We start from the raw sequence: 110,529 nt of genomic DNA, 5'->3' as shown, positions 1-110,529 counted from the left end.
GTGTCGCTCAGCGCCTGCTGGCCATGGCCGCCGGCATCTGGCACAACTGGGAGGCGGGCGTGACCAGCAAACGCTCACTGACCGCGTTCGATCACTGACACCAACTTCACGGAATCAACCATCTAGAACTTGATGGTGGCGGGGAAGGGTCGCTCGATCTCCAGGACGCCGTTCTCGCTCTGCGCGATCTCGACGTACTCGGTGCCCTGAAGTTCGAGCAGTGTCGCCTCCACGACCTTCGGCTCGGGATCGACCGTCATGTAGTACTTCACACCGGCCTGGGCGTACAGCTCGCGCTTCAGACCGAGGTCGTTCAGTCGCGTGGTCTTCGAGAGCACCTCACCGACGAGGACCACGTCCGAGACCGGGAACATGACGCCGGCTTCTCGTGGGTTCACGACCGTGAAGTCCGGGATCAGGAGACGCCCGCTGGAGAGCAGGACGTTCAGCTCGACCGTCGCCTGGAGGTACTCCGGGCAGGCGCGTAGCAACGCGGCGTAGGCGCTGCCCACCACCAGCTGATGACGGTAAGACCCCAGCGGACTCACGAGAAGCATCCCGTCAACGAGTTCAACGCGTTGACTGTTGTCCTCCGGCAAGGACAGGACGTCGTCGAGCGACCACGGGCCCACGTGCCTCGGCAGCAGGTAAGCAGCTGGTGCCGCTTCAGCTGGAGCCGCCACTGGGCATCACCTCCGAAAACCGCTCGACGAGTACCAGTGTGGCACGCCGGGCGGATGACTGGCTTGTGCATAGCGCCACGATCGCAGGTCAGACCGACAGCCAAGGGGGGTTTTGACCGTGACCGACCTGAGGTTCACTCGATCAGGTGTTCGAATCCGTGTCATGCTGTTGGAGGTACTCCAAGGACTCTGAAAGGAGGCACGTCTCCCTACAACTGCATACCCGCCATCCCGACAACCACTCGATGACGGGCACTCGGTTCAACACCGTTCAAAGCTCTACCGCGCCACCCGACAACCTGAGGTGAAGCCGTCGCTGCAGAGTCGGCTTCACCGGCACACAAAGCAAAACCGCCCGGCCGAAGGCCGAGCGGTCTCACAGAGAGGAGCCACGAGGAAGGGAGCTCAGACGGCAGCAGGAGCCGAACGCACACCCTTGGCAAGATCAGCGGCCAGCGCACGCACCGCACCATCACCCTCGGCCGCCGCCGACACGAACGCCGAACCGACGATCACGCCGTCCGCGAACCCCGCGATCTCGGCGGCCTGTGCACCGGACCGCACGCCCAGGCCGACACCGACCGGGATCGAGGTGTGCTCACGGACCCGCGCGACGAGCTCGGGAGCGGTGGACGCCACCACGTCACGGGCACCGGTGACGCCCATGACCGCGGTGGCGTACAGGAAGCCGGAGGAGGCGCGCGCGGTCATCGCGATGCGCTCCTCGGTCGACGACGGCGCGACGAGGAACGTCCGGTCCAGGCCGTGCGCCTGGGAAGCCGCCATCCAGTCGTCGGCCTCGTCCGGCACGAGGTCCGGCGTGATCATGCCCAGGCCACCCGCGGCCGCGAGGTCGCGCGCGAACGCGTCCACGCCGTAGCGCAGCACGGGGTTCCAGTACGTCATCACGACCGCACGCCCGCCGGCGTCGGCGACGGAGGCCACCACGTCGAACAGGTCCCGCACGCGGAAGCCCGCGGACAACGCCTGCTCGGCCGCAGCCTGGATCGTCGGGCCGTCCATCACGGGATCGGAGAACGGCAGACCGACCTCGACGAGGTCGCAGCCCGACTCGATCATCGAACGGAGGTAGTCCTTGGAGCCGGAGACCGACGGGTAACCCGCGGGCAGGTAGCCGATCAGAGCGGCCCGCGACTCGGCGCGCGCCGTGGCGAAAACGTCTGCCAGTGACATCAGGCCTGTCCCCCGTCCGCGAGGCCGAAGTACTCCACGGCCGTGTCCATGTCCTTGTCGCCACGACCGGAGAGGTTCACGACCAGCAGGCCGTCCGGGCCGAGCGACGGGCCGAGCTTCAGCGCGCCCGCGAGCGCGTGCGAGGACTCGATCGCCGGGATGATGCCCTCGGTGCGGGACAGCAGCGCGAACGCCTCCATGGCTTCCGCGTCGGTCACCGCGAAGTACTCGGCGCGGCCGATGTCCTTGAGGTGCGAGTGCTCGGGGCCGACGCCGGGGTAGTCGAGACCGGCGGAGATCGAGTGCGCCTCGGTGATCTGGCCGTCCTCGTCCTGCATGACGTACGACATCGCGCCGTGCAGCGAACCGGGCGTGCCGACGGTCAGCGTCGCGCCGTGGCGGCCGCTGTCCAGCCCGGAACCACCGGGCTCGACACCGACCAGCCGCACGTCGGCGTCGTCGATGAAGCCGTGGAAGATGCCGATCGCGTTCGACCCGCCACCGACGCACGCGACGACCGCGTCGGGCAGCCGGCCCGCCTTCTCCAGGATCTGCTCGCGCGCCTCGATGCCGATGACCCGGTGGAAGTCGCGGACCAGCAGCGGGAACGGGTGCGGCCCGGCGGCCGTGCCGAGCAGGTAGTGCGTGTCGTCGACGTTGGTGACCCAGTCGCGCAACGCCTCGTTGATCGCGTCCTTCAGCGTCCGCGAGCCGGACTTCACCGGGATGACCTCGGCGCCGAGCAGCCGCATGCGGGCGACGTTCAGCGCCTGCCGCTCGGTGTCGACCTCACCCATGTAGACGACGCAGTCGAGGCCGAGCAGCGCGCAGGCCGTCGCCGTCGCGACGCCGTGCTGACCGGCGCCAGTTTCGGCGATCACGCGCTTCTTGCCCATGCGCTTGGTCAGCAGCGCCTGGCCGAGCACGTTGTTGATCTTGTGTGAGCCGGTGTGGTTCAGGTCCTCGCGCTTGAGGAACACACGCGTCCCGGCGTGCTCCGCGAACTTCGGCGCCTCCGTCAGCAGCGACGGGCGGCCAGCGAAGTCCTTCAGCAGGCGCTTGAACTCGTTCACGAACTCGGGGTCGATGCGCGCCTTGTCGTACTCGGCGGCCAGCTCGTCCACCGCCGCGATCAGGGCCTCCGGGACGAACCGGCCACCCCACGGGCCGAAGTGGCCACGTGCGTCGGGATCGTGCGGCGTGGGCGTGAACTGGCCCATCGGGTAGCTCCTCTAGCGCAGTTGTCGACCGTGTCTCATCGACTGGGTCGCGGGCACGCGGGGTGCGAGCCTGCGGTCACGAGCTTGTTCACGGCGGCCTTGGGGTCGCCGCTGGTCACGAGGCTTTCACCGACGAGCACCGCGTCAGCGCCCGCCCCCGCGTACGACATCAGGTCGCCGGGCCCGGTCACGCCCGACTCCGCGATCTTGATCGTCTCGAAGGGTAGTCCGGGAGCGATCCTGCCGAAAACGTCTTTATCGACCTCCAGCGTGTGGAGGTTGCGCGCGTTCACCCCGATGACCGTCGCACCGGCTTCGAGAGCGCGGTCGGCCTCCTCGGCGGTGTGCACCTCGACGAGCGCCGTCATGCCGAGCGACTCGACCCGGTCGAGCAGCGACACCAGGGCGTTCTGCTCCAGCGCCGCCACGATCAGCAGCACCAGGTCTGCGCCGTGCATCCGCGCCTCGTGCACCTGGTACGGCGAGACGATGAAGTCCTTGCGCAGCAGGGGGATCCGCACCGCCCGCCGGACGGCGTCGAGATCGGCGAGCGAACCGCCGAACCGGCGCTGCTCGGTCAGCACGCTGATGACCGCCGCGCCACCCGCCTCGTAGGCGGACGCGAGCTCGGCCGGCTCCGGGATCTCCGCCAGCGCACCCTTGGAGGGGCTGCGGCGCTTGACCTCGGCGATGACACCCACGTTCGGCCCGCGCAGCACAGACATCACGTCGAGCGGCGGGGCTGCCTTGGCCGCGCGCTCCTTGACGACGTCGAAGGACAACTTGGCCTCGCGAGCGGCGAGATCCTCACGCACACCTTCGAGGATCGACTCGAGAACCGTCACAGTCTTGCTCCCCTTCCCGCTATGGGGATGCTAACCCCGGCGGAGTAACGCCCCAGCCACCGGGGGTTCAGTGTCCACGCAGCTAGCCGTGGTTGTGCGCGTGTCACATGCGCGAACGCGGATGGATGATCTTCACTCGTCCGAGGAAGGCCCGCCGGGCGCCTTATCGTCGGTCGGATCATCTCCACGCTCCAGTGCGCGCCACATGTCCGTCTCGGGATCCTGTGCGCGGGTCTTCTGCCCGCCCACACCGATCTTCGGCATGCGGGCCCCGAGCACTACCTGAAGCACGCCGGAACCCACCACGAGCACGCCGCCGGCGATCGCGAGCCAGTGCCCGTTGAACGCCGCGGCGACACCCACGACGACCAGCAGCGCACCGAGGATCCGGCGCCCGGGACCGCTGAGTGCCACGGCCGCCGCGACGGAGGCGAGGCTCAGCAGCGCCAGAGGCACGGAACCCGCACCCCAGAAGGCACCGGCCGCGCCCACCAGCAGGAGCGCGGCGATCCACAATGGACGGCTACCGGTCAACGGCGGGCGCCATCGTCTGGGCGGTGGCGATCGCGGCCAGCACCGCGCCCGCCTTGTTCAGGCACTCGTTGTCCTCGGCCAGCGGGTCCGAGTCCGCCACGATGCCGCCACCGGCCTGCACGTAGGCCACCCCACCGCGCACGAGAGCGGTCCGGATGGCGATGGCGGTGTCGGCGTCCCCGGCGAAGTCGAAGTAGCCCACGACGCCGCCGTAGAGGCCGCGACGGGTCGGCTCCAGCTCCTCGATGAGCTCCATCGCGCGCGGCTTGGGCGCACCGGACAGCGTGCCGGCCGGGAAGCAGGCGGCGACCGCGTCGTAGGCCGTCTTGCCCTCGGCCAGCTCGCCGGTCACGGTCGACACGATGTGCATGACGTGGCTGTACCGCTCGACCTTGAAGAAGTCGACGACGTGCACGGAACCCGGCTTGCAGACGCGGCCCAGGTCGTTGCGGCCGAGGTCGACGAGCATCAGGTGCTCGGCGCGCTCCTTGTGGTCGGCGAGGAGGTCCTTCTCGAGCAGGGCGTCCTCCTCCGGGTCCTCGCTGCGCCAGCGGGTGCCCGCGATGGGGTGCGTGGTCGCCCTGCCGTCGCGCACCGTGACCAGCGACTCGGGGCTGGAGCCCACGATGTCGAAGCCTTCGAGGCGCAGCAGGTACATGTACGGGCTGGGGTTGGTCGCGCGCAGCACCCGGTAGATGTCGAGCGCGTCGGCGTCCGTCTCGATCTCGAACCGCTGCGACACGACGACCTGGAACGCCTCGCCTGCCCGGATGGCCTCCTTGGCCTTCTCCACCGCCGCGAAGTGCTCCGCCTGCGAACGACGGCGGCGGAACTGCGGCTTCGGCCGCGAGAACACCGCGGCGGTCGGCGGCGCGGGCGTGTGCAGCGCGACCGTCATCTCGTCGAGGCGGCGCACCGCGTCGTCGTACGCGGCGTCGACGCGCTCGGGTGAGTCGTCCCAGTTGATCGCGTTGGCGATGAGCGTGACGCTGCCCTCGTGGTGGTCGAGCGCGGCCAGGTCGGTCGCGAGCAGCATGACCAGCTCGGGGATCTTCAGGTCGTCCTCGGCGATGACCGGCAGCCGCTCCAGCCGCCGCACCGCGTCGTAGCCGATGTAGCCGACCATGCCACCGGTCAGCGGAGGCAGGCCGGGCAACGGGTCCGTGCGCAGCACCTCGACGGTCTCGCGCAGGGCCTGCAACGGGTCGCCACCATCCGGCAGGCCGACGGGCCGCGTACCCGTCCAGTAGGCCTCACCACCGGTCGCCGTGAGCGCCGCCGAGGACCGCACGCCGATGAACGACCATCGCGACCAAGAGCGCCCGTTCTCCGCCGACTCGAAGAGGAACGTGCCTGGCCGGTCCGCCGCCAGCTTGCGGTACAGACCGACAGGAGTCTCCGCGTCCGCCAGCAGCCTGCGCACCACCGGGATGACCCGGCGGTTCACCGCCAGTTCGCGGAACTCCTCACGCGTTGGGCTCACGGCCCCCAGACCAGCGGCGGCCACAGCCCCGATGACGCTCACCATGCCCGCAATTGTTGCATAAATTCAACATCTGTTGAACTATGGCCCGTGTGGAGCAAGTCAACCAGAAACGGCGTGGCCGCCGCGCCGCGGGCGAGGACACCAGGGCCGCGCTGCTCGCGGCGGCGCGCGAGACGTTCGTCGAGAAGGGCTACGACGGCGCGACGGTCCGCGCGATCGCGGCCAAGGCGGGCGTCGACGCCGCCATGGTCAACCACTGGTTCGGCGGCAAGGAGGGCCTGTTCGCCCAGTCCGTGCTGCAGCTCCCGTTCGATCCGGGCGAGATCCTCAAACGTCTCCTGGACGGCCCCGTCGAAGAGGCCGGCGAGCGCATCATCCGCACCTTCGTCACCGTCTGGGACGCGACCGGCGGCGGCACCTTCGCGGCGCTCATCCGCAGCGTCACCAGTCAGCAGGAGGTCGCGAACGCGCTGAGGTCGTTCTTCATCAACGCGATCTTCAAGAACCTGCTGACGGAGATCGGCGCCGAGCAACGCGACCTGCGCGCGACCCTCTGCGCCACTCAGATGGTCGGGCTCGGCATCGTCCGGTACGTAGTCCACTTCGAACCGCTGGCGTCGGTCGACATCGACACCGTGGTCAGGGCCATCGCCCCGAACCTGCAGCGCTACCTCACGGGAGATCTGGACTAGCGAGCAGCACCGTCGCGTCGAAGCACGTGCGGTCGCCCGTGTGGCACGCGGCGCCCACCTGGTCGACGACCAGCAGCAGCGTGTCGCCGTCGCAGTCGAGCCGCACCTCGTGCACGTACTGCGTGTGACCGGACGTCTCACCCTTCACCCACAGCTGCTGACGGCTGCGCGAGTAGTAGGTGGCGCGGCGGGTGGTCAACGTGCGGTGCAGCGCCTCGTCGTCCATCCACGCCACCATGAGCACCTCGCCGGTGCCGCGCTGCTGGGCGACCGCGCAGACCAGGCCGTCGGGCGTGCGCTTGAGCCTGGCCGACAGGGCGGGATCGAGCGGGCTGCTCAACGGGGACCTCCCAGGTGTTCGCGAGCCGGTCCGGTGTTGAGCAGGACCACTCCGTAGATGTGCACGACGGACAGCACGCCGGACGCGACGCGGGCCCACGCCGGCCCGTCGGCCAGCACGATCACCAGATGCAGCAGCGCGACGAGGATGAGCACGACCATCGCCGGGTAGTGCATGAACCGCAGGCGCAGCAGCAACGCCGCCGCCACCGGGAGTTCGACGAGCGCGATGAACGACGGGAGCTTGAGCACGTCCGCGTCACCGGTTGAGCGCCAGAGGATGAGGCCCACCACGAAGAACACCAGTGCCCCGCCGAACGCGACCGTCGAGGCCACCCGCACCTCGACCGGTGTCATCGCACCACGACGCCGGCCGCGCGCAGGCCGTCCTTGACCTCACCGATGCGGAGCTGCCCGAAGTGGAACACGCTCGCCGCGAGCACGGCGTCCGCACCGGCGGCGACGGCGGGCGGGAAGTGGTCGATCGCGCCGGCGCCACCACTGGCGATCAGCGGCACGTCGACCTCGCGCCGCACCAGCTCGATGAGTTCGAGGTCGAACCCGGCCTTGGTGCCGTCGGCGTCCATCGAGTTGAGCAGGATCTCGCCGACGCCCAGTTCCTGACCGCGAGCGGCCCACTCCACCGCGTCGATGCCGGTGCCGTTGCGCCCGCCGTGGGTGGTGACCTCGAACCCGGTGCCGCCGGGCACGCGCCGCGCGTCGACCGACAGCACGATGCACTGCGCGCCGTAGCGCTCCGAGCACTCGCGCAGCAGTTCGGGACGGGCGATCGCGGCGGTGTTGAGGCTGACCTTGTCCGCTCCCGCGCGCAGCAGCTTGTTCACGTCCTCCGGGCTGCGCACGCCGCCGCCGACGGTGAGCGGGATGAACACCTGCTCCGCCGTGCGGCGGACGACGTCGTACGTCGTCTCGCGGTCACCGCTCGATGCCGTCACGTCGAGGAACGTCAGCTCGTCGGCGCCCTCGGCGTCGTACGCCCTGGCCAGTTCGACGGGGTCGCCCGCGTCGACGAGGTTGGTGAAGTTGACGCCCTTCACCACCCGGCCCCGGTCGACGTCGAGACAGGGGATCACGCGGACAGCCACTGACATGCGCGAAAGCCTACAAGGGGCGGTGGAGGACTACGCTGCGGCGCCATGATCACCGAACTGGGCCGCGGCGAGTACCTGCTGCTGACGACGTTCCGCAAGGACGGCACTCCAGTGCCCACGCCGGTCTGGGTCGCCCCTGGTGACGCCGACGACGTGATCTACGCGTGGAGCGCCAAGGAGACCGGCAAGGTCAAGCGGATCCGGCGCAGCGGTGACGTCGAGATCGGCGCGTGCGACTTCCGCGGCAACCCGAAGGGCGAGTCGGTCAAGGCGCGCGCGAGGCTGCTCGACGACGACGCCAGCGACGACGTCCGTGCGCGCATCGTCAGGAAGTACGGCTTCATGGGCTGGCTGACCATGACCGGCAGCAAGCTGCGCCGGGGCAGGACGGGCACGATCGGCATCGAGATCACCCCGGCGTCAACCTGAGGTTGACCGGGCACTCGGCGTCAACCTAGAGTTGACGCGTGATCCAGTTGACCGACCTCATCGTCAGGGTCGCTCAAGAAGCCGACGACGCCCTCCTGCGCCTCGCGAAGGCCGTGGAGATGAGCGGCCAGCTGAACGAGCTCGGCGACCACCTCATCGGCCATTTCGTCGACGAGGCACGTCGCGGCGGCGCGAGCTGGGCGGAGATCGGCGAGAGCCTCGGCGTCACGAAGCAGGCCGCGCAGAAGCGGTTCGTGCCCAAGGAGTCGCCGGAGCTGTCCAAGCCGTCGATGGAGCGCTACACCCAGCGGTCGCGCCGGGTCATCGCGCTGGCGCGGCACCACGCGCGGTTCAGCGAGCGCATCGGCACCGAGCACCTGCTGCTCGGCCTGCTCGACGAGTCGGGCGGGCTCGCGGCCAAGACCATCGCGAAGCTGGAGTCCGGCGACGGCAGCACCCGCATCGCCGTGCTGCACCGGCTCGACAACGAGGCCAAGCAGCGCCCGGAGAAGCAGCCGTACTCGACGCACTGCAAGAAGTCGCTGGAACTGGCCGTCCGCGAAGCACTGCGGATGGGCCACATGTTCATCGGCACCGAGCACATCCTGCTCGGCGTGCTGCTCGAGGAGGGCGGGACCGCGGCCGACGTGCTGCACTCCACCGGAGTCACGCACGCGGCCGCGGCCGCTCACATCGAAAGTGTCGTCAGCGGATCGCGGCAAGCGCTTCCGGGAGCGTGAAAGCACCGGCGTACAAGGCCTTGCCGATGATCGAGCCCTCCACGCCGTCGCGCGAGAGCTTCGCCAGCGCGACCAGGTCGTCCACAGTGGACACACCGCCGGACGCGATCACCGGGGCGTCGGTGCGGGCGCAGACCTCGCTCAGCAGCTCCAGGTTCGGCCCCGTCAGCGTGCCGTCCTTCGACACGTCCGTCACGACGTAACGGGCGCAGCCGTCGCGGTCGAGCCGGTCGAGGACCTCCCAGAGGTCACCGCCGTCGGAGGTCCAGCCACGACCCTTGACCCGGTGGCCCTGCTCGGTGATGCGGACGTCGAGGCCCACCGCGATCTTCTCGCCGTACGCCGCGATGGCCTTCGCGCACCACTCCGGGTCTTCCAGGGCTGCCGTGCCCAGGTTGACGCGGGCGCAGCCGGTGGCCAGCGCGGCCTCGAGCGACGCGTCGTCGCGGATGCCGCCGGACAGCTCCACCTTCACGTCGAGCTCGCCGACGACGCGGGCGATCAGGTCGCGGTTCGAGCCGCGGCCGAACGCGGCGTCCAGGTCGACGAGATGGATCCACTCCGCTCCGTCGCGCTGCCACTGCAACGCCGCGTCCAGCGGCTCGCCGTAGTTCGTCTCGGTACCGGCTTCGCCCTGCACGAGCCTGACGGCCTTGCCATCAGCCACGTCAACAGCGGGGAGGAGTGTGAACGTCACCCGCTCAGCCTAGCGTCCCCCAGCACGAGCGCGGCCACGCGCTCCTGGGCCTCCGCGGTCCTCGCGAACGTCGCCGGAACAGGCGTGACGAGGAAGCCGACGAAGGCGGGGTACTGCTGCGCGAGCGCGAGGTGCAGGTACTGGGTGCTTTCGAGATCGGCATCGGTGCGGTCCGCGCACGGCGCCTGCGGCGATCCCTCCGGCAGGAGGAACAGCTCCTTGCCGGGAACTCGTTCCGCCAGCTTCGCCATCCTCGCCTCGAGCGCCTCGTAGCCGGCGCAGTACTCGTGGAAGCCGACCCCGTCGGCCTCCGCCGGCGCCTGGAAGGTGTCGTCGACAGCGGGGCCCGCGACGACGAACACGACCTTCTTGCCGGGGAAGCGCTTCTTGATCTGGCGCGCGGTGTCGCCGTCCTTCACCACGAAGCCGTCGACGCCGCCGAGCTGCTCCGCCTGGCTGTCCCCCACCTCGATCAGGTTGAGGTTGCTGTGACCGCGCACCGCGGCCGGGTGAGCGCCGAGGTAGCCGTAGTAGCGCAGGGAGGAGCCGGGCGACCTGCGCAGGTCGTCGGAGTTCAGCGCCTCGATCTTCAGGTCGTCGACGAGACCCGCGGTCGTGGGGCTGCCGGCGCCGAGGTAGACCCACAGCCTGCCGGTCGGGACCTCGGTGCCGAGCGCGATCCTCCGGTGCTCGCCGTTGATCGTGAGGTCGAGGGCGGAACCGGAGAGCTTCAGCGTCACGCCGAACGATCCGCGCGGCTTGACCGACGAGGAGACCACCGGCTTGCCGGGTTGCGAGATCTCCACGCTTCCGTTGGCGCGCAGCACGAAGCCGAGGTCGATGTCCTGATTGGACGGGTGCCCGGTGCTGTTCGCCGAACGGGCGAGCACGATGGACGACCAGCCGTCCGCCGCCGGGGTGAGTTTCGCCGAGATCGCCGGACCGGTGGAGGGCGCGTCGAGGCGCACCGCGGTCGTGGCGCCGCGCATCGACAGCGTTCCCGGCCGCCGCGGATCGTTGACGTGCACTGATCCGCCGGCGACCCGGCTGTAGGTGACGGCGCCGGTGCCCTGGCGCTGTTTGAGGTTGTCGTTCAGGCCGTGGGTGAGCGGCGAGTGAACGGCCCCGTCGAAGTTGTCGCGGAACGGTGCCGGTGCGGCGAGTGCGCCCCCAGGCACAGCAACGGAGGCAGCCATCAGCGCGGCTACCGTCAGCAGTCGTGTGATCACGACAGGGTAGTCAACCAGTTCTTCAGCAGCTGCGCTCCGGCATCGCCGGACTTCTCCGGGTGGAACTGGGTCGCCCACAGCGGCCCGTTCTCGACGGCGGCGACGAACTCGTCACCGGCGTGGTCGGCCCACGTCACCAGCGGCGGCTTGATGTGGTCGGCGGCCTCCAGCTCCCACTTGCGCACGCCGTAGGAGTGCACGAAGTAGAACCGGGTGTCCTTGTCGAGGCCGGCGAAGAGCTGCGAGCCCTCCGGCGCGCGCACCGTGTTCCAGCCCATGTGCGGCACGATCGGCGCTTCGAGCCGCTCGACGGTGCCGGGCCACTCGCCGCAGCCCTCGGTCAGCACGCCGTGTTCGATGCCGCGCTCGAACAGGATCTGCATGCCCACGCAGATGCCGAGCACAGGACGGCCACCGGCGAGGCGCTCGCCGATGATCCGGGCGCCGCGCACGGAGTTCAGGCCCTCCATGCACGCGGCGTACGCGCCGACGCCGGGAACGACCAGGCCGTCGGCCTCGCGCGCGGCCTTCGGGTCCGCCGTCACCTCGACATGGGCGCCGACCCGCTGAAGCGCGCGCTCGGCCGAGCGCAGGTTGCCGGAGCCATAGTCAAGTACGACGACGCGTGCCACGACGACCAGGTTAGTCGGTCGGAGCCGCACCCTGCGTCACCGGTATGACCGGCAACACCGTGTTGATCGCCTTCTTCCGCACGAGCTGCCGCCTCAGCACGACCAGGGCCGTGGCCAGCAAAGCGACGAGCACGGCGCTGATGAGGTAGTAGACGACCGCCGGAATGCTGAACAGGAGCGTGGCCAACGCCGTGAGCACCATCAACGGCAGGAACGCCGCCAACGGCCACATCTGGGTGCGCGGTGGCTCCAGCGACTGCAGCACGCCGTCCGCGCGTCCCTCCTCGGTGAGCTCGGCGACCTGCGCGACCTCGGGCAGTCCCGCAGCGCGGAAGAAGTCGGGGATCGCCTGGTGTGCGTTGTGGAAGTCGCGGATGCGTTCGAGCGGGCCCTTGCGGCTGGCCGGCGGCCACAGCGCGGTGAGCTTGTCGATCGCGTCGTACTGCCACTTCTCCTTCTCGCGCAGGTTGACGAGGCCCGCGGTCGAACGGTCGAAGAGCCTCCCGGCCGGACCCGACTGCTTGGCCTCCGCGGAGAGCGCCAGGACGGCCTCGCGCGAGCCCCACATCGTGGCGCGGCCGAGCGTCGTGGTGAAGAGGTAGAGCAGGGCCGCGGAGTCGTTCCACACGGCCAGCGCGGCGCCGCCCGCGATCTTGCGCACCCTGTTCGTCATGTACGCGGCCTCGCTGAGCTTGGTGCCCGGCGGAGGCAGCAGCACCGTGCCGGACTGCACAGGGACGAGCGCCGCGGGGCCCACGTTGCCGCTGTGCATGGCCTTTTGCAGCTCCGCGGCGTTCAACGGGGTCCAGATCAGCATTCTCACGCGCAACATCATTCCTCGTCGGCCGCGCGGGCCCAGGCCGACATGCCAAGGATGTCGCGTTCGGGGAACGGATCGCGGCGGCGCGAGCGGTGCACGGAGAAGGCGCCGTGTGCGACGGCGAACGGCAGCGCGAGCCCGCCGAGCACGAGCATCACCAACGTGAACGCGTCCGGGAAGACCCCTTCCTCCACGAAGAAGACGAAGACCACGAGCATGGCAAGCGCTGTCCCGACCTGGAGCGCGGCGACCTTCAGCGGGCCACCCGCGGTGAACGGCTTGCCCGGCGCTTCGGCCATGCCGTGCCGTTCGCCGAGGAGCGTTTCCCACCACTTCTTCTCGTGGTGCGGTACCGCGTCGTCGACCTCACCACCGTCGATCTTGACCATCGCGACGGCGTCCGCCGGATAGCCCGCGGCCTCCAGTGCGACCCGCAACGCGCCGAGGCCGTCGATCACGCCGTGTTCGCGCACGGCCTCGACCGCGTCGGTGAGCCAGCTCAAGCCGTCCGGCAGGCCTTTGGGCGGCGCCGGCTCGAAGGAGTCGTCAGGGCCGAAACGCCAGCCGCGGACCGTGCCGTCGAAGTAGACGATCCACGCGGTGCTCTCCGTCCACACCAGACCCACCCGCACACCGTTCACGATGCGCAGGTTGTCCAGCAACGTGCTGGAGGTGTGCGGATCCGGGCCGAGCACGAACGTGCCGTGCGGAACGGGCACGAGCAACCGCGGCCGGGCGAGTCGTCTGCTCAGCGCCGTCCGTGTCGACTCCGGGTCTGATGTGGTCCAGATGACCACACGCGGGGTGTGCACGATCGGGCATCTTGCCTGATCGTGCGCCCCCTCCCCCTGAACTCCCCCTAAACGGCGCGAGAAGGCGCGCCGGTCCAGTCATCCCCCATGACTGCGAACATGTTTCTTCACCCCCTGAAGAAACTCCGCACAGCGCTCCCCAGACCCACCACGTCGAGGTCGTGCGCGGCGTCGTGATCCTCGGCCGTGCCGTAGTTGCGGAGCTCTGCGTGTCGTTTGACGCCTATACAACGCACACGGTGCGGGATTAGTTGCAACGCTTCGGAAATTAGATGAGATGAAGTTCCCTCGAGGTACGGCTCCACCACCATGACGTCGGCGTGGTCGGTCTCCTCCACCGCCTTGCGCAGTCCGTCCGAGTCGAACGGTCGAATCGTGGCCGCATAAAGCACCGTGACGTCGGCGTTTTCCGAGTCGACCGCCTTGAGCACACGGTCGAGCATCGGCCCGACGGCGAGCACCACACCGCGTTTTCCGTGACGCAGCGCGGTGAATCCCTCACCCACCGGATACGCCTGGCTGTTCTCGTGCAGCGAAAGCCTGACGTAGACCCGGTTGTCGTCCTTGAGCGCCTGCCGCAGCAGTGGCGTGACCTCGTCCGGATGTCCGGGCACGTGCACGGTCCAGCCGGGCAGCGTGTCGAACAACGCCACGTCGCCAGGAGACTGGTGCGTGCGCCCCCACACCGGGTCGTCGTAGGACGCGCCGATGCTGACGAACACCGCGCCCACGTCCTGGTGCCCGATGTCGAGCTTGATCTGCTCGTACGGCCGCTCCACGAGGAACGGCGCGTAGCTGTGCACGACCGGCCGCAACCCGGCCAGCGCGAGCCCGCCCGCCACGCCGACCATGGTCTGCTCGCGGATCCCGACGTCCACGACGCGTTCGTTCTCCTGCGGGAACTCGTTGCTGGAGATCACGGCCGTCACCACCGCGATCCGCGGGTCGTTCTCGATCTCCTCGTTGACCGTCTTGATGAAGGCTTGGCGCATCGTCGTCATCAGTGGCTCTTCTCGATCTTGGCGACGACCGCGTACGGGCGGTCGTGCGGCGCGGTCAGTGCGGTGAAGATGGCCTCGTGGTCACGGCCGTCGATCTCGGCGGTCTGCCAGCCCTCGACGGCGAACCTGCTCGCGATACCACCGGGCCAGCCGTACATGGCGGACTGGTTGTCGATCACGATCGCGGTGAGGTTCGCAACCCCGAGCCGTGCCGCCACCGCGATCGCCTCGTGGTTGCTGCCCTCGTCCAGCTCACCGTCGCCGACCAGCACGAACGTGCGCCCCCTGCTCTTGCCGACCCGCTGCCCGATCGCCGTCCCGACCGCGATCGGCAGCCCGTGCCCGAGCGAGCCGCTGCTGATCTCCACACCGTTGACGAGAATCCGGTCGGGGTGCTGGCCGAGCGGGCTGTCCCACGACGTCCACTCGTCCAAAGTGGACTCGTCGATGAAACCCTTCTCCGCCAGCACCGCGTAGTAGGCCATCGGCCCGTGCCCCTTCGAGAGCAGGAACCGGTCGCGGTCAGGGTCGTCGACGGTGGCTGGCGTGACGTTGAGGACGCGGTCGTAGAGGACCCAGAGCACGTCGATCGTGGAGGCTGCCGCCCACTCGTGCTTCTCGTCCCCGGTCATCCTCGCGAAGAGCTCTGGTATCCGTTGCATGCCACCAACTGTTCAACCTCCACCATGCTGGAGGTCAAGCGGCTACCATGATCCCGTGAGCAAGTTGCCGGAAATGCTGACCATCGGCCAGGTGGCCGAACGCAGCGGTGTCCCCCACACAGCCCTGCGCTTCTACGAGGACAGGGGCCTGATCACCTCCGTCCGCACCGCGGGAAACCAGCGCCGCTACCACCGCTCGGTGCTGCGCCGCCTCGCGTTCATCCGCACCGCGCAACGCGTGGGCCTGACCCTCGAGGACGTCCGCGACGCCCTCGCCCAGCTCCCCGACAACCGCACCCCCACGAAGTCCGACTGGGAACGTCTCTCCCGCTCGTGGAAGTCGGAGCTCGACGCCCGCATCGACGCCCTGTACCGGCTGCGCGACCGGCTGACCGGATGCATCGGGTGCGGCTGCCTGTCGCTGCGCAGCTGTGCGTTGCAGAACATCGACGACGAGCAGGCTTCGAACGGGCCGGGGGCGCCGCGGCTCAAGCCTGTGATGGAGGGCGGCACGCTCTGACCTGCCGACGAATCCCCACCTGGCCTGCCGCCTGGCCTTCGCCAAACCTGCCGGCTAACCCCGTCAAACCCGGTCAAACCCGCCGCCCAGCCCCGCCAGAACCCAGCCACGCCGCCCAGTCCCCGCCCAGACCCACCGAACCCGCCACCTGGGGCCCGCCCACCGACGTCTGATCCAGCTGCCGGGCCCCAGATTCCGGCCAAGCCGCGCCGAGCCTCCGCCCAGCGCTCGCCGAACCGGGCCAGGCCCCGCCCGCCCGGTCCTCGTCCAATCCGCCGCCCAACCCGGCTAAACCGCGGCCGAACCCCGCCGCTCAGCCCCGCCAACCCGGCCGGACCCGCTGCCCAGCCCCTTGGCCAAATCCCCCGCCAAACCCGCCGCTCAGCCCCTCGCCAAATCCCCGCCAAACCCGCCGCTCAGCCCCCCGCCAAACCCCGCCGAACCTGCCGCTCGCCCCCTCCAACCCCAGCCAAACCCGGCCGAACCCGCGCTCAGCCCCTCGCAACCCCGCCAAATCCGCCGCCAGCCCGCCGAACCCTGCCGAATCCCGCCTGAACCGCCGCTGCGGCTCCACCCGAACCCCGCCGTCCAGCCTCGCTCAACCCGGCCGCCGGGCCCAAACGCCCTGCCATACCGCGCCACTCAGCCTCGCCCGACGCCCGCCGAACCCGACGCCGAGGCCTTGCCAAGCTCCAATCCACCGCCCTAGCCCGCCGCCAGGAACTCCCGCACCGCGTTCAGGTACCCGTCGGGCTCGTCGACGTGCGCCATGTGCCCCGCCTCCTCCAGCACGACGGCGCGCGCCCGCGGGATCAGCTCCAGCGTGGGCTCGACCAGGTCGACCGGGAACGTCATGTCCTGGCGCCCGTGCAGCAGGAGCACCGGGATGTCGAGCTCGGCGATCCGTTGCGCCGCATCGGGAAGCCGCGGCGACACCAGCGTCCCGGCCAGGAACGGCGCCAGCCACTGGGCGCCGAACCGTACTTCCTCCAGCCGGCGCAGGTAGCCGGGCATCGCCTCGGCGCGCCAGATGTTGGCGGGCGCCGACGCGAACGCCTCTGCTCGCGTACGCTCCTTGGGTGTCAGGTCCTGGCGCTGCCACGGGTCTTCCTGGCGGGCCAGGACCTCGTCGCGTTCCGTCCACCCGGCGAAGGCGTCCGGCGGCAACGGCAACACGCTGCTGCCCGACACGATCAGGCTGCGCACGCGTGACGGATGGGTGATCGCGAAGCGTTGCGCCACCATGCCGCCGTAGGAGTGGCCGAGCACGTCCGCGCGCTCGACGTCGAACGCGTCCAGCACTCGCAGCAGGTCTTGCATCAGGCCGTCCGGGTGGTACTCCTCTTCCGGTACGCGGCCCGACCTTCCGCAGCCGCGCAGGTCTGGCAGCAGCAGGCGGCAGTCCAGCCGTTCCAGGGGGTCGCGCAGGAAGCTGTGGTCCCAGTCGGGGCCGCCGTGGATCGCCAGCAGCGTCCGGTCCGCGGTTCCCTCCTGCCAGGCCACGAAGATCTCCGGCTCTCCTGGCACCAGCCGGTCACGCCACATCCTTTACCTGCCGTTCGTGGTTCAACATCGTCCACCCTTCCTCGATCCCACGTCCGCCCCCGCGTTCCTCATTTCTTGCGGGGCGAAGATGACCATGTTTTCCGGACACCTGACAGACGGCGTCAGGCATGAAATCTGGACAAGCTTCACCCGTTGGAGTGAGGCCTGCCTGCGGCGGCCAGCGCCATCGGCGACCTGCCGACGCGCCCCCTGGTGCTGGCCACACAGGACACCATCGAACCGCAAAATGAGGTGGACGCGCTGTGCTTTGCTGAAGGCCATGGAAGAAGACAGAATGATCCGCTTGTCCAAGCGGATGTCCAAGGCGCTGCGGCACAAGCCCGAGCGCGTCGGGCTCACCCTCGACCCGGCCGGTTGGGTGCCGGTGACCGATCTCCTGGACGCCCTCGGTGTTTCCGAGGAGGAGTTGCGCGAGGTTGTCGACCGCAACGACAAGAAACGCTTCACGATCGACGGCGACCGGATCCGGGCCAACCAGGGGCACAGCGTCGAGGTGGACCTCGGGCTGCCGACGGCTACGCCGCCGGACACGTTGTTCCACGGCACGGTCGCGCAGTTCCTCGACGACATCCTGCGCGACGGGCTGCGGCCGATGTCGCGCCACGACGTGCACCTTTCGCCCGACCGCGAGACTGCGCGCAGGGTCGGCGCGCGCCGTGGCCGGCCGTTGATCCTCACGGTGGACGCCAAGGCGATGAGCGCTGACGGCCACGAGTTCCGGCTCAGCGCCAACGGGGTCTGGCTGACCCGGCACGTTCCCGCGCAGTACCTTTCGGTGCCGTGAAAGAGATCGTCGAGACCGGCTACGACGCGATCGCGCGGACCTATCTCGCCTGGTCAGCGCAGATCGCCGACGATCCGCGCCTGCATTACCTCGACGAGTTCGACAGGCGGCTGGAGTCCGGCGCGAAGGTCCTCGAACTCGGCTGCGGCGCCGGTGTGCCGGTCACGCGGAAGCTCGCCGAACGGCACGACGTGCTCGGCGTCGACCTGTCCCGGCAGCAGCTCGACCTCGCCCGCGCCAACGTGCCCGGCGCGCGGTTCGAGAAGGCCGACATGACTGCGCTCGACTTTCCGGACGGCATCTTCGACGGTATCGCCGCGTTCTACTCGATCCTGCACGTGCCGCGCGCCGAACAGCCTGCGCTCATCGCGAGGATCACGCGCTGGCTGAAGCCCGGCGGGCTGTTCCTGGCCTCGCTCGGCACCGGCACGCCGGACGTCACCGAGACCTGGCTCGGCGTCGAGATGTTCTTCGGCAGCAACACTCCTGCCGAGAACCGTGAGCTCCTCGCCGAGCACATGGAGATCGTCATCGACGACCTGGTGACCATGCACGAACCGGACCCTGCCACGTTCCACTGGGTGCTCGCCCGCAGGTGAGGCGCGGCGCTAGACGAGCCAGAGGACCGCGCCGCCGACCGCTAGCACGAGCAGCACCAGCAGGATGATCGCCATGAACCTGGCGGTCTTCCACGTCGAGTAGACGCCACCGGCCAGAAAGCCCGCGAGGGCCAGCAGGCCGATGACGACGACTTCCTTCGGCATCAGAGCACGCCCTTGGTCGACGGGATGCCGCCGACGCGCGGGTCCGGTTCCACGGCCGCGCGCAGGGCACGCGCGATCGCCTTGTACTCGGCCTCGGCGATGTGGTGCGGGTCGCGGCCGTACTCGACGCGCACGTGCAGCGCGATCTGGGCGTGGAAGGCCAGCGACTCGAACACGTGCCGGTTCAGCACGAACGGGTAGTTGCCGCCGATCACGAACGAGTTGAACTGCTCCGGCTCGCCGCGGTGCACGGTGTACGGGCGGCCGGAGACGTCCACCGCGGCGTGCGCGAGGGTCTCGTCCATCGGGATCCAGCAGTCGCCGAAGCGGCGGATGCCCTTCTTGTCGCCCAGCGCTTCCCGCAGCGCCTGACCCAGCACGATCGCGATGTCCTCGACCGAGTGGTGGGCGTCGATCTCGACATCACCGGTGGCGCGGACGATCAGGTCGAAGCAGCCGTGCACGCCGAACGCGGTGAGCATGTGGTCGTAGAACGGCACGCCGGTGCTGATCTCGACCTTGCCGGTGCCGTCCAGGTCGATCTCGACGTAGACCGACGACTCCTTGGTGGTGCGCTCCACCTTGCCAACGCGACTCACCGGCTGACCTCCTTGCTGGCCGCGAGGAAAGCGTCGTTCTCCTCGGGCGTTCCGATGGTCACCCGCAGGTGACCCGCGATTCCGACGTCCCTGATGAGCACGCCGTGGTCCAAATAGGACTTCCAGACCTCGCGCGCGTTCTCGAACCAGCCGAACAGCACGAAGTTCGCGTCCGAGGGCACGACCTGGAAGCCCATGCCCGTCAACGCCGCCACCACGCGGTCGCGTTCGGCGGCCAGCTTCGCCACCGAGCCCAGCGTCTCGGCGGCGTGCCGCAGCGACGCCCGCGCGGCCGCCTGCGTCAACTGCGACAGGTGGTACGGCAACCGCACCAGCTGCAGAGCATCGACCACGGCCGGCGCGGCGGCGAGATAGCCCAGCCGCCCGCCCGCGAACGCGAAGGCCTTCGACATCGTGCGCGAGACGATCAGCCGCGAGCCGTACTCGTCCAGCAGCCCGATCGCGCTCTCCTGCGACGAGAACTCCGCGTACGCCTCGTCCACGACGATCATGCCCGAGGTGGACGCGATCAGCAGGCGCAGGTCCTCCAGCGGGATCGACTGCCCGGTCGGGTTGTTCGGCGACGTCACGAACACGACGTCCGGCCGCGTCTCGGCGATCACCGCCGCGGCCTTCTCCACGTCCAGCGAGAAGTCGGGACGGCGCGGCGTCGGCGACCACTCCGTGCGCGTGCCGGCGGCGATGATCGGGTGCATCGAGTACGACGGCTCGAAGCCCAGCGCCGTCCGCCCCGGCCCGCCGAACGCCTGCAGGATCTGCTGGAGGATCTCGTTGGACCCGTTGGCGGCCCACACGTTCTCGGCGGTGAGCGTGACCGACGTCGACTCGGTCAGGTACGCCGCCAGGTCCTCGCGCAACGCCACCGCGTCCCGGTCCGGGTACCGGTGCAGCTCACCGGCGATCTCCGCCACCGCGGCGACCACGTCAGCGGCCAGCGCATCAGTCGGCGCGTACGGGTTCTCGTTGGTGTTCAAGCGGTACGGCACGTCGAGCTGCGGCGCACCGTAGGGCGTGCGACCTCGCAGATCCTCGCGCAGGGGCAGATCGGACAGCTCCACCCGCGCGCCGACGACTGGCTTCATCGAGCGAACCTCGCTGTGACGGCCTGCCCGTGCGCGGGCAGGTCTTCGGCGTTGGCAAGCACGACGACCTTGTCCGCGACCTCGCGCAGTGCTTCCCGGGAGTAGTCGATCACGTGGATGCCGCGCAGGAACGTCTGCACGGACAACCCGGACGAGTGCCGCGCGCAGCCACCCGTGGGCAGCACGTGGTTCGAGCCGGCGCAGTAGTCGCCGAGCGACACCGGCGAGTACGCGCCCACGAAGATCGCGCCGGCGGACCGGATCCGCCCCGCCACCTCGTGCGCATCCCGAGTCTGGATCTCCAGGTGCTCGGCGGCGTAGGCGTTGACGACCCGGACTCCTTCGTCCACAGAGGACACCAGGACGCACCCGGACTGCTTGCCGCCCAGCGCCGTGCGGATCCGCTCGACGTGCTTGGTGGCACCGATCTGGCGCTCCAGCTCGACGTCCACGGCGTCGGCCAGTTCGACGGAGTCGGTCACGAGCACCGACGCCGCGAGCGGGTCGTGCTCGGCCTGGCTGATCAGATCGGCTGCCACGTGCGCCGGGTCGGCGGTCGAGTCGGCGAGGATCGCGATCTCGGTGGGCCCCGCCTCCGCGTCGATGCCGATCAGACCGCGCAGCAGCCGCTTGGCCGCAGCCACGTAGATGTTGCCGGGACCGGTGACGACGTCGACAGGAGCCAGCTCACCGCCGTCGGTGTCCACGCCGCCGTACGCCATCAGCGCCTGCGCCTGCGCGCCGCCCACGGCCCACACCTCGTCGACGCCGAGCAGCGCGGCGGCCGCCAGGATCGCCGGGTGCGGCAGGCCACCGAACTCGGCCTGCGGCGGCGAGCACACCACCAGCGACTCGACACCGGCGATCTGCGCGGGCACGACGTTCATGACCACGGTCGACGGGTACATGGCCAGACCACCCGGCGCGTAAAGACCGACGCGCGCGACCGGCACCCACTTCTCCGTGACGGTGCCGCCGGGCACGACCTGCGTCGTCGTGTCGGTGCGGCGCTGGTCTGCGTGCACGCGGCGGGTGCGCGTGATCACCTCTTCCAGCGCCTCGCGCACGGCCGGGTCCAGCGAGGACAAAGCGGACGAAATCGCCGAAGCGGGCACACGGACAGAAGCGGGACGAACGCCGTCGAACTTCTCCGTGTACTCGAGAACCGCCTCGACGCCACGAGCCGCGACCGCGTCCACGATCGGACGCACCTGATGCAGCGCGACGTCCACGTCCATCTCGGCGCGCGGCACGGCGGCGCGCAGCTGAGCGGGAGTCGTGGTGCGACCTCGCAGGTCGATGCGGCTGAGCATGCCTTACAGGGTAGTTCCTGCCGAATTCTGTCAACGGTCAGCCCGCTAACGGCGCTACCTCTGCCTGTTACCGCACGGCCACGCTCGGTTGCGCACCACTCCGTCGCAAACCCCTGCTGATGATGGAGGAAAGATGTTCAGCAAGAGCCGCGGCAAGATCGCCGCAGTGCTCGCAATCTGCCTGCCCGTGCTGGTCGCGGGCATGGCGACACCCAGTGCCGCCGACTCCGGCCGCTATCTGCTCGAAGTCACCGCGAACACCTCGGCCGAACGCACCCAGATCGCCGAGATCGGTGTCGACGTGCTCGGTGCGACCAAGCTCACCACGGTCTCGGTGGTCGCGGACAAGTCCCAGTACAAGGCCCTGCAGGCGACCGGTCTGCCGATCAAGTACGTCGGCGACTTCGAGCAGCAGCTCAAGAGCCTCGGCAAGGTCGACTTCAAGGACCCGCAGCCCGGTCAGGTCGGCACCCAGGACTTCCCGTCCGGCTACACCGGCTACCACAACTTCGCGGAGATGACCGCGGAGCTGCAGCAGACGGTCCGCGACCACCCGAGCCTCACGAGCATGCGCAGCATCGGCAAGAGCTTCCAGAACCGGGACATCTGGGCACTCAAGCTCAGCGACAACGTGGCCTCCGACGAGAGCGAGCCGGAGGTGCTGTTCGTCTGCGGCCAGCACGCCCGTGAGCACCTGACCGTCGAGCAGTGCCTGCAGATCATCAAGCGCTACACCGACAACTACGCCACCCCGGCGATCAAGAACCTGGTCGACAGCCGCGAGGTCTGGATCGTCCCGATGATGAACCCGGACGGCGCCGAGTACGACATCGCGACCGGCTCGTTCCGCGGCTGGCGCAAGAACCGCCAGGGCAACGGCACCGACCTCAACCGCAACTGGGGTTACAAGTGGGGCTGCTGCGGCGGCTCGAGCGGCAGCTCGACGTCGGACACCTACCGCGGCACCGCGGCGTTCTCCGCGCCGGAGACCGCCCGCATCCGCGACTTCGTGAACTCGCGCGTGGTCGGTGGCACCCAGCAGATCAAGACGTTCATCGACTTCCACTCGTTCTCGGAGCTCGTGCTGTGGCCGTACGGCTACACCAAGGCGGACACCGACACCGGCCTCAACGCGGACGAGGCGCGCGCGTTCCAGACGCTCGGCCGGCAGATGGCCGCCACCAACGGCTACACGCCGGAGCAGGCGAGCGACCTGTACATCACCGACGGCACCAGCGACGACTGGATGTGGGGCCAGCACAAGATCTGGGCCTACACCTTCGAGCTGTACCCGAGCAGCGGCGGCCTCAACGGCTTCTACCCGCGCGACACGGTCATCGCGGCGCAGACCGCCCGCAACGACCGTGCCGTCGACCTGTTCCTGAGCTACTCCGACTGCGTGAAGCGGGTCATCGGGCAATCCTGCTGATCCGTTCCAGCGCCTGACCGATCTCCTCAGGAGTGACGAAGTAGTGCGGGGAGGCCCGCACTACTTCGTCCAGGCCACGCCTCGTCATGTCGATCCGCGTCGAGCCGGCCTGCGACACGGTGACCGCCACGCCGAGGTCCCACAGCCGGTCCTTCAGCTCCAGCGCCGGCACCCGATCCGACGTGAAGGTGACGATGCCCGACTGTCGCACGCCGAGATCGCGCACGGTGATGCCGGGAATGGCCCGCAGACCCTCCCGCAAACGCTTGGCACGGTCGGCGACCTCGGCTTCGATGACGTCGAGGCCCATCTCCAGCGCGTAGCGCGCGGCCGCGATCAGGCCGAGCCGGTCGGCGATGCTGCACTCCCACAGCTCGAACACCCGAGCGTCGTCACGCAGCCGGTACTCCAGGGGCCCGGTCCACTCGCCGCTGTGCAGGTCCACCAGACGTGGGTGGAGCCTTTCGCGCACCTCGTCGCGCACGACCAGAGCGCCCGTACCGCGCGGTCCGCGCAGCCACTTGCGGCCGGTGCACGCCAGCATGTCGTACTCGAGCCCGCGCAGGTCGAGCTGCCCCGTCGACTGACAGGCGTCGAGCAACACCAGCGCACCGACCTCGTGGGCCGCCGCAGTCACTTCATTCACGGGGTTGACCAAGCCGCCGTTCGTCGGCACGTGGACGAGCGAGATCAGCTTGACCCGGTTGTCAAGGTGCAGAGCGTCGAGATCGACCTGGCCGTGGATGTCGGAAGGAACGACCTCGACGATCGCCCCGGTCTCCGCCGCTCGGCGCAGAACCGGGATCGCATTGCCACCGTATTCGGCCTCGGTGACAAGAATTCTGTCTCCGGCTTCCAGTGGCACCGCGTCGAACGCCGCCAACCATGATCGAGTTGCACTGTCCGTGAACGCGACCTCGGACGGGTGACACCCGAAGAACTCGGCGAGGACGCCGTAGCCCGCCTCCAGGTCGTCTCGGCGTTCGGCGGCGGCACGGTAGCCACCGATCTCGGTTTCCCGTTTCAGATGGCCGATCACCTCGTCCACAACCGGGGCTGGCGGGATCGACGAACCGGCGCTGTCCAAGAAGATCAGGTCGCTCACTCGCACAACTGTGCCACCATCAGGTGCATGGGGGTTCGCTCGTTCGGGTACAGCGCGCAAGTCCGGCCGTTCTTGTGGGTGTTCCTCGTGCTGACGCCGTTGGAGATCCTGCTCGTCGACCTGCTGGTGCCGTGGTTCTGGCTGCGGGCCGTGCTGCTCGTGTTCGGGTTGCTGAGCGGATTGTTGCTCGGCTGGATGCTGTGGATGCTCTACAAGTTCAAGCACGAGATCGACGACGAGCACCTGTGGCTGCGGTACGCGCGCGAGTTCGAGTACCGGATTCCGCTGGCGGCCATCGAAAGCGTCACGCAGGGCATGACCAGCCGGTCGCTCAACAAGACGCGGTCCGTTGTGGACGGAACGCTCGTGCTGGAGATCTCCAACTCCACCAACGTCTCCGTGCGGTTGAACAAGCCGCAGGAGATCGATCTCGGCCGGCGCGGCGTGCACGAGGTGACGAAGATCGAGTTCTGGACCGACAGCCCCGACGAGATGGTGCGCGCGCTGCGGAAATAGGCTCCGCCACATGGTGGAGATCCCCTACGGCAAGCGCATGAGGCCGCGGTACTGGCGGTTCCTGATCATCACGGCGGTCGGGGTCGCGTTGGTCGCGTTCGCCCTGGACATCCCGTGGTTGCTCATCACGCTGATCGTGCTCGGCGTGCTGAACACCATCGTCTGCGCGGGCGCTCTCTACGTGCTGCACCGCCAGCCGCACACCGTCACCGACGACGAGCTGCGACTTCGTCAGCTGGGGTTCTTCGACTGGCGCATCCCGACCGCGGACCTCGGCGCCGCGCAGGTCACCGAGCGCATCCACAAGGGGCAGCGCAGCGTCGAGGTGATCGGCGACGCGCTCGTCATCCAGTCGCTGACCAAGACCAACGTGTCCGTGCCGTTCCGCGAGCCGCAGCTCGTGGACCTCGGCAAGACCGGCGCGCGGCGGGTGAAGCGCGTCGAGTTCTGGGCGGACGACCCGGAACGCGCCGTCCGCGAGATCAACTCCAGGACTACTTAGGTTCCCACTTGTCGAGGTTCCACCACGGGCCCCAGGCGAGCGCGCCGTAGGAGTTCGGGTCGACCACGGCCTGGTAGCCGTTCCACGAGTCGCGCATGACGTACGCGTGCTCGGGGAAGACCAGCACGGCCATCGACGGCACCGCGATGAACGCCTGCTGGAAGAGCTTGTACGCCACCGCCCGTTGCGCCGGGTCGATGAGCTTGCGACCGTTCTCCAGCGCCGCGTCGGCGGCCGGGCTGCCCTGGCCGCGCAGGTCGTAGAGCATCAGGTCCGGGTCGAACGGGGAGCCCTCGCCGTAGAGCAGCGCGTCCTGGCCCATGCGCGGCCGGATCGCCTCCCACGACAGCCCGGCGAGCTGCACGTCCACGCCGACGGCCTTGGCATCCGCCGCGAACGCCGTGGCGAGGTCTGCGCGCAGGTCGTCGCCGAGCGGGTACATCAGCGTGAACCGGGCGGGCACACCTTCCCTGACGCGGATTCCGTCCGCGCCGGCGACCCAGCCCGCCGCGTCGAGCTGCCGGGCGGCCTCGGTCTTGTCGAAGCGGAACTTGGCGGTCGGGTCGAACTCCTCCGCCAGCGCGTCCGGCACCGGCGTGTAGGCGATCGTGCCCTTGCCGTCGAGGAGGCTGTCGATCATGCCCTGGCGGTTCGCGGCGTAGTTGAGCGCGAGGCGGATGCCGGCGTTGCCCGTCACCGGGTTCGCCGCGGGCAGCCGCACGGCGCGGTAGTCGGCGCTGCGGTGGTACTGGACGAGCAGCCCGGACCTGCCGGAGAACTGCCCCGCGATCTTGGGCGGCAGGACGGTGCCGTCGAACTCGCCGTCCTGCATGCGGCGGGCGCGCTGGTTGTCGTCGGTGACGAACACGACGGTCAGCTTCTTGATCTTGGGCGCACCGTCGAAGTAGCTCTCGTTGGCGTCCAGCAGCAGCCGGTCGCCCTTCTTCCACTCGGTGACCTTGTACGGGCCGGTGCCGACGGGCTGGCCGTTCGGGTTGGCCTGCTCGCTCGGGAGGATGCCCAGCACCAGCAGGTGCGGGAAGGCGGCGTGCTGCTGGTTGAGGGTGAAGCGGACCGAGGAGGGGGTGACCTGCTCGACGCTCTTGAGCGTGCTGAACCTGTCCTTGACCGGGTTCTGCAGCGCCGCGGTGTAGGTGGCGACGACGTCCTCGGCGCCGAACACGCTGCCGTCGGTGAACTTCACGTCACCGCGCAGCTTCACCGTCCAGCTCAGCCCGTCCGCAGCCGGTTCCGGCAGGTCGGCGGCGAGCTGCGGCTTGAGCGACCCGTCCTGGCGGTGCTCGACGAGCCCGTCGTAGATCTTCGACACGCCCTGCGCGCCGTAGCCGAGCAACGGGTTCAGCGTGGCCGGCTCGTCGCGGTCGGCGAGCACGATCGACGTGCCGTTCGAGCCACCGTCCGGGCGGGGCGGCGCGGTCTCGGTGCAGCCCGCGACGGCCAGCAACACGACGAGAAGCAGTGGGAAACGCACGGTTCCGGACCCTACAGTGATCCTCATGCGCATCGCTGTGAGCCAGATCAGCTCGACGACGGACCCCCGGTCCAACCTGGAGCTCGTCCGCGACGCGGTGCGCCGGGCCGACGGCGCGCGGGTCGTCCTGCTGCCCGAGGCGACGATGTGCCGCTTCGGAGTGCCGCTCGGTCCCGTCGCGGAGCCGCTGGACGGTCCGTGGGCTTCCGCGGTGCACGAGATCGCCGCTTCGCACGACGTCGTGGTGGTGGCGGGCATGTTCACGCCGTCCGGCGACCGCGTGACGAACACGATGCTGGTGACCGGGCCCGGCATCCACCTCGGCTACGACAAGATCCACCTGTTCGACGCGTTCGGGTTCCAGGAGTCGCGCACGGTCGCCCCCGGTTCGTCACCCGTCGTCTTCGAACTGGACGGCGTCACATTGGGCGTCGCCACCTGCTACGACATCCGCTTCCCAGAACTGTTCCGCGCGCTGGCGGACAAGGGCGCGTCGGCGGTGCTCGTCGGGGCGTCGTGGGGTGCAGGGCCGGGCAAGAAGGAGCAGTGGGAACTGCTGGTGCGCGCGCGTGCCCTGGACTGCACGTCCTGGGTGGTGGCGTGCGGGCAGGCCTACCCCGGCGACCTGGGCTCGTCCGCGCCGACCGGGATCGGCTACTCCACGGTCGCGGACCCGTTCGGCAACGTGGCTCTGCAGCTGTCCGACAAGCCGGAGGTCGCGGTCGCGGAAATTGATCCGGGCGCAACGGAACAAGCACGCTCGGTACTGCCGGTGCTGGCGAACCGACGGCTACGTTGATCTCATGCGCATCGTTTCGGCCGTGGTGGCCGCTTTGCTGTTGTTCTCCGGCGTCGCCTCGGCCACGCCTTCGCGCGGGGTGACGGCGCGCGAGATCGCCAAGTGGTCGGCCGCAGGCAACGACTACGTCATCCGCGAGATCACCGTCGCCGCCGGTGGCAGCACCGGCTGGCACCACCACGACGGCACTCTGTACGCCGTCGTCAAGAAGGACGTGCTGACGCGGACCATGTCCGACTGCACCACCTCGTTCGTGCACCACCGCGGTGACACGGTGATCGAGGAGCCCCATCACGTGCACATCGGGCGCAACCTCGGTACCGAGCCGATGGTGTTGCAGGTGCTGTACGTGAACCCGGCCGGCACACCGCTGTCGCGCGACGAGCCGAATCCGGGTTGTTCGTTCGAGTGAGCTTGACCTCCAGCCAGGTCGAGATCACAGGATCTGGGGCATGACTCTTCCCGTCCTGCCCCAGTTCGTCCGCAGCCGCACCGACCTCGACGGCTACCGGCTCTACCGCCGCAGCTACCCGAGCCGCGGACGCCAGGTCGGTTGCGTCGTGCTCGTCACGGTCGACACCGAGGACGAGGCCACCGCACGGGCGTGGGTCGACTCGGTGTTCGTGGCGCTGGCCAGCGAGCCGAACCCGCATCCCGGCGGCATCACCGCCGCCTTTCACATCCGTGACGACGGCAAGCGCGTCATCAACTACGCGGAATGGGTCAGCGCGCAGGATCACGTCGACGCCGTGTCGGGCGGCAACGGTGTGGGCTCACGCACCGCGGACTGGCGCCGGGTGCAGAACTTTCCCGGCGTCCAGCACGTCAGCGTGGAGCGGTACCAGCCGCTAGCGAAGGTCCAGGCCGAGGTCGAGTGACGGGCTGGAGTGCGTGAGGCCACCGACCGCGAGGTAGTCCACCCCGGTCTCGGCATACCGGCGGGCCACGTCCAGCGTCAGCCCGCCGGACGCCTCCAGCTTCACCTTCTCCGGCCTCCTGGCAACCGCCTCGGCGCACTGCTCCGGCGTGAAGTTGTCCAGCAGCACCAGTTCCGCACCCTCGGCGATCGCCTCGTCGAGCTGCTCCAGGCTGTCGACCTCGACCTCCATCAGCAGCTCCGGCGCGTGCGCACGAGCGGCTCGGATCGCGGCGCCCACCGAACCCGCCGCGGCGACGTGGTTGTCCTTGATCAGGATCGCGTCGCCGAGGCCCATGCGGTGGTTCACGCCGCCGCCGCAGCGGACGGCGTACTTCTGCAGCAAACGCAAGCCCGGCAGCGTCTTGCGGGAGTCGCGGACGAAGGCGCCGGTGCCCTCGACGGCATCGACCCAGCGCGCCGTCTGAGTGGCGATGCCGGACAGGTGGCAGATCAGGTTGAGCGCGGTGCGTTCGACGGTGAGCAGGCCTCGGGTCGGGCCGGTCAGCACCAGCGCGGGCTCGCCGGGTACCGCCTTGTCGCCGTCGGCGGCCTCGGACAGCACCTCGACCTCGGGCAGGTAGCGCTGGAAGGCCGCGCGTGCAATGGAAACGCCGCACAGCACGCCGCCGGAACGAGGCGTGATCTCGGCGGTCGCCACCGCCTTCTCCGGCACGGTCGCCAGGGTGGTGGCGTCCAGGCCGTAGCGGAGGTCCTCTTCCAGGGCGAGCTGGATGACCCGGTTCGCGTCGTCCCAGTCGATGGTCATGCGACACCCTCCGCCAGAACAGGATCGGCCAGCACGGGCTGACCGGTCGGGGTGAGCCGGACGAGCTGGCTGCGTTGCCACGAGCCGGAACGCTCGACGTGGTCGGTGCGGACGTGGCAGCCGCGCGACTCGGTGCGTTCGGCGGCGGCGGCGATCAGGGCGCGGGCGGCCAGGGTCAGTGCCGCGTCCTCGACCAGTTCGCGCGACTCCAGCTGCTTGTCCACAGTGGACACATCGAGCACCGAGCCGACGACGGCCAGGCCCTCGGCGTCGCGGCCGATCGCGGCGTAGCGCGACATCACGCGCTGGAGCAGGTCGCGGTCGGCGACCGGGGCCGTGGGCAGGGAGACGTCGGACGCACGAGCCGGTGCGATCAGACCCAGCGCCAGGTCGGACGCCACGGCCTCGGCGGCGCGCGTACCGCAGACCAGGCCTTCGAGCAGGCTGTTGGACGCCAGGCGGTTCGCGCCGTGCAGGCCCGTGCGAGCGACCTCGCCGACGGCGTACAGACCGGTGACGCCGGTGCGGCCGTCGACGGACGAAACCACGCCACCGCAGGCGAAGTGGGCAGCGGGAGCGACGGGAATCGGGTCCACCGCCGGGTCGACGCCCACGGACACGCAGGCCGCGTAGACGGTCGGGAAGCGGGAAGCCATGTCGTGCAACGACGTCGCGTCCAGGAAGACGTGGTCGTCGACGCCACCGGGCTCCTGAGCCATGTGCCGGGTGATCGCGGCCGCCACGACGTCGCGCGGGGCAAGATCCTCCAGCGGGTGCACGCCCTTCATCACGCGGGCGCCGGTCGCGTCGACCAGCACGGCACCCTCGCCGCGCACGGCTTCGGTGACGAGCGGGCAGCGGCCACGTGCGCCGCGGCCCGTGTACAGCACGGTCGGGTGGAACTGGATGAACTCGACGTCCGCAGCCAGGGCACCGGCGCGCAACGCGAGGGCGAGGCCGTCACCCGTTGCGACAGAAGGGTTCGAGGTCGCCTGGTACATCTGGCCGATGCCCCCGGTCGCCAGCAGCACGGCCGGCGCGGTCAGGACACCGGGCACGCCGTTGCCGTCGAGCACCAGCAGTCCGCCCACAGCACCCAACGGCGTCTTCACCGTGTCGACCGCGACGTGATTCTCCAGCAGGGGAACCCGTCCGTCCACAGTGGCCTTGAGCAGCGCGCGTTCGACCTCGGCGCCGGTCGCGTCACCGCCGGCGTGCACGACGCGGAACGCGCTGTGGCCGCCTTCGCGGGTCCGCTCCAGCAGGCCGTCGGGCTTGGCGTCGAACACCGCACCGCGTTCCCGCAGCCGGGCCACCGCCGCCGGCCCGTCCGAGATGATCGCCGAGACCGCGGCCTCGTCGCAGAGGCCCGCGCCCGCCGTCAGCGTGTCCTCGATGTGCCGCGCGACCGAGTCGCCGGGGTCGTGCTGGTCCTCCATGACCACCGCGACGCCGCCCTGGGCCCAGCGGGTGTTGCCGTCGTCGCCCGCCGCCTTCGTGACGACGAGGACCCGCAACCCCAGCTCACGGGCACGCAGCGCGGCGGTCAGGCCCGCCACGCCCGTGCCGGCCACGATCAGGTCGGCCCGCGCCTCCCAGCGCGCGGCCATCACTCACCGCCGCCGGGCTTGCCGATCTCGATCATCCGCTGCACCGCGCCCTGGGCACGACGAGCGGTCTCCAGGTCCACGTGCACCTCGTCCAGCCCGTCGCGCACGCAACGCAGCAGCGCGGCCGGGGTGATCATCTTCATGTAGGTGCAGGACGCGCGGTCGTTGACGGCGCGGAAGTCGATCTCGGGGGCCGCCTTGCGCAGCTGGTGCAGCATGCCGACCTCGGTCGCGACGAGCACCTTGCGGGCGTTCGTCGACCGCGCGGCGGTGATCATGTCGCCGGTCGAGAGGATCTTGACCTTCTCCGACGGCACGATGCCCTCGCCCGACAGGTACAGCGCCGACGTCGCGCAGCCGCACTCCGGGTGGATGAACAGGTCGGCGTCGGGGTTCGCGGCGGCGCGCTCGGCCAGCTCGGGACCGTTGATGCCGGCGTGGACGTGGCACTCGCCCGCCCAGATGTGCAGGTTCTCGCGGCCGGTCTCACGCTTGACGTGCGCGCCCAGGAACTGGTCCGGGCAGAACAGCACCTCGCGGTCGGCCGGGATCGAGCGCACCACGTCGACGGCGTTGGACGACGTGCAGCAGATGTCCGTCTCCGCCTTCACCTCGGCCGTGGTGTTCACATAGGACACGACGACCGCGCCGGGGTGCTGCGCCTTCCACTCGCGCAGCTGCGCGCCGGTGATGGAGTCGGCGAGCGAGCAGCCCGCGCGCTCGTCCGGGATGAGCACGGTCTTCTCGGGCGCCAGGATCTTCGCCGTCTCGGCCATGAAGTGGACGCCGCAGAAGATGATGGTCTGCGCGTCGGACTGGGCCGCGATGCGGGAAAGCGCCAGCGAGTCGCCGGTGTGGTGGGCGATGTCCTGGATCTCGGGCAGCTGGTAGTTGTGCGCCAGGATGACGGCGTCACGTTCCTTCGCGAGCCGCAACACCTCGTCGCGCCACGCGGCGTCCGGCTCGACGCCACCGAACACACCTGACGCGGTTCGCTCCACAGTTGCGGTAGCGACCATGACTGCCTCCTCGGTCCAGGGTTTTCGCCTACTGGTCGAAAACGTCGCCGATAGTATCAGCCGAGTGGCGGGCGTGGGACACGAAGTTCTGGCAGCTGTGCTGCGGGTGAGAGGTGCGTCACTCCAGGTCATGCTGTGGGAGCGCGCACGGGAGCCGCACGCTCACCGCTGGTCGCTGCCGGGTGGCGGCCTGCGGGCGGACGAGGACGTGGAGACCTCCATCCGCCGTCAGCTGGCCGAAAAAGTCGATGTGCGACAACTGTCACACGTCGAGCAGCTCGCGGTCTTCAGCGCCCCGGACCGCGTGCCGGCGCCCCGCGTCGTCGCGACGGCGTTCCTCGGACTGGTCCCCTCGGACGTCGATCCGGAGGTTCCGGCGGACACCGAGTGGCACTGCGTGGACACGCTCCCCCTGATGGCGTTCGACCACGCCGCGATCGTGCATCGAGCACGGCACCGGCTCGCCGCGAAGCTGTCGTACACGAACCTCGGCTTCGCCTTGGCACCACCGGAGTTCACCATCTCCCTGCTGCGCGACCACTACTCCGCCGCGCTGGGCTACCGGGTGTCCGCGACGAACCTCCAGCGGGTCCTGTCACGCCGGATGCTGCTGGAACCGACAGGTGGCACCGCTCCCCCCGGCCCGTCCGGAGGCCGCCCCGCCGCCCTCTTCCGGTTCAGCGCCAAGGGAATCAAGGTGACCGATCCGTTCGCCGTGCTGAGGCCGCCCGGATCCGGCCGTCCGGCGGGCGGGAGTGGCACCCCGTAACGTGGACGCGTGGCCGAGACGCTTCCGCTCTTCCCCCTGGGCACGGTGCTGTTGCCGGGGGCGTCTTTGCCGCTGCACATCTTCGAGCCGCGCTACCGCCAGCTCGTCGTCGACCTGATGACGGGCTCGCTGTTCGGCCGCACGTTCGGTGTCGTGTGCATCAAGGAGGGCTGGGAGGTGGGCGCCGACAACGTGCGCTCCCTGCAGGACATCGGCTGCTCGGCCGACCTGCTGGACGCCCGGCCGCTGCCGGAGGGCCGGTTCGACATCGTCACGCGCGGCGTGAAGCGGTTCCGCCTGCTCGACGTCGACTCGACGACCGCGCCCTACCTGCTCGCCCACGTCGACTACCTGGACGACGCCCCCGTGCCCGAGGCGGCACTGGAGGTCGTGCCGATCCTGGAACGCGGGGCCCGCGCGGCCCACGAGCGGTACTGCGGGGCCGCCTGGCACCGCGAGGACTGGTCCTCGCCCGCGGAGGACGTCGACCTGGGCGCGCTGTCGTACCTGCTGGCGGCGGACTGCCTGCTGCCGGTGGAGGATCGGCAGCGGTTGCTGGAGGAACGGTCGCCGGCACGGCGCCTGCGGCTGGTCCGGCGGATGCTGCACCGGGAGACCGGGATTCTGAGCGCGTTGAAGGCGGTTCCAGTACCGCTCACCGAGTTCGGGCACGTGCCGAACCCGAACTAGGCGCCGAGGAAGCCTTTGAGCGCGGGAACGAGCAGCCGGGGGCTCTCAGTCGCGCTGAAGTGATGGGCTCGGTCGACGAGGATCTTCTCGGCGTGCGGCAGCAGATCGGCGAGCGCGTACAGGCCGCCCGTGAGGTAGCTCGGCGACCAGGTGCCGCCGATCAGCAGCACGTGGCCGCGCAACGCCCCGAAGCGCGTGAGGTTCGCGCTGCCCTCCTCCACGATTCGGAGGTCGTGGCGCACGGTCGGCAGACCCTCCAAAAGGTCCTTCCCCTCCTCTGCCACCATCTTGCGGACCGCCCTGACGAGGACCCAGCGCGGCGCCAGCCGCAGCATGACCCGCAGCCAGAGCGGCCCGAGCCCGAGCCCCTTGGTGATCGTGACCACCGCCTCGGGATGCCGTCCCGCCTCCACCTCCTGCTCGAACCGTGCGAGCACCCCGCCCTTGTGCTTCGCCAGGTCGATCGGCGGCTCGTAGGCGACGACGTGGGTGATGCCGGGCAACCGCAGGGTCGCTTCCAGCGCGATCACCGCACCGGAGCTGACGCCGAGCAACCGCTGGGCACCGGTGGCGTCCAGGACAGCCCTGACGTCCTCGACCTCGGTGCGAAGACCGTGGCCCGCCCGGTGCGGCCCGCTCTCACCGCGGCCCCGGCGGTCGAGGACGTGGACGGTGAAGTCGTTCGCGAGCGCTTCCGCCAGCTCCCGGAAGTCGCCTGCGCCCTCCATCGGGCCGGGGATGACGAGCACACCAGGGCCTCTGCCCGTGGTCCGGCAACCGATGGTGGTGCCGTCCACCGAGGTGATCATCGTGGTTCCCCTTTGGTCCATGCTCTCCGAACGCCTGCACCCGGACGGATTGTTGAGCCGCGTTCGCCTCAGGTCCATCAAGACCAGCCTGGAGCAACGGTCGTCGGATCGTTGAATTGTGGCCTTGTGGGATTGTTGAACAATCCTTACTCTGAGTCCCACATCACACCCAAGTACTCCTCCACCACGCTGCGAGGTGTCCCATGAGCACGACCACGACCGAGGACACAGGCCGTTTCGCCTGGTTCCGCAGTCTCGGCCAGAAGGGCAGGCGCGCCTTCATCGGCGCGTTCGGCGGCTACGGGCTGGACTCGTACGACTACTGGGTCCTGCCGCTGAGCCTGGTCGCGATCACCGGCTACTTCGGCCTCACCAAGGCGGAGGCGGGCCTGCTCGGCACGTCCACCCTGCTGATGAGCGCCATCGGCGGCGCGGTGGCGGGCGTCATGGCCGACAGGTTCGGCCGTTCCAAAACGCTGATCATCACGGTCGCGGCGTACGCGTTCTTCACCGTGCTGTGCGGTTTCGCGACGAACTACGAGACGCTGCTGGTCTTCCGCGCCCTGCAGGGACTCGGGTTCGGCGGCGAGTGGGCGGCCGGGGCGATCCTCGTGGCCGAGTACTGCAAGCCGAAGTACCGCGGCCGCACGGTGGCGTTCATCCAGAGCGCGTGGGCGGTCGGGTGGGGTCTCGCCGTCATCGTCAACACGCTGGTCGCCTCGCTGGCCGACCCGGCGTGGTCGTGGCGGATCATGTTCTGGACGGGCGCGCTGCCCGCGATCCTCATCTTCTACGTGCGCCGCAACGTCGACGACGCGCCCGAGGCCAAGGCGCAGACGAACCAGAAGGGCACGTTCCCTAAGATCTTCCAGGGCCCGATCCTCAAGACGACGCTGTTCGCGGCGCTGCTCGCCACCGGTGTCCAGGGCGGCTACTACACGCTCGCGCAGTGGCTGCCGCTGTTCCTGCAGACCGGGCGCGGGCTGACGATCATCGGCACCGGCGGCTACCTCGCGTTCCTCATCAGCGGCGCGTGGATCGGGTACGTCAGCGGTGGCTATCTCACGGACTACCTGGGGCGCAAGAAGACGTTCACGCTGTTCGCGGTCGCGAGCGCGCTGCTGATCGTGGCGTACACGCAGATTCCCAACGGTGCCAACACGTTGGTGATGTTCCTCGGCTTCCCGCTCGGGTTCTGCATGAGCGCGATCTTCAGCGGGTTCGGCAGCTACCTGTCCGAGCTCTACCCCACGGCACTGCGGGGCACCGGGCAGGGCTTCACGTACAACCTCGGGCGCGCGTTCGGCGCGGTGTTCCCCGGCGTCGTCGGGTTCATGGCCGACAAGATGGGCATCGGCGGTGCGATGCTGTTCGGTGCGGCGGCGTACGGGATCGCGGTCATCGCGCTGCTCTGGCTGCCGGAGACGGTGAACAAGGAGCTGGAATGACGACAGCGGGCAAGGCACCGGGACAGGCGCAGGCCAACCTGATCGCCATCCCCAGGGACTGGGCGTACGACTTCCTGCTCTTCACCCACCGCAACCCCAAACCGTGCCCGGTGCTCGACGTCCTGGACGCGGGCGAGACGGTCAGCGCGCTCAAGCAGGACGCGGACGTCCGCACCCACGCACCGCGCTACCGGATCTGGGAGCACGGCGAGCTCGTGGCGGAACCCGAGAACGCGACCGAGTACTGGCGCGACGACCTGGTGACGTTCCTCATCGGCTGCAGCTTCACGTTCGAGACCGCGCTCGAAAGCGCGGGAGTGCCGCTGCGGCACGTGGATCAGCACAAGAACGTCTCCATGTTCGTCACGGACATCCAGTGCAGGCCTGCGGGAAGGCTCCACGGGCCGATGGTCGTGTCGATGCGCTGGATTCCGGAGTCCCTTGTGGACATCGCCCACAAGGTGACGGCGCTGATGCCGTCCGTGCACGGGGCTCCGGTCGGCGCGGGAGATCCGCGGATGCTGGGGATCGACGACATCCACCGGCCCGACTTCGGCGACACCGTCACGCCGGAACCCGGTGACGTGCCGGTGTTCTGGGCGTGCGGCGTGACTCCGCAGGCGGTGCTGATGAAGTCAAAGCCGCCGTTCGCGATCACGCACGCGCCGGGTCAGATGTTCGTGACCGACATGCCGGACTTCGCCTACAGAGTCGGCTGACGCGCTCACGCTTCTGGGAATGTCACAGTGCGGTGCCTCGTCTTTTAGCCGAGGCGCCGCCCCAGGTCGTCCAGGCCGTTCCACGCCGCGCAGCACCCGTAGGCCAGCGCGGCCGCCAAGGGCCACGCCAGAATTCCCCACCACGTCTCCAGAGCCGGCGCCACCAGCAGGGTGTCGTTCGGCTTGATCGTCGACGGCATCGGGTACGCGCCCGCGGCCAGGTTGCCGCCCAGGTACTGCGCGAACCACGCCGCCGCGAACGAGCCCGCCGTCATGCCCAGCATCACGACCGGCCCGCGCCGCTGCCGCAGCAGCCACACCGCGATGCCGGTGATCGCGCCCGCGCCGAGACCGATCAGCACGAACACCATCAGCGCGTCGAGCCGGTGGTAGCTCTCCACCCCGATCGGGTAGAACTTGTTGTCCTGCGGCGAGACGATCTTGAGCTGCGGCGGGGCGAGCCACGACCACAGATACCCGGCGGGCAGCCCGAACGCGAACGTCGTCAGCAGCACCACCAGGCCCGGCAGCAGATCCCGCTTGACCACGACCTTCGGCCGCGGCCGGATGTAGTGGTAGACGTACGGCGGCTCCGGCACGGGTTCGATGCGGACCGGGGCTGCTTTCTCGTCCATTCGCGAGAGGTTACTACCGAGCAGAAGTGATCTCTCCGTGGCGGCTGCAGCGCGCCGTCCAGCCGTCCGGGGTCACCTGGACGACCATCCGGCGCGCGCACTCCGAGCAGTACCGCGGCGGGTCGATCATCGACAGCCGCTGACGGCAGAACGCGTGGTCGCCGTCAGCTTCCTCTTTGCCGCAGAAAGAGCAGTACGTCATCACGGGGTTCACAGGGTCTGGCTCAGCGCCTTGATCGGCATCGACAGCTCCTCGAGCATGTCGAGGTCCTGCTGCGCCGGGCGGCCGAGGTTCGTCAGGTAGTTGCCGACGATGATCGCGTTGATGCCGCCGAGCATGCCCTGCTTCGCGCCCAGGTCGCCGAACGTCAGCTCACGGCCACCCGCGAAACGCAGGATCGTGCGCGGCAGGGCCAGCCGGAACGCGCCGACCGTCCGCAGTGCCTCGGCACCCTCGACGACCGGGTAGTTCTCGTACGGCGTGCCGGGGTTCGGGATGAGGAAGTTGAGCGGCACCTCGTCCGGCTCCAGCTCGGCCAGCTGCACGGCGAACTCCGCGCGCTGCGCCAGCGTCTCGCCCATGCCGATGATGCCGCCGCAGCAGACCTCCATGCCGGCGTCGCGGATCATCTTCAGCGTGTCCCAGCGCTCCTCCCAGGAGTGCGTGGTGACGACGTTCGGGAAGTGCGAGCGGGCGGTCTCGAGGTTGTGGTTGTAGCGGTGCACGCCCATCGCCACGAGCTCGTCGACCTGCTCCTGCGTGAGCATGCCGAGTGAGCAGGCGATCTGGATGTCGTTGCCGTCCTCGCGGATGGCCTTGATGCCGTCACGCACCTGCGAGAGCAGCCGCTTGTCCGGTCCGCGCACGGCCGCGACGATGCAGAACTCGGTCGCGCCGGTCTCCCGCGTCTGCCGTGCCGCGCGCACGAGACCGGGGATGTCCAGCCACGCCGACCGCACGGGCGACGGGAACTGGCCGGACTGCGAGCAGAAGTGGCAGTCCTCCGGGCAGCCGCCGGTCTTCAGCGAGACGATGCCCTCGACCTCGACCTCGGGGCCGCACCAGCGCTCACGCACCTCGTGCGCCAGCGCCAGAAGCTCGGGGATGCGCTCGTCAGGCAGCTCGAGCACCTGCAGGACCTGTGCCTCGGACAGTCCTACGCCTCGTTCGAGCACCTGCTCACGAGCCTCGTCGAGCACGTCGATCCGTTCCGGAGCTGCGGTCACGGTGTCTCCTCCTCCTGTGGCCTGGCGAGCAGTCTGCCTCACTGAATCCTTCATCGTGGAGCGACGTAGGTCACTGGACCGCGAACTGAGCCGCGAACGTCTCCGGGTCGAACTCCCCGCCGAACCACGGTGAAAACGATCTCTTGGCGACCGCCAGGAAATCCACAGAACCGAGCTTCGTCACACCCTGCGGCAGCGCGCCGAGCAGCGGGGCGCCCGCCGCGTCCGGCAGATCCGCCAGGTTCGTCAGCGCCGCGAGGTCCGGGTGCAACGGCCAGCTGCCGACCACGACACCGATCGACTCGAGGCCACGCCGCTGCAGCGCCTCCGCGGTGAGAGCCGTGGAGTTGAGGGTCCCCAGCCCGGCCTGCGCCACGATCAGCACGGGCGCGTTCACCGCCCACGCGATGTCGGCCAGCGTCGACCCGCTCTCGTCGAACCTGACCAGCAGCCCGCCCGCGCCCTCGACCAGCACCAGGTCGTGCGTCGCGTCGAGGTCCGTCACGGCGGCGGCGACGTCCGCGGGGTGGATCGTGGCCATCCCCGCCCGTCTCGCCGCGGTGGCGGGCGCCAGTGGATCGGGGTATCTGGCCAGCTCACGGGTGGTCACGTCACCCGCCAGCCGCGCCACCTCCGCCACATCGCCGGGCTCGCCGGGCAGCAGGCCGGTCTGGGCGGGCTTCAGCACCGCGACCCGTCTGCCTTCTGCCCTGGCCAGCGCCGCGATGCCCGCGGTGACGGCGGTCTTGCCGACCTCTGTCCCGGTTCCGGTGATCACCAGCACGCTCACAGGCACTCACCTTAGGACGTGACCTACCGTGACAGCATGAGTGAGCAACCGATCGTGATGTACGGCGCCGAATGGTGTGGTGACTGCCGCCGGGCCAAGTCGTGGCTGACCCGCAACAACGTGCCGTTCACCTACGTCGACGTCGAGAACGACGACGAAGCGCGGGACAAGGCGATCGAGCTCTCCGGACGCAAGAACATCCCCGTCCTGGTGCTGCCGAACGGGGATGTCCTGGTGGAACCGACCGACACGCAGCTGTCAGCCGCGATCAGCCACTAATAGCTGTAGAGGTCGAGCCGCGCGCCGTCGTACAGGCCGGGAACTCCGAAGGTCGAGCGCGGCTTGGCCTCGTTGACCAACATCAGCTGTCCCGAGTGCGGGCCGCCGGTCCACTTCTGCTCGATGCCGCCGGTGCACTGCCACAGCTGCAGCCGCGTGACCTCGAGATCAATGTCCTCCAGCGCCGCGTCGAGGCACTTGCCGTTCATCTGGTTGATGACCTGGAAGCCGCCCCCCAACGGGTGCGGTTGAACCAGCCAGTACTGCTCGGCGCCACCCATCCCGCAGGTCCACAACTGGACCTTGCCGCCGTCGCGGCCGATCTCCTCCAGCGCCGCGTCGAAGCACAGCTTGGGGTTGCCTCGCCAGCTCAGCTTCGTCCACGTGGTGCCAGAACCCCACATGACGGAGTCCCGGAGCTGGTCCGCGGCCTGCGCCGGTGCGGCGAGGCCGGTCATCCCCAGAATGGCAGCGCAGACGACGGCCGCGATTTTCCCCATGTGCGCCACGCTAGCGAGCCGCAGCGACCACCGCAGCCGCAATCTGCGCGATTTCCTGATCGGTCGAGACGAACGGCGGCATCGTGTAGATCAGGTCGCGGAACGGCCGCAGCCACACACCCGCGTCCACCGCGGCTTTGGTGGCTCGTGCCATGTCCACGGGCTGATCGAGCTGCACGACGCCGATGGCGCCCAGCACGCGCACGTCCTTCACACCGGGCAACGCGCGTGCGGGCGCGAGGCCGGTTTTCAGGCCGTGCTCGATGCGTGCGACCTCACGCTTCCAGTCCTGGGACAGCAGCAGGTCGATCGACGCGAGCGACACCGCCGACGCGAGCGGGTTGCCCATGAACGTCGGCCCGTGCGCGAGGACCGGCACCTCGCCCTTGCTGATCCCGTCCGCCACCCGTGACGTGCACAGGGTGGCGGCCATCGTCAGATATCCACCGGTCAGCGACTTGCCGAGGCACATGACGTCCGGGCTGACGTTCGCGTGATCGGCGGCGAACAGCTCACCCGTGCGCCCGAAGCCCGTGGCGATCTCGTCGAACACCAGCAGCACGTCGTGGGTGTACGCGAGCTCACGCAGCACGTGCAGGTAGCGCGGATCGTGGAAGCGCATGCCGCCGGCACCCTGCACGACCGGCTCGACGATGATCGCGGCCAGTTCGCCGGCATGCTGTTCGACCAGGTCGGAGAGGTGCTGGACGTACGCGGTGTCCATCTCGGCGGGAGGTGCGTCCGCGAACACCTGCTGCGGCAGGATTCCACTCCACAGCGAATGCATGCCGCCCTCGGGATCGCAGACGGACATCGGGTTGAACGTGTCGCCGTGGTAGCCGCCGCGCCACGTCATCAACCGGTGCTTCTCCTGCCGGTTCTGCGAACGCCAGTACTGCAGGCACATCTTCACCGCGACCTCGACCGACACCGACCCGGAGTCGCACAGGAACACGTGCTGCAACGGTTCGGGTGAGATCTCGACGAGCTTCGTCGCGAGCTTGATGGCGGGCTCGTGCGTGAGCCCGCCGAACATCACGTGGCTCATCCGGCCGAGCTGGTCCGTGACGGCGGCGTCGAGCACCGGGTGCCGGTAGCCGTGGATCGAGGCCCACCAGGACGACATGCCGTCGATCAGCTCCCTGCCGTCCCCGAGGGTGAGCCGGACACCCGAAGCCTCCTTGACGAGCAACGGCTCCTGGGTGCCCGGCATCGGGCCGTACGGGTGCCAGACGTGCGCCTGGTCGAGCTTCAGCAGGTCGTCCACGCGCCGAACATTAAGCGAGACGCACAGGAAGCGTGTGCAGACCACGGATCAACGTGCTGTCACGCCACACCAGCGTCTCCGGCTCGGCGGCGAGCTGCAGGTTCGGGAACCGCGCCAGCAGGTGCGTCAACGCCACGTCGAACTCCAGCCGGGCCAGCGGCGCGCCCAGGCAGAAGTGGATGCCGTGACCGAACGCGACGTGCCCACCCGCGTTGCGGGTGACGTCGAGCCGGTCGGGGTTCTCGTACTTCTCCGGGTCCCGGTTCGCCGCGATCAGCGACACCATCACGAACTCGTCGGCGGGAATCGTGACGCCGCCCAGCTCCACCGGCTCGGTGGTGTAGCGGAACGTCGCGATGTTCACCGGCCCCTCCAGCCGCAGGAACTCCTCCGCGCTCGCCGGGATCAGCTCGGGACGGTCCTTGAGGATCTGCAGCTGGTCCGGGTTGTGCAGCAGCGCGAGCACGGCGTTGCCGATGAGGTTCACCGTCGTCTCGTGGCCGGCCACGAGCAGAAGGAACGCCATCGACACCAGTTCGGCGTGGTTGAGCCGGTCCCCCGACTCGTCCGCGTGCACGAGGGCGGAGAAGAACGTGTCGTCCGGCTTCTCGTTCGCGACGCGGTCAACGTGCGCGATCAGGAACTGCGCCATCTTCCCGGACGCCTCGGCGATCTGTTCCTGCGTACCGAAGGACAGCAGCGTGTTCGACCACTCGCGGAACTCGTCGCGGTTGTCGATCGGGATGCCGAGCAGCTCGCAGATCACCGTGATCGGCAGCGGGAACGCGAACGCCTCCAGCAGGTCGACCTCGTCGCCGTCGTTCAGCTTGGCGATGAGCTCGGCGGCGATCTCCTCCACGCGCGGCGCATCAGCTCGATCCGCCGCGCGGTGAACGCCTTGTTCACGAGCTTGCGCAGGCGGGTGTGGTTCGGCGGGTCCATGTTGAGCATGTGCACCGCGAGGCCGGCGTCGAACTGCCGGCGGTCCGCCTCCTTGGGCGCGTGCAGCTCGAAGAGGTGTCCTCCAGCCTGCATGTCCTTGCTGATCCGCGGGTCGGTGAGCGCGACCTTGGCCTCTTCGTAACGAGTCACGAGCCAGACCTTGAGCCCGCGCGGCAGGTGGACTTCCTGCACGGGGCCTTCGGCACGCAACATGTCGTGCACTTCGTGTGGGTTCTGGACGTAGTCGGCGGGCAACTGGGTGAGTGTCGTCACCTCACCCAGTTAACCCCGTTAACTCATGGCTGGCCACTATTTCTCAGCTAGCCGGGACATTCTCAGCTAGCCGAGACATCCCGGTCCGAGCAGCGCCTTCAGGTCACCCATCAGCGACGGCGTGGGCGCCACCCGCAGCGCGTCGTCCAGCTTCAGCACGGTGTTGCGCGACGCGTTGATCACCAGGTTGAGGTGCACCTCGGTCGAGCCGGGGTGCGCCCGCAGCACCTCCTTGAGCTGCGTGACGATCTCCGGCCGGCACTTGGTGGCAGGCATCTTCAGCCGCATCGCCCGCGACCCGATCTCGCTCAGGTCCGGCACCACCAGGTCGTTCGCGATCAGCGAGATGCGGTCGTCGCGCTTGGCCACGCGGGCCTTGACGAGCACGATCGCGTCCTCGACCACGGACATGCCGTGCACCATGAAGCTCTTCGGGAAGAACAGCACCTCGATGCCACCGGCGAGGTCCTCCAGCTGAGCGGAGGCCCACGACTCGCCGTTCTTGTTCACCCGGCGCATCACCGAGGCGAGGATGCCGCCGATGGTGACCTGGGTGCCGTCGGGGACGTCGCCTTCGAGGATCCGCGCGATCGAGGCGTCGGAGTACGACTCCAGCACGTGCTCGACGCCGTTCAGCGGGTGGCCGGAGACGTAGAGGCCGAGCATCTCGCGTTCCAGTGCGAGCTGGTGCTTGGACTCCCACTGCTCCTGCGGGATCTTGACGTCGAACACGCCAGCGATGTCGTCGTCGGACGCGTCACCGCCGCCGAAGAGGTCGAACTGGCCCTTGGCCTCTTCCTTCTTCGTGATCATCACGGCGTCGACGGCGTCCACGTGGACCATGTGCAGGCCCTTGCGCGGGTGGCCGAGCGAGTCGAAGGCGCCCGCCTTGATCAGCGACTCGACGACCTTCTTGTTGCAGGCCGTGGCGTCGATCTTGCGCAGGAAGTCGGAGAAGTCGACGAACTTTCCCTTCTCCTTGCGCGCCTTGATGATCGCGTCGACGACGTTGGCACCGACGTTGCGGATCGCGCCGAGACCGAAGCGGATGTCGGTGCCGACCGGGGCGAACTCGCGCTCGGACTCGTTGACGTCCGGCGGGAGCACCGTGATGCCCATGCGGCGGCACTCGGCGAGGTAGATCGCCGACTTGTCCTTGTTGTCCGAGTTCGTCGTGAGCAGCGCGGCCATGTACTCGGCCGGGTAGTTCGCCTTGAGGTACGCGGTCCAGTACGCGATGACGCCGTAGGTGGCGGAGTGCGCCTTGTTGAACGCGTAGTCGGCGAACGGGACCAGGATGTCCCAGAGGGTCTTGATCGCCTCTTTCGAGTACCCCTGGTCGATCATGCCCTTCTCGAAGCCCTCGAACTCCTTGTCGAGGATCTCCTTCTTCTTCTTGCCCATCGCGCGGCGGAGCAGGTCCGCTTGGGCCAGCGTGTAGCCCGCGACCTTCCGCGCGATCGCCATGACCTGCTCCTGGTAGACGATCAGGCCGTAGGTCGTGTCGAGGATCTCCGCGAGCGACTCCCGCAGCTCCTCGTGGATCGGGGTGATCTCCTGCTGCTTGTTCTTGCGCAGCGCGTAGTTGATGTGCGAGTTCGCACCCATCGGACCCGGCCGGTACAGGGCGATGACGGCCGAGACGTCCTCGAAGTTGTCCGGCTTCATCAGCCGCAGCAGGTCGCGCAGTGCCGAACCGTCGAGCTGGAACACGCCCAGCGTGTCGCCGCGGCCGAGCAGCTCGTACGTCTTCTTGTCGTCGAGCGGCACCTGGGTGCCGTCGGTGATGTCGATCTTGCCCTTGCCGTTGAGCTCGATGTTGCGCAGGGCGTCGTCGATCGTCGTGAGGTTCGACAGACCCAGGAAGTCCATCTTCAGCAGGCCGAGCGTCTCGCAGGTCGGGTAGTCGAACTGCGTGATGATCGACCCGTCCTGCGGGCGCATCCAGACCGGGATGTGATCGGTGAGCGGCTCCGCGGACATGATGACCGCACAGGCGTGCACACCGGCGTTGCGGATCAGGCCCTCGAGCCCGCGCCCGGTGTCGATGATCTCCTTGACCTGCGGGTCCGTGTCGTAGAGCCCGCGCACCTCGGCGGCCTCGGCGTACCGCTTGTGCGACGAGTCGAAGATGCCGGACAGCGGGATGTCCTTGCCCATGACGGCGGGCGGCATCGCCTTGGAGATCCGGTCGGCGACCGCGTAACCGGGCTGGCCGTACAGGACTCGCGCCGAGTCCTTGATGGCCGCCTTCGCCTTGATGGTGCCGAACGTGATGACCTGGGCGACGTTCTCCTTGCCCCACTTCTCCGTCACGTACCGGATGACGTCACCGCGCCGGCGCTCGTCGAAGTCGATGTCGATGTCGGGAGGGCTGACGCGGTCGGGGTTCAGGAACCGCTCGAAGATCAGGCCGTGCGGCAACGGGTCGAGGTCCGTGATGCCCAGGGCGTACGCGATCAGCGCGCCGGCGGCCGAACCACGGCCGGGACCGACGCGGATGCCGTTGGACTTGGCCCAGTTGATGAAGTCCGCGACGACGAGGAAGTACGACGGGAACCCCATCTGCAGGATGACGCTGATCTCGAACTCGACCTGCTTGGTGTGCTCCTCGTCGACCCCGTTCGGGAACCGGCGGTGCATGCCGCGCCAGACCTCGTCGCGGAAGTACTGGTCCTCCGTCAGCCCCTCCGGCACCGGATACCGCGGCATGAGGTTCTTGAACTCGAACATGCCGGTCGTGTCGACCTTCTCCGCGATCAGCAGGGTGTTGCGGCACCCCTCCTGCCACGCGTCGCTCGAGTCGACCGCGCGCATCTCCTCCGGCGACTTCAGGTAGTAGCCCGTGCCGTCGAACTTGAACCGCGTCGGGTCCTGCAGCGTCTTACCGGTCTGGATGCAGAGCAGCGCCTCGTGCGTGTCCTTGTCCGTCGGGTACGTGTAGTGCGAGTCGTTCGTCACGACGAACGGGATGTCGAGCTTCTTCTGGATCTCCAGCAACCCGCCGCGGACCCGGCTCTCGATCTCGATGCCGTGGTCCATGATCTCCATGAAGAAGTTCTCTTTGCCGTAGATCTCCTGCCACTTGGCGGCAGCCTCGAGAGCTTCCTTCTCGTGCCCCAGCCGCAGGCGCGTCTGCACCTCGCCCGACGGGCACCCGGTCGTCGCCATCAGACCAGCGGAGTGCTCGGCGATGAGCTCGGCGTCCATCCGCGGCCACTTGCCCAGCTGCCCCTCGGTGGAGGCGAGGCTGGACAGCTTCATGAGGTTGTGCAGACCCTCGACGTTCCGAGCCCAGATCGTCTGGTGGGTGTACGCACCGGACGCCGACACGTCGTCGGCCTTCTGCCCGGGGTCGCCCCACAGCACGCGCTTCTTGTTGAAGCGGGAGTCCGGCGCCATGTACGCCTCGATGCCGATGATCGGCTTGACCCCGGCCGCCGTCGCCTGCTTGAAGAAGTCGTAGGCGCCGTACATGTTGCCGTGGTCGGTGATGGCGGCGGCGGGCATGCCCATGCGCTCGCACTCGGCGAACATGTCCTTGAGCTTCGCCGCACCGTCGAGCATCGAGTACTCGGTGTGCACGTGCAGGTGCACAAACGAGTCCGCCACGGTACCTCCAGGAGATCGAACGGACGCGTGGGAAGGACGCGAATCCGGATCTGCCAACCCTATCCCGCGCGAAATCTCGGGTCACGAACCCCTCTGCGGCCTGTCGCGTGATCTACGACCTGCCAGGCGGTGACGCGAAGATCGCAAGCGCGAGGTAGCGTTCAATTCGTGGTGGCCCCTGATCCCGTTGACGCTCGACTCCTGGCGATGCTGGCCGACTCGGGCCGTGCCGCCGTGCACGAGATCGCCCAGCGCCTCGGCATGGATCCGAGGGAAGCCGCCATGCGTCTGATCACCCTCTCCGGCAGCGGCCTTCCGCTGCTGGTGGGCGTGGAGTGCGACCCCAACGGCATCCGCCGGGCGCTCGCGAACGCCGCCGCGTACGGCAACTACATGGGCCCACCGGCCTCTGGTCCCCACGCGGTGCACCAGAGCGGTCCGCACCACGTGAGCGGCCCGCACCAGGTCCCGTACGCGCCGCAGAACCCGGCCAGCCAGCCCTTCCCCGCCCAGCAGCCGCCAGCGCAGCCCCAGGCCACCTGGGGTCCACCGCAGTCGGCCGGCTGGGTGCGCGCGGACCAGCCGCAGCCCAGGCCCGTCTCGCGGACCGGCAAGATCGGCTCGGCCCTGGAAGCGGACAGCCTCGAGGGCGCGCGTCTCTCCATCCAGCTGGTCGAGTTCGTCGACCCGGCGGACTTCCTCTTCACCGCGGCGGGCTACAAGCTGGCCGAGGGTGAACGGGCCGTGGTCGTGCACACCGAGATCACGAACACCTCGCAGGTGCCGTACACCTCGCTGCCGGACATGTACCTGGTCCTGGTCACCAAGACCGGCGAGACCGTGACGAAGGCTCCCGTGTCGCTGTCTTCCCGGCCCGCGCACAAGCTCGGCGTGCAGCCGGGCGAGACGGCCGGTGGCCACACGGTGTTCGTGCTGCCCGAGACGACCGATGTCATCCAGATCCGCTGGAGCGTGCGTCCCGAGGTGGACTTCAACACGCTCGTGTGGACGGTCGAGGACTAATTCGACCGGAGCGCGGCCGGCGAAGGCCGCGGTCAGCCCTCTTCGCGCAGCTTCTCCAGCGCGGCGGCCAGGTCGGCCGGGTAGTCCGAGGTGAACGTGACCCACTCGCCGGTGCCGGGGTGGTGGAACCCGAGCTGGCGCGCGTGCAGCCACTGCCGCGCCACGCCGAGCCTCTTGGCCAGCGTGGGGTCCGCGCCGTAGGTCAGGTCGCCGACGCACGGGTGGTGCAGCGCCGAGAAGTGCACGCGGATCTGGTGCGTGCGGCCGGTCTCCAGGTGCACCTCGACGAACGACGCCGCGCGGAACGCCTCGATAACCTCGTAGTGGGTGATCGACGGCTTGCCGGAGTTCATCACCGCGAACTTGTAGTCGTGCTTGGGGTGCCGGTCGATCGGGGCGTCGATGGTGCCCTTGATCGGGTCGGGGTGGCCCTGCACGAGCGCGTGGTAGACCTTGGCGACGGTCCGTTCCTTGAAGGCGTGCTTCAAAGCGGAGTAGGCCGACTCGGACTTCGCCACGACCATCACACCGGTGGTGCCCACGTCGAGGCGGTGCACGACGCCCTGCCGTTCCGCGGCACCCGACGTGGCGATCCGGTGGCCCGCCGCGGCGAGCCCGCCGACGACGGTCGGCCCGGTCCAGCCGGGTGACGGGTGCACCGCGACGCCCACGGGCTTGTCCACGACGATGATGTCGTCGTCCTCGTGGATCACGACGAGGCCCTCGACGGGAATCGCCTGGACGGTGACCGGCTGCGGCGGCGCCGGCAGGGTGATCTCCAGCATCGCGCCGGCCGTCAGGCGGTCGGACTTGCCGACGACACGGCCGTCGATCAGCACGTCGTCGGCATCGGCGATGGCCGCGACGACGGTGCGCGACAAGCCCAGGAGCTTCGCGAGGCCAGCGTCGACACGCATGCCGTCCAAACCGTCGGGAATCGGCAGCGTTCGGTATCCGCTCACGCGCGGGGCCTCGACCTTCTTCTCCTTGCAGAACCTGCTGAACCTACCAGGAGCAGCTACTTCGACTCCTGCAGACCGTCCTGCGCCACCGGGGCAGGAGCGTCCTTGTGGACAGTTCCGTCGTAGTCGTGCCGCAGGAGCGCCAGCACGATGATCGTCGCGCCACCGCTGACGATCGCCATGTCCGCGACGTTGAACACCGGCCACACCTGGCCGAACGGGTCGAACAGCGACAGGAAGTCGACCACGTGGCCGCGCATCGGGCCCGGCTCGCGGAAGAGGCGGTCGGCGAGGTTGCCGACGGCGCCGCCGAGCACCAGGCCCAGTCCGACGGCCCAGGGCTGGGAGCGCAGGTTGCGCGAGATCCAGAGGATGAACCCGGCGACGCCCAGCGCGATGAGCGCGAGGATCCACGTCATGCCCTCGGCCAGGCCGAACGCGGCGCCGGGGTTGCGGACGAACGTGAGGTAGAGCACGCCGCCGAACAGCTTGATCGGGTCGGCACCCTCGAGGAACGCCACCGACAGGACCTTGGTGAGCACGTCCAGGGCCAGCACGCCACCGGCCAGGATCGCGAGGATCCCTGTCCGCGGCTCCGGCAGCGAACCGGTGATCGAGAACTCCGGCTCGACGACCTCGTCCGCCGGTTTCTCCTGCTCGCCCGCCTCGGGCTTCGCGGGTTCCTCGGCCGGTTTCGACTCGCTGACCTGCTCCTCGGCAGGAGTCTCTGCGGCCTTGGACTCGTCACTCACCAGGTCATTGTCCACGACCGGGACTACGCGAGGAACGGCGGCAGGGTTCGGCTGTCGTCCTCGGCCACCCAGCGGCCGTCGCGCTGCGTGTAGGTCCACTTCGGACCCTCGGTGACCAGAGTGCGCAACGCGGCCACCAGACGATCGACGTGCTCGGCCGTCGTACCCAGGCCGATCGAGGCGCGGACAGCGCGGTCCTCGTGCGCTCCAGCCTGCTTGACGAGCCGTCCGACGATCACGTGGGCGCAGAACGCTCCGTCACGGACGCCGATGCCGTACTCGGCGGACAGGGCGGCCGCGAGGAAGCCCGCGTCGAAGCCGGGGATGGTGAAGCTCACGACGCCCACCTTGTCGGCGTCGGTCAGGATCGACAGCTCGCGGAAGCCCGGGATCGTGCGCAGGCCGTCCCTCAGCCGCGTCAGCAGCTCCTGCTCGTGCGCGACGGTCTGCTCCCAGTGCCGCGACAGGATCTCGCAGGCCGCGGCCAGCGCGTGCACGCCGACGACGTTGGGGCTCCCGGCCTCGTGCCGCTCGGGCACCGCGGACCAGGCCACGCCGAGCCGGTCACCGTGGTCGGTCACCTTCGACGTCGCGCCGCCGCCCACCAGGTACGGCTGGGCCTGCTGCAGCCAGTCCGCGCGGCCGACCAGCACACCGGCACCGAACGGCGCGTAGATCTTGTGGCCGGAGAACGCGACGTAGTCGACGCCCAGCTCACGCACGTCGATCGGGCGGTGCGGGGCGAGCTGCGCGGCGTCCAGCGCGATCCGCGCGCCGTGCCTGCGAGCGACCTTCGCGAGCTCCGCGACCGGCCACAGCTCCCCCGTGACGTTGGACGCCCCGGTGACGATCACGAGCCGAGGGCCGACCGGGGCGGCGGCCAGAGCCCGGTCCAGCGCGACCACTGCAGCGCCGGACGAAGCAGGAGCGGGGATCCGCTGAACGTCGGGACCACGCCAGGGCAGCAGCGCCGCGTGGTGCTCGCTGTCGAAGAGAACGACCGCGGTGCCGCGAGGAACGCTGCGCGCCAACAGGTTCAGCGAATCGGTGGTGTTGCGGGTGAAGACGACGGTGTCGGAGGCGTGCGCCCCGACGAACTTGCGGATGCGGTCACGGGCCTGCTCGTAGACGCGGGTCGAGACCTGGGAGGCGAACCCGGCGCCGCGGTGCACGCTGGCGTACCAGGGCAGCAGCTCGTCGACGGCGTCGCGCACCTCCTGAAGACACGGCGCGCTGGCCGCGTGGTCGAGGTTGGCGTAGGTGACGCGCTCTCCGGTCACCAGCGGAACACGCAGGTCAGAGCCGACAACAGCCGGAACCGCAGTGCTGGTGGTCTTGGTGATCGCGAGCGTCATCGAGCTGCCTCCGAGGCCAGGGGCCCCGTGTCGCGAAGGCCCGCGCTTGACCGGCGCCCCACGCGCCGGACCAGGTCCTCACCAAGGGCACCCCACCGCGGTTGGAGGGTTGCCGGCCAGCAAGCTTGGGCTTGACGCTGGCTCTCATGACCTGCCGACGACGTTAGCGGAGCCTCGCGGCGCTCGTCGACTCCCGATCACATGCTGAGAAGCCTCGGAGACAGAACTAATCGCCGGTCTCACCCTTCCACCGTGCGTAGCGACCGGCCCGGTCGACGGCACGAATGCGCCGCTCAGCAGCGTCACGCGCTTCTTCGGTGGTGACGATGAGCAACTGGTCGTCGGTCTGCAGCCGCGTCGTCGGTTGTGGCGTGAAACTCTTCCCTGCACGCACGACGAGGCTCACCGTGGCACCGATCGGCAGCCGCAGCTCGGACATGTAGACGCCGTGCAGCTTCGACCCGCGCTGGATGTGCACCTGCAGCAGCTCGGCGCTCAGCTCGTCCAGCGGCGAGGAGTCGACCTGCACCTCCTGCGGCTCACCCGCGCGCACCAGGCCGAGACGCCGCGCGAGGAACGGCAACGTCGTGCCCTGCACCACCGTCAGCACGATGACCAGCACGAACACCGCGTCGACCAGCTCACGCGCGCCTTCGACACCCTGGATCAGCGGGATCAGCGCGAACACGATCGGCACCGCACCGCGCAGCCCCGACCAGGAGAGGAACACCTGCTCCCGCCACGGCACCTTGAACGGCAGCGCGGCGACGACGACGGACAACGGCCGGGCCACGAGCGTCACCACCACGCCCGCGATCAGCGCGGGAACCAGCACGTCGAGCAGCCGCGACGGCGACGCGTAGAGGCCGAGCAGGACGAAGAGCCCGATCTGGGCGAGCCAGCCGAGACCTTCGGCGAAGGAGAGGGTGTCCGCGCGGTGCGGCAGGCGGGCGTTGCCCAGCACCAGAGCCGCGACGTAGGTGGCGAGGAATCCGGACGCGTGCAGCAGATCGCCCGCCGTGTAGGCCATGACGCACACCGCAACCGTGGCGAGCGGGTACAGACCGGTCGCGGGCAGCGCCGCGCGTCTCAGCCCGGCACCGCCGAGGATGCCCAGTGCGACGCCGATGAGCGCGCCCGCGGCCAGTTCGTAGAGCACGAGCAGCGGCGCGGTCCAGGTGATCTGGTCCGCGGAGGCCAGCAGCACGACGGCGATGTAGACGGGTGCGTCGTTGAGACCTGACTCCAGTTCGAGCGCGCCCGTGAGCCGCGCTCCCACGCCCAACGACCGCAGCACGCTGAACACGGCCGCCGCGTCCGTGGACGACAGCACCGCGCCCCACAGCAACGCCATCCGCCAGTCGAGGCCGAGCAGGTGGTGCAATGCCGTGCCGGTGATCGCGACGCTCACCGCAACGGCCACTGTGGACAGTGTGACGCCTAACCACAGGGACGTCTTCACGGCCTGCCAGCGGGTCGTGAGGCCACCCTCGGTCAAGATCAGCACGAGGGCCGCGACGCCGAGCGACTGGGTGAGGTCTGCGTCGTCGAAGTTGATGCCGAGCACGGACTCGCCGAGGACCACGCCGATGCCCAGGTACAGCAGCAACGAGGGCAGCCCAAGCCGGATCGACACACGCACCGCGATCACGGAGATCAGCAGGACGGCGGCGCCGATGCCCAGCACGACGGTGACGTCACCCACCTGGACCATTCTGAGTGATCACCACCGAATTGGACGAATCCGACGCGTCGAACAACCAGCCGTTCGCACCTACCGGGCTCATGCGCACAGGAGCATGTTGATCAGTGGCTCAATCCCAACCCTGCACGGAGTTGAACCATGAGGATCCTCATCGCACTGGCGGCCGCCTTGACGGTGGCCGGAGCAACCACAGCACAGGCGGCCGCTCCGCCCGAAGTCACCGCTCTGGCGGCTCCCAACATCAACGTCGCGAACGTGCAAGCCCACCTCAACCAGTTCCAGTCGATCGCGAACGCCAACGGCGGCAGCCGCGCGCACGGACGTCCGGGGTACCTGGCCTCGGTGAACTGGGTGAAGGGCAAGCTCGACGCGGCGGGCTTCACCACGCGGGTGCAGTCGTTCACCTACAACGGCGCCACCGGCTACAACCTGATCGCGGACTACCCCGGCGGCGACCTGAACAACGTTGTCATGCTCGGTGGCCACCTCGACAGCGTCACCTCGGGACCCGGCATCAACGACAACGGCACGGGCTCCGCGTCGATCCTGGAGGTCGCCCTCCAGATGAAGGCCACCGGTTTCCAGCCGACCAAGCACGTCCGGTTCGCCTGGTGGGGCGCGGAGGAGCTCGGCCTGCGCGGCTCGAGGTTCTACGTGAACTCCCTGTCCGCCGCGGACAAGTCGAGGATCAAGGCCTACCTGAACTTCGACATGACCGGCTCGCCGAACCCCGGCTACTTCGTCTACGACGGTGCTGACGGTCAGCCCGCCGGTTCGGTGGCGCTGCAGCAGCGACTGCAGGCGGGTTTCACGACGCTGAACGTCCAGACCGAGCTGGTCAAGGTCGGCGGCCGCTCCGACCACGCCGCCTTCGCCGCGGCGAACATCCCGACCGGCGGCACCTTCACCGGTGCCGAGCAGACCAAGACCACCGCCCAGGCGAGGAAGTGGGGCGGCACGGCCGGCCTGGCCTTCGACCGCTGCTACCACCGCTCCTGCGACACCACGTCCAACGTCAACGCCACGGCGCTCGACCGCAACGCGGACGTGATCGCCTACGCGTTGTGGGCGATCGCGGCCTGAGTCAGCACCTGCACGGCCTCGTCGACCATCGGCTCGACGAGGCCGGGCAGGGTCGCGAACATCTGCACCTGGCCCAGGTAGAGGCTGAACGCGATCAACGCGCGCTTCCTCGCGTGCTCCGCGTCGAACCCGAGCTGCTCGAACAGCTCGGTCAGGTAGCCCAGCCGCCGTTCGGTGACCCGCTGGAGAACCGGCCCGATCACCTCGTTCCCGGCGCCCGCCTGCAAAGCCATCTCCACCGACCCCTTGCGGGTGCGGTCGAGCACCGTCTCGAACAACGTCCTGAGCTTGTCCCGCGGTGACTTCTCGGCCTCGACGAGCTCGATGACCTTCTCGGTGTGCTCCCGCTCCCACCGCTCGACGGTCGCTTTCAGCAGCGCCTCGCGGTTGGGGAAGTGGTGGTAGACGCTCCCCTTCGTCGCGCCGGCCCTGGCCGCGAGCGGCTCGATCGCGACGGCGGGCAGCCCGCCTTCCGCGAGTGCTCTCAGCGCTATCTCAGTCCAGTCGTCACGAGTGCGGCGCATTTCCGTACGCTAGCGTATGTTTCGCCAACATACGGTGCCGTATGGAAGGAGCGTGTCGTGGTTCGCAACGTGCACGAGAGGGAACTGCCGGTACCCGCCGGACCGTTCGTCGAACGCATCCAGGAGCTGTGGCCACCCCTGTGGGGCAAGCAGGAGTTCGACCGCCCGCTCGGCGTCGGCGCCGACGGCGGGCACGGCCCGATCCGCTACCACTGCACGGAGTTCAAGCCCGGCGAGTCGATCACCTTCGCCTTCAGCGACGGCGAGGGCACGCACACGCTGTCGGCCTCGGGCAACGTGGTGCGGCACGAGCTGATCGGCAATTTCAGCCTCGGCGCACGGCTGCGCTGGGCGCTGGTGATCCGCTGGCTGCACGACGCCTGTCTGGAGGACCTCTTCGACAACTTCGAGCGGGCGGCGGGCCGCGAGCCCGCCACGCCGGCGCGGTGGTCGCTCTGGGTCCGGTTCGTGCGGCGGATGCTGATCAGGCGCCGGCCGGCGCGCGTCTGATCAGGACTGCTCGCGCAGCAGCAGCTGGCCCTGCAGGAAACGCTCGCCCTCGTTCGGCGCCCGCACCAGCCGCGCGACCTCGCCGAACCCGGCCTCACCCGCCAGGTCGGCGAGACTGCCGGGCGACCACCGGTAGGCGAGCGTGACCTTGTGGTCGAACTCCTGCGGCTCCGGATCGTCGCCGGCGTAGAAGCCGAGCAGGAGGTACCCGCCCGGCACCAGCACCCGCGCGAACTCGGCGAACACGACCGGCAGCTGCTCCGGGGGCGTGTGGATCAAGGAGTAGTTCGCCAGCAGGCCGCTCACCGCCGAGTTCGCGAGGTCCAGCGCGGTCATCGACCCCACGTCGAACCGGAGATCCGGACGGGACCGCCGGGCGATGGCGATCATCTCGGGCGACAGGTCGATGCCGAAGGCGTTCAGTCCGAGCGAGTGCAGGTGTGCGGTCACGTGTCCGGGGCCGCAGCCGACGTCCGCGACCGGCCCGGAGTCGTGGGCCTGCACGAGCTCGGCGAACGCGGTCAGCAGTGCGCGCTCCAGCGGCAGGGTGTCGAGCACGTCGCCGAACAGCTCGGCGTAGAGGGGCGCGACGGAGTCGTAGGCAGTCCTCGTGGACGGTTCGGTCACGACGGAAACCGTAGTGCCCCAACGGTCCGCGAGCGTGAAGGCGTGCGCGGTGGCCGGAACCACCGCGCACGCCGCCGGCTACACCTCGGTCACGCCCGACACGTCGCCCTGCGCGGGATGAGCGGGCCGCTGCCCGGCCAGTGGTACCCGATCAGACCGCCGTCCTCCGCGATGTGGTCGACGTCCAGCAGGCCGGGCACGTCCTCGATCTCGCCGTTGGCCCGCACCACGACAACGGGCCTGTCCGGGGCGCCGCCGGTCACGTCACCACTGGTGTTGATCTCGAGCGGGTGCGGAAACAGCGGACCCAGCTCCCGCACGATCCTGCCGTCGGCACCCCACTCCACCGCCGTGCCGGGGAAGTTGCTGGGCGGCCCGGACGTGCCGACCACCCGCCCGCCGCGCACCGACACCGCGGTGACGGAGTTGTGGCCGGGCAACGTCTCCAGCCGGACCGCGTTGCCGTCGCGGTCCCACAGGTAACCCACGTAGTCGCCGCCGCCGATCATCGTTTGCGCGATCACCCGCCCCTCGTCGTCGATGCCGCGCACCGTCCCGCCACGACGGTTGTCCGGGTTCGGCAGCGCCCGCGGCGTGCTCGAGCCGGCCGGCCACACCACGATCGTGCTGCCGGAGCTGCCCGCCACGTCTCCCGCGGCGTTGATCGAGGTGACCCACGTCCGGCCGGTGGTGCCGGGCAACGGCTGCAGCACCTCCCGCACACCCGCTGCCGACAGCCGGAACGACAGCACGTCGGTGTTGGCGGCCAGCGTGCCGGTAGCACTGACACCCATCACGATGGTCTGCTCGCGGAAGCGCCACAACCGAGGCTGGTTTCCTTGCCAGACAACGGTTTGCATGCCCCAGTTGTCCGAAGCGACCCACACGCCGTCGGACGAGGCGTGGAACCCGTAGACGTCCGCGCCATCGGGCAACGGCAGATCCGTCGTCACCCAGGTGCATCCGGTCCCGGCCTGCGCCGCTCCCGGAACCACCACGGCGAACGCGAGCGCCGCAGCGCACGCCGAATGGACCACCTTGCTCAGCTTCACAACATCCCCCAGATCATGATCAACGGACAGGTGAATCACGCACCACGGACGCACTTCAGGACGACCGGGTAACTGCTCGACTGTTCGAGGACACGCGTGCCGTACAGGTCGCCTTCGTCGGTGATGACACCGAAACGCGCACCGCTGTCCACCCCCACCTGCTGGTCGAGGTCCGGCCAGAACGCGGTCGCCCCGGTCGTCGTGCCGTTGTCCACGGTGCCCAGCAGGTGACCGTGGGAGTTCACGCTCAGCGCGTCCACCGCGCCGGCGAACGGCCCGCTCTCCCGGCCGTGCAGGTGCCAGCGCACGATCTGCTGACCGGACCGGCCCGCGGCGTAGGAGCCGCGCACCGCCCGCACCTCCACGTCCGTGCCCGCGCCGAGCTGCACGGGACCTGAGGCGCCGAGCCAGTAGGTGCCCGTGTTCGACGAGGCCAGCACCGTCCCGTCGTCGGCGATGCCGATCGCCGACCACGAGGCGTCGGTACCCGGCACGAGCCGGGCATCAGCAGAGCCGGCCGGCCACACCACCGGTTTGCCGTCCGACTCGCCGAGCACGTCGCCGCGCTCGTTCACGTCGATCGCCTGCACGCCGTGCTCCCCCTGCCAGCCGCGCAGGGTCGTGTACACGCCTGCCTGCCAGCGCGACGCCGCCGGGAAGGTGTGACCCGTCAGGATCACTACGCCGGACGAGTTCACATCACTGGCGTAGACGACGTTTCTGAAGAACGACAGCTGGTCGACCAGCTGCCCGTCCTTCCAGACCAGTACCGCCGAACCGGACGTCCAGCGGAAGGAGCCGTTGCCGACGGCCCACACCCCGGCGGCACCGGCCACGCCGCTCGGCCCCACACCGTCCGGCTTCGGCAGCTCGGACTCGGTCCAGGTGTCGCAGAAAGCCGGATCGGCCGACGCGGTGGCGGGCGCCACCACTCCGGCGGAAAGGACCAGTGCGCCCACGAGGACGCGCCATCCCCCAGTGAAGACCATTGCAATTCCCCCTTGCCGGTTGGCCCGGGGGACGACCGTAGCGAGAGGGTCTGACAGTTCTTCCGCCGCAGACGTGCGACGGGGCCGCCGTCCGAAGACAGCGGCCCCGTACAACTGCGATCACACTCGCGCGACAGCCACCTTGACCTTCAGGCCGTCGCCGACGGTGCCCTCCGCGGAGCCCTCACCGAAGACGACCGACGACGTCAGCGTCTCCGACTTCACGAACTCCAGGTGCGGCTCCACGGCGGAGCGCACCGCGTCCGGCAGTTCCAGCGTCAGCGTGATCCGGTCGGACACGTCCAGCGCGGCGTCCTTGCGCGCCTGCTGCACCACACGCACCAGGTCACGCGCGACACCCTCGGCCTCCAGCTCCGGCGTCACCACCGTGTCGAGCACGACGACGCCGGCGCCACCCGGCAGTGCCGCCGTGGCAGCCGGATCGGTTGCCACCAGCCGCTGTTCGTACTCGCCCTCGAACAGCTCGACACCGGCGGCGACGATCCGTCCGTCCACTTCGGACCAGTCACCGGCCTTGACGGCCTTGATGACCTTCTGCACGTTCGGTCCGAGGCGCGGACCGGCGGCGCGTGCGTTCACCACGAGCTGGAACTGCCCGTACGCGTCGACGTCGGTGGTCAGCGAGACCTCCTTGACGTTGACCTCGTCGCGCACGATCTCGGCGAAGTCCTCCAGCGACGCCGCGACCGGCGACGCGACCGTCAAGCGCGCCAACGGAAGCCGCACGCGCAGCTTGTTCCCCTTGCGCAGGGACAACGCCGTCGAGCAGACCGCGCGCACCTCGTCCATCGCCGTCACGAGAGCGTCGTCCGCCGGCAGGTCGGACACCGACGGGAAGTCCGTCAGGTGCACCGAACGCCCACCGGTCAGCCCGCGCCACACGACCTCGGTCGTGTACGGCAGCAACGGCGCCGCCACGCGCGTGACGACCTCCAGCACCGTGTGCAGGGTGTCGATCGCGTCCTGCTCACCGTCCCAGAACCGCTGCCGCGACCGCCGCACGTACCAGTTCGTGAGCACCTCCAGGTACTCCCGCACCATCTGGCACGCGCCGGAGATGTCGTAGACGTCCATCGCCGCCTGGACGTCGCGCACCAGGTCGTGAGTCTTCGCGAGCGCATAGCGGTCCAGCACGTGCGAGGAGTCGGTCCGCCAGGTGCCCTCCTTCCCGGAAGCGTTGGCGTACAACGCGAGGAAGTACCAGGAGTTCCACAGCGGCAGCACCGCCTGGCGCACCGCGTCCCTGATGCCGCGCTCGGTCACCACCAGGTCGCCACCGCGCAGGATCGGCGACGCCATGAGGAACCACCTCATCGCGTCCGAGCCGTCGCGGTCGAAGACCTCGTTGACGTCCGGGTAGTTCTTCAGCGACTTGGACATCTTCTGGCCGTCGTCACCGAGCACGATGCCGTGCGCCACGCAGTCGCGGAACGCGGGCCGGTCGAACAACGCCGTCGCGAGCACGTGCAGCGTGTAGAACCAGCCGCGCGTCTGCCCGTTGTACTCGACGATGAAGTCGCCGGGGTAGTGGTTCTCGAACCACTCCGCGTTCTCGAACGGGTAGTGCACCTGCGCGAACGACATCGAGCCCGACTCGAACCAGCAGTCGAGCACGTCCGGCACGCGCCGCATCGTGGACTTCCCGCTCGGGTCGTCCGGGTTCGGCCGCGTCAGCTCGTCGATGAACGGCCGGTGCAGGTTGTCCGGGCGCACACCGAAGTCGCGCTCCAGCTCGTCCAGCGACCCGTACACGTCCGTGCGCGGGAACTCGGGGTTGTCCGACACCCACACGGGCAGCGGCGAACCCCAGTACCGGTTGCGTGAGATGTTCCAGTCGCGCGCGTTCTCGAGCCACTTGCCGAACTGGCCGTCCTTGATGTGACCGGGCACCCAGTTGATCTGCTGGTTGAGCTCGACCATCCGGTCCTTGAACTGCGTGACCGCGACGAACCACGCCGAAAGCGCGCGCTGGATCAGCGGGTTCGCGCACCGCCAGCAGTGCGGGTACGGGTGGTCGTAGGTCTCGTGGCGCAGCAGCAGGCCCGCTTCCTTGAGGTCGCGGATGATCAGCTTGTTCGCCTCGAACACGTGCACGCCCGCGTACGGCGCCACCTCGGCGGTGAACTTGCCGTCCGAGCCGACCGGCACGACGACCTCGATGCCCGCCGCGTCCGTCACGACCTTGTCGTCCTCACCGAACGCCGGTGCGATGTGGACGATGCCGGTGCCGTCGTCGGTGGTCACGTAGTCCGCGGCCAGCACCTGGTGCGCGTTCTCGCGGCCCACGAAGAAGTCGAACGGCGGCAGATACTTCTTGCCGACCAGGTCCGAGCCCTTGTAGCGGGCGACGACCTCGGGCTCCTCGCCGAGCTCGCGCGCGTACGCCGCGACACGGGCCTCTGCGAGCAGGTAGCGCTCGCCGTTCGCTTCCACGGTCACGTAGTCGACGTCGGGGTGCACGGCGGCCGCGAGGTTGCTCGGCAGCGTCCACGGCGTCGTCGTCCAGACCAGGGCCTTCTCCCCGGACTCGAGGCGCAGCGCCACCGTGACGGCCGGGTCCTGCCGGTCGCGGTAGGCGTCGTCCATCTTGGTCTCGGTGTTGGACAGCGGCGTCTCGCAGCGCCAGCAGTACCAGAGCACGCGGAAGCCCTCGTAGATCAAGCCCTTGTCCCACAAGGCCTTGAACGCCCACATGACGCTTTCCATGTAGTCGAGGTCGAGCGTCTTGTAGTCGTTGTCGAAGTCGACCCAGCGCGCCTGCCGCGTCACGTAGTCGCGCCACTGGTCCGTGTACTGCAGCACGGACGTCCGGCACGCCTCGTTGAACTTCTCGATGCCGAGCTCGTCGATCTCGTTCTTGTGCGTGATGCCGAGCTGCTTCTCCGCCTCGTACTCGGCGGGCATGCCGTGCGTGTCCCAGCCGAACCGGCGCTCGACGTGCTTGCCGCGCATGGTCATGTAACGCGGCACGACGTCCTTGACGTAGCCGGTCAGCAGGTGCCCGTAGTGCGGCAGGCCATTGGCGAACGGCGGGCCGTCGTAGAAGACGAACTCGTTGGCGCCGTTCTCACCCACCGGGTTGCGGTCGATGCTCGCCTGGAAGGTCTCGTCGTCCTTCCAGTACCCGAGCACGTCCTGCTCGAGGTTCGGAAAGGACGGCTGCGCCGGGACCTCGTTCTGTCCGGCCCTGGGGTAGGCCATCTCCACTGCTCCTCGCGGTCATGAAGGACACGCGAGGACGACACGCCGATGTGGCTCGGCAAGCCGCGGTACCACCCCGCTTGCTCGTCACGCGGACGAGCCTCTCGTTCTTCGGCTGTGACGGGCCGGTCCCGTCCGGTTCTACTGAGGCTCGCGCCCGTTCTTCCGGAGGCTCCCCGGTGATGGCCGGATCGGTGCCTGTAGGTACAAGGGTAACCGGCGGCGCAAACCGTATGCTCGCGCGATGACGTTGACCATCGCGTTGTCGATCGTGCTGGCCCTGCTGTTCGTGGCCACGGGCGCGGGGAAGCTGTTCGGGGCGAAGACGTCGCTCGAGGCCCGCGACCACTTCCGGATGAACAGCGCGTTGTGGCGGACCATCGGCGCGCTGGAGTGGGCGGGCGCCGCAGGCCTGGTCGTCGGCCTGGTCACCTGGCAGTGGGTGGCGCACGCGGCCACCGTCGGGCTCGGGCTGCTGATGGTCGGCGCCACGATCACCCGGTTGCGGTACGACTCGAAGCCGACCGGCGTCGTCGTGGACCTGGTGATGCTGGCGTTGCTGATCACCCTGCTGTTCCTGGACCGGTGAGCCTCGAGTTCCGCCTGCTCGGCCCGCCGGAGGTGCGGCGCGGCACCACGCTCGTGGACGTCGGGCACGCGCGGCAGATGAGCGTGCTGGCGGTGCTGCTGGTCGACGTGAACCAGGTGGTCGGCGTCGACAAGCTGCTCGCGCGGGTGTGGGGTGAGGCGCCGCCGCGACAGGCCAGGGCCGCGCTCTACAGCTACGTGTCGCGGCTGCGGGCCGCGCTGGAAGGGCTGCCGATCGTGCGCCGCTCCGGCGGTTACGTGCTGGAGGCCGACCCCGCGGCCGTCGACCTGCACAGGTTCCGCTCGCTCGTCGGCGAGGGCCGGCACGGCGAGGCCATCGCCCTCGTGCGCGGGGAACCGTTCGAAGGGCTGCAGGGCGCGTGGTTCGCCGGCCTGCGCGAGACCGTCGCCGGTGAGATCACCGCCGCCGAACTGGATCACACCGACGCACGGCTCGCGGCTGGTGAGCACCGGACACTGGTCGCCGAACTGACCGCGCGCACGGCCGAGCGCCCGCTCGACGAACGGCTCGCAGGGCAGTTGATGCGGGCGTTGATCGGCGCCGGACGACAGTCCGACGCGCTGGCTCACCACTCACGGCTGCGGCACCGGCTCGCGGAGGATCTCGGCCTCGACCCCGGCCCCGCCCTGCGCGACCTCGTCGCGTCGATCCAGCGTCCACAGTGGAACCCGCGTCGGCTTCCGCCGGCACCAACGGGTTTCACGGGCAGAGAGGCCGAGCTCGCGGCACTCGGCGACGGGCCGATCGTCACGATCACCGGACCGGCGGGCGCCGGCAAGACGTGGCTCGCGTTGCACTGGGCGCACGCGCACGCCGCCGACTACCCGGACGGCCAGCTGTTCGTGGACCTGACCGGCAGCGACCCGGCCGACGTCGTCCGCGAGCTCATCACCGCTCTCGGCACCGGCCCTGACGGCATCCCGCCGGAGCCGCACGCGCAGACGGCGCTCTACCGCACGTTGCTGGCGAACCGGCGAATGCTGATCGTCCTCGACAACGCCGCCGACACGGCCCAGGTCGTTCCGCTGCTACCGGGCACTCCGCGGTGCCGGGTCGTTGTGACCAGCCGCGAACGCCTGCCCGGCCTCGTCACCGCTCACGGCGCCCACCCCGTTGTCCTTCAGCCGGCGCCGAAACACCAACAGCGCCCCTAGCGGGCCGAGCACCGGCACTGCGCCGGTCATCGGCCACATGAACCGCTCGTACCAGGGCTTCGACCGCACCTCGTCGACGAACGCGACCACGCGATCCCGCAACGCGGCGTCGGTCTTCACCAGCTCGACCCCCGTGCGACGCGCCGGACACCAGGTCCAGCCTGGAACCCGACGCCGCGGACACGTCGGCCAGCACACGTGCGGAGTCCGCGAAGGAAGGATCCCCGTTCGACATCGGCGCGTCCGAAGAAGCGATGAACACCGGCACCGTCAGCGACTCCAGCACCGGCTTCACCTGCCGGAAGGTGCTGCGTTCAACCCCGCCGAAACCCTGCACGGGTGACACCAGCACCAGGCCCGCCGGCCCCTGGATCCGCGGCGCTGCCAGCACAGCGGCTGCGGCGGTCCGTGCCTCGCCACCCGCCACGATCGAGGTAGCGCCACGCCGGGTGAGTTCCTGCGCGGCGGCCTGCAGATCGAGGTCGTACTTGTACTCGTCCTTCAGCATGCGCGGATCGCCCAGTTCGAAGAACCGGATGTCGAAGAGCAGCACCTGATTACCGGAGTCGGCCAGGCTCTGCGCCAACGGCAACCAGTCGCAGTACGACTGCTTGAGGTAAGAGGCGAGGATGACTCCACGTGGTCCGCTGCCGAGCACCAGACCGGACAGCTGCACGTCGTCTTCAGTGCGGAAGCTCACCGACTTGTCGCGCAGGTCGCCCGGCACGCATTCGTTGGACTCAGCCTGGATCGGAACATGCAGTGCTGACCAGCAGGAACGCGGTTACCACCGCGACACGGAAAACGGCCCTCGGGGGCATTCGCACTTCATAGCCGATGCCGGAACCCGCTCGGGCGCCGTTCACTCCGACTGTGTGGAACGACTCTTCCGGACCAGGGTCGAGTCGGGGCGGCACACGGCGCACGGGGTGAACTGCAGTTGCCGTGCCTCCTGCACCGGGAGGCCCAGCGTGGGCCTCCCGGCGAGCCAGGAACACGAGCTCAGGTGATACCGGGGCCGCTCGTCCAGCACCCGCACCTCATCCACCAGATCGGCCACCGCGAGCAGGTCTGCCGCGTCGGTGTCCTCTTCCGGTGGCTCCTCGTCAGCGGGCGGCGTGTCGGCTACCGCCGAAGCCACCACCCGTTGATCATCAGCTACCACGTGTTGATCTACACTCTGCGCCACGGCTGCGGGGTCCCCCGGACGTCGTCGCCACCAGTCCCAGATCAGGACCAGGGCGGCGAGCACACTCGCGCCCACGGATGCCCACGCCCAGATGTTGTTGGACGTGGTCAGCGCAGGGACGAGCAACCCGAGGGCAGCCAGCACCAGAAGTAGAACTACGAAGAGCACCTAATGAACAGTAGTTCAGCCCGCTTCGGCGCGTGCGCCGAAGGAGTAGCCCTGGGAACGACCCTCGGACGGAGCGGCGGGGCCGCGGTCCTGGAGGTCGCGCAGGGACGACTCGAGCATGGTCTTCAGTCGCGTGCGGTACTCGCGCTCGAACGTCTGCAGCTTGTCGATCTGCTTCTCGAGCGTGTTCTTCTCCTGGGTGATGTTGCCCATCACCTCGGCGTGCTTGCGCTGCGCGTCGCGGTCGAGCGCGGTGGCCTTCTCACGGGCCTGCCGCTCGAGCGTCTCGGCGCGCGTGCGCGCGTCGTTCAGCATGGTCTCGGCACGCGTGCGCGCCTCGTTGACCATCGTGTCGGCCTTGGCACGGGCCTCGGACAGCAGCTGCTCGGACTTCGTGCGGGCCTCGGACAGCATGCCGTCGGCTTCGGCCTTGGCCTCGCCGGTCAGCCTGTCCGCCATCTCCTGGGCGAGACCCAGGACCTTCGCGGCCTGCACGTGGTGGTCGCCGCCACCACCGGGCGACGTCTGCTCCAGCACCGACGGCGGGGGAACCGGCGCCAGACGGCGCGGCTCCTCGACCGGGACTCGGCTCGTCATGGGGCCGGAGGAAGCCTTGGCGCGCGCGTCGTCGAGGTCGGCGCGCGCGGTCTCGAGCTGCTGGTCGAGCTGCTCAACCTGCTGACGGAGGTCGTTGTTCTCCTCGATCAAGCGGGCCAGTTCGCCCTCAACCAGGTCGAGGAACGCGTCCACCTCGTCCTCGTTGTAGCCCCGCTTGCCAATCGGCGGCTTGCTGAACGCGACGTTGTGCACGTCAGCGGGGGTCAACGGCATCGGATCACCTCTCGCACTCCTGGGCTGCGGTCATCCCCGGTTCCCCGTCACCTGGGATCTGCGAATCGCATCAGAATGATAACGACCAGCCACAGCACAATAATCGATAGGTCCAGCCCGACGCCCCCGATCCGCACAGTCGGGATCATCCGACGGACTACGCGGACCGGTGGGTCGGTCACGGTGTAAACGGTCTCCAGCGTCACGGCTACGCCGCCCGCGGGGCGCCACTCCCTCGCGAACGTCCTCACCAGTTCGACCACGACACGCGCGGTCAGGAACAGGGAGAACGCGAAGAGTAGGTAGAAGATGACGAGACGGATCGGGTCCACGGGGTCAACTCTAACCGTGGTTGCCGAACCCACCCTCCGCCAGCTTCCGCCGGTCCTCCGCCGTCACGTCAACGTTGGGCGGTGAGAGAAGGAACACCCTGCTGGTGATCTTGTCCATGGACCCGCGCAGAGCGAACGCGAGACCGGCCGAGAAGTCGACGAGACGCTTGGCGTCCGCGTCGTCCATGTCGGTCAGGTTGAGGATCACCGGAGTGCCGTCGCGGTAGTGCTCCCCGATCGTGCGCGCCTCGCTGTAGTTACGGGGGTGAAGCGTGGTGATGCGCGCCAACGGGTTGCCTGCCGGCTCGGCGACCGGACGCAGTCTGCTCACGGGCTCGCGCTGCGGCTCGACGGCGAGCGCGCCGTGCACGGGTGCATCGGCGCTCCAGCGCCGCGTGCTCGAGGGGCTGCCCCCGCGCCGCGACTCCGGCTCGTAGTCGTCCGACTCGTCGATGTCGGCCCGGTACCCGGAGCCCTGGAGCTCCGACCGGCCCGGTGTGAACACACGGCTGCGCCGCGGGTAGGGGTCGTAGTCGTCGGCCTCGGCCGCGTACTCGGACCGGTAGTCGCCGTAGCGACCGCGGTCGTCGTCGTAGCCGGGGTCGTCTGCGTACTCGGCGGGGACCATCCCGAAGTAGGCCTTCAGCTTGTGCAAAGCGCTCATCCCAAGCCCCTCCTCCGCGAGTGCCCCACCTTAGGGACGGTGCGGACGGCCCCGAGGTTCCCGACAACCTATGGCAACGTTAGTCGCCGACTACCGAGCAACCCTGTTCCGACACGCACACAGGTCGATCCGTGCGAGATGGCATCTTCCAGGTCTCCGCTCATTCCCGCTGACACACTGCTGACAGTGGGATGATCATCACGTAGGCCTGATACCACTGACGCCAACACGTCAAACGCCTGCGCTGGCTTCATCGTCAGTGGTGCGACAGTCATCGCACCTCGAAGAATAAGATCACCCGAACGAGTGATCGCGCCAGCCAGTTCCGCGACCTCGGGAACGGGACAGCCGCCCCGTGACGTGTCGCCGTCGATGCTGACCTGCAGCAACACGTCGAGCTTCACGCCTTTCGCGTGCGCCGCTTTCGCGAGGGCCTCTGCCAATCTCACGCTGTCGACCGAGTCGACCTGATCGGCCCACTCGACGACGGATTTGGCCTTGTTCCGCTGCAATCGGCCGACCATGTGCCATCTCGCACCTTCGAGATGTCTCAATTGGGCGACCTTGGCGCTCGCTTCCTGATCGCGGTTTTCCGCGAACTCGCGAAGACCGAGTTCGTAGAGGAGTTCGACATCGCTCGCCGGCCAGGTTTTCGTCACCGCGAGCAACATCACTTCCGACCGATCACGGCCCGCCGCTTCACAGGCTTTGGCGATGCGTTCCTCGACCTCTGCGAGGTTCGCGGCGAGCTCCTCCCGCCGGCTCACGGCTCGATCCAGACGACCGACGCGAGCCGCCCGGTCGGGGCCTGCCTGCGGTGGCTGAAGAGGTCCTTCTCCTCGAACGTGCAGCGCGGGTCGACGCCGATCTTGCCGACACCGGCGCTCGCCAGCTGGTTCCACAGCCCCGCGCGCAGATCGAGCGCGGGGGTACCCCTGCGCGACTTGGAGGCGCTGCCAGGAAGGTGCTTCTCGACGTCTTTCTGCATGTCAGCGGGCACCTCGTAGCACTCGCCGCACACCGCGGGCCCCAGCAGGACCTCGATCCGCCCCAGCTCGGCACCCTGCGCCAGCATCACCTTCAACGCCTCGACGACGACTCCGACCCGCGCGCCGACACGCCCGGCGTGCACCGCGCCGACCACGCCGGCCTCCTGGTCGCCGAGCAGCACCGGGACGCAGTCGGCCGTCAGCACGGCGAGCGCGAGACCCGGCTGTTTCGTCACGACGGCGTCGGTCGCCTCCAGCGGCTGCGCCTGTGGCCCGTCGACCACCCCGACGGTCCGGCCGTGCACCTGTTCCATCCACACCAAGCGGTCCGGCGCGAGACCGATGCCCTCGGCGAGCCGGGCGCGGTTGGCCTCCACCGCCTTCCCGTCGTCCCCCACGTGGTCGCCGAGGTTGAACGAGTCGTACGGAGCCTTGGAGACGCCACCAGCGCGAGTGGTGACAACACGACGAATGCGCACGGCTTACACCCTAATTCCACATAAGCAGGACCCCCTGAGAACTCAAGGTACTCAGGGGGTCCGACAAGAACTGCGATCCGGTCGTCAGCGCCGCATGAACGGCGGCACGTCCACCTCGTCGTCCGGGTCGTCGGTGACGGGCACCGGACGCGACGGCAGCGAACCGTTCTGCGACAGCGACCGCGGCACGTACCCGTTGCCCTGCATCGGCGACGGCTGCGGCGGCACCGTGGTGGGCGGCGGCGGGGCCTGACGGACCTCCTGCTGCGACTGTGCGACCGGCTGGGCGGCCGGTGGCGGCGTCTGCACGACGGGCGGAGGCGGCGTCTGCGCGACCGGCTGAGACGCCGGTGCGTGCGTCGGCGCCGCGGTCGCGGTGGCGATCGGGCCGGAGGGCGTCCGCGGCGGCGAGGACAACGCCGTCGGCTCCAGCTTCTTGTGCGTGGGCCCGCCGCTGTCGAACCCCGCCGCGATCACCGTGACGCGCACCTCGTCGCCGAGCGAGTCGTCGATGACCGTACCGAAGATGATGTTCGCATCCGGGTGCGCGGCCTCCTGGACCAGCGACGCGGACTCGTTGATCTCGAACAGGCCCAGGTCGGAGCCACCGGCGATCGAGAGCAGCACGCCGTGCGCACCCTCCATCGACGCCTCGAGCAGCGGCGAGTTGATCGCCTTCTGCGCGGCCTGGACGGCGCGGCCCTCACCGCGCGCGGAACCGATGCCCATCAACGCCGAGCCCGCACCGGACATGACCGACTTGACGTCGGCGAAGTCCAGGTTGATCAGACCGGGCGTGGTGATCAGGTCGGTGATGCCCTGGACACCGGAGAGGAGGACCTCGTCGGCCGAACGGAACGCGTCCATCAGGCTGACACCGATGTCACCCAGCTGGAGCAGCCGGTCGTTGGGAATCACGATCAGCGTGTCGCACTCGTTGCGCAGCGCCTGGATGCCGTCCTCTGCCTGCTTGGCGCGGCGCTTGCCCTCGAACGAGAACGGGCGCGTGACGACACCGATCGTCAGCGCGCCGAGCTTGCGGGCGATCGAGGCCACCACCGGCGCGCCGCCGGTGCCCGTGCCGCCGCCCTCGCCGGCGGTCACGAAGACCATGTCGGCCCCCTTGAGGACCTCTTCGATCTCCTCGCGGTGGTCTTCGGCGGCCTTGTGCCCGACCTCCGGGTTGGCGCCGGCACCGAGGCCGCGGGTGAGCTCGCGGCCGATGTCGAGCTTGACGTCGGCATCAGACATCAGCAAGGCCTGTGCGTCGGTGTTCACCGCGATGAACTCGACGCCCTTGAGCCCGACCTCGATCATGCGGTTGACGGCGTTGACACCGCCACCACCGATGCCGACGACCTTGATCACCGCGAGGTAGTTGTGCGGGGGCGTCATCGGATCCGCCTTCCTGATCGTGGTCCGTGCTGTGGTGCTGGGTGGTGATGCACCCGGATTGAAACCCTCAACCTCTCCTCGAGGTCCAGAGTTATGTCAACCCCATATGTTCCTGCTGGACGTTAAGCACCGGCGGTGCGTCGGTCCAGCAGCCACGCCGTAGGGTCCCAACACTGTGCGCTACTACTCCCCGGTCGTGCCGTCAAGTAGTGCGCACGGTGCAGAGCACGGCGCACCACAAGCGTAGTCGGACCTCGAATCAGAGATCGTCTCGCCCGCCCAATCGACACTTCCACCTCTTTTGCCGGTGATCTTCCGTTACCGTCCGTGGACGGGGATGAAGACGCTGAGCGTCGCCCTCGCGGCGATCGCACTGGGGGCGGCGACGACCGGTTCAGGGAGTTCGTCCGCCTCGTGTGCGGCACCGCGTCCACCAGCCAGCCTGTGGAGGTGGTGCCCGGCCAGGAGGGAACCGTCCGGCTGAGGTACCGGGACACGTTCGTCGACGCCATCCACTTCAACGCCCTCGGTTCCGCGACGACGGAAGAAGAGGCCGAGCGCGACTCCCAGCAGTGGCGGATCCGGGAGACCGGGACCGCGCCGGCGCCCGAACCGGCGGAGGTCGTCCGTCTGAGGAACCCCGGACTACGGCACCTGCCGGACCGAACACCTGCCCACCGAGCAGGCCCTGACGGACCACTGCACCCTCGCGACGAGGCAGGCGTTCCGGCGCGTCGATCTCGGGGCGGCGAGGTGGCGCAGCACAACGAGCGGCAGGTGCCTGACCAGCTTCAGCTACGACTACGTCAGCGCGATGCCCTGCACGGCCGCGCTGGCGGCCAAGCAGAAGTGGAGGCTCGCGGCCGACGAGTTCGGCCATCACGAGATCACGACGGTGTGGACCGGCCGCTACCCGACCATGAGCGGCGGCCCCATGGGTGAGGTGTTCGTCTCCGACCACAAGACCGACCGCCTCACGCAGAAGTGGGAGCTTCCGGCGGCCTAGTCATCGGTCGCCCCGTCCAGATGCCCGGCGTGCCGGGCGGTCTCCTCGACGAGGTGCGCGATCACCATCGGGCCGAGACCGTCCGGTCGCCCCGGAACGGCACGACCTGGTCCAGGTCCGTCACCGCACCGCATCTATCCGCTGGGCTGCGAGCCGGCCGGAGATGAGCACTGGAGGCACTCCGACGCCCGGTGTGGTGCCTGCGCCCGCCAACGCCACGTTCTCGGCTCCCTTGACGACGTTGCGCGGCCGGAACGGTCCGGTCTGCGCGAAGGTGTGCGCCAGCCCGAACGGCGTACCGGCGGCGTTGCCCCAGTCCCGCGGCGTGACGAGGCGCTCGTCCTGGATCGCCGCACCGAAGCCGTCGAGGCCTCGCTCTTCGAGCGTGGCGATGAGCTCGTCGCGATACCTCGGCCCGACGCGCTGCCAGTCGATCGGGCCGGTCCGCAGGTTCGGGCACGGCGCCAGCACGTAGTGCAGCCCGTCCTGCGCGTGCGTGACGAGCAGCGACGGGTCCGACATCAACTGTCCCTTGTGGACGATTTCGGTGAACGTCTCGCGCCAGGCCGCGCCGAACAGGATGTTGTGGTGCCCGAGATCCCACGTGCGATCCGTCGCGGCGTGCAACACCACGGCCGATGGCGACCAACGGTGCCGCACAAGCCGTTGCGGGCGCTTCCCGAGCAACCGGTACGCGTCCGGCAACTCGCACGCCAGCACCACCGCGTCCGCGGCGATCCGCTCATCCGAGGTGTGGACGGCCGCGACCCGTGCGCCGCTCCACTCCAGCCGTGTGACCGTTGCGCCGTAACGGAACTCCGCGCCGTGTTTCTCCGCGGCTGCGCTCAGTGCCTGGGGAACCGCGTGCATCCCACCGCGTGGGTGGTAGACGCCCGCGATGGTGTCCATGTACGCGATGACCGCGTACGCCGCGAGAGCTTGCTGCGGCGGCACACCCGCGTACAACGCCTGGAAGGAGAAAAGCCGGATCAAACGTTCATCGCTGATGAATCGCCGCAACTGCGGTTCCAGCCGGCCGAACCCGCCCAGGCCCGCCAGCTTCACGAGCTCCGGCCTCAGCAGGTCGAGCGGCGAGTCGAAGTTCGCCCCGATGAAGTGCTCGCGCTGCACCGCGTACAGCTCGCCCAGCCACCGCCGCAGCTTCCGGTACCCGGCCGCTTCCCTTGCGCCGCAGACGTTGCGGACCTCGGCCTCCATGGCCTCGGCATCGGTGTGCACCGCGATCCGCGACCCGTCCGCGAACCGCGCGTGGTAGGCGGGATCGACCCTGTCGAGCGTCAGCCAGTCCGCAGTTCGCTCCCCCACCGCGCCGAACACCTCGTCCAGGTACTCCGGCATCGTGAGCACCGTCGGCCCGCTGTCCGCCGTGAACCCGCCCACCTGGACGGTCCCGGCGCGACCGCCTGGGGCATCAGCCTTTTCGAGCACGGTGACCCGGCGGCCGGTGCCCTGCAGGTGCAACGCCGCCGACAGTCCGGCAAGACCGGCGCCCACGACCACGACGTGTCCTGCCATGCGTACTTCCTTCGGGTGACAACGACCGATACGGCTAATGCCGCGAGAAGCAGTCCGATGAGCACGGTAGTCGTTCACTTCGAGGAGGCTCCTCTTGGCACCCGCAACCGCGTCCGTGCGTTCGCTCGTCATCGAGGCGATCGTGTTGGAACTCGTGACGAGCAGGCTGGGCAGCCTGTTCGTGCGGGTCGCGACAGCGTTGAAGCCGAACGGCTGACCGGCGGGCCACAGGAGATCTTCGTGTGCTCCCAGCCACTTCCCCGGTCCCCGCACCGACGTCCCCGCCGCTTCCCGGCACCGTCACGGCCGCCGGCACCGCGGCCGTGACACAGCGCGCCGACACCAGGGTCGTTGGCGCGCAAGACCGTTGGTAAGGCTACGAAACGGTGGCCAGGTCCGGGGACGACACGTCGTACGTCGTGCCCGGACGTGAGAGCAGCACCATCAGCACCGCCGCCTTGCGCGGGGTGTCGTCGGAGCTGCCCCACTTCACCACGCGGTTGCCGGACAGCGTCAGCTTCACGTCGGCACCGGACGTGGCCGACACCTGCAGGACGTCGGGCCGCAGCTTCTCCGGCAGTTCGTTCAGGACCCCGACCACGGCGCGAGTGGCCGGGTCCGTGGACGACGGGGTGGCCACGACCAGTTCGGGGACGCCCGGCGCCGCCGTCGGCAGGACCGCGTAGTCCATGCCGGTGGAGTCGACGAGGTGGAAGCCGTCGGGCAGCTTCACCGAGCCGACGGGCACGCGTTCGGTGATCAGCAGCCGGACCGTGCCCGGCAGCTGGCGTTCCACCTCGATGGTGGCGATGCGCGGTACGGCGGCGACGCGTTCGCGGATGCCGCGAAGGTCCAGCCGCACCAACGGAGAGCCGGGTTCGATGGCGGCGGCGCGGCGGACCTCGTCGTCGGTCAGCACCACCGCGCCGTGGACGTCCACGTTGCGGACGCCCAGCAACGGCGTGAAGAACACCCCGTAAGTCAAACCCACTATGGAAAGCAACGTCAGCAACGCGACCAGGCGGCGGCGCAGGATCACCCTGCGCCGCGCCCGGTACTCAGCGCTCTTCGGTCTCCGGTTCGCGGGGCGAACTCGCGTGGACCTGCCACGAACCGGGGCGCTCATGCCTGCTCTTGCTGCGACAGCGCGCTGACGATCTCGGGGCCGAGCATCGTCACGTCACCCGCGCCCATGGTCACCACCAGGTCGCCCTCGTGGACCAGCGACGCCACCAGGGCGGGCACGCGGTCGAACGACGGCTCGTAGTGCACGGAAGCCGTCACCTGCTCCGCGATCAGCCCGCCGGTCACACCGGGCTCCGGCTCCTCGCGGGCGCCGTACACGTCCAGCACGACCACTTCGTCCGCCAGCGACAGCGCAGCGGCGAACTCCGTGGCGAACGTGCGCGTACGCGAGTACAGGTGCGGCTGGAACACCACGACAACCCTGCCGGTACCCGCGACCGGACGCGCCGCACGCAGCTGGGCGTCGACCTCGGTCGGGTGGTGCGCGTAGTCGTCGTAGACGGACACGCCACCGGCACGGCCCTTGAACTCGAACCGCCGCCGCACACCACCGAAGGCCGCGAGACCCTCCAGCAACCCGGTCTGGTCGGCACCGAGCTCCAGACCGGCCAGCAGCGCCGCAACGGCGTTCAACGCCATGTGCTCACCCGGCACCGCGACGCGGACCTCGAGGGCCACTCCGTCGATCTCGACCGACGCCAGGCCACCGGACTCGAACGGCTTGTAGTCGACGATCCGCGCGTCGGAAGCGGCGCGGCCGTACTCCCGCACCCGAATCCCGCGAGCGCGAGCCTCGGCGATCAGCCGCGCCGCACCTGGATCGTCCACACAGGACACCAGAACACCACCCGGCGCGATCCGGTCCAGGAACGAGTCGAACACCGCCGTGTACGCCTCGACGGTGCCGTGGTGATCGAGGTGGTCGGCCTCGACGTTCGTCACGACGGCGACCGACGGCGAGAAGAACAGGAACGAGCCGTCGGACTCGTCCGCCTCGGCGACGAACACGCCACCGGTGCCCTGATGCGCGTTGGCACCGGACTCGTTGAGGTCGCCACCGATCGCGAACGACGGGTCCAACCGGCAGTGCTGCAGCGCGACGGTCAGCATCGACGTGGTCGACGTCTTGCCGTGCGTGCCGGCGACACACACGACCCGGTGGTCTTCCATGAGAGCGGCCAGCGCCTCGGCGCGGCGCAGCACCGTGATGCCGCGCTCGCGAGCCGCGGCGTACTCCGGGTTCGAGTCCTTGATCGCGGTCGACACCACGACCTCGGTCGGGCCACCGACGAGCTGGTCGAGGTTGGCCGAGTCGTGTCCCACCGCGACCCGCGCGCCCTGGGCACGCAGCGCCAGCACGGTCCGCGAGTCCTTGGCGTCCGAACCGGACACCTGCGCACCGCGCGCGAGCAGGATGCGGGCGATGCCGCTCATTCCGGCACCACCGATGCCGACGAGGTGAACGCGTTCGAGGCTCACTTCTTGATCACCTCCAGCACGGCGCGGGCCAGGATCTCGTCCGCCTCGCGACGGCCGGTGCCGAGCGTCGCCGCGGACATGGCGGCGAGGCGCGCGCGGTCCGCGACCAGCGGCACCACCAGCGAGACGACCTTCTCCGGCGTCAGCTCCTCGTCCGGCACCAGGATGCCGCCACCGGCCGAGACGACCGGACCGGCGTTCAACGCCTGCTCGCCGTTGCCGTGAGGCAGCGGCACGAACACCGCGGGCAGGCCGACGGCCGACACCTCGGCGACGGTCATCGCACCCGAGCGGCACAGCACGGCGTCCGCGGCGGCGTACGCGAGGTCCATGCGCTCCAGGTACGGCACCGGCACGTACGCGGGTGCGCCCGGAACCTGCTGCACCGCAATGGTGTTCTTCGGGCCGTGCGCGTGCAGCACGCCGATGCCCGCACGGGCGAACTCGGCCGCAACGGGGGCCACGGCCTCGTTGATCGAGCGCGCACCCTGCGAACCACCGAACACCAGCAGCGTCGGCGCGTCCGGGTCCAGGCCGAAGAAGCGGCGGGCCTCGTCGCGCAGTGCCGCGCGGTTCAGCGTCGTGATCGACTGGCGCAGCGGGATGCCGATGATCTGGGCGTCGGTCAGGCCCGAGTCCGGCACAGCCGCCGCGACGTGCGCGGCGAACTTGGCGCCGACCTTGTTCGCGAGGCCGGCCTTGGCGTTCGCCTCGTGCACCACGATCGGCACGCGGCCACGCGCGGCCAGGTACGCGGGCAGTGCCACGTAGCCGCCGAAGCCGACGACGACGTCCGCGCCGACGCGCTCCAGCACCTCACGGGTCTGCTTCACGGCGCCGCGCACGTTGAGCGGCAGCTTCAGCAGATCGAGCGTGGGCTTGCGCGGCATCGGCACCGGCGGGATCAGCTCCAGCGGGTAGCCGCGGGCCGGCACGATCTTGTTCTCCAGGCCGCGCTCGGTGCCGAGCGCGACGACACGTGCGTCCGGCCGCAGCCGCATGACCGCGTCGGCCAGCGCCAGTGCCGGCTCGATGTGTCCCGCGGTGCCACCACCTGCGACCACGATGCACGGACCACTGGGGGCAGGGTGCCCGGTCAAGACTTGCCTCCGGATATTGGTTTTGGCTGAACAATCAGTTGTATCGCCCGCGACCGCGGGTCGACCGGCCTTGCTCCGTCCGGCCCTGGGTGCGCCGCGACTCGCGGCGACGGTACTCCGAGGGAGGAGCGGACCGTCCAGCCATACGACGTTCGTCGATGACCGGGAGTTGCGCCGTGCGCCTGCCCGGCGCGCGCGGAGGCGTCGACGGGCGGACCGGCTTGCGCTTGGGCGGCGGCCGGTACGCCTCGGGCGCCGGCAGCTTGAGCAGGCCGCCGACACGGCCAGGACCGAGCGAACGCAGCGCCGCCACGGCCTCGGGCTCGTGCCGGGCGCAGTTCGCGAGGATGCCGAACACGATCATGGTCATCACGACCGAGGTGCCGCCGGAGGAGATCATCGGCAGCGTGATGCCGGTGACGGGCAGCAGCCGCACGACGTAGCCGATGTTGATCGCGGCCTGCGCGACCAGCCACACCGTCAGCGTCGCGGACACGATCCGGATCCACGGGTCGGTGTTGCGCCACGCCACCCGCAGGCCGACCCACGCGACCCCGCCGAACAGCGCCAGCACCAGCGCGCACCCGATGAACCCGAGCTCCTCGCCGATGACGGCGAAGATGAAGTCCGACTCGACGTTGGGCAGGTACCGCCACTGCGAGCTGCCCTGCGCGAGCCCCTTGCCGAACCAGCCGCCCTCCGCGAGCGCGAACATCGCCTGCCGCGCCTGCAGACCCGCTCCCTCCGGATCGGCGTCCGGGTTGAGGAACGTCGACACGCGCTGCAACCGGTACGCGGCGCCGATCGCGAGCACGACGGCACCGGCCACCGCGCCACCGGCGATCACGCCGAACAACCGCATCGGCGCGCCGACGAACCACAGCAGGCTGATCAGCACCACGCCGAGCGTGATCGTGCCGCCGAGGTCGGGCTGCAGCATGACCAGCGCGAAGATCAGCATCGCGACCGGCACGACGGGCACCAGCAGGTGCCGGTACTGCGACAGCAACGCCCGCTTGGTGACCAGGACGTGCGCGCCCCACAACGCCAGCGCGAGCTTCACGGCCTCGATGGGCTGGAACGAGATCGGCCCGACGGTGAACCAGGACCGGGCGCCACCGCGGACGTCGCCCAGCGGCGTCAGCACCAGCGCCAGCAGCAGCACGCCGATGCCCATCGCCGCCGTCGACAGATGCCGCAGGCGCCGCAACGGGAACCGCAGCACGAGCCAGAACAGCACTGCGCCGATGCAGACGTAGATCAGCTGCTTCTGGAACACGCTGTACGCCGACACACCCGAGGCGACCTGTCCCGGCGCCGACGCCGACAGCACCATCACCAGACCCAGCACGGTGAGCATGCCGAAGATCGCGAGCAACAGGTGGAAGTCGGCGAGCGGGCGGCCGAGCCACGCGGTCAGACCTCCGCGCATCGACGCGATGCGGCCCGCGGGACGAACCTTCCGCTTGCTCCTCGGCTTGTCGGCGACGACGGTCACCAGATCATCGTCTCCTGTGTCAAGCGCTCGAACGGGGATTCGTGTGGCGTGTCGCGCATGGTGTCGTGATCGTCGGCCTTTGCCCCGTATTTCGACGGTCAGACGGGTGCATCGTGGTGCCCTGCTGAGCGCCGGAAGACGCGGTGAAGTCCGGCGGTCACGACACCACCACCCTACCGGCCACGGCCTTCACCCCGACGTCAACCGCCGGACCGCGTCCGTGAACGCCTGCCCGCGGTGCGCGTAGTCGGTGAACATGTCCATCGACGCGGCCGCGGGAGCCAGCAGCACCGTGTCGCCAGGCCGCGCGAACTCCTGCGCGGCACGGACGACCGCCGTCATCGGCTCGTCGTCGTCAGCGACGTCGAGCACGCGCATCGGCACGTCCGGCGCGTACCGCGCCAGGGCGTCCGCGATCACCGCGCGGTCGGCGCCGATCAGCACGGCGCCCCGCAGCCGGTGGGCTTCTGTCCGCACCATCTCCTCGACCGACGCGCCCTTGAGCAGGCCGCCCGCGATCCAGACGACGCTCTCGAACGCCCGCAGCGACGCCACGGCGGCGTGCGGGTTCGTCGCCTTCGAGTCGTTGACATAGTGGATGTCGGCGGCGTCCACCGCGACGAGCACAGCGCGGTGAGCGGCCGGTTCGAACGCTTCCAGGCCCTCGCGCACGGCCTCCGACGGAACGCCGTACGCGCGCGCCAGTGCCGTGGCGGCGAGAGCGTCCGCGATGCCGGGAGGACCGGCCGGGCGGATCTTCGCGACCTCGATCAACGCCTCGTCGTCGGCGAACGCGCGGTCGACCAGCCAGCCGCCGCGCACCCCGAGCTGGCCCGCCTCGGGCTCGTCCAGGGTGAAACCGACCTGGTCACGGGCGGGCGAGGACTCCAGCAGGTCGACGACGAGGTCGTCGTCGAGCCAGCCGATCGCGACGTCACCGGTGAGGACCCTGGCCTTGGCCTGCGCGTACGGCTCCATGCCGCCGTGCCAGTCGAGGTGGTCCTCCGCGAGGTTGAGCAGCGCGCCCGCCTGCGGCCGCACCGACGGCGACCAGTGCAGCTGGAAGCTCGACAGCTCCACGGCCAGCACCCGGCGTCCGGCCAGCAGCGCGTCCACGACCGGCAGCCCGACGTTGCCGCACGCCACAGCGTCCGCGCCGGCCGCGTGCAGGATCGACTCCAGCATGCCGACCGTCGTGGTCTTGCCGTTGGTGCCCGTCACCGCGAGCCACACCGGCGGGTCGGCCAGCTCGGCGGCCATCCGCCAGGCCAGCTCGACCTCGCCGATCACCTCGATGCCCGCCGCCGCGGCGGCCGCGAGCAGCGGGCTCGACGGCTGCCAGCCGGGCGACGTGACGACCAGCGAGGTCCCCGCTGGCGGCTCCGTCAGGCCGGGCACCAGCTCGACGCCGTCCAGCAGCGTCTCCAGCGCCATCAGCCGTTCCGGCGACGAGTCCGTCACCACGACCTCCGCCCCCGCGGCGAGCAACGCCTCGGCGGCGGACCGGCCGGTCACTCCAGCACCGGCGACCAGCACCTTCGTTCCGGCCAGCTTGGTCATGTCCTAGAACCCGCCTGTCAGCCACTCGCTGTAGAACACGCCCAGACCGAACATGCAGCAGATACCCGCCATCAGCCAGAACCGGATGATGACCGTGGTTTCCGCCCAGCCGGCCAGCTCGAAGTGGTGGTGGAACGGGGCCATGCGGAACAGCCGCCGTCGTGAGGTGCGGAAGACCGCGACCTGCAGCGCCACCGACAGGGCCTCGACCACGAACAGACCACCGATGACGATCATCAGCAGCTCGGTGCGGGTCGCGATCGCGAGACCCGCGACCAGGCCGCCGAGCGCGAGCGAACCCGTGTCACCCATGAAGATCTTGGCAGGGGCGGCGTTCCACCAGAGGAAGCCGATGCAGCCCGCCATCGCGGCCGCGGCGATCACCGCGAGGTCCAGCGGGTCGCGCACGTCGTAGCAGCCGGCCACCGCGTAGCTCGAGCAGTTGTAGCGGAACTGCCAGAACGAGATCACGACGTACGTGCCGAGCACCATCGCCGACGAGCCACCGGCGAGACCGTCCAGGCCGTCGGTCAGGTTCACCGCGTTCGACCACGCGGCGACCATGCCGTAGCAGAAGACGATGAACCCGATCGTGCCGAACGAGACCACGGTGATGTCGCGGACGAACGACAGGTTGACCGACGCGGGCGTCAGGCCGTCCTTGTTCGGGAACTGCAGCACGAGGATCGCGAACGTGATCGTGGCGATGAACTGGCCGACCAGCTTGGCCGTCTTGTTCAGGCCGAGGTTGCGCGCCTTGCGGATCTTGATGAAGTCGTCGAGGAAGCCGACGAGCCCCAGCGACGTCGTCAGCATCAGCACGAGCAGGCCCGACGCGGTCGGGGTCTGCCCGGACGCCGAGGCCGACATCGAGTTCACGAGGTGCGTGCCGAGGTAGCCGGCCCACATCGCGACCAGGATGGCGAGACCACCCATGGTCGGCGTGCCGCGCTTGGTCTTGTGGTGCTGCGGACCGTCCTCGCGGATCTCCTGGCCGAAGCCCTGGCGAGAGAAGATCTTGATCAGGTAGGGCGTCAGCAGGATCGACACTGCCAGTGCGATCGCTGCCGCGATCAGGATGCTCTTCACTTGGTTCCTGCCTCCAGCAGGGCCTCGGCGATGCGCCACAGGCGGTAGGCGTTGGATGCCTTGACCAGCACGACGTCACCGGGCCGGATTTCCGCGCGCAGCAACGCGATCGCCGCGTCCGCGTCCGGCACCAGGACGGATTCCTCTCCCCAAGATCCTTCCAGGTGCGCACCCTGGTGCATCGCGCGGGCCGCGTCACCGATGACGACGAGCTTGCTGATGTCCAGGCGCACCACGAGGCGGCCGATTTCGTCGTGCTCACGCACCGCGCCGTCGCCCAGTTCGGCCATCGGTCCGAGCACTGCCCAGCTGCGGCGGGCGGGCGTGGTGGCGCGCGAGATCGTCGCGAGCGCCTTCAACGCCGCCCGCACGGAGTCCGGGTTCGCGTTGTACGCGTCGTCGATGACCGTCACGCCGTCGGGCCGGTCGGTGATCACCATGCGGTGCGCGGACACCCGTTCCGCGGCACCGAGCCGTTCGGCGACCTCGGCCGGCGTTGCGCCCAGCTCCAGGGCGATCGCGGCGGCGACCAGCGCGTTGCCCACCTGGTGGGGGCCGTTCAGCGCGAGCTTGACCTGCGCGTCGCCCTGGGCGGTCTTGAGCGTGAAGCTCGCGCGGGCCTGCTCGTCGAGTTCGATGTTCTCGGCGCGGACGTCCGCCTTCTGGTTCTCACCGACCAGGACGACCTTGGCCTTCGTGCGGCTCGCCATGCCCGCGACCAGCGGGTCGTCGGCGTTGAGGATCGCGACGCCGTCCTCAGGCAGTGCCTCGATCAGCTCGCCCTTGCCCTGCGCGATGCCCTCGCGGGAGCCGAACTCGCCGAGGTGGGCGGTGCCGACGTTGAGCACGGCGCCGAACTTCGGCGGGGCGATCTCGCAGAGGTTCGCGATGTGGCCGATGCCCCTGGCGGACAGCTCCAGCACGAGGAACCGGGTGTCCTCGGTCGAACGGAGCGCGGTCCACGGGTGGCCCAGCTCGTTGTTGAACGACTCCGGCGGAGCGATGACCTCGCCGGCCGGCCGCAGCACCTGCGCGATGAGGTCCTTCGTGGACGTCTTCCCGGCCGAGCCGGTGACGCCGATGATGGTGAGGTCCTTGAGCTGGTCGGTGACGTGGCGGGCCAGCTTGGCCAGCGCCTCGAGCACCGCTGCGCCCTCACCGTTCTTGTCGCCGGCGAGAACGTAGGCGTTGGCGTGCTTGGCCTCCACCGGCGGCGCGATCACCGCCGGGGCGTCGACCTCGCGTCCGGCCAGCACACCGGCAGCGCCCCGGGAGATGGCCTGGGCGGCGAAGTCGTGGCCGTCCACGCGTTCACCGGGCAGCGCCAGGAAGAGGCCGCCCTCGGTGACCTTGCGGGTGTCGAACTCGATGGAACCCGTGACTGTCGGGGAGCCATCGGTTGCGTGCAACCGTCCGCCGACGATCTCCGCGATCTCGGCGAGCGTGAGTGCGATCAACGGTGAGCCTTTCTGATCGCGGCGGTCAGCGTCTCCACGTCCGAGAACGGGTGGATCACACCGGCGATCTCCTGTCCCGTCTCGTGTCCCTTGCCCGCCACGACGACGACATCGCCCGGATGTGCCAGCTCGACGGCCTTCTCGATCGCGAGCTTCCGGTCGCCGATCTCCAGCACCTCGCCCCGGTTCTCGGTGGCGAGGGCCCCTTCGAGCATGGCGGCCCGAATAGAAGACGCGTCTTCGCTCCTCGGGTTGTCATCGGTGATGATCAACACGTCGGCTCGTGCCGCGGCGGCCTCACCCATCAGCGGGCGCTTGGCCCTGTCCCGGTCGCCACCGCAGCCGAGCACGATGATCACCCGGCCGTCGGTCTTGGCGCGCACGGCGTCGAGCGCGAGCGCGACGGCGGCGGGCTTGTGCGAGTAGTCGACGACGGCGGTGAACGCCTGGCCCTCGTCGACGCGCTGCATGCGGCCGGGCACCTGGACGTTCGCCAGGCCTGCCGCGATGGCGTCGTCCGAGATGCCCTCCGCGTGCAGGCAGGCGATCGCGAGCAGGGCGTTCGCGATGTTGAAGCTCCCCGCGAGCGGCAGGTGGATCCCGATGTCGCCGTCGGGGCCCTGCGCGGTGAACGTCTGCTCACCGGTCGGGCTCACCTCGACGTTGCTCGCGGTCCAGGTGGCGGGCTTGGTCGTGGCGACGGTGATCGTGGAGTCCTTGACCAGCCTGGGGCCCCACTCGCCGTCGACGCAGACGACCTCCCTGCGCGCGCGGCCGTCGAACAGCTGCGCCTTGACCTGGAAGTACTCCTCCATGTCGGCGTGGAAGTCGAGGTGGTCCTGGCTGAGGTTCGTGAAGGCGCCGATCTCGAACTCGGTGGCGGCGACGCGGCCCATGTGCAGGGCGTGGCTCGACACCTCCATGGCGACGTCGGTGACGCCGCGCTCGGCCATCACCGCGAACAGCGCCTGCAGGTCCGGCGCCTCCGGCGTGGTGTGCGAGCTGCCGAGCTGCTCGTCGCCGATGCGGGTGCCGACCGTCCCGATGAGACCGGTCTGCCGGCCGGCGGCCTTGAGCACGGACTCGATCATGTACGTGGTGGTGGTCTTGCCGGACGTGCCGGTGACGCCCCACAGCCGCACCTTCGTCGACGGCCGGCCGTAGACGTGCGCGGCGAGCAGACCCACGACCTCGCGGGGCCGCGGGTGGATCAGCACGGGCACGTCCTTGAGGGCCTCACGCGCGGCACCGGCCTCGTCCGTGAGCACCGCGACGGCACCGTTCGCGAGAGCGGTCTCGGCGAAGTCGGCGCCGTGCACGCGGGCACCGGGCAGCGCGGCGTACAGGTCTCCGGGGACCACGTGCTGTGCACGCAGCGTCACCCCCGTCACCTGGACGTCGGCATGCGCTGGCCTGGTCAGGTGCACGTCGGCGACCGCGGCGAGAGCAGCCACGGAAGCAGGTCGGATGCTGGTGGGGCGGGGCGGGGCGGTCGCGACCTTGCCCTCGAGCTTGGCAGGCACGGGCAAGAGGCTACCGGCGTACACAGAGTGGCCGAGCGGCGCGTTGGCGTTCGGGTGATGATCAGCAGTGATAGGCCGTTCGAGTGGGCTTGTCCGTTGCGCTTCAGGAGTGAGCCCGGCCGGCCGAACAAATTCCTGCCCGGTTTGTGACTTTGGCCCCTGTGACCAGCAATGCGGGCGCGGTGAGGTAGGAGACGGCAGGAGGCGGCGATGAGAACAACCACCACGGTGCAGCCCAGGAGATTCTCTTTCTGGGCACCGGATTTCAGTCGTTCCGTGACAGTCGGGGTCGACACTTCCGAGACCGCGTATCACGCTTTCGAGTGGGCAGCACGCCACGCCTGGTCGCTCAGGACGGACCTCCAGGTCTACCTCGCGGACCCTGGCGACATGACGGTCCAGCGGGTGCTGGAACGTCTCCCCATGCTCACCGCCCACTTCCGCCCGAGCGGTGACGACCCGGTGGCCGCACTGGTGGGGGCGTCGGACTCGAGCGCGACCTTGGTCTTGGGGTGCAAGGGCGAACAGCACCGCAGCCTGGGTCTGGGTTCCCTCGTCCTCCCGGTGTTGCGCCGCGCGCGGTGCGGAGTCGTAGTGGTGCGCGGACGACCCCCGGCGATCCGTGGCGAGTACGGCTGGATCACCGCCGCCGTCGGCGGGTGCGAGGACCCGGTCGTGCTGCGACGCGCGGTCGAGCTCTGCCGCACCCGCCGAGCGTCTTTGCGCCTGCTCCACGTCCACCCACCGGCCCAGCACGGCGTGCCGGTGCCGCGCGACGAGGCCGCGGTCCGCCGCGCCGTCCTGTTCCTGCGCACCACGGCGCCCGAGCTGACGCCCGACGTCCTCGTCGAGTCGCGGCACCCGCACGAGGCGCTGGCCGCCCTGGACTCGGACCTGGTCGTGGTCGGGCGGGGCGGGCAGCACGACGGGGTCGGGCTGATCACGCGGGCGGCGCTGTACCACTCGTCCTGTCCGGTGCTGGTGGCCCGGCCCGAGCCCCTTCACGACGATCGGGTGGTGCCGTAACCGAAGGCTCGTTCGGCTGGGGCATCACCGGCCGGCACCCACGCTGGGACTAGCACGCCTTGCGCAGGACCGAACCACTCGTGCCGCGCAGCGGGACCGAGCGGACCGCGGAGCCCTTTTCGTTGGTGTGCGGCGAGGAGAGACGGACGTTGACGGCGGTGCTGCCCGTCTTGTTCGCGTTGACGAGCACGGTGCCGCACGTGAAGTCGCGCTGGTACACGTTGGCCGCCACCGGGAAGTACGTGCCGAGCGGAGTGCCTGGGTCCCAGTCGTACTCGGCGCGCCACGGGGAGGCGTTGTCGTAGCGGTCGGTCTGCGAGATCTCGGAGATGGCCGCGTGGTCGCCCGCCGCCAGCAGGTAGCTCGCGTAGGCGTAGCGGAACGGCTGCTCGGCGCCGCTGTGGTGCGGCTGCACCCAGGTGATCTTGCCCTTGGCCTCGTTCGCGGCGATCTCGGCGACCTGGCGGCTCCAGCCCTCGGGGTACTCGGAGAGCAGGTCGTCGTCGCCGAAGGTCAGCCACCACTCGTCGAAGCCGCCGTCGAGGTGCTCGACGTAGCTGTCCCACGCGCCTTCCTGGAGGCGGGCGCTGGACATGTTGGCGACCGTTTTGAGGTCGGCGTCGACGAACTTCTGGCGCGTGTTGGCGAGCATCGAGCGGTAGGCGTCGCGCATCGCCTCGCCGGTCGGGTACGCGGCCGGGCAGGTGCCCTCGTGGTAGGTGTCGCAGGCGAAGAGCGCGTTGTCCATGAACACGCCGTCGAAGGCCCCCCGCGACGACGCGATCACGTTGTCCACCCAGGCGTTCTGGTAGTCGGTGTTGCCGACGTCCATCTGCCAATGGCCCTCGTAGCCGTCGTACTCGAAGCGCTGACCGCTCGGATCGACGAGAAACCACGAGGGATCGGCCGCGCAGTAGCCGACGCCGGCGGGGAGATCGGTGTCGTCGGCGCCGTTCGAGCACGCGTAGCTGCGCGTCGAGGAGCGGTCCTTGTAGACGAAGGTCTGGATCTTGGGATTGGCCGCCTTGAACTTCGCGGCGAGATCGGCCTCCCAGGCGTTCAGCACGACGTACGAACGTCGTGGCGCCTCGGTTCTGATCATTTCGTCGTTCGTCGGCGTGCTGTTCACTTGCAGCCAGTACGACTTCGCTGTCCGGCCTTCTTCACCGGCCTGAGCTGCGGGTACCAATGCCACCGCCAGGGCCGCCACCAAGATCGAAACACGCCAGAAACGCACGCCAAACCCCATCTCGCCTTGCACTCCGGTTTCGGAGCATTAGACGTGATGAAATGCGTCTCATTAGCAACAAATGCAGGGAAATTTTCACCGCGAAACAATGAAGTGCGTCATTGGCACGCGTGGCCGCGTCTCAGATCACTTGTAAAAGAAGCAAGCGTCACCAAGAATGCGCGGCCCGCTCGAACGAGCTACATCTGCAGCCGGACGAACGGCGTCTGCTCGGCCGACATCGGCACCTGGAAGCGCTGGGTCAGATACGCGGCGATGTCGTGGAACAGCGGCGCGGCCGAGCCGCTGAACTGGGTGCCGTGCGGCTTGTCCAGCATGATGCCGACGACGTAGCGCGGGTTGTCGGCGGGCAGGATGCCGGCGAAGGTGATCCAGTAGTCGACCTGCGAGTAGCACTTGCAGACCGGGTCGATCTGCTGGGCCGTGCCGGTCTTGCCCGCGATCTGGTAGCCGGGCAGCGCGGCTTGCTTGCCCGTCCCGTTCTGGTTCGCGTCGCGCGGGTCGGTCTGCGCGACGTGGCGGAACATGTCGCGGACGGTCTTGGCGGTCTCCGGAGAAACGACGCGAACGCCTTCTGGGCGCTGCTTCTCGGAGCGCGCGCCCTCTTCACCGATCTCGGCGCGGATCAGGCGCGGCGGGATGCGGACGCCGTCGTTGGCGATGGCCTGGTACATGCCGGTCATCTGCAGCAGCGTCATCGACAGACCCTGGCCGATCGGCAGGTTGCCGAAGGTCGAGCCGGACCACTGGTTCAGCGGCGGCACGACACCGGACTCCTCGGCGGGGACGCCGGAGTTGGTGCGGCGGCCGAGGCCGAACTTCTGCAGCATCTCGGCGTAGCGCTCCTTGCCGACCTCCTGGGCGGCGAGGAGCGTGCCGACGTTGGAGGACTTGGCGAAGACGCCGGTGAACGACATGGGCACGGTGCCGTGCGTCCACGCGTCCTTGATCGTGCGGTCGGCGACCTTCAGCGAGCCCGGCACCTGCAGCACGTCGTCCGGCTTGAAGAGGCCGTACTCGACGGCCGCGGCAGCCGTGACGATCTTGTTCACCGAACCCGGTTCGAACGACGAGGCGACCGCGGCGTTGCGGAGCTGGTCCGGGTCGGCCTTGCCGAAGTCCGTCGGGTCGTAGGTCTTGTCGTTGGCCATGGCGATGATCTCGCCGGTGCGGCTGTCGAGGACCACCGCGGAACCGTTGCGGGCGCCCGACTTCTTCGTGTAGTCGGTGACCATCTTCTGCACGGCGTACTGCGTGTCGATGTCGATGGTCAGCTCGAGGCTCTTGCCGGGCAGCGGCTTCACGAGCTCGCGCTCGGTGTTCGGGATGACGAGGGTGTCGTCGCCGGACATCGTGTCGACCACGCGGCGGCCCATGCGGCCGGCCAGCACGTTGTCCTGCGCGCTCTCCAGGCCGAGGATGCCCTGCGTGGTCGGCGGCTTCTCCTCCTGGCGCCAGTTCGCGGCGCCGATGATGTTCGACGCCACCTCGCCGTTGGGGTAGATGCGCTTCGAGCGGTACTCGGAGCCGATCTCCGTCGGGTACTTCGCGACGATCTGCGCCGCCTTGGCCGGCTCCGCCTCGCTGACCAGGACCTCGTAGCTGATGTCCTTCACGAGCTGCTGGTAGACGGTTTCCTCGTCGGTCTTCTCCCCGTTGACCTCGGGACCGAGGGTCGACGAGACGAACTTCGCGACCTCACGCATGTGGTCGTCGTACGAGACCGGGTACTTCTCGGGGTCCTTCGCGCGCGCCTCGTCCCACGTCTTGCGGGCACGCTGCGGAAGGATGTAGAGCGCGCGCACCTCGACCGAGAACGCGAGCTGGTTGCCGTTGCGGTCGAGGATCGAGCCGCGCTCGGCGGGGATGTCGAGGCGCGTCGTGCGCTGCTTCTGCGCCTGCTGCGCCAGCTCCGCGGCCTGGATGCCCTGCACCTGCACGAGCTTCACGCCAGCGACCAGCAGCGCGCCGATCAGCAGGATGCGGCCGACCGCGATGCGCAGCCTGCTGTTGCCGCCCAGCCGCGCCGCCGGGCGAGGGCCGCGCACCGACAACGGGCGACGCGGCCCCCTCTGCTGCGGACCCGGCATCAGCCACCCGCCGGAGGAGTCTGGTTGCCGGCGGCCGGTGGCTGCTGACCCGCGGGTGGCTCGGCGGACGGCGGCGGCGCGGGCGTCGACTTGGTCGGCGCGCTCGGCTTGCCGAACTCCTCGATCGAGCCGTCCGGGTTCAGCCGCAGCCGCGCCGGGTTCGACGGCTCGACGAGGCCCATCTCGGCGGCCCGGCGCGCGAGGTCCGTCGGCGACTCGAGCAGCGCCACCTCACGGCGCAACTGCTCCATCCGCAACGTCAGCTTCTCCGCCTCCGCCTTCGCCTCCTGGAGGCGGTAGGTGTCGGCGGCGGCCTGGGTCGAGAAGTACATGATCCCGGCGACGCCCGCGCCCAGCACGAGCATCACCAGCACGACGAACGGCGCCTTCGACACCTGCTTCTGCTGCGGCGCGGCGGCACCGCCCCGCAGGTTCTGGGCGCGCTGGGCCCGGCGGGCGTAGGCACGTTCGGCACCGGCGGTCCGCCGCCGCGCCCTGTCGTGCTCCTCCGCCGTCTTCTGCGTCTTCTTGGAGGGGTTGCGGGGCGACGGCCCGCCGACCCTCGCGGGTGCCGTCATCTCGGTTCTCCGATCCGTTCCGCCGCCCGCAGCCGCACCGGCGCCGCGCGCGGGTTGTCCTCGATCTCCTGCTCGGTCGCGAGCTCCGCGCCCTTCGTGAGCAGCTTGATCTCCGGCCCGTGGCCGGGCAGCTCGACGGGCAGGCCCGGCGGCGTCTTGGACTTCGCCAGCTCCGCGAACGCCTGCTTCACCATCCGGTCCTCGAGGGACTGGTACGACTCGACGACGATCCGCCCGCCCATGCCCAGCACACCCAGGGCGGCCGGGAGCGCGAGCCGCAACGACTCCAGCTCGCCGTTGACCTCGATCCGCAGCGCCTGGAACGTGCGCTTCGCCGGATGCCCGCCCGTGCGCCGGGAAGCCGCCGGCACCACCGCGTAGAGCAGCTCGACGAGCCGTCCGGAGTTGGTGAACGGTTCCTTCTCGCGTTCCCTGAGCACCGCGGAGGCGATCTTGCCCGCGAACCGCTCCTCGCCGTAGGTGGAGAGGATCCGCGCGAGGTCGCCGTGCGAGTACGTGTTGAGCACGTCCGCCGCCGTCATCCCGGTGCCCTTGGACATCCGCATGTCGAGCGGGGCGTCCTTCGAGTAGGCGAACCCGCGCTCCTCCTCGTCCAGCTGCAACGAGGACACGCCGAGGTCCATCAGCACACCGTCCACACGCGAGTAACCGAGGTCGTGCACGGCCTCGGCGATGTGGTCGTAGGTGACGTTGACCAGATGAACGCGGTCACCGTGGCGGGCGAGCCGCTTTCCGGCCATCTCGATGGCCTGCGGGTCGCGGTCGAGCCCGATGAGCGTGAGTTCGGGGTGCGCGCTCAACAGCGCGTCGGAGTGACCGCCCATGCCGAGCGTCGTGTCGACGACGACGGCGGGCTTGCCGGAGAGCGCTGGAGCGAAGAGTTCCAGGACGCGGTCCAGCAGCACCGGAACGTGCCGCGGCTGATCCATCGTCCCTCTACTCCCCTGATGCGCGTTCGGGTGACGTCAGGTCCCCGCCCGCCCGTCGAACCTGGCGCCGGGGAAGGTGCGCCAGGGCCGATAGTCGAGCGGACCGAGGCCTCACGGCACCCGAATCGCGGTGGAACATCCGGCCTGTTGCTCGGCTGACCGCCATCAGAAGACGCCCGGTATGACCTCCTCGCGAGCCTCGGCGTAGCCGTCCTCGTGCTCCTCGAGGTAGGTCTGCCAGGCCTGCGCGTCCCAGATCTCCATCCTGGTGAACGCGCCGACGACCACGCACTCCTTGGTCAACCCGGCATACCGGCGCAGTTCCGGTGCGATCAGAACGCGGCCCTGACCGTCCGGACGCTGCTCGTCCGTACCCGCGAACAGATAACGCTGATAGGCGCGTACGGCGTCGTTGGTGAACGGCGCCTCGGCGACCTTCCTCGCCATCTGCTCGAACTCAGCCCGGGGAAACACGTACAGGCAGTGGTCCTGGCCCTTGGTGACCATGAGACCTCCCGCCAGTTCGTCCCGGAACTTCGCAGGCAGTGTCAGCCGACCCTTGTCGTCCAGGCGCGGGTAGTGAGTGCCGAGGAACACGGCATCCACCTCCCTTGCCGGGCGACGGACCGGCAGCGGGGCCCCCGTCTGCCCCACCGGCCGCCACAGTACCCCACTTTTCACCACAGTCAACGCTGAAACAGGTGTTTACACACCAACTCGTGACCCGTTTTTGCAGGTAGATCGAGTGGGCAGGCGTGGGGGGACGGTGGGGGAGCTGGTCAGGCTCCACCTTCGCGGGTGAGGGTTCAGCGCCGATTTGCCACTCGAACGGCCTAGAAATTTCGGCCAAAACGTGGGGTTGGCACGCGATGGTGGGGGAAGGTGGAAACTGGTGGAGCGAACCCGATGTAGCCCGCAGGTGTAGGGCACTTAGCCGTGGTTTGACACACTGCGTGAAACGCTCACACGTCCGTGTTCCGGACACGGCTGCTGGAGGTTTAGTGACACCGGGAAGCCCAAGCGCGAACAGTCACGCGCCGGTCGATCAGATCCTGGGAGAGTTGCACGGCGCCGTCCAGCGGATCGCCGCCAACGTCGAACGGGTACTCGTCGGCAAACCCGACGTGGTCCGTCTCGCCCTGGTGACGCTGCTCGCCGAGGGGCACCTGCTCGTGGAGGACGTGCCAGGCGTCGGCAAGACCTCGCTGGCGAAAGCGCTTGCCCGTTCGATCGACTGCACCGTGAGCCGCGTGCAGTTCACGCCGGACCTGTTGCCCAGCGACATCACCGGCTCGTCCATCTACAACCGGCAGGAGAACGACTTCGAGTTCCGGCCGGGACCCATCTTCGCGAACATCGTCGTCGGCGACGAGATCAACCGCGCCTCCCCCAAGACGCAGTCGGCGCTCCTGGAGTGCATGGAGGAGCACCAGGTCACGGTCGACGCGAACACGTACCCGCTGGGTTCGCCGTTCATGGTGATCGCGACGCAGAACCCGATCGAGATGGAGGGCACCTACGCCCTGCCCGAAGCGCAGCGCGACAGGTTCACCACGCGACTGTCGATCGGCTACCCGGACCCGGCGGCCGAGCTCGCGATGGTCGACGAGCACGCGGGCCACAACCCGCTCGACGACCTGCGTCCGGTCTCGGACGCGGCCCAGGTGCTGCGGCTGATCGAGGCCGTGCGCCGGGTGCACCTCTCCCCGGAGGTGCGCCGGTACGCCGTCGAGCTGGTGTCGGCCACGCGCCGTCTGCCGGAGCTGCGGCTGGGCGCGTCGCCGCGGTCCACGTTGCACCTCGTGCGCGCCGCACGGGCACAAGCCGCGCTGGCCGGCCGTGACTTCGTGGTGCCGGACGACATCCACGCGATCGCGATCCCGGTGCTCGCGCACCGGCTCGTGATGACCGCGGAGGCGCAGGCCGCCCGCCGGTCGCCCGCCGAGCTGATCAGGGCGCTGTTGCAACGGGTTCCGGTGCCGACGGCCGCTCTCGATCCGAATGCCGCCTTCGTCCGCAGCATGAGCAACAACAACGCAGGGACGCCACGCTAACGATGCGAACAGCACTCTCCGGTCTGACCACGCGCGGACGATGCTTGCTGGCCGCGGGGTTCGCCGCCGGAGTGTGCGCCGCGGTGCTGAACGAACGCGACCTGCTGAGGGTCGCCGCCTTCGTGATCGCGCTGCCCCTGCTGGCCGCGTGGCTCGCGACGAGGGCCAGGGTCGGGCTGCACGCCGCCCGGTTCCTCGCGCCGAGCCGCGTGCCGGTCGGGGCGGCGTCGGAGGTGAAGCTCGACCTGCGCAGCACCGGCCGGTTGCCGACGGGCGGGCTGATGCTGGAGGACACCGTGCCGTACGCGCTGGGCGCGCGGCCGCGGTTCCTGGTGGAGCGGTTGCCGCGCAACACGCCCACGACGTTGCGCTACCCGCTCAAGCCGGTCATGCGCGGCATCCAGCAGGTCGGCCCGCTGATGGCGCGGATCACCGACCCGTTCGGCCTCGCGGAGTTCGACCGCGAGCTGGCCGGGCGGTCGCGCCTGGTGGTGGTGCCGCGGGTCGTGCGGCTGTCTGGTCTGCCCGGCGGGTCCGGCATGGGCGCGGGCGATGACGGCTCGGTGCGGCTGCGGGCCGGTCAGGGCGAGGACGACGCGGTGGTGCGCCCGTACCGCCACGGCGACGACCTGCGGAAGGTCCACTGGAGGTCCACGGCCCGCCGCGACGAGCTGATGGTGCGCGTCGAGGAACGCCCGTGGCGCGGCGGCACGACCGTGCTGCTCGACCACCGGGTGCACGCTCACCGCGGCAGCGGGCCGACGGCGTCGCTCGAGTGGGCGATCTCGTTCGTGGCGTCGATCTGCCTGCACCTGCACCACTTCGGGCACCAGGTGCGCCTGGTCTCCGAGGACGGGCGGGTGCTCGCGGGCGGGTCGTCCGACGGCGGGCACAGCGACCACGTGGTGCTGGACTCGCTGGCGGCGCTGCAGGGCTCGCACCGGCGTGAGCTGAGCGCCGGCATCGACCCCGGCGCGGGCCAGGAGGTCATCGCGGTGCTGGGCGGTGTGTCACCGGCATCGGTGGAAGAGCTGATCAGGTACCGGCCGCGCGGCATGCGCAGCCTGGCCGTGCTGCTGGACGTGAACGCGTGGGCCGGCGGCTCGGACCCCACCGCGCCCGATCCGGAGGACGCGCGGCGGTTGCTGGGCAGCGCGGGCTGGGGCGTGGCGATCGCCCGGCCGTCGGCGTCGATGCAGCAGGTGTGGCAGGAGTTGTGCGCCTCGGCCAGCCACCGGGGGCCGTCCATGCGCTCGGAGGTGGGCTGAGATGGGGTCCCGTTCCGCTCCCGCGAAGGCCACGGAGCCCGAGTGGTTCACCTCGGCCACGCCGTGGATCGCCGCGCTGGCCGTGCTGTGCGCGTCGACGGCGCTGTCCGGTGTGATCGAGGGCGACCTGTGGCTGGTGCGCATCGGCGTGGTGATCGTCGCGATCACCGTGACCGGCGCGTTCCTGCGAGCGACCAGGCTTACCCCGCCGCTGGTCGCGATCGCCCAGGTCTTCGTGCTGCTGTGCCTGCTCACGGCCTTGCACACGAGGTCGGGCATCTTCCTGTTCATCCCCGGCCCCGACGCGCTGGGCGAGCTGGGCGACGTGCTCGCGGAGTCCGTCGCGCAGGTGCAGACCGGGGTGCCGCCGGTGCACGCGACGCCGGCGATCCAGGCGCTCGTGGTGCTGGCGATCGGCCTGGTCGCGGTGCTGGTCGACACGCTGGCCGTCGCGGCCGCGGCGCCGGCGGCGTCCGGGCTGGTGCTGCTGTGCGTGTTCGCGGTGCCCGCGTCGCTGGCCGACGAGATGCTGCCGTTCTGGACGTTCATCCTGGGCGCCGCGGCGTTCGCGATGCTGCTCGCGGTCGACGGCCAGCACCGGCACGAGGCGTGGCGGGGCAGGCTCGGGTCCGGTTCGGCGAGCGGATCGGGTGGTTCGGCGACCACGGTGGCGAGCATCGCGATGGTGATCGCGTTGATCGTCGGCGCGGGCTTCACGATCGTCGGCACGGTCGGCCGGCTGCCGATGAGCGGCAGCGGAGGCGGCGGCAAGGGCGGCATCGGGCTGAGCGAGATGACGTCGTTGCGCGGCATGCTCAACCGCGGCAAGACCGCCGAGGTGTTCTACGTGCGCGGCCTGCCGGAGCAGACCTACCTGCGCGCGACCACGCTGGCGAAGTACGTGCCGGACAAGGGCTGGGAGCGCGGCACCGACCCCGGCGGCCAGCCCGCGCGCGGCGAGCTGCCGCCCCAGGCGGGTGACCGCGGCGAGGGCAAGACGACGCGGATCGACATCGAGCCGCGCGACTGGCGGAGCTTCTGGCTGCCGACCTACGGCGCGGTCCGCCGCATCGACACCCCGGACGACGACTACCGCTTCGACGTGAAGAAGGGCGTGATCTTCAGTCAGCGGGAGCGGGAGCCGGAACCGTACGTGATCGACACGGTGCTCTCGACCCCCACGAAGCAGGCGCTGCGCCTGACACCGGACTCGAAGAACGTGGTCGACGCCGAGTACTACAAGTTCGAGGGCGTCGAACAGCCGGTGATCGACCTCGCGAACAAGGTCGTCGAGGGCGCCACCAACAACTTCGACAAGGCCGCCGCGCTGTCAGCGTTCTTCAACAGCCCGACCAGCGGTTTCAAGTACGACCTCAAGACCCAGGGCGACGTCACGAGGGACGCGCTGACCGACTTCGTGACCCGCAGCAAGGTCGGCTACTGCGAGCAGTACGCCTCCGCGATGGCCGTGATGGCCCGCGTGGTGGGCCTGCCGTCCCGGGTCGCGATCGGCTTCACCGCCGGTGTCGCGTCCGCGGACAACTCTCACCGCGTGATCAGCACGGACGACGCGCACGCGTGGGTCGAGATCTTCTTCCCGAACCACGGCTGGATGACCTTCGACCCGACCCCGGTCAACGACGGCCGCGGCGTCGTGCCGCCGTACCTGCGGGAGACCTCGCCGGGAGCCGACGAGCAGCCGACCGCCGAGACGAAGACCGAGACCGCGGCACCGTCCGCCAGCGGGTCGGCCCAGCCGTCCGCCCCGGCCGACGGCGAGGACGACGCCGGCAACCCGTCCCTGGCCGCGCCGGAGGACACCTCGAAGGACTGGATCCCGTACGCGCTGGTCGCCGCCATCGTGCTCGCGGTGGTCGTCCAGCTGCTGCGCATGTTCAAGGTCGGGAGCAACGTGACGCCGGGAGAGCAGCGTCCCGACTCCTCCGGCCCGCGCGAGGCACCAGGACCGAAACGCACCGGACCGATGGCCGTGCTGCGGAGGGTGGTTGGCCCGCTCTCGATGGTGCTGTGGGCGGTTGTGCTGCTGCTGGCGGTGGCGTGGCTGTCGTACATCCTCATGACGGTCGTACTGCTGCTGCTCGCCGCGACCACCCCTGCGGCGATCCGTGCGCTGCGCCGGCGCAACCGGTTGCACGAGGTCGCCCGGCTCGGTCCGGGTGCGGCCACCGCTGCCTGGAGCGAGCTAATGGCGGAGTCGATCGACCGTGGCGCCCCCGTGCCGTCGGCCGAGACAATCCGCACGGCCGCCCGGCGGCTGGCGCGCGAGCACAACCTCGACGACGCGGGCAAGGACGGCCTGCGCCTGGTGATCGGCGCGATCGAACGCTCCTGGTACAGCGCGAACCCGGCGGCCGACCCCGCACTGCCCGGCGCGCTGGCCGCGGTGCGACAGTCGTTGCGACAGAACGCTCCGCTGTCGTGGCGGGCGCGGCTGTTCCCGAAGTCGGTGCTCAAGCCGTCGCCCGCACCGGTGGCGGAGACGCCGGAGCGGGAAGCCGTCCCGGTCTAGGCACCACGAGCAAAAGGCCCGCTCCCTCTCGGGGGCGGGCCTTTTGCTCGTGGCTCTTGAAGGCTCACTGCTCCTCGTCGAAGCGACGACGGAAGCGCTCCTCCATCCGTTCGGAGAACGAGCTGCGGCTGCGTGTGGGCTTGCCGTCTTCCTGCGTCCCCTCGGCGACCTGGTCACCGCGACGCAGCGTCGTCAGGGTGATGAGCACACCGAAGAACATGAGCAAGAAGCCGAAGACGCTCACGACGGGGATCCCGACGATGGCGAGCTTCGACAGGAAGCTCACACCGGCGACGAGCGCCGCCATACCAACGACGAACAACACGATGCCCTGTACACGGCGCCGCTTGGACGGCCGCCGCAACTTGGCGCCTCGTACGGTGGATGCGAACTTCGGGTCTTCGGCGTAGAGCGCGCGCTCAATCTGGTCGAGCAGTCGCTGCTCGTGCTCGGAGAGTGGCATCGTTCCTCCTCCGGCACAGCGGTCGCGGGCGCCGGGTGTTCTCGGTTTCCGCCGAACCCGGCGGACGACCCACCCTGGGGACGTCACCCTCCAGGATACGATCCGCGCGCCCCGGCGACTACCCAGTGGGCCTTCTCATACGGTCGGTTCTGTCACCATCATCCTCCTGGGGCAGTGGTGAGGCCTTCGTGAGGCACTTTCACGGCCCTCGCACCCCGCTTTCACGCCTGAATCGGCGGCGGGATCCGCCCGCGACGACCCGGCCGCACGACCGATCGTCTCGTCTACGCCGGTTCCGAGCAGGCGTGACCGCTGGCTCCCCGTCGCCGTGCCCCGATCGTGGCGCGCGTCGACACCTGCCGGGGTGTCCAGGGCCGGTGATCCCAGCCGTCGGTTCGTTCTTCGGTGGCGGTGACGCCGCCCGGAGCCTCCGGCGACAGAACGTGAGCTTGCCGGGTTGATCGTCTCGATTCGCGGCCGGGCACAGCGCGTTGTAGATGCCAGAGCCAGCCCGCGTATGACCCGGCTCGTCAAGGCCCGCGCAACCACGCCGGAACGCGCCCCACCCGCGCTGGCGACCACCCCGCTGGAACCGGCGCCAGCCCACCCCAGCCGAACCGCGCGCAGCACAATCCCAAGCGCACAACCAGACCAAGCGCACGGCGCGCCCACGCGCATCGCACCACCAAGCGGCACCGCACTGCACAAGCCCAAAAGTGTCAGACCCGCTGACCATGCTGGATTCTGGGGATTCCCAGGCCTTGTGAGGCCGGAGCGCGGAGCCCCCGAATCCGATGCTGGTCAGCGGGTCTGACACTCTCGGTCGATCAGTTGATCGGTTGGGTCGTTGATCAGCAGATCACTTGATCAGGCCGCGATCTTGTAGGCGCGGATGATCGTCACCTCGCCGGTGTTGCCGGCGGCGTCGGTGGTCTTGGCGCGCAACGAAGCGAACTTCGCGCCGTTGGGGTGCTTCACGATCGCCTTGTCGCCGGCGACCGGGACCTGCTGCCAGGTGGCGCCGTCGTCGAAGGAGACCTCGACGGTGACGCGCTTGACCTTCGGTGTGTTCTGCTGCTGTTCGACCTTCAGCGGGACGACGAGGACGCGGCCGTGGGCGGTGTCCTGGTCGTCGAGCCTGGGCAGGAAGCGGACCACCGAGAGCGGCAGGTGCGTCACGTCGGTGGTGTGCTTGGCCTTGAAGGTCCAGGCGCCGCTGACCTTCGTGGACACCTCGGCGGTGCGGCTGTGCTCCATCTCCGCCCGGTAGGAGCCTTCGGCTGCCGGGACGTCGAAGATGGCGCCCGGCTGGGGCTGCTCGCCGAGCTTGGTGCCGTTGTGGAACAGCGTGGTCTTCGCGGTGCCGACGCCGACCCTGCCCTCGCCGCCGTTGTTGTCGGTGAAGAGCGGGACCCTGACGGCGATCTGGTCCTCGAGCCGCGCCAGGCCGAAGCTGGGTGCGGACGGGACGGACGGGCCGAGGACGGCCTTGCCGAACGCCTGCGTGTACTTCCTGCCGCCCTTGAAGGTGCCGGCCGGGGTTTCGGCCGAGTACTCGCTGGCGTTGTCCGGGGCAGTGCGGTCGTAGATCCAGCTCCACTTGCCGCCGGTGGTCGTGACGTAGTCGACTGCCCGGCCGTTGTCGGGCACCGGCGTGAACCAGCCGAAGCCGCCGCTGCCGTCGGACGGGTGGGGCATGGCCGCGACGCCGTGGCGGTAGCCCTCGCCCGCCGGGCGGAAGGTGCTCGTCATCTCGGCGAGCTCGTTCGCCTTGGCCGTGCGTTCGAAACCGGTGGGCATGCCGCGCTCGGTCCACATCAGGCGGTAGCTGACCGGCGTCTTCTCGTCGCGGGGCGTGCCCTGGAACTGCTCGGCCAGCGTCGTGCTGAAGCCCGGTGTGGCCGGACCGAGCTGGGCGGTGAACACGCGGCCTTCCAGGCCGTCGAAGAACAGCCAGCCAGAGCCGTACGGCTGGCCCGCGACCTTGGTGCTGTACGAGATCGTGCCGATGATGCCCTTGGCGGCCGGATCCGGGGTCTTGAGCGCGACCGGCTTGGCCTTGCGCGCGTCGACGGTGATCGCGGTCCTGCCGGTCACCTGGAAGCTTGGCTGCACCAGGAACAGGACCTTGCGGTCCTCCGTGATGACCGCGCTGTCCACGATGTACTCGCCCTTGGGCAGGCGGATGTTCTTCGCCTGGGTCGAGTAGCCCTTACCGGTCTTGGTGTTGATGAACACCGTGCCGTGGTCGGCCGTCGGGTTGCCGTCGAGACCCAGCACCGAGACGCCGACGTCGTAGCTCTCGACCTCGCGGTTGACGCTGATCAGCGTGCGCTGCCCGTTCGACGCGACGACCGCTCCGCTGTAGGCGCCGTCGACCGCGTTCACCTTGGTGTCAGCGGTGATCGTGGCCTTGGCCTCGCCGCCCGCGGGCACGGTGAGCTTCGCCGGTGACACCGCGAACAGACCGGCGGGCGCGGGCTTGCCGTCCGGTCCGGTGACGTCGACGGTCAGGTCGAGCGTGAGCGCGTCCTTGCCGGCGTTGCGGTAGGTGACCTCGCGGACGACCTTCTGGTCGTCGTCGTGCGGCCACTGCTGCACGCCGAAGTTGATGTTGGCGGGCTCGGAGATCACCTGCTGCGCCAGCATCTTCGGCACGTCGACACGACCCGTGCCCTGGTCGAACGGCTTCAGCGCCGGGTTGGCCTTCGCCGACGCCATGATCGTCGCCTTGAGCCGCGTGCCGGTCCAGTCCGGGTGCCGCTGCTTGAGCAGCGCGACGACGCCCGCGACGTGCGGGGTGGCCATCGACGTGCCCGACATCGCGACGTGTCCCTGCGTTCCGGCCTCGGCCGCCACGATGTCGACGCCGGGCGCGGTGACGTCCGGCTTCACCGCACCGTCCGCCGCGGGGCCACGGCTCGAGAACGACGCGATGTCGTCGTTGCGGTCCACCGCGCCGACGGTCAGCGCCGACTCGGCACTGCCGGGCGAGCCGATGGTCTCCGGCCGCCCCGCGTTGCCCGCCGCGATGACGAACAGCGCGCCGGTCTGCGCGGAGATCCGGTTGACGGCCTCCTCGATCGGGTCGATCTCCGGGGTATCACCTCCACCCAGGCTCATGTTGATGACGTGCGCGCCCTGCTCGGCCGCCCACTGCATGCCGCCGAGAATCGCCGACTCGGTGCAGCCACCCGGCTGGCACACCTTGCCGTCGAGGATCTCGGCGTCCGGCGCGACACCGCGGTACTTCTCACCCTTGCTGGCGATCGTCGACGCGACGTGCGTGCCGTGGCCGACCTCGTCGGTGGCGTCCGGCGAGGTCGTGAAGTTCTTCTCCGCGACCTGCCTGCCCTGCAGGTCCGGGTGCTTCTCGTCGACGCCCGTGTCGAGCACGGCGACCTTCACGCCCTTGCCGGTGACGCCGGCCTGCCACGCCTCGGGCGCGCCGATCTGCTTGGTGCTGCGGTCGAGCGTCACCTTGCGGACGCCGTCGAGCCACACCTTCTCGACCGCGCCACCGCGCAGCGACTCCCAGGCGCTGCCCGACTTCTCAGCCGCACCCGTCACCAGATCGGCCACGGACTCCTTGACGCTCAACGCCGCGATGCCCGACCGTGCGCCCGCCGCCGGCCGCACGATCACAGGGACGGTGTTGCGTCGCGCGTCGTCGTAGCCGAACTCCACCAACGACGTCACGTCGAACAGCCGCGGGTCGAGTTTCCCGTTGGCCACCAACCCGACCGCGTCCGCGGGCACGACGTGCTGGCGCCCGTTCTGCGTGTAGGTGCGCACGGCGAGCTTCTCCCGGCCGGGCCCCGGCACGTACCGCACGACCCGGTTGCCCACCAGTTCCACCCGGTCACCGGTGATCAGCGTGACGCTCTGGCCTCGCTCTCCCGATGCCGGTTCTCCCGCGTGTGCGACAGCCGCCGTTGCCGTGGTGACAAGGCCTGCCGACAGTGCGAGCGCGGTGATCCCCCGACGGGCACCTCGCTGTCCTGCTCTCACTGGGTACCTCCAGTGTTCGATGAGGTGATGCCCGAGTGACCGTAGGGACACTCAGCGTCACCGCACCTCCCTCTGGGGGCCGGAGGTGTTGTTACAGAACTCATCCCGCAGACGTACGCGAAAAGACCGATCGACCGGTTGACACCCGCGCTCGTTCAGCCGCTCTGGCGTCACCTCCCATCGTGTTCGCACTGGTCAGAGACTTGATCTCGTTTGGGCCGCCGTGCACGGGCAAGGCCACACCCGCCGGACGGGTTCCGTCAGGGTTCGGCTGGCGCGACGCCGGGGTCGCGCCCTCGGACTTCCGTTGCGGGACAACGCCGTCAGCCGACCTCCACCAGGACACGGGCAGCGGAGTACGGCGTTCCATCACCGCACGCTCCAACTGGCGAACACGCGACTCGCCCAGCAGCTTGCGGGCCAGGGCGGTACCGCGCGCCGAGGCCAGAGCCAGTGCACAAGGCCTGAGCACCGCCCACAGGCAAAGACCTCGCCGGACGAGTCCCGTCAGTGCCCGGATGGCGCGACGCGGGGTCGCGCCATCCGACTTCCGTTGCGAGACAACGCCGTCAGCCAACCCCCACCGGAACACTCGCCGCCGGGACAGCCAACGGGGTCCGGCGCTCCATCACTGCACGCTCCAACTGGCGGGCACGCGATTCGCCCAGGGGCTTGCGGGCCGGGCAGTGCCACGCGCCGAAGCCAGGGCGAGCGTGCGCAGGGCCTGGGCCGCGCACAGGCAAAGCCACCCACCGGACGAGTTCCGGCAGAGCTCAGCTGGTGCGACGCCGGGTCACACCCTCCGGCTTCCGTTGCGCGACAACGCCGTCAGCCGACCCCGCCGGAACACGGGCCGCCGACACGGGCAACGGGGTACGGTGCTCCACCACCGCACGCTCCAGCTGACGGGCACAGAACTCGCCCAGCAGCTTGCGGGCCAGGGCAGTGCCGCCGGGACCACTGCCAGTCCTGTGCGCAGGGCCTTGGCGCCGCGCACGGGCAAGGACATCCGCCAGACGGGCTCCGGCAGAGCTCGGCCGGCGCGACGCCGGGGTCACGCCCTCCGGCTTCCGGTGCAGGACAACGCCGTCAGCCAATCCCCTCCCGGAACACGCGCGCCGGGACAGCCAACGGGGTCCGGCGCTCCATCACCGCACACTTCCCAACTGGCGGGCACGCGATCCGCCCAGGAGCTTGCGGACCAGGGCAGCGCCACGCGCTGAAGCCAGGGCGAGCGTGCGCAGAACCTGAGCGCCGCGCACAGGCAAAGCCACCCACCGGACGAGTTCCGGCAGAGCCCGGCCAACGCGAGGCGGGGTCGCGCCCTCCGACTTCCGTCGCGGGACAACGCCGTCAGCCGACCCCCACCGGAACACGCGCCGCCGGCACGGGCAGCGGGGTGCGGCGCTCCATCACCGCACGCTCCAGCTGACGGGCGCGGGACTCGCCCAGCAGCTTGCGGGCCAGGGCGGTACCGCGCGCCGGGGCCAGGGCCAGTTCTGTGCGCAGGGCCTGGGCGCCTACGAAGTGGCTCACCTCCTCGAGGATGGTTTTGGTGTCCGGGATCGACTTGGTGCGGCGGACGGCGTCGATCGCGGCTCGTTCCAGCGGGGCCGTGTGGAAGCCGCGGCGGATGACCGGCTTCGGCAGGCGGTCGGTGTGCTCCACTCGCAGGGCGCCGTAGCCCATGGCTCTGGAGCGGCGTGGGGCCAGGACGTGGATCGGGCCCAGCAGCGGGATCGCGGACTTCATGCCGTGCAGGCACAGGGCGTCGAAGGCGGTGAGCATGGCGCCTTCGCCCGCGTACATGAGGGCCGCGTGGACCAGCTGGGTGCGGCTGGGGCCCGCTCGGCTCAGGAGCACGATGCCGGGTAGCAGGCGTTGCCAGGGGCCGCCCGGCCGGCAGCGGGACTCCACCAGGGACGACGTCAGTCCTATGTGGAGCAGGGCGGCCGCGGGAGCTACCCGGTGGTCGAAGAGGGTGCCCAGGGCTTCGAGGTCGATGGGGTGGCGCATGGGTCCATGGTGGGGCGGGTGGACCGGGGGTGATCCGGGTGGAGTGGAAGTTGTGGACAACTTCCGGGTTGTGGACAGGTCGCGATCACTCAGGCTTCGGATCGAACTCGGCTGTCCTTTCCGGACTGTTGCCGAGGAGGGAGGCTGGGCGGACCGCCAGCGAGCCGAAGCGGGAACGGGCCTGGTCAGCGGCTTGCTCGGCTTCGCGCCAGCCGCGTTCCGGGGCGTCGAAGATCAGTTGCTGGGCGGAGTCGGCGTTGTCAAGGCCCTCTATTCGGACGCCGATCAGGCGGACCGCGCCGGGCGGCACCTGGGTGTCCAGGAGGTCGGCCGCGGTGCGGTAGATCTCCTGGGTCACGTCGGTGGCGACGGGCAGCGTCCGTGAGCGGGTGATCGTCGTGAAGTCCGAGAAGCGGACCTTGATGGACACCGTTCGACCGTGCAAACCCTTGGCGCGCAACGAACCCGCGGACCGCTCGGACAGACGGAGCAACTCGCGGCGAAGCAACTCGCGGTCGTAGTGGTCGACCTCGAAGGTCTCCTCGGCGCCGATCGACTTCTCGCGCGACACGGGCACCACCGCGCGGTCGTCGACACCGGCGGCGAGAGCGAACAAGTGCTCCGCGAGAGCGACACCGATCATGCGACGCAGCCGGGGCAGCGGTGTCGCGGCGACGTCGGCGACGGTCTCCAAGCCCAGTTCTTCAAGGCGCGCAGCGGTTTTCTGTCCCACGCCCCACAGCGCGGACACCGGCAACGGGTGCAGGAAGTCCAGAGCGGCAGTAGAAGGCACGACCATCATGCCGTCGGGCTTGCACATGCCAGAAGCGAGCTTCGCGAGGAACTTCGTCGACGCCACGCCCACCGAGCACGTGACCGAATACTCGGCGAACACCCGAGACCTGATCAGCTCCCCCACACCGCCGGGCGTGAGGCCCAGGCGGCGAAGCGCACCACCCACGTCGAGGAACGCCTCGTCGAGCGACAGCGGCTCCACCAGCGGCGTGATGTCGCGGAAGATCGCCATGACCCCGCGCGAAACCTCCTGGTAGAGGTCGAACTGCGGCGGCAGGTACACGGCGTGGGGCGCCAGGCGGCGAGCGTGTGCCGTCGGCATCGCCGAGCGGACGCCGTACTCGCGAGCCAGGTAGTTGGCGGAACAGACGACACCGCGGCCGCCGACCCCTCCGACCACGACGGGCACCGAAGCGAGCTCAGGGCGTTCGCGGATCTCCACAGACGCGTAGAAGGCGTCCATGTCGACGTGCAGCATCCGGCAGCCCGTGTCATCGGGCCAGACGCCATCACGAGCACGGAACCGATCGCGCAGGCCGCGCGGCAGGTTCGCACTGCGACCCATGAACACCCCTCTCGAACGTGAGTTCGAAATGGATCCTACAGTTTGTACACACGCGCTGCGTTCTCCGACGCGATGAGTCGCGCGATCCGGTGCGCGTCCTCCTCGAGGAACGCGTCACGGCGAAGCCCGTCGGCCAGGAAGTCGGACAACGCGCGACGGAACATCAACGCGCCGAGGTAGTACAACTCAGGCAGAGCGAACGCGTCCGACGAGAACAGGAACTTGCCGTACGGCACGATCTCCAGCGCCTCGGCGAGCACGCGCGACGCCTGGTGCCCCAACCCGTGCGTCGCCAGCCCGAGGTCGCAGAACACGTGCGGGAACACCTGTGTGAGGTACCCGGCCTGCCGGTGGAACGGGTAGTTGTGCAGCAACAAGATCGGCACACCAAGAGAAGCCGTCGCGCGCAGGAACGGCGTCAGCAACGACGGATCGCAACGGTGCAGGTCGATGTCCGAGTCGCCGTAGCCCACGTGGAACTGCAACGGCAGCCCAGCGTCCAACGCCTCCCACGCCAGCCATGAGATGACCACAGGATCCTTCACCGGCCCGGGGCTGCGTGCCTGCATCGCCACCAGCACGTCCCGCTCCGTCGGCCGCTCGCCGCTCAACGCCAGCCCCACCCGGTACGCCGCGATCGACTTCGCCCCCACCGCGGACGACGACCGCAGCCGTTGGCGGAACTGATCCAGGAACTCGTTCGCCGTCGCGGTGCCGGACAACTCATCGGCGAGGTGCTCCAGCCGCACGATCTCGTGCGAGTCGGCCCCCGCGAGCGAGCCGAGCTCCGGCGCCGACAGCAACCGCTCGGCCTGGAACCCGCCGTCCACCAGGAACGTGTGGATCCCGGACGCCATCAGGAACGTCCGCGACACCTCGGTGATGTGCAGCGAATTCCTCCGTTCGAGGTACTCGTCCGCGGACGCGTGGCGAGGCAGGTCCAGCAGCGGAGCACACCACCGCCGCACCGCGAAGCCGATGGCCGAGTCGAAGAAGGACCCACCCAACGGCGAGACAGAGTCAGCCTCCAACAGCAGCGACTCGAACTCCTCACGCGTGCTGTCCACGCGCAACACACCGTGGCAGTGGTGATCTATCAGCCCGAGTTCGGCGACGAACGGCAAGATGCCCATAACCTTAGGATCGTGGACTCTGCGGAGCGGGACCAGCGGTTCGACCGCGCGACGGAACTCTTCGACGGGCTGAACGCCAGGGAAGTGCGCGTGGTCGCACTCACCTGGGTGGACAACAGCGGCATCACACGCACCAAGTCCGTGCCTCTGCGCAAGCTGGCCCACGCAGCAGCTCACGGCGTCGGCGCGTCACCGGTGTTCGACGTCTTCCTGTTCGACGACTGGATCATCCAGGGCCGGTTCGCCGGCGGTCCCGTGGGCGACCTGCGCCTGCACCCCGACCTCGACCGCCTCACCGTGCTCGCGGGCCAGCCGGGCTGGGCCTGGGCACCCGCCGACCGCCACTTCCAGAGCGGCGTCCCCTACCCGATGGACCAGCGTCTCCAGGCGCGCAAGGCCGAGCAGTCGCTCGCCGAGCGCGGCTTCACCGCCAAAGCGGGTTTCGAGATCGAGTGGTGCGTCGGCAAGGCGGACACCGACGACTGGGTCCCCGCCACGAGCGGCGCGGCCTATGGCCACGCACGGCAGGTAGAGCTGTCCGACTACTGCGTGGACGTCCTCAACGCTCTCGACCAGCAGGACGTCGAGGTCCTCCAGTTCCACCCCGAGTACGCCGCGAGCCAGTTCGAGGTCTCCACGGCACCCGAAGGCCCGGTCGCAGCAGCAGACACCGCAGTGCTCGTGAGGGAAACCATCCGCGCCATCACGATCCGCCACGGCCTGCGGCCGTCGTTCTCCCCCAAGGTGATCAACGGTGGCGTCGGCAACGGCGGCCACCTGCACATCAGCCTCTGGCGCGACGGCACGAACCTCTTCGACGGCTTCCACGACGAGGCCAGGCAGTTCAGCGCGGGCGTCCTCAACCACATCCGCGCGTTGTGCGCCATCGGCTGTCCCTCTCTCGCGAGCTACCTCAGGCTCGTGCCGCAAACGTGGTCAGCACCGTTCGCGGCGTGGGGCGAGGAGAACCGCGAAACGGCACTGCGCCTCATCCGGGACAACCTCGAAGTCAAGTGCTTCGACCTGACGGCGAACCCGTACCTCCTCGTCGCGAGCGTCGTCGCGGCCGGCCTCGACGGCATCGCGACGCAGGCCACGCTTCCCGAGGGCCTCAACGTCGATCCGGCGCTGCTGGGCGACGTCCCGCGGCTGCCCACGTCGCTCAGGGAAGCCGTCGAGGAGTTCGAGAAGGACGCCGTGCTCACCGAAGCGTTCGGCAAGGAGCTCGCGGGCACGATCGCCGACGTGCGGCGCGGTGAGATGGAGCGCTACAAGGACGCCAGCCCGCAGGGCATCGCCAACGTCACTCGCTGGCGCCACTGATCTCCTTGCGCAGGCGCGCCAACGCCCGGTGCTGAGCCACTCGCACCGCGCCGGGCGTGGAGCCGACCGCTTCTGCCGTCTCCTCCGCGGACAGTCCCACCACCACACGCAGCACCACGATCTCGCGCTGCTTCTCGGGCAACACGCGCAGAAGAGCAGCCATGTGCTCGGACAGCTCCCCCTGCATCGCCCGTTGCTCCGGCCCGGCGTCGGTGTCGGTCGACTCCGGCACCTCGGCCACGGCCTCCGCACGGTTCCTCGTGTGGCTCCGGTACGAATCAGCGACCTTGTGCGCCGCGATGCCGTACACGAAAGCCAAGAACGGCCGTCCCTGATCTCGATACGACGGCAACGAGGTCAACACGGCGAGGCACACGTCCTGCGCAACGTCATCCGCTGACGCGAACGATCCAACGCGCGCACGGCAGTACCGGACCACCAACGGCCTGATGGTGCCGAGCAGCCTGTTGATGGCAGCACGATCCCCCGCCACGGCGCGCGCGACGTGGTCGTCAGCCGCCTCGGGCTTGTTCGAGTAGTACGACGGCGCAGGCGGATCCACCGGCTCCTGACCACCGACGCTCGCGGTCCGCTCGACCAACGCGTCGAGCGTCTCCTTCCCGACGCTGACCGAGCCGCCCACGGAGGACCGCTCAACGGCGCCCGCGGGAACCTTGCGATGCAGACCGGGTGTGAACTCCACGCAGATCACCGATCCTCGTCTGAGCGCTGACGTGCGGCGAGCCGGGCACGCCGGATCCGCCCTTCGACAGCACGTGGGGTGAGACGCGTGAGCTCCGCGATCTCCGCGTGCGAGTAGCCCTGCTCGTGCAGGATCAGCAACTTGCGGCTGTCCTCGCTCAACGCCTGGAACGCCGCATCGGCCGCCTGTTGCTCCACCACCGCTTCCTCCGGGGTCCCCTCGGTCACGACCTGTTCGAGAGAGGCGAAGGAGTCCAGCAGGTCCACGTTCCGCCAGCCGCTCATCCGCGTCTGCCAGCGCCGGTAGACGTTCGGGAACGCCAGCACGCAGGCGTTGACGAAGTACTCGGCCAGCGGCTGGCCGTGCTCGACCGACCACTGCTTGCCGAGCAGCCCGCGATCGCAGAAGTAGATGAACCCCTCGAAGACCGCGTCGCTCGCCAGTTCCTCGGCTTCCTGCGGCGAAATGGCCTGCTGCTGCAGGTACCGGCCGTGGCGGCCACAGCGGGAGAACATCGCCCCCGACCGCACGAGCTTTGTAACGATCGCGAGCCCGTACCCGAGAAGCTGGCGGTGGAACTGGTCCCAGCGCGGTCCTGTCAGTCCTGACTCGCGGAAGTGCTGCACCAGCACCCCGTCGTAGCGCAGCCGTTCGGCCGACTGCGCCGCGTCAGAACTCCTCATGCCCTTAGGTATGTCGTTTGGATGCATTCACCCCACGCGCCCAACCGGGATTCACCCGATCGGCACACTGGCGGCGGCTATTTCCTTGCGCAGCCGCCCGAGCGCACGGTGCTGAGCGACGCGAACGGCGCCCGGCGTGGACCCCACAGCTTCAGCGGTCTCCTCAGCGGAGAGCCCCACCACCACTCGCAGCACGAGGATCTCGCGCTGCTTCTCCGGCAGCATCCGCAGCAAGTCGCCCATGGTCCCGTTCAGCTCGACCTGGAGGGCCCAGTCCTCCGGCCCGGTGCCCCGCGAAGGCTGGTCGGGCACCTCCGCCATCGGCTCCGCACGGTTACGAGCCAGGGCCCGGTGCGCGTCGGCAACCTTGTGCGCCGCGATGCCGTAGACGAACGCCAGGAAGGGCCTGCCCTGCTCCTTGTAGTTCGGCAGCGCTGTCAGCACGGCCAGACACACGTCCTGCGCGACGTCGTCCGCGGTTGTCGCGGAACGCCCCACACGCGCGCGACAGTACTTCACCACCAGCGGGCGCAGGTAGCGAAGCACCTGGTCAATGGCCCTGCGATCGCCATGCACGGCCAGGTTGACCAGTTCTGCGGATAAAGCCGAACTCTCCATTCGAAGCGTCCCCTCGTCGACGTCCCGGAGAGGAGACGTGCGACATGTCACTCCTTATGCGGAAAGTAGGGAGAAACTTCAAACGTCACCCGTTCGTACCAATCATCAGCGGTTGGCAATAGACGTGGAGCGACCACTCCAGGTAACCGAACCCCGCGCGTTCCGCCAACTCGGTGATTTCGTCACAGGTAACCGCCCAATACCGTGTCTTACTCACCACAACGCGCCACGACTCGGCCTCGTTCAGCTGGAACATCTCCTGCTCGTACTGGTCGCCGTCCCAGTGCCAGAGCTGGAACCACACCGTGCGACCAGGCCCGACGGACGGCGGCGTCGACACCGGACGTTCGCGCCGGATCGTGTCGTAGTCGCGCGTCGAGAGGATGAGCCGGCCGCCGGGTCGCAGCACACGGCGCATCTCGCGCAACCCCGCGAGCACGTCGTCCGAGGTCAACAGGTGCGGCAACGCGTTGTCCGCGGCGAGCACGACGTCGAACGAGGCATCGGCGAAGGGCAACGAACGCATGTCCGCGGCCAACGAAGGCAACGCCTGAGTACCGATGCCGCACGCGCAGTCCAGAACGCGCGCGCCGGCTGGAACGAACTCCGAGAGCTGCGACGCCTGCCGGGCCATCGACGCGTCCCAGTCCGGGAATTCCAACGCCCAAAGCCGGGACTGATCCCGTGTTCATCTGAACACAGGAAGTCATGATCGGGAGGCTAGCAGTAACAGCGGGCGATCACATAACACGGGATGCGTCACGCGTCCCGCAGCGTCTCAACCATCCCCGGTCGAACTCACCGTCGCCGCACCGTTCGGCTGCGGATTCCAGACTGGTGCCGGCGCGGTGCTCACCGTGCTACGTCCCGACGAGTCGTCCACTGTGGTCATTTACGGCGCGGGGTCGGTTGGCCTGGCCGGGCTGCTTGCCGCACGGTCGGCCGGTGCGACCGTGGTGGCGGTCGACGTGTCGCCTCGGCGCCGGGATCTCGCATTGCGGCTCGGTGCCGCCCACGTGCTTGACCCTGCCGGTATCAATGTCGCGGGTGCAATCGCCGATCTCACCGCGGGCGGCAGCACGCACGCACTGGACACCACGGGACTGCCCGCGATCATCGATGCCGCGGTCAAGGCCCTCGCGTCGAACGGCATCGCGGTCGTCGTCGGCCTGGGGCCCGCGCAGCTGCAGTTGGATGTGCTCGACCTGCTGTACGGCGGAAAGACGTTGCGCGGGTGTCAGACCCTGACGTTCGTGTCCGGCCTGGTCCGCGCTCACCGCAGGCGGCTCGGGTCGGTGTGGCGCAAGCTCAATCCAGGACAGCAGGCACTGCTGGTGCTGGTGTACCTGCGCAAAGGCGAGACGTTCGCCGACCTCGGCTCCGGATTCGCGGTCTCTGCCACGACCTGCTGGCGCTACGTCAACGAGACCGTTGAACTGCTGGCTCAGCGGTCCCCGAAACTACGGGAGGCACTGCGTAGGGCGAAGCGGCAGGGCCTGGCCTACGTGGTGATCGACGGCACGCTGATCCCGATCGACCGGATCGCCGCCGACCGCCCCTTCTACTCCGGCAAACACAAGATGCACGGGGTGAACCTGCAGGTGATCGGGTCCCCGGACGGCACGATCCTGTGGGTGTCCGGTGACCTGCCGGGCAGTGCCCACGACACCGCCGCGGCCCGGATCTGGAACATCCTCGCCGCCCTGCGTGACGCCGGGCTCATCGCCTTGGGAGACAAGGGCTACCACGGCCACGACCCAACCGGACGACACATGATCACCCCCTACAAGGGCCGCAACAAGCCAGAGTCACAGAAGGACGCCAACCGCGCTCACGCCCGCCTGCGCGGCCCTGGCGAACGTGCCAACGCCCAGCTCAAGACCTGGCGCATCCTGCGCAAACTCCGCTGCTGCCCCCGCCGCGCCGGCCGACTCGCCAAAGACATCCACGTCCTACAGAACTACGAGCTCGCCGCAGGATGAAAAACGCTCACTGCGAACGCATCATCGGCGCTATCCGGCGCGAGGTACTCGACCACATCCTCATCATGGGCGAAGCCCATGCGCGTCAAGTCCTCACGGCCTACCAAGGCCACTATAACAAGCACCGGCCTTACCGGGCCCGCGGCCAGCTACCACCCGAGGCTCAAGAACAACCCGCCGCCGTGCACGACCTCAGGACCCGGAGGCTGCTACGCACCCGGATCCTCGGCGGACTCATCGACGAGTATGGAAATGCCGCGTGACGTGCAGCGCTGACTTTTCGAGCGGCACAGGCTTTGGCGATGTGGCCGATCTTGCGTGGGTTGGTGGTGAAATGCCGCAGGGCACGCCAGCGTGGTGTGGGGGTTTATCGGCCACCCGATTCAGGGGATCTTGCGGCTCCCGGTCAGCGCGTCCGAGAGTGCGCTGAGGCGATGACCACCGCGGCGGCGACGGTCACCAGGTTCTTCAGGATGTATTGGGCTTCGAACGACGCTGCAGCGGGCCGGCCCACATCTCGCTGGGGAAGAGCACCAACGGTGTCGACACCAGCACGGCGTGCCCGATCAACAGGACCGCGCACGACCTGGGTACGCGGAAGCTCAGCAATACCAATGCGATCGTTATGTCGGTGATCGCCGCACTCAGGCTCGCCAATTCCCCGTGGATGATCCCGAACGTCAGCGCGGACACCGTGCGTTCGACGAGATCTTGGGCGGGGCTGCCGCCGGAAAGAGTTTCAGTACGCCGAACCAGAGGTAAACGACCCCCAGTCCGATGCGCAGCAGCGGAATTCCGGACTCACCCGCGAACCGAGCGATGCGCTCTTCCGCGCTTTGCCTTCGTGTTATTTCGGGACGCACATCGACCTCCCTCTCTTGTCTGGCTGTCGCCACAGGGCCACTGCCGCGTCGTCGTCAGACCCGCGATACGCCATACCGTTCGTGATTTCCCTTTCGCTCCTGGACCTTCTCGCGGGGTGCTGCTGGGTGGAGGGCTCCCGTTGTCAGTGTGGGTGCTCTCTACCCGGTAGACGCTCCAGCGGGCCCCGGTACGCACACCAACTTTGTTTTGGTCACGTATTCACCCGTTGGACGCAACAGTCGTCGTCAATGTTGTCACGGGTCAGTTTTCACCCATCCGTGTATTCGCTGCCGGTTCTTCCTCATACCGCTCTGGGCCGGACGGGCTATGTCGGTACTTCGCAGGTCACGCCGACGCGGCCCAGGGCGATGCAGTGGTGTCGGGCCACCCTGAACCACAGGCCACATTCCGAAACCGGCAGCGTCACGGCCGGGATCGTGCGTGATGCCGGAGAGGACGCGATGGACGCCGGTGATCTCGTACGTGCGGTAGATCGGGTGGTGCGGCGCTGCCAGCGTGCGGGGCTATCGCCCGCCGAGGCCGAGGACTGCGTGCATGAGGCCCTGCTGGCCATGCTGACCCGCTATCCGGAGCAAGTCGGTGACTGCGACGATGCGCCGATAGAACAGGTCGAGGCGTGGCTGGGCGTGACCGCCCACCGCAAGCTGGTCGACCACCTGCGGCGCTCGCAGCGGGAACGGAACGCCCTGGCCCGGCTGCACGCAGCGGCGCCGCCGGCGCCTGACCCGAGCGAAGTGGTGGCCGAGCAGGCGCTGGCCATCTGGCTGATCAAGGCGCTGCGCGAGCTGCCCGCCACCACCCAGCAGGTGTGCCGGTTGGTGGCCGAGGGCGTCAGCACCGAGGAGACCGCCGCCCGGCTGGGGCTGACCTGCCGCTCAGTGCAATCCCACCTGACCCGCGCTCGCCGCCTGCTGCGGCATCTGGCCGCCGGCGCCGCGGCCGCCCTGGCCTGCGCCGCGCTGCGCCTGACCCGCCACACCACGACCGCGGTCGCGGCCACCGCCCCCACCGCGGTCACCGCGGCGGCCATGATCGGCGTAACCCTCCTGCCCCACCACACACCGGTCCAGCATGTCACCGCCCAAGCCTCACCTCCGCCGGCCAGCTCCGCCCCGCCTCAGACGCAGCGTGCCGGCCTCACCACCGGACGCGAGCTCGCCAATACCCGGTACGGGTCGATCGACGCCCCTGCGGCCACGATGGACGCGGCCGAGCTCGACACCAGCGCACCATCCACCCCCACAGGTTCAGCGCAAACCGGAAAGTCCTGCCCACGAGACCCATGCGCTGATCACCCGCTACCCCCAGGAGGTCACACCACCATCACCACTGGCTGCGGAATGACGAGCACGGTCGGGAACCTTGTGACGCAGTGCGGCAACGGGAGCGGCGTACCTGCTCACGCTGCCCCTTCCGCGCAGCCGGGCGCGACGCCGATCACTGCGCCTCCGCTGAACACGAGAACCACAAGACCAACGACCCCGATGCCAACCTCGGCGACAACGCCATCCTCCCGAACCCACCCGGACCTTCCCGCGACCGGATCGACGCGGGGTCACCTCCGCGCCACTGAACCTGAACGGACCTGTGCCTGCAGTTCGCCGCGAACTGGGCGCATGTCCACGGGCAGGGCTGGACCGAGCGGGTCACCGGCTGGTTCGCCGGGCAGAAGCTCGATGCCTGGGTGACCCGGCACAATGTGTCCCTGCCGGAGTCCCATGTGGACTTCTGGCTGGCCGACGGCGGCGACGCGGCCCCCGCAAACGGGAGAAGTGGTTGCGGTTCTCCGAGGTCCACCACGCAGAACTCGGGCCGCAGCGAGCCTGTGCCACTCGAAGAGTCATCGCTGTACGTCACGCGGCACATCTGTACTCGTTGATGACTCCGCTGAGGATCCGGGCGCGCAGCAGTCGCGCAGCAGTCGGAGGGTATCGAGGTCATGCACCGCGGCGGAGGGCTCTACGGCATTGGGTGGTCGCGTGACTGGTGGGGTCGATGCTCGTTGTAGTGCGTCTGGTAGGTGGCAAGGACTTGACGTGCGTGGGCTTGTCCTGTGGTCGAGGGCCTCGCGCCGGATGCTGCCGATGATGCGTTCGCAGTGGGCGTTCATCCGGGGCGTCTGTGTGGCACTCTTGATCACGCGCAGGTCCTCGGTCTGGAACACGATGTCGAACGCCGTGCTGTATTGCTGTATTTGCTGTCGCGGTCGCGTAGCAGGAAGCGCAGGGACTCCATACGCGGTTCGGGGTCGGCAGTGAGGTTCCTCGTCTGCTGTGCCGTCCAGTCCTGTGTCGGGCAGGGTGGTGGCGCTGGTGATGTGCAGGCGTCTGGCGTCGTGTTCGAGGAAGGCCAGCGCGTACAGGCGTGTGCCGGGTGCGGTGTCGATGTGGAAGAAGTCTGTCGCGATGATGCCCTCTGCTTGAGCGGTGAGGAACTCGCGCCACGTGGGCCGCAGCGACGTGGTGCCGGGTCGATGCCTGCCGTGTGCAAGATCTTCCAGACCGTTGAGGCGGCGATCTGCTGGCCGAGCCGGGCCAGCTCGCCTTGGATCCGCCGATGTCCCCACTGCGGGTTCTCTGCTGCGAGCCGCAGTACGAGCGCGTTGATCGCTGCTCGGGTGGATGGGCGTCGCGCAGTGTAGTTCCACTTCCAGGTGATGAACCTGCGATGCCAGCCCAGCACCGGGGCGGGGATGACCTGTTCCGTGCCGGGTTTGATGGAGACCATCAAGCCTGGATGATGAGGAGCAATGGCCCCACCGAAGAAGTACCCAGATGAGCTGCGTGAGCGGGCGACCCGGATGGTCGTGGAGGCCCGCCGGGACC

109 protein-coding genes, 3 pseudogenes and 1 riboswitch are annotated in these 110,529 nt (G+C 69.3%); of the genes and pseudogenes, 34 read left to right on the top strand and 78 right to left on the bottom strand.

Annotation, left to right across the window (positions count from 1 at the left end; all coding sequences use genetic code 11):
* A pseudogene (locus tag ABFX45_RS37255) lies at positions 1-98 on the top strand (IS982 family transposase); the annotation flags it as partial.
* 24 nt (positions 99-122) lie between these two features.
* Here ABFX45_RS37255 and ABFX45_RS37250 read toward each other — a convergent pair.
* From ABFX45_RS37250 to ABFX45_RS37225, 6 genes are all read right to left on the bottom strand, one after another.
* Positions 123-683 carry a Uma2 family endonuclease gene (locus ABFX45_RS37250; RefSeq protein ID WP_109633484.1) on the bottom strand — a complete coding sequence of 187 codons (561 nt, stop codon included), beginning with the start codon at positions 681-683 and terminating at the stop codon, positions 123-125.
* A gap of 405 nt (positions 684-1,088) precedes the next feature.
* Positions 1,089-1,877 carry a tryptophan synthase subunit alpha gene (trpA, locus tag ABFX45_RS37245; protein WP_170154800.1) on the bottom strand — a complete coding sequence of 263 codons (789 nt, stop codon included), beginning with the start codon at positions 1,875-1,877 and terminating at the stop codon, positions 1,089-1,091.
* Complete coding sequence (gene trpB / locus ABFX45_RS37240) at positions 1,877-3,097, bottom strand: tryptophan synthase subunit beta (protein WP_109633486.1); 1,221 nt, start codon at positions 3,095-3,097, stop codon at positions 1,877-1,879. Before trpB ends, trpA begins: the two co-directional genes overlap by 1 nt.
* A 35-nt stretch (positions 3,098-3,132) precedes the next feature.
* Positions 3,133-3,942 (bottom strand): indole-3-glycerol phosphate synthase TrpC, encoded by an 810-nt coding sequence (trpC, locus tag ABFX45_RS37235; protein ID WP_109633488.1) that lies wholly within the window; start codon positions 3,940-3,942, stop codon positions 3,133-3,135.
* 132 nt (positions 3,943-4,074) lie between these two features.
* Positions 4,075-4,476 carry a Trp biosynthesis-associated membrane protein gene (locus ABFX45_RS37230; protein WP_346135264.1) on the bottom strand — a complete coding sequence of 134 codons (402 nt, stop codon included), beginning with the start codon at positions 4,474-4,476 and terminating at the stop codon, positions 4,075-4,077.
* Positions 4,466-6,004 carry an anthranilate synthase component I gene (locus ABFX45_RS37225; RefSeq protein WP_346135262.1) on the bottom strand — a complete coding sequence of 513 codons (1,539 nt, stop codon included), beginning with the start codon at positions 6,002-6,004 and terminating at the stop codon, positions 4,466-4,468. Before ABFX45_RS37225 ends, ABFX45_RS37230 begins: the two co-directional genes overlap by 11 nt.
* Before the next feature lie 38 nt (positions 6,005-6,042).
* Between ABFX45_RS37225 and ABFX45_RS37220 the strand changes: the two genes are divergently transcribed.
* Positions 6,043-6,654, top strand: coding sequence for a TetR/AcrR family transcriptional regulator (locus ABFX45_RS37220; protein ID WP_109633495.1), 612 nt, complete (start codon positions 6,043-6,045; stop codon positions 6,652-6,654).
* Here the strand turns inward: ABFX45_RS37220 and hisI are convergent.
* The 3 genes from hisI to hisF are packed head-to-tail and all read right to left on the bottom strand — an operon-like array spanning position 6,635 to position 8,105.
* On the bottom strand, positions 6,635-6,994 hold the full coding sequence (gene hisI, locus ABFX45_RS37215) for a phosphoribosyl-AMP cyclohydrolase (RefSeq protein WP_109633498.1): 360 nt from the start codon (positions 6,992-6,994) through the stop codon (positions 6,635-6,637). The two genes, ABFX45_RS37220 and hisI, sit on opposite strands and share 20 nt — an antisense overlap.
* Entirely contained in the window at positions 6,991-7,350 is a 360-nt protein-coding gene (locus tag ABFX45_RS37210; protein WP_109633500.1) for a hypothetical protein, read from the bottom strand. Before ABFX45_RS37210 ends, hisI begins: the two co-directional genes overlap by 4 nt.
* Complete coding sequence (hisF, locus tag ABFX45_RS37205) at positions 7,347-8,105, bottom strand: imidazole glycerol phosphate synthase subunit HisF (protein ID WP_109633502.1); 759 nt, start codon at positions 8,103-8,105, stop codon at positions 7,347-7,349. The genes ABFX45_RS37210 and hisF overlap by 4 nt, the downstream gene beginning before the upstream one ends.
* Before the next feature lie 45 nt (positions 8,106-8,150).
* Between hisF and ABFX45_RS37200 the strand changes: the two genes are divergently transcribed.
* Together ABFX45_RS37200 and ABFX45_RS37195 are read left to right on the top strand one after the other, a co-directional pair.
* The gene (locus ABFX45_RS37200; RefSeq protein ID WP_109633504.1) at positions 8,151-8,534 is read left to right on the top strand and encodes a PPOX class F420-dependent oxidoreductase; all 384 of its coding nucleotides are present in this window, start codon (positions 8,151-8,153) and stop codon (positions 8,532-8,534) included.
* A 38-nt stretch (positions 8,535-8,572) separates the two neighbouring features.
* Positions 8,573-9,274, top strand: coding sequence for a Clp protease N-terminal domain-containing protein (locus ABFX45_RS37195; protein ID WP_233439285.1), 702 nt, complete (start codon positions 8,573-8,575; stop codon positions 9,272-9,274).
* Here the strand turns inward: ABFX45_RS37195 and priA are convergent.
* The 7 genes from priA to ABFX45_RS37160 form a co-directional block, all read right to left on the bottom strand.
* The gene (gene priA, locus ABFX45_RS37190) at positions 9,240-9,971 is read right to left on the bottom strand and encodes a bifunctional 1-(5-phosphoribosyl)-5-((5-phosphoribosylamino)methylideneamino)imidazole-4-carboxamide isomerase/phosphoribosylanthranilate isomerase PriA (protein ID WP_109633506.1); all 732 of its coding nucleotides are present in this window, start codon (positions 9,969-9,971) and stop codon (positions 9,240-9,242) included. The genes ABFX45_RS37195 and priA overlap by 35 nt on opposite strands.
* A complete protein-coding gene (locus ABFX45_RS37185) occupies positions 9,968-11,200 on the bottom strand; it encodes a hypothetical protein (RefSeq protein WP_346135258.1) in 1,233 nt (410 codons plus the stop codon). The genes priA and ABFX45_RS37185 overlap by 4 nt, the downstream gene beginning before the upstream one ends.
* Entirely contained in the window at positions 11,197-11,832 is a 636-nt protein-coding gene (gene hisH, locus ABFX45_RS37180; RefSeq protein WP_211337202.1) for an imidazole glycerol phosphate synthase subunit HisH, read from the bottom strand. Before hisH ends, ABFX45_RS37185 begins: the two co-directional genes overlap by 4 nt.
* Before the next feature lie 10 nt (positions 11,833-11,842).
* Complete coding sequence (locus ABFX45_RS37175) at positions 11,843-12,655, bottom strand: hypothetical protein (protein ID WP_346135255.1); 813 nt, start codon at positions 12,653-12,655, stop codon at positions 11,843-11,845.
* An 8-nt stretch (positions 12,656-12,663) separates the two neighbouring features.
* Positions 12,664-13,464, bottom strand: a complete 801-nt coding sequence (locus tag ABFX45_RS37170; RefSeq protein ID WP_346135254.1) for a hypothetical protein — start codon at positions 13,462-13,464, stop codon at positions 12,664-12,666.
* A gap of 107 nt (positions 13,465-13,571) precedes the next feature.
* The gene (locus ABFX45_RS37165; RefSeq protein ID WP_109633515.1) at positions 13,572-14,465 is read right to left on the bottom strand and encodes a transketolase family protein; all 894 of its coding nucleotides are present in this window, start codon (positions 14,463-14,465) and stop codon (positions 13,572-13,574) included.
* Positions 14,465-15,127 carry a thiamine pyrophosphate-dependent enzyme gene (locus ABFX45_RS37160; RefSeq protein WP_346135252.1) on the bottom strand — a complete coding sequence of 221 codons (663 nt, stop codon included), beginning with the start codon at positions 15,125-15,127 and terminating at the stop codon, positions 14,465-14,467. The genes ABFX45_RS37165 and ABFX45_RS37160 overlap by 1 nt, the downstream gene beginning before the upstream one ends.
* Positions 15,128-15,200: 73 nt before the next feature.
* Here ABFX45_RS37160 and soxR point away from each other — a divergent pair, with 73 nt between their 5' ends.
* Complete coding sequence (soxR, locus tag ABFX45_RS37155; RefSeq protein ID WP_233439397.1) at positions 15,201-15,647, top strand: redox-sensitive transcriptional activator SoxR; 447 nt, start codon at positions 15,201-15,203, stop codon at positions 15,645-15,647.
* 705 nt (positions 15,648-16,352) lie between these two features.
* Here the strand turns inward: soxR and ABFX45_RS37150 are convergent.
* On the bottom strand, positions 16,353-17,192 hold the full coding sequence (locus ABFX45_RS37150) for an alpha/beta fold hydrolase (RefSeq protein ID WP_346135249.1): 840 nt from the start codon (positions 17,190-17,192) through the stop codon (positions 16,353-16,355).
* Positions 17,193-17,472: 280 nt separating this feature from the next.
* Here ABFX45_RS37150 and ABFX45_RS37145 point away from each other — a divergent pair, with 280 nt between their 5' ends.
* Entirely contained in the window at positions 17,473-17,997 is a 525-nt protein-coding gene (locus tag ABFX45_RS37145) for an RNA 2'-phosphotransferase (protein ID WP_112230049.1), read from the top strand.
* A complete protein-coding gene (locus ABFX45_RS37140) occupies positions 17,994-18,596 on the top strand; it encodes a class I SAM-dependent methyltransferase (RefSeq protein ID WP_346135247.1) in 603 nt (200 codons plus the stop codon). The genes ABFX45_RS37145 and ABFX45_RS37140 overlap by 4 nt, the downstream gene beginning before the upstream one ends.
* Before the next feature lie 9 nt (positions 18,597-18,605).
* Here ABFX45_RS37140 and ABFX45_RS37135 read toward each other — a convergent pair whose 3' ends face one another.
* Genes ABFX45_RS37135 through hisD form a run of 4 tightly spaced genes read right to left on the bottom strand, consistent with a single transcriptional unit; the run spans position 18,606 to position 21,776 of the window.
* Positions 18,606-18,761 (bottom strand): hypothetical protein, encoded by a 156-nt coding sequence (locus tag ABFX45_RS37135; RefSeq protein WP_346135245.1) that lies wholly within the window; start codon positions 18,759-18,761, stop codon positions 18,606-18,608.
* Positions 18,761-19,360: an imidazoleglycerol-phosphate dehydratase HisB gene (hisB, locus tag ABFX45_RS37130; protein WP_109633525.1), complete on the bottom strand. Its 600-nt coding sequence runs from the start codon at positions 19,358-19,360 to the stop codon at positions 18,761-18,763. The genes ABFX45_RS37135 and hisB overlap by 1 nt, the downstream gene beginning before the upstream one ends.
* Positions 19,357-20,463 (bottom strand): histidinol-phosphate transaminase, encoded by a 1,107-nt coding sequence (locus ABFX45_RS37125; protein WP_109633528.1) that lies wholly within the window; start codon positions 20,461-20,463, stop codon positions 19,357-19,359. Before ABFX45_RS37125 ends, hisB begins: the two co-directional genes overlap by 4 nt.
* Positions 20,460-21,776: a histidinol dehydrogenase gene (gene hisD / locus ABFX45_RS37120; protein ID WP_346135242.1), complete on the bottom strand. Its 1,317-nt coding sequence runs from the start codon at positions 21,774-21,776 to the stop codon at positions 20,460-20,462. The genes ABFX45_RS37125 and hisD overlap by 4 nt, the downstream gene beginning before the upstream one ends.
* A gap of 133 nt (positions 21,777-21,909) precedes the next feature.
* Between hisD and ABFX45_RS37115 the strand changes: the two genes are divergently transcribed.
* Positions 21,910-23,205, top strand: coding sequence for a M14 family metallopeptidase (locus ABFX45_RS37115; RefSeq protein WP_346135240.1), 1,296 nt, complete (start codon positions 21,910-21,912; stop codon positions 23,203-23,205).
* Here ABFX45_RS37115 and ABFX45_RS37110 read toward each other — a convergent pair.
* A complete protein-coding gene (locus tag ABFX45_RS37110; RefSeq protein ID WP_346135238.1) occupies positions 23,186-24,310 on the bottom strand; it encodes an aminotransferase class V-fold PLP-dependent enzyme in 1,125 nt (374 codons plus the stop codon). The two genes, ABFX45_RS37115 and ABFX45_RS37110, sit on opposite strands and share 20 nt — an antisense overlap.
* Positions 24,311-24,337: 27 nt before the next feature.
* On the opposite strand from ABFX45_RS37110, the gene ABFX45_RS37105 reads away from it, so the two are divergent.
* Together ABFX45_RS37105 and ABFX45_RS37100 are read left to right on the top strand one after the other, a co-directional pair.
* On the top strand, positions 24,338-24,826 hold the full coding sequence (locus ABFX45_RS37105) for a hypothetical protein (RefSeq protein WP_233439288.1): 489 nt from the start codon (positions 24,338-24,340) through the stop codon (positions 24,824-24,826).
* Positions 24,827-24,836: 10 nt separating this feature from the next.
* The gene (locus ABFX45_RS37100) at positions 24,837-25,328 is read left to right on the top strand and encodes a hypothetical protein (protein WP_109633537.1); all 492 of its coding nucleotides are present in this window, start codon (positions 24,837-24,839) and stop codon (positions 25,326-25,328) included.
* Here the strand turns inward: ABFX45_RS37100 and ABFX45_RS37095 are convergent.
* Positions 25,321-26,820, bottom strand: a complete 1,500-nt coding sequence (locus tag ABFX45_RS37095) for an ABC transporter substrate-binding protein (protein ID WP_346135236.1) — start codon at positions 26,818-26,820, stop codon at positions 25,321-25,323. The genes ABFX45_RS37100 and ABFX45_RS37095 overlap by 8 nt on opposite strands.
* 25 nt (positions 26,821-26,845) lie before the next feature.
* On the opposite strand from ABFX45_RS37095, the gene ABFX45_RS37090 reads away from it, so the two are divergent.
* The 3 genes from ABFX45_RS37090 to ABFX45_RS37080 are packed head-to-tail and all read left to right on the top strand — an operon-like array spanning position 26,846 to position 28,497.
* Entirely contained in the window at positions 26,846-27,619 is a 774-nt protein-coding gene (locus ABFX45_RS37090) for a carbon-nitrogen hydrolase family protein (protein ID WP_346135235.1), read from the top strand.
* Positions 27,620-27,623: 4 nt separating this feature from the next.
* A complete protein-coding gene (locus ABFX45_RS37085) occupies positions 27,624-28,031 on the top strand; it encodes a cupin domain-containing protein (RefSeq protein WP_346135233.1) in 408 nt (135 codons plus the stop codon).
* Positions 28,032-28,071: 40 nt separating this feature from the next.
* Positions 28,072-28,497 (top strand): antibiotic biosynthesis monooxygenase, encoded by a 426-nt coding sequence (locus ABFX45_RS37080; RefSeq protein WP_112229684.1) that lies wholly within the window; start codon positions 28,072-28,074, stop codon positions 28,495-28,497.
* Here the strand turns inward: ABFX45_RS37080 and nadC are convergent.
* The 3 genes from nadC to nadA are packed head-to-tail and all read right to left on the bottom strand — an operon-like array spanning position 28,468 to position 31,933.
* A complete protein-coding gene (nadC, locus tag ABFX45_RS37075) occupies positions 28,468-29,304 on the bottom strand; it encodes a carboxylating nicotinate-nucleotide diphosphorylase (protein WP_109633547.1) in 837 nt (278 codons plus the stop codon). The two genes, ABFX45_RS37080 and nadC, sit on opposite strands and share 30 nt — an antisense overlap.
* Entirely contained in the window at positions 29,301-30,914 is a 1,614-nt protein-coding gene (locus ABFX45_RS37070; RefSeq protein WP_346135231.1) for an L-aspartate oxidase, read from the bottom strand. The genes nadC and ABFX45_RS37070 overlap by 4 nt, the downstream gene beginning before the upstream one ends.
* Entirely contained in the window at positions 30,914-31,933 is a 1,020-nt protein-coding gene (gene nadA / locus ABFX45_RS37065) for a quinolinate synthase NadA (protein ID WP_346135229.1), read from the bottom strand. The genes ABFX45_RS37070 and nadA overlap by 1 nt, the downstream gene beginning before the upstream one ends.
* 100 nt (positions 31,934-32,033) lie before the next feature.
* Here nadA and ABFX45_RS37060 point away from each other — a divergent pair, with 100 nt between their 5' ends.
* A complete protein-coding gene (locus ABFX45_RS37060; RefSeq protein ID WP_109635095.1) occupies positions 32,034-32,702 on the top strand; it encodes an NUDIX hydrolase in 669 nt (222 codons plus the stop codon).
* Between the two features lie 9 nt (positions 32,703-32,711).
* Complete coding sequence (locus tag ABFX45_RS37055) at positions 32,712-33,392, top strand: LON peptidase substrate-binding domain-containing protein (RefSeq protein WP_109633554.1); 681 nt, start codon at positions 32,712-32,714, stop codon at positions 33,390-33,392.
* Here the strand turns inward: ABFX45_RS37055 and ABFX45_RS37050 are convergent.
* The gene (locus ABFX45_RS37050; protein ID WP_346135227.1) at positions 33,389-34,201 is read right to left on the bottom strand and encodes an alpha/beta fold hydrolase; all 813 of its coding nucleotides are present in this window, start codon (positions 34,199-34,201) and stop codon (positions 33,389-33,391) included. The genes ABFX45_RS37055 and ABFX45_RS37050 overlap by 4 nt on opposite strands.
* Before the next feature lie 203 nt (positions 34,202-34,404).
* Between ABFX45_RS37050 and ABFX45_RS37045 the strand changes: the two genes are divergently transcribed.
* Both ABFX45_RS37045 and ABFX45_RS37040 read left to right on the top strand, forming a co-directional pair.
* Positions 34,405-35,649, top strand: a complete 1,245-nt coding sequence (locus tag ABFX45_RS37045) for an MFS transporter (RefSeq protein WP_109633558.1) — start codon at positions 34,405-34,407, stop codon at positions 35,647-35,649.
* Complete coding sequence (locus tag ABFX45_RS37040; RefSeq protein WP_109633561.1) at positions 35,646-36,368, top strand: putative hydro-lyase; 723 nt, start codon at positions 35,646-35,648, stop codon at positions 36,366-36,368. The genes ABFX45_RS37045 and ABFX45_RS37040 overlap by 4 nt, the downstream gene beginning before the upstream one ends.
* Before the next feature lie 44 nt (positions 36,369-36,412).
* Here ABFX45_RS37040 and ABFX45_RS37035 read toward each other — a convergent pair whose 3' ends face one another.
* From ABFX45_RS37035 to bioD, 4 genes are all read right to left on the bottom strand, one after another.
* Positions 36,413-37,003: a DUF2567 domain-containing protein gene (locus ABFX45_RS37035; RefSeq protein WP_109633563.1), complete on the bottom strand. Its 591-nt coding sequence runs from the start codon at positions 37,001-37,003 to the stop codon at positions 36,413-36,415.
* A gap of 13 nt (positions 37,004-37,016) precedes the next feature.
* On the bottom strand, positions 37,017-37,205 hold the full coding sequence (gene bsaP, locus ABFX45_RS46865) for a biotin synthase auxiliary protein BsaP (RefSeq protein WP_109635097.1): 189 nt from the start codon (positions 37,203-37,205) through the stop codon (positions 37,017-37,019).
* Positions 37,206-37,213: 8 nt separating this feature from the next.
* On the bottom strand, positions 37,214-38,230 hold the full coding sequence (gene bioB, locus ABFX45_RS37025; protein WP_346135224.1) for a biotin synthase BioB: 1,017 nt from the start codon (positions 38,228-38,230) through the stop codon (positions 37,214-37,216).
* 70 nt (positions 38,231-38,300) lie between these two features.
* Positions 38,301-39,020, bottom strand: coding sequence for a dethiobiotin synthase (gene bioD, locus ABFX45_RS37020; RefSeq protein ID WP_109633568.1), 720 nt, complete (start codon positions 39,018-39,020; stop codon positions 38,301-38,303).
* A gap of 36 nt (positions 39,021-39,056) precedes the next feature.
* Between bioD and ABFX45_RS37015 the strand changes: the two genes are divergently transcribed.
* Positions 39,057-39,299: a glutaredoxin family protein gene (locus tag ABFX45_RS37015; RefSeq protein ID WP_109635100.1), complete on the top strand. Its 243-nt coding sequence runs from the start codon at positions 39,057-39,059 to the stop codon at positions 39,297-39,299.
* Here the strand turns inward: ABFX45_RS37015 and ABFX45_RS37010 are convergent.
* From ABFX45_RS37010 to dnaE, 5 genes are all read right to left on the bottom strand, one after another.
* Complete coding sequence (locus ABFX45_RS37010; protein ID WP_346135222.1) at positions 39,296-39,799, bottom strand: RICIN domain-containing protein; 504 nt, start codon at positions 39,797-39,799, stop codon at positions 39,296-39,298. The two genes, ABFX45_RS37015 and ABFX45_RS37010, sit on opposite strands and share 4 nt — an antisense overlap.
* A 10-nt stretch (positions 39,800-39,809) precedes the next feature.
* Complete coding sequence (locus tag ABFX45_RS37005; RefSeq protein WP_346135220.1) at positions 39,810-41,066, bottom strand: adenosylmethionine--8-amino-7-oxononanoate transaminase; 1,257 nt, start codon at positions 41,064-41,066, stop codon at positions 39,810-39,812.
* 10 nt (positions 41,067-41,076) lie between these two features.
* Positions 41,077-41,925: a cytochrome P450 family protein gene (locus tag ABFX45_RS37000; protein ID WP_346135218.1), complete on the bottom strand. Its 849-nt coding sequence runs from the start codon at positions 41,923-41,925 to the stop codon at positions 41,077-41,079.
* The gene (locus tag ABFX45_RS36995) at positions 41,889-42,281 is read right to left on the bottom strand and encodes a cytochrome P450 family protein (protein ID WP_346135216.1); all 393 of its coding nucleotides are present in this window, start codon (positions 42,279-42,281) and stop codon (positions 41,889-41,891) included. Before ABFX45_RS36995 ends, ABFX45_RS37000 begins: the two co-directional genes overlap by 37 nt.
* Positions 42,282-42,347: 66 nt before the next feature.
* Positions 42,348-45,893, bottom strand: coding sequence for a DNA polymerase III subunit alpha (gene dnaE / locus ABFX45_RS36990; RefSeq protein WP_109633576.1), 3,546 nt, complete (start codon positions 45,891-45,893; stop codon positions 42,348-42,350).
* A 207-nt stretch (positions 45,894-46,100) separates the two neighbouring features.
* On the opposite strand from dnaE, the gene ABFX45_RS36985 reads away from it, so the two are divergent.
* Complete coding sequence (locus tag ABFX45_RS36985; RefSeq protein WP_233439292.1) at positions 46,101-46,916, top strand: AsnC family protein; 816 nt, start codon at positions 46,101-46,103, stop codon at positions 46,914-46,916.
* A 32-nt stretch (positions 46,917-46,948) separates the two neighbouring features.
* On the opposite strand, the gene ABFX45_RS36980 is transcribed toward ABFX45_RS36985, so the two are convergent.
* The 4 genes from ABFX45_RS36980 to ABFX45_RS36965 form a co-directional block, all read right to left on the bottom strand.
* Entirely contained in the window at positions 46,949-47,833 is an 885-nt protein-coding gene (locus tag ABFX45_RS36980; protein ID WP_346135270.1) for an RluA family pseudouridine synthase, read from the bottom strand.
* Between the two features lie 101 nt (positions 47,834-47,934).
* Positions 47,935-48,630 carry a signal peptidase II gene (gene lspA / locus ABFX45_RS36975; protein ID WP_346135213.1) on the bottom strand — a complete coding sequence of 232 codons (696 nt, stop codon included), beginning with the start codon at positions 48,628-48,630 and terminating at the stop codon, positions 47,935-47,937.
* A 23-nt stretch (positions 48,631-48,653) separates the two neighbouring features.
* A complete protein-coding gene (locus tag ABFX45_RS36970) occupies positions 48,654-49,985 on the bottom strand; it encodes an aminotransferase class V-fold PLP-dependent enzyme (protein ID WP_109633584.1) in 1,332 nt (443 codons plus the stop codon).
* A gap of 37 nt (positions 49,986-50,022) precedes the next feature.
* A riboswitch (SAM riboswitch) is annotated at positions 50,023-50,137 on the bottom strand.
* A gap of 74 nt (positions 50,138-50,211) precedes the next feature.
* A complete protein-coding gene (locus tag ABFX45_RS36965; protein ID WP_428834276.1) occupies positions 50,212-51,699 on the bottom strand; it encodes a potassium/proton antiporter in 1,488 nt (495 codons plus the stop codon).
* A 129-nt stretch (positions 51,700-51,828) separates the two neighbouring features.
* On the opposite strand from ABFX45_RS36965, the gene ABFX45_RS36960 reads away from it, so the two are divergent.
* Positions 51,829-52,773 (top strand): M28 family metallopeptidase, encoded by a 945-nt coding sequence (locus ABFX45_RS36960; RefSeq protein ID WP_346135211.1) that lies wholly within the window; start codon positions 51,829-51,831, stop codon positions 52,771-52,773.
* On the opposite strand, the gene ABFX45_RS36955 is transcribed toward ABFX45_RS36960, so the two are convergent.
* On the bottom strand, positions 52,746-53,297 hold the full coding sequence (locus ABFX45_RS36955) for a TetR/AcrR family transcriptional regulator (protein ID WP_109633589.1): 552 nt from the start codon (positions 53,295-53,297) through the stop codon (positions 52,746-52,748). The genes ABFX45_RS36960 and ABFX45_RS36955 overlap by 28 nt on opposite strands.
* A 57-nt stretch (positions 53,298-53,354) precedes the next feature.
* On the opposite strand from ABFX45_RS36955, the gene ABFX45_RS36950 reads away from it, so the two are divergent.
* On the top strand, positions 53,355-53,807 hold the full coding sequence (locus tag ABFX45_RS36950; protein WP_109633590.1) for a hypothetical protein: 453 nt from the start codon (positions 53,355-53,357) through the stop codon (positions 53,805-53,807).
* Here the strand turns inward: ABFX45_RS36950 and ABFX45_RS36945 are convergent, their stop codons facing one another.
* The 4 genes from ABFX45_RS36945 to ileS form a co-directional block, all read right to left on the bottom strand.
* On the bottom strand, positions 53,808-54,434 hold the full coding sequence (locus ABFX45_RS36945) for a class I SAM-dependent methyltransferase (RefSeq protein ID WP_346135208.1): 627 nt from the start codon (positions 54,432-54,434) through the stop codon (positions 53,808-53,810).
* An 89-nt stretch (positions 54,435-54,523) separates the two neighbouring features.
* Positions 54,524-55,486 (bottom strand): hypothetical protein, encoded by a 963-nt coding sequence (locus ABFX45_RS36940; protein ID WP_346135206.1) that lies wholly within the window; start codon positions 55,484-55,486, stop codon positions 54,524-54,526.
* A 35-nt stretch (positions 55,487-55,521) separates the two neighbouring features.
* A complete protein-coding gene (locus ABFX45_RS36935) occupies positions 55,522-56,475 on the bottom strand; it encodes a hypothetical protein (protein WP_346135204.1) in 954 nt (317 codons plus the stop codon).
* Positions 56,476-56,595: 120 nt separating this feature from the next.
* Positions 56,596-59,697: an isoleucine--tRNA ligase gene (gene ileS, locus ABFX45_RS36930; RefSeq protein WP_109635112.1), complete on the bottom strand. Its 3,102-nt coding sequence runs from the start codon at positions 59,695-59,697 to the stop codon at positions 56,596-56,598.
* Positions 59,698-59,941: 244 nt separating this feature from the next.
* Between ileS and ABFX45_RS36925 the strand changes: the two genes are divergently transcribed.
* Together ABFX45_RS36925 and ABFX45_RS36920 are read left to right on the top strand one after the other, a co-directional pair.
* Entirely contained in the window at positions 59,942-60,286 is a 345-nt protein-coding gene (locus ABFX45_RS36925) for a DoxX family protein (protein ID WP_346135202.1), read from the top strand.
* The gene (locus ABFX45_RS36920) at positions 60,283-61,461 is read left to right on the top strand and encodes an AfsR/SARP family transcriptional regulator (protein ID WP_346135200.1); all 1,179 of its coding nucleotides are present in this window, start codon (positions 60,283-60,285) and stop codon (positions 61,459-61,461) included. The genes ABFX45_RS36925 and ABFX45_RS36920 overlap by 4 nt, the downstream gene beginning before the upstream one ends.
* On the opposite strand, the gene ABFX45_RS36915 is transcribed toward ABFX45_RS36920, so the two are convergent.
* From ABFX45_RS36915 to ftsZ, 8 genes are all read right to left on the bottom strand, one after another.
* Positions 61,397-62,188 (bottom strand): alpha/beta hydrolase family protein, encoded by a 792-nt coding sequence (locus ABFX45_RS36915; protein ID WP_346135198.1) that lies wholly within the window; start codon positions 62,186-62,188, stop codon positions 61,397-61,399. The two genes, ABFX45_RS36920 and ABFX45_RS36915, sit on opposite strands and share 65 nt — an antisense overlap.
* 135 nt (positions 62,189-62,323) lie before the next feature.
* Complete coding sequence (locus ABFX45_RS36910; RefSeq protein WP_109633606.1) at positions 62,324-62,818, bottom strand: hypothetical protein; 495 nt, start codon at positions 62,816-62,818, stop codon at positions 62,324-62,326.
* A 15-nt stretch (positions 62,819-62,833) separates the two neighbouring features.
* A complete protein-coding gene (gene wag31, locus ABFX45_RS36905; RefSeq protein WP_109633609.1) occupies positions 62,834-63,649 on the bottom strand; it encodes a DivIVA-like cell division protein Wag31 in 816 nt (271 codons plus the stop codon).
* 47 nt (positions 63,650-63,696) lie between these two features.
* Complete coding sequence (locus ABFX45_RS36900; protein WP_407656890.1) at positions 63,697-63,972, bottom strand: YggT family protein; 276 nt, start codon at positions 63,970-63,972, stop codon at positions 63,697-63,699.
* A gap of 19 nt (positions 63,973-63,991) precedes the next feature.
* Positions 63,992-64,645 carry a cell division protein SepF gene (locus ABFX45_RS36895; RefSeq protein WP_109633614.1) on the bottom strand — a complete coding sequence of 218 codons (654 nt, stop codon included), beginning with the start codon at positions 64,643-64,645 and terminating at the stop codon, positions 63,992-63,994.
* A 68-nt stretch (positions 64,646-64,713) separates the two neighbouring features.
* The gene (locus tag ABFX45_RS36890; RefSeq protein WP_109633617.1) at positions 64,714-65,412 is read right to left on the bottom strand and encodes a YggS family pyridoxal phosphate-dependent enzyme; all 699 of its coding nucleotides are present in this window, start codon (positions 65,410-65,412) and stop codon (positions 64,714-64,716) included.
* Positions 65,409-66,113, bottom strand: coding sequence for a peptidoglycan editing factor PgeF (pgeF, locus tag ABFX45_RS36885; RefSeq protein WP_346135195.1), 705 nt, complete (start codon positions 66,111-66,113; stop codon positions 65,409-65,411). Before pgeF ends, ABFX45_RS36890 begins: the two co-directional genes overlap by 4 nt.
* An 84-nt stretch (positions 66,114-66,197) precedes the next feature.
* The gene (ftsZ, locus tag ABFX45_RS36880) at positions 66,198-67,508 is read right to left on the bottom strand and encodes a cell division protein FtsZ (RefSeq protein WP_346135193.1); all 1,311 of its coding nucleotides are present in this window, start codon (positions 67,506-67,508) and stop codon (positions 66,198-66,200) included.
* An 814-nt stretch (positions 67,509-68,322) separates the two neighbouring features.
* Between ftsZ and ABFX45_RS36875 the strand changes: the two genes are divergently transcribed.
* Positions 68,323-68,514: a hypothetical protein gene (locus ABFX45_RS36875; RefSeq protein ID WP_346135191.1), complete on the top strand. Its 192-nt coding sequence runs from the start codon at positions 68,323-68,325 to the stop codon at positions 68,512-68,514.
* A gap of 120 nt (positions 68,515-68,634) precedes the next feature.
* On the opposite strand, the gene crtI is transcribed toward ABFX45_RS36875, so the two are convergent.
* Complete coding sequence (crtI, locus tag ABFX45_RS36870; RefSeq protein ID WP_346135189.1) at positions 68,635-70,050, bottom strand: phytoene desaturase family protein; 1,416 nt, start codon at positions 70,048-70,050, stop codon at positions 68,635-68,637.
* A gap of 94 nt (positions 70,051-70,144) precedes the next feature.
* Here crtI and ABFX45_RS36865 point away from each other — a divergent pair, with 94 nt between their 5' ends.
* Positions 70,145-70,267 carry a hypothetical protein gene (locus tag ABFX45_RS36865; protein WP_267899901.1) on the top strand — a complete coding sequence of 41 codons (123 nt, stop codon included), beginning with the start codon at positions 70,145-70,147 and terminating at the stop codon, positions 70,265-70,267.
* Between the two features lie 159 nt (positions 70,268-70,426).
* On the opposite strand, the gene ABFX45_RS36860 is transcribed toward ABFX45_RS36865, so the two are convergent.
* From ABFX45_RS36860 to ABFX45_RS36825, 8 genes are all read right to left on the bottom strand, one after another.
* Positions 70,427-71,176: a cell division protein FtsQ/DivIB gene (locus tag ABFX45_RS36860; RefSeq protein WP_109633634.1), complete on the bottom strand. Its 750-nt coding sequence runs from the start codon at positions 71,174-71,176 to the stop codon at positions 70,427-70,429.
* Positions 71,173-72,555 carry a UDP-N-acetylmuramate--L-alanine ligase gene (gene murC / locus ABFX45_RS36855; RefSeq protein WP_267900052.1) on the bottom strand — a complete coding sequence of 461 codons (1,383 nt, stop codon included), beginning with the start codon at positions 72,553-72,555 and terminating at the stop codon, positions 71,173-71,175. Before murC ends, ABFX45_RS36860 begins: the two co-directional genes overlap by 4 nt.
* Positions 72,552-73,622: an undecaprenyldiphospho-muramoylpentapeptide beta-N-acetylglucosaminyltransferase gene (gene murG / locus ABFX45_RS36850; protein ID WP_211337246.1), complete on the bottom strand. Its 1,071-nt coding sequence runs from the start codon at positions 73,620-73,622 to the stop codon at positions 72,552-72,554. The genes murC and murG overlap by 4 nt, the downstream gene beginning before the upstream one ends.
* A gap of 67 nt (positions 73,623-73,689) precedes the next feature.
* Complete coding sequence (ftsW, locus tag ABFX45_RS36845) at positions 73,690-75,087, bottom strand: putative lipid II flippase FtsW (RefSeq protein ID WP_109635119.1); 1,398 nt, start codon at positions 75,085-75,087, stop codon at positions 73,690-73,692.
* A 255-nt stretch (positions 75,088-75,342) separates the two neighbouring features.
* Positions 75,343-76,713 (bottom strand): UDP-N-acetylmuramoyl-L-alanine--D-glutamate ligase, encoded by a 1,371-nt coding sequence (gene murD / locus ABFX45_RS36840; RefSeq protein WP_346135186.1) that lies wholly within the window; start codon positions 76,711-76,713, stop codon positions 75,343-75,345.
* Between the two features lie 3 nt (positions 76,714-76,716).
* Complete coding sequence (gene mraY / locus ABFX45_RS36835; protein ID WP_109633638.1) at positions 76,717-77,802, bottom strand: phospho-N-acetylmuramoyl-pentapeptide-transferase; 1,086 nt, start codon at positions 77,800-77,802, stop codon at positions 76,717-76,719.
* Positions 77,799-79,259, bottom strand: a complete 1,461-nt coding sequence (locus tag ABFX45_RS36830; protein ID WP_346135184.1) for a UDP-N-acetylmuramoyl-tripeptide--D-alanyl-D-alanine ligase — start codon at positions 79,257-79,259, stop codon at positions 77,799-77,801. The genes mraY and ABFX45_RS36830 overlap by 4 nt, the downstream gene beginning before the upstream one ends.
* Positions 79,256-80,782 (bottom strand): UDP-N-acetylmuramoyl-L-alanyl-D-glutamate--2,6-diaminopimelate ligase, encoded by a 1,527-nt coding sequence (locus ABFX45_RS36825; RefSeq protein ID WP_109635121.1) that lies wholly within the window; start codon positions 80,780-80,782, stop codon positions 79,256-79,258. Before ABFX45_RS36825 ends, ABFX45_RS36830 begins: the two co-directional genes overlap by 4 nt.
* Before the next feature lie 276 nt (positions 80,783-81,058).
* Between ABFX45_RS36825 and ABFX45_RS36820 the strand changes: the two genes are divergently transcribed.
* Positions 81,059-81,808, top strand: a complete 750-nt coding sequence (locus ABFX45_RS36820; protein ID WP_346135181.1) for a universal stress protein — start codon at positions 81,059-81,061, stop codon at positions 81,806-81,808.
* A gap of 49 nt (positions 81,809-81,857) precedes the next feature.
* On the opposite strand, the gene ABFX45_RS36815 is transcribed toward ABFX45_RS36820, so the two are convergent.
* The 5 genes from ABFX45_RS36815 to mraZ form a co-directional block, all read right to left on the bottom strand.
* Complete coding sequence (locus tag ABFX45_RS36815; RefSeq protein WP_346135179.1) at positions 81,858-82,910, bottom strand: putative glycoside hydrolase; 1,053 nt, start codon at positions 82,908-82,910, stop codon at positions 81,858-81,860.
* Positions 82,911-83,236: 326 nt separating this feature from the next.
* Entirely contained in the window at positions 83,237-85,105 is a 1,869-nt protein-coding gene (locus tag ABFX45_RS36810; protein ID WP_233439293.1) for a peptidoglycan D,D-transpeptidase FtsI family protein, read from the bottom strand.
* Between the two features lie 41 nt (positions 85,106-85,146).
* A complete protein-coding gene (gene ftsL / locus ABFX45_RS36805; protein WP_109633649.1) occupies positions 85,147-85,725 on the bottom strand; it encodes a cell division protein FtsL in 579 nt (192 codons plus the stop codon).
* The gene (gene rsmH, locus ABFX45_RS36800) at positions 85,722-86,675 is read right to left on the bottom strand and encodes a 16S rRNA (cytosine(1402)-N(4))-methyltransferase RsmH (RefSeq protein WP_109633651.1); all 954 of its coding nucleotides are present in this window, start codon (positions 86,673-86,675) and stop codon (positions 85,722-85,724) included. The genes ftsL and rsmH overlap by 4 nt, the downstream gene beginning before the upstream one ends.
* A 165-nt stretch (positions 86,676-86,840) precedes the next feature.
* On the bottom strand, positions 86,841-87,272 hold the full coding sequence (gene mraZ, locus ABFX45_RS36795) for a division/cell wall cluster transcriptional repressor MraZ (protein WP_109633654.1): 432 nt from the start codon (positions 87,270-87,272) through the stop codon (positions 86,841-86,843).
* 272 nt (positions 87,273-87,544) lie between these two features.
* Here mraZ and ABFX45_RS36790 point away from each other — a divergent pair, with 272 nt between their 5' ends.
* From ABFX45_RS36790 to ABFX45_RS36780, 3 genes are read left to right on the top strand one after another with little or no spacing between them, the layout of a single operon-like run.
* Positions 87,545-88,729 (top strand): AAA family ATPase, encoded by a 1,185-nt coding sequence (locus ABFX45_RS36790; protein WP_407656871.1) that lies wholly within the window; start codon positions 87,545-87,547, stop codon positions 88,727-88,729.
* Between the two features lie 2 nt (positions 88,730-88,731).
* A complete protein-coding gene (locus ABFX45_RS36785; protein WP_112229722.1) occupies positions 88,732-89,997 on the top strand; it encodes a DUF58 domain-containing protein in 1,266 nt (421 codons plus the stop codon).
* Between the two features lies 1 nt (position 89,998).
* Entirely contained in the window at positions 89,999-92,527 is a 2,529-nt protein-coding gene (locus tag ABFX45_RS36780; RefSeq protein WP_109633659.1) for a transglutaminase TgpA family protein, read from the top strand.
* A gap of 64 nt (positions 92,528-92,591) precedes the next feature.
* Here ABFX45_RS36780 and ABFX45_RS36775 read toward each other — a convergent pair whose 3' ends face one another.
* The 5 genes from ABFX45_RS36775 to ABFX45_RS36755 form a co-directional block, all read right to left on the bottom strand.
* The gene (locus ABFX45_RS36775) at positions 92,592-92,990 is read right to left on the bottom strand and encodes a DUF3040 domain-containing protein (protein ID WP_109633661.1); all 399 of its coding nucleotides are present in this window, start codon (positions 92,988-92,990) and stop codon (positions 92,592-92,594) included.
* Between the two features lie 867 nt (positions 92,991-93,857).
* Positions 93,858-97,001 (bottom strand): S8 family serine peptidase, encoded by a 3,144-nt coding sequence (locus tag ABFX45_RS36770; protein WP_346135174.1) that lies wholly within the window; start codon positions 96,999-97,001, stop codon positions 93,858-93,860.
* A 1,353-nt stretch (positions 97,002-98,354) separates the two neighbouring features.
* Positions 98,355-99,017 carry a hypothetical protein gene (locus ABFX45_RS36765; RefSeq protein ID WP_346135172.1) on the bottom strand — a complete coding sequence of 221 codons (663 nt, stop codon included), beginning with the start codon at positions 99,015-99,017 and terminating at the stop codon, positions 98,355-98,357.
* A gap of 85 nt (positions 99,018-99,102) precedes the next feature.
* Positions 99,103-100,377: a DNA polymerase IV gene (locus ABFX45_RS36760; RefSeq protein WP_109635128.1), complete on the bottom strand. Its 1,275-nt coding sequence runs from the start codon at positions 100,375-100,377 to the stop codon at positions 99,103-99,105.
* Between the two features lie 35 nt (positions 100,378-100,412).
* A complete protein-coding gene (locus ABFX45_RS36755) occupies positions 100,413-101,510 on the bottom strand; it encodes an amidohydrolase family protein (protein WP_346135170.1) in 1,098 nt (365 codons plus the stop codon).
* A 12-nt stretch (positions 101,511-101,522) separates the two neighbouring features.
* Between ABFX45_RS36755 and ABFX45_RS36750 the strand changes: the two genes are divergently transcribed.
* On the top strand, positions 101,523-102,833 hold the full coding sequence (locus ABFX45_RS36750) for a type I glutamate--ammonia ligase (protein WP_109633670.1): 1,311 nt from the start codon (positions 101,523-101,525) through the stop codon (positions 102,831-102,833).
* Here ABFX45_RS36750 and ABFX45_RS36745 read toward each other — a convergent pair.
* From ABFX45_RS36745 to ABFX45_RS36730, 4 genes are all read right to left on the bottom strand, one after another.
* Positions 102,814-103,395: a sigma-70 family RNA polymerase sigma factor gene (locus ABFX45_RS36745; RefSeq protein ID WP_109635130.1), complete on the bottom strand. Its 582-nt coding sequence runs from the start codon at positions 103,393-103,395 to the stop codon at positions 102,814-102,816. The genes ABFX45_RS36750 and ABFX45_RS36745 overlap by 20 nt on opposite strands.
* A gap of 146 nt (positions 103,396-103,541) precedes the next feature.
* Positions 103,542-104,219, bottom strand: a complete 678-nt coding sequence (locus tag ABFX45_RS36740) for a sigma factor-like helix-turn-helix DNA-binding protein (RefSeq protein WP_170154805.1) — start codon at positions 104,217-104,219, stop codon at positions 103,542-103,544.
* A 51-nt stretch (positions 104,220-104,270) separates the two neighbouring features.
* A complete protein-coding gene (locus ABFX45_RS36735; protein ID WP_109633675.1) occupies positions 104,271-104,837 on the bottom strand; it encodes a sigma-70 family RNA polymerase sigma factor in 567 nt (188 codons plus the stop codon).
* 85 nt (positions 104,838-104,922) lie between these two features.
* Positions 104,923-105,498, bottom strand: coding sequence for a class I SAM-dependent methyltransferase (locus tag ABFX45_RS36730; RefSeq protein WP_346135167.1), 576 nt, complete (start codon positions 105,496-105,498; stop codon positions 104,923-104,925).
* Positions 105,499-105,685: 187 nt separating this feature from the next.
* Between ABFX45_RS36730 and ABFX45_RS36725 the strand changes: the two are divergent.
* The 3 genes and pseudogenes from ABFX45_RS36725 to ABFX45_RS36715 form a co-directional block, all read left to right on the top strand.
* A pseudogene (locus ABFX45_RS36725) lies at positions 105,686-106,069 on the top strand (zinc-binding dehydrogenase); the annotation flags it as partial.
* The gene (locus tag ABFX45_RS36720; RefSeq protein WP_346135267.1) at positions 106,043-106,819 is read left to right on the top strand and encodes a transposase family protein; all 777 of its coding nucleotides are present in this window, start codon (positions 106,043-106,045) and stop codon (positions 106,817-106,819) included. The pseudogene ABFX45_RS36725 and the gene ABFX45_RS36720, both read left to right, overlap by 27 nt.
* Positions 106,816-107,082, top strand: a complete 267-nt coding sequence (locus tag ABFX45_RS36715; protein ID WP_346135165.1) for an integrase core domain-containing protein — start codon at positions 106,816-106,818, stop codon at positions 107,080-107,082. The genes ABFX45_RS36720 and ABFX45_RS36715 overlap by 4 nt, the downstream gene beginning before the upstream one ends.
* A gap of 205 nt (positions 107,083-107,287) precedes the next feature.
* On the opposite strand, the gene ABFX45_RS36710 is transcribed toward ABFX45_RS36715, so the two are convergent.
* Complete coding sequence (locus ABFX45_RS36710) at positions 107,288-107,512, bottom strand: hypothetical protein (protein WP_346135162.1); 225 nt, start codon at positions 107,510-107,512, stop codon at positions 107,288-107,290.
* 419 nt (positions 107,513-107,931) lie between these two features.
* Here ABFX45_RS36710 and ABFX45_RS36705 point away from each other — a divergent pair, with 419 nt between their 5' ends.
* Complete coding sequence (locus ABFX45_RS36705; protein WP_346135160.1) at positions 107,932-109,392, top strand: sigma-70 family RNA polymerase sigma factor; 1,461 nt, start codon at positions 107,932-107,934, stop codon at positions 109,390-109,392.
* A 271-nt stretch (positions 109,393-109,663) separates the two neighbouring features.
* Here ABFX45_RS36705 and ABFX45_RS46630 read toward each other — a convergent pair.
* Positions 109,664-109,720 (bottom strand): annotated as a pseudogene (locus ABFX45_RS46630) (hypothetical protein); the annotation flags it as partial.
* Between the last annotated feature and the right edge of the window lie 809 nt (positions 109,721-110,529).

Source organism: Lentzea roselyniae (assembly GCF_039537795.1).
In the GTDB taxonomy this organism is placed as follows: Bacteria; Actinomycetota; Actinomycetes; order Mycobacteriales; family Pseudonocardiaceae; genus Lentzea; species Lentzea atacamensis.
This window is presented reverse-complemented; position numbering and strand designations above follow the sequence as displayed.

What these genes read in the sequence shown, in the direction of transcription:
- ABFX45_RS37115 (WP_346135240.1), top strand. Translation starts at nt 21,910, where the DNA reads ATGTTCAGCAAGAGCCGCGGCAAGATCGCCGCAGTGCTCGCAATCTGC.
- ABFX45_RS37105 (WP_233439288.1), top strand. Translation starts at nt 24,338, where the DNA reads ATGGGGGTTCGCTCGTTCGGGTACAGCGCGCAAGTCCGGCCGTTCTTG.
- soxR (WP_233439397.1), top strand. Translation starts at nt 15,201, where the DNA reads ATGCTGACCATCGGCCAGGTGGCCGAACGCAGCGGTGTCCCCCACACA.
- ABFX45_RS37210 (WP_109633500.1), bottom strand. Translation starts at nt 7,350, where the DNA reads ATGACACCGGTCGAGGTGCGGGTGGCCTCGACGGTCGCGTTCGGCGGG.
- ABFX45_RS37085 (WP_346135233.1), top strand. Translation starts at nt 27,624, where the DNA reads ATGCGCATCGTTTCGGCCGTGGTGGCCGCTTTGCTGTTGTTCTCCGGC.
- ABFX45_RS36815 (WP_346135179.1), bottom strand. Translation starts at nt 82,910, where the DNA reads ATGATCAGAACCGAGGCGCCACGACGTTCGTACGTCGTGCTGAACGCC.
- ABFX45_RS36765 (WP_346135172.1), bottom strand. Translation starts at nt 99,017, where the DNA reads ATGCGCCACCCCATCGACCTCGAAGCCCTGGGCACCCTCTTCGACCAC.
- ABFX45_RS37010 (WP_346135222.1), bottom strand. Translation starts at nt 39,799, where the DNA reads ATGGGGAAAATCGCGGCCGTCGTCTGCGCTGCCATTCTGGGGATGACC.
- hisF (WP_109633502.1), bottom strand. Translation starts at nt 8,105, where the DNA reads ATGTCAGTGGCTGTCCGCGTGATCCCCTGTCTCGACGTCGACCGGGGC.
- rsmH (WP_109633651.1), bottom strand. Translation starts at nt 86,675, where the DNA reads ATGGATCAGCCGCGGCACGTTCCGGTGCTGCTGGACCGCGTCCTGGAA.
- ftsZ (WP_346135193.1), bottom strand. Translation starts at nt 67,508, where the DNA reads ATGACGCCCCCGCACAACTACCTCGCGGTGATCAAGGTCGTCGGCATC.
- trpB (WP_109633486.1), bottom strand. Translation starts at nt 3,097, where the DNA reads ATGGGCCAGTTCACGCCCACGCCGCACGATCCCGACGCACGTGGCCAC.
- ABFX45_RS37125 (WP_109633528.1), bottom strand. Translation starts at nt 20,463, where the DNA reads ATGAAGCCAGTCGTCGGCGCGCGGGTGGAGCTGTCCGATCTGCCCCTG.
- ABFX45_RS37070 (WP_346135231.1), bottom strand. Translation starts at nt 30,914, where the DNA reads ATGGCCGCGCGCTGGGAGGCGCGGGCCGACCTGATCGTGGCCGGCACG.
- ABFX45_RS37080 (WP_112229684.1), top strand. Translation starts at nt 28,072, where the DNA reads ATGACTCTTCCCGTCCTGCCCCAGTTCGTCCGCAGCCGCACCGACCTC.
- ABFX45_RS36955 (WP_109633589.1), bottom strand. Translation starts at nt 53,297, where the DNA reads ATGCGCCGCACTCGTGACGACTGGACTGAGATAGCGCTGAGAGCACTC.
- ftsL (WP_109633649.1), bottom strand. Translation starts at nt 85,725, where the DNA reads ATGACGGCACCCGCGAGGGTCGGCGGGCCGTCGCCCCGCAACCCCTCC.
- ABFX45_RS37035 (WP_109633563.1), bottom strand. Translation starts at nt 37,003, where the DNA reads ATGGACGAGAAAGCAGCCCCGGTCCGCATCGAACCCGTGCCGGAGCCG.
- wag31 (WP_109633609.1), bottom strand. Translation starts at nt 63,649, where the DNA reads ATGCCGTTGACCCCCGCTGACGTGCACAACGTCGCGTTCAGCAAGCCG.
- ABFX45_RS37200 (WP_109633504.1), top strand. Translation starts at nt 8,151, where the DNA reads ATGATCACCGAACTGGGCCGCGGCGAGTACCTGCTGCTGACGACGTTC.
- ABFX45_RS37220 (WP_109633495.1), top strand. Translation starts at nt 6,043, where the DNA reads ATGGCCCGTGTGGAGCAAGTCAACCAGAAACGGCGTGGCCGCCGCGCC.
- ABFX45_RS37045 (WP_109633558.1), top strand. Translation starts at nt 34,405, where the DNA reads ATGAGCACGACCACGACCGAGGACACAGGCCGTTTCGCCTGGTTCCGC.
- ABFX45_RS36895 (WP_109633614.1), bottom strand. Translation starts at nt 64,645, where the DNA reads ATGAGCGCTTTGCACAAGCTGAAGGCCTACTTCGGGATGGTCCCCGCC.
- ABFX45_RS36740 (WP_170154805.1), bottom strand. Translation starts at nt 104,219, where the DNA reads ATGAGGAGTTCTGACGCGGCGCAGTCGGCCGAACGGCTGCGCTACGAC.
- crtI (WP_346135189.1), bottom strand. Translation starts at nt 70,050, where the DNA reads ATGGCAGGACACGTCGTGGTCGTGGGCGCCGGTCTTGCCGGACTGTCG.
- hisD (WP_346135242.1), bottom strand. Translation starts at nt 21,776, where the DNA reads ATGCTCAGCCGCATCGACCTGCGAGGTCGCACCACGACTCCCGCTCAG.
- ABFX45_RS37150 (WP_346135249.1), bottom strand. Translation starts at nt 17,192, where the DNA reads ATGTGGCGTGACCGGCTGGTGCCAGGAGAGCCGGAGATCTTCGTGGCC.
- ABFX45_RS36785 (WP_112229722.1), top strand. Translation starts at nt 88,732, where the DNA reads ATGCGAACAGCACTCTCCGGTCTGACCACGCGCGGACGATGCTTGCTG.
- ABFX45_RS37160 (WP_346135252.1), bottom strand. Translation starts at nt 15,127, where the DNA reads ATGCAACGGATACCAGAGCTCTTCGCGAGGATGACCGGGGACGAGAAG.
- ABFX45_RS37040 (WP_109633561.1), top strand. Translation starts at nt 35,646, where the DNA reads ATGACGACAGCGGGCAAGGCACCGGGACAGGCGCAGGCCAACCTGATC.
- ABFX45_RS36960 (WP_346135211.1), top strand. Translation starts at nt 51,829, where the DNA reads ATGAGGATCCTCATCGCACTGGCGGCCGCCTTGACGGTGGCCGGAGCA.
- nadA (WP_346135229.1), bottom strand. Translation starts at nt 31,933, where the DNA reads ATGGTCGCTACCGCAACTGTGGAGCGAACCGCGTCAGGTGTGTTCGGT.
- ABFX45_RS37165 (WP_109633515.1), bottom strand. Translation starts at nt 14,465, where the DNA reads ATGACGACGATGCGCCAAGCCTTCATCAAGACGGTCAACGAGGAGATC.
- ABFX45_RS36875 (WP_346135191.1), top strand. Translation starts at nt 68,323, where the DNA reads ATGCCCTGCACGGCCGCGCTGGCGGCCAAGCAGAAGTGGAGGCTCGCG.
- ABFX45_RS36935 (WP_346135204.1), bottom strand. Translation starts at nt 56,475, where the DNA reads ATGGTCTTCACTGGGGGATGGCGCGTCCTCGTGGGCGCACTGGTCCTT.
- ABFX45_RS36735 (WP_109633675.1), bottom strand. Translation starts at nt 104,837, where the DNA reads ATGGAGAGTTCGGCTTTATCCGCAGAACTGGTCAACCTGGCCGTGCAT.
- ABFX45_RS37050 (WP_346135227.1), bottom strand. Translation starts at nt 34,201, where the DNA reads ATGATCACCTCGGTGGACGGCACCACCATCGGTTGCCGGACCACGGGC.
- ileS (WP_109635112.1), bottom strand. Translation starts at nt 59,697, where the DNA reads ATGGCCTACCCCAGGGCCGGACAGAACGAGGTCCCGGCGCAGCCGTCC.
- ABFX45_RS36980 (WP_346135270.1), bottom strand. Translation starts at nt 47,833, where the DNA reads ATGCGTGTCGACGCTGGCCTCGCGAAGCTCCTGGGCTTGTCGCGCACC.
- trpA (WP_170154800.1), bottom strand. Translation starts at nt 1,877, where the DNA reads ATGTCACTGGCAGACGTTTTCGCCACGGCGCGCGCCGAGTCGCGGGCC.
- ABFX45_RS36760 (WP_109635128.1), bottom strand. Translation starts at nt 100,377, where the DNA reads ATGGGTCGCAGTGCGAACCTGCCGCGCGGCCTGCGCGATCGGTTCCGT.
- ABFX45_RS36705 (WP_346135160.1), top strand. Translation starts at nt 107,932, where the DNA reads ATGTTGTCACGGGTCAGTTTTCACCCATCCGTGTATTCGCTGCCGGTT.
- ABFX45_RS36715 (WP_346135165.1), top strand. Translation starts at nt 106,816, where the DNA reads ATGAAAAACGCTCACTGCGAACGCATCATCGGCGCTATCCGGCGCGAG.
- ABFX45_RS36780 (WP_109633659.1), top strand. Translation starts at nt 89,999, where the DNA reads ATGGGGTCCCGTTCCGCTCCCGCGAAGGCCACGGAGCCCGAGTGGTTC.
- murD (WP_346135186.1), bottom strand. Translation starts at nt 76,713, where the DNA reads ATGACCAAGCTGGCCGGAACGAAGGTGCTGGTCGCCGGTGCTGGAGTG.
- ABFX45_RS37015 (WP_109635100.1), top strand. Translation starts at nt 39,057, where the DNA reads ATGAGTGAGCAACCGATCGTGATGTACGGCGCCGAATGGTGTGGTGAC.
- ABFX45_RS36755 (WP_346135170.1), bottom strand. Translation starts at nt 101,510, where the DNA reads ATGGGCATCTTGCCGTTCGTCGCCGAACTCGGGCTGATAGATCACCAC.
- ABFX45_RS36775 (WP_109633661.1), bottom strand. Translation starts at nt 92,990, where the DNA reads ATGCCACTCTCCGAGCACGAGCAGCGACTGCTCGACCAGATTGAGCGC.
- ABFX45_RS37145 (WP_112230049.1), top strand. Translation starts at nt 17,473, where the DNA reads ATGGAAGAAGACAGAATGATCCGCTTGTCCAAGCGGATGTCCAAGGCG.
- ABFX45_RS36925 (WP_346135202.1), top strand. Translation starts at nt 59,942, where the DNA reads ATGACGTTGACCATCGCGTTGTCGATCGTGCTGGCCCTGCTGTTCGTG.
- nadC (WP_109633547.1), bottom strand. Translation starts at nt 29,304, where the DNA reads ATGACCATCGACTGGGACGACGCGAACCGGGTCATCCAGCTCGCCCTG.
- ABFX45_RS36985 (WP_233439292.1), top strand. Translation starts at nt 46,101, where the DNA reads ATGCTGGCCGACTCGGGCCGTGCCGCCGTGCACGAGATCGCCCAGCGC.
- ABFX45_RS36860 (WP_109633634.1), bottom strand. Translation starts at nt 71,176, where the DNA reads ATGAGCGCCCCGGTTCGTGGCAGGTCCACGCGAGTTCGCCCCGCGAAC.
- ABFX45_RS37100 (WP_109633537.1), top strand. Translation starts at nt 24,837, where the DNA reads ATGGTGGAGATCCCCTACGGCAAGCGCATGAGGCCGCGGTACTGGCGG.
- ABFX45_RS36965 (WP_428834276.1), bottom strand. Translation starts at nt 51,699, where the DNA reads ATGGTCCAGGTGGGTGACGTCACCGTCGTGCTGGGCATCGGCGCCGCC.
- ABFX45_RS37135 (WP_346135245.1), bottom strand. Translation starts at nt 18,761, where the DNA reads ATGCCGAAGGAAGTCGTCGTCATCGGCCTGCTGGCCCTCGCGGGCTTT.
- bsaP (WP_109635097.1), bottom strand. Translation starts at nt 37,205, where the DNA reads ATGACGTACTGCTCTTTCTGCGGCAAAGAGGAAGCTGACGGCGACCAC.
- ABFX45_RS36970 (WP_109633584.1), bottom strand. Translation starts at nt 49,985, where the DNA reads ATGACGCTCGCGATCACCAAGACCACCAGCACTGCGGTTCCGGCTGTT.
- ABFX45_RS37090 (WP_346135235.1), top strand. Translation starts at nt 26,846, where the DNA reads ATGCGCATCGCTGTGAGCCAGATCAGCTCGACGACGGACCCCCGGTCC.
- ABFX45_RS37225 (WP_346135262.1), bottom strand. Translation starts at nt 6,004, where the DNA reads ATGGTGAGCGTCATCGGGGCTGTGGCCGCCGCTGGTCTGGGGGCCGTG.
- ftsW (WP_109635119.1), bottom strand. Translation starts at nt 75,087, where the DNA reads ATGCGCGGAGGTCTGACCGCGTGGCTCGGCCGCCCGCTCGCCGACTTC.
- ABFX45_RS36790 (WP_407656871.1), top strand. Translation starts at nt 87,545, where the DNA reads ATGGTGGGGGAAGGTGGAAACTGGTGGAGCGAACCCGATGTAGCCCGC.